Below are 115,343 nucleotides of genomic sequence, written 5' to 3' on the forward strand. Positions count from 1 at the left end.
ATTAGTTGTGTAAAAATTCGTGTTAATCGAACTATAGTAGAATTGTCCCGCAAAGCGGGATTTCGTTCGTTCGCCTTTGGCGAACTCACTTCAAAAAATGTCTGACGAACTTTGCTAAAAGCACAAATCCGTTGTGTAAAAAGCAGAATGAATAGAAACAATAGTAAGATTGAAATAATATGATAAATGATTTTGGACAGCCGGCATTTGCATATGCCGGCGGTTATAATTGTCGTCATCGCTGGGTGCCAGTATTTGGCAAAATGGAAGAATCAAATAAGCTTTTTATACATGAAAGCTGGGAAAATAAATTTAATAATTCATCAAAAAGAGAAAAAGAAATATTGCTTAAAGAAAAAGATACTGCAATTCAATTAAGTAAGCTTGGTTATAAAACAGAACTTAATTATGAATTAAGAAAAATATATGGCAAGGATACAGATATAATTATTGAAGGGAAATATTCACAAATAAAACATCCCGAAAAATCAAGACATAGGTCAATAATAAATTCTTTAAACTCCAGACAAGCAGATAATATTATTATAGTTCTAAATAAACCACTTGAAGAAAAAGAAAGATCAATTAATTACATTAGACTATTCATAAAAAAGCATGAAGAAAAAAAAATATTTATATTGCATAATAATAATTTGGAAGAAATAAAATGATTTTAACAGAAGAAATAAAAAATGAATTTAAAAAATCTTTTTATGATATTGATGAAGATATTGAAATATTAACAAAAGAAAGTAGATATACCAAAAACAAAGCTATATCACATCTTGGGAAAATATCATTTATGGTAGAATTCGGAATAATAAGTGCAGATGAAGCAATAGAAAAAATAAACAAAATAAAAAAAATTGCTAATCTAACTGAAGATGAAGTAGATGAAGCTTTATATTTTGCTTAATCATATTTTTTTATTATCTCACCTAATTTTGCGATATAAATTTCCTTTGCTGGCTCGTTTAATTCATCAATTAATTTTTTCTTCTGTTTTTCAGTAATACCAAGAAATTTCCATAATTTTCTTGAACGGCTTACACCGCTTACATTGAACCAGAAAGCTTTATTTTGATTTTCTTCTCCGGTAAATGATATAATTGCTTCAGTATCAGATGCCTTAACATTAATTGAGCGCAGCATTTTACCTGTAACAGTTAAAAAATTTTTTGCAGCCGAGGGATAAACTTTTTCTTTATAAGCTTTATAGCCTCCAAGAATTATCATTCCAAGCAAACCAGTTCTTTTAGAATGAACCACCTGAAAAAATTTACCATTACCATTTTTGCCGCCTAATTTACGATAAATTTTATCATCGAAAGGAATATAATAAGGATTAGTTGAATATTGAAAAGGCTTGCCTTCATAATCAATTCCCTTTTTAATATTTTCTTCAATAAAAGCTAAAACTCTTACGCCGGCTATTTGAAATAATTTTTTCATAGAATACTTTTATGAAATTAAACTTCTCTTTGCAGGAATAATTTGGTCATCATTTGCTGGAGGTGTTAAGCCGAGCATTTTATATGCTTCATCTTTTTTCAAATCAAGAAACTGGTTTGCTATTTGCAATGCTGATGCATTTTTCTAAATATCCTGCTCTTGAGCTATTACAAAAGCAAATTTATAGGGCATCAATCCATCGCCGTAATTCAATTTATAATCAAGTTCAAGAATTTTATTTATTAAATTCTCGATGCGAATCATATCGCTGTACATAATATCACTACTTACGAGGCGTAAAATTTGTAAAGCAGCGCGGCTGCCGCCGTAGTTTGGCAGTTCGCTTGTATTTGCCTGTCCTAATATTGCAATAGCAATTTCATTATTCAATGTTTCTATAAAATCTTTGAAATTGTTTCCGCTTGCAGCTGTAATTTGATTGAGTCGGAATTAGAATGTGTTAATCGAACTATAGTAGAATTGTCCCACAAAGCGGGATTTTCGTTCGTTCGCCTTTGGCGAACTCACTTCAAAAAATGTCTGACGAACTTTGCTAAGAGCATAAATCCGTTGTGTAAAAAGCAGAATGAATAGAAATATAGTAGAATTGTATTGCAAAATGGATTTCAATCATTTCAAAAATTTCTTCAACGAATTTATCTATATCAAGTAAATCCGTTCCATTGTAAAGTAGGATTTAATGGAATTAAAACTAAAAATTTCATTTCCATTTAAGATTTTTTAAGATTTTTTATTATGAATACATTAAGTGCACAAAAGAAAATAGAAGTAGATTTTGTAATAACTGATTTAGATTAAGGGATGGAAATTAAAAGAAATAACAAGAGAATTGTTGATTGAAGAAAAATTAGATAAAAATAAACTACTTTTTTCTTCGCCAGCCAAGTCCAAGCAATATTCTTGATAATTTTAGACTGATAAGTATACAAGCAATTATAATCAAATAAGAAATCATTTCAGATAATGTTATTCAATTAAAATTAATTATTCACAATAAGTGTGTCGTGAAAAATTATTTATTGATAATTTAAAAGAACTATATAAAAGTTTCAAAATTTTGGGAATAAGAAGAAATGACTTAATGCAACATTAAAATATCTATTTGCAAAACCTTAATAATGTAAAAAAATATACAGGTCTTTAAGATATCGTTTAATGTTATATAAACAGTATGTTAATCGAACTAGAATAAATTTGAATCTATGTTTTCATGTTTTTCTTTTTTAAATGTTTAATACTGATTGCAATATAGTAGTTTAGTCTACATGTAATAACGATTTCGAATCTTGTTACAAAATTTATAAGCACGATTCAATTAATCATGTTACAGATATTGCCTGATTTTGCTAATTGACTCACAGAAATATTTATTGAGCTTATTTGCATAGTAATGCTGGTTATTGAGCTAGTTAAATAATTTTTTTTGGAAATCCTTAATTCCTTTTTGATATTTCATATCAACTATTACTTTTCAAATATTTTTAGATTCTCAAGAAAAAATATTACTTAAAAAATATTATGTTTGTAACCATTGAATAATAATTGATTACAACGATGCAGAATAATTTAAAACCTCAACCTACTTTTCTTTATCGATGGACAATCTTACTTTTTATTAGTCTTGCCATGTTTGGCAATTATTATATTTATGACAGCATAAGCCCCCTTGCTGACTTACTTGTTAAACAATTGAAATTTACTGATGCAGATATTGGATTGCTTCAGGGTATTTATAGTTTTCCAAATATCATTATGGTTTTAATTGGCGGAATTATTATTGATAAAATTGGTACAAGAACCTCTGTATTAATTTTTACATGCTTAATAATGATTGGCTCGATAGTTACAGCATTGACAGGCAACTTAATTGTCATGGCTTCTGGAAGATTAATTTTTGGTTTGGGTGCAGAATCGATGATTGTTGCAATTACTACGATTATTGCAAGATGGTTCAAAGGGAAAGAATTATCATTTGCATTTGGATTAAACTTAACTGTAGCACGACTTGGTTCATTCTTAGCTCTTAATTCTCCAACATGGGGGAAAAGTTTATATAATTACTGGCAGTCACCATTATTAATTACTGTTGGAGCTGGTGTTTTTGCAGTTGTAACAATTAGCATTTATTATTTTCTTGATGTCTTAGGTACAAAAAAATTTACATTACCTGAAGAAGGTTCACAAGACAAAGTTATTCTCAAAGAAGTTTTTAATTTCCCAAAATCATTTTGGTATATCACAGCATTGTGTGTTACTTTTTATTCTGCAATGTTTCCATTTCAAACTTTTGCTATAAAATTCTTTCAAGATGCACATAATACATCAAGAGAAGTTGGAGGAAATCTTTCAAGCATGTTAACATTAGCTGCAATGATATTTACTCCGCTTTTTGGATTACTTGCTGATAAAATTGGCAAGCGGTCATTATTGATGATGTTTGGTTCTTTGTTAATAATTCCTGTATATCTTATGATGGCATATAAAATTGGAAAGCCAGAGATAATGACTGAGAGTGATTTCATAAATATAAATTTAGATTTCTTTGATATACATGCTTCTATTCCAATTTATTTATTAATACCAATGGCAATTATGGGAATTGCATTTTCACTTGTTCCTGCAGTTATGTGGCCCTCAGTTGCTTTAATTGTAGATAATTCCAAACTTGGAACAGCATATGGATTGATGACGATGATTCAAAATATTGGATTATTTTCTTTTAACATAATTATTGGATTTGCAAATGATATTTCACATGCAAGTGCTCAAAATCCATCCGGTTATAATTTAGGAATGTGGATTTTTTCTTCACTGGGTTTCTTTGGACTTGTGTTTGCTTATCTTCTCAGAAAAAGCGAAAGAAGTCTAAATGGTCATGGTCTTGAAAATCGTTCAAACTAATTTCAATTCTTTAATTCTTTTTTTGTAAATTGTAAATAGAAAAAAATCTGGGAACAATGCAAAAACTACTGTTCAGTTCAATATTATTTATTCTCTTTTCTATTAATTCATTTAGCCAGACATTTGGTTTTGGATGTCTCGGCTTAAGTGGATTTTATGCTGGCATAACACAACAGCAATATGAATCAATAGGAATAAAAGAATATCTTTTCCCTGAAACTATTAATAATCCAAATCTTAATACTGAATTTGATTTTAAGCAGGCTACTGGATATCGCTTTGGTGCAAATATTTTTAGAGCTCGTTTTGCAAAAGCATTTATTACTGCAAAAGGTTACTATCAATTTCTTAAAGAATCTCATACAAGACAACTCAGCAGTGATATTAACAATGAGAAAAAAAATAAATATGAACTCTCAATGAATCATTGGGGTGTGGGATTAGATTTTGGTTTCCCAATTTTTTCTATTCTTGATATAAAACTTCTTGAAGGACATGTTACTTTTATGAATCCTGAATTCAATACTGAAGTATTAGATATGAATAATAATATTCTTGAAGAAGACAAAATTGCAGCTGACAAAGTTAAAATTGGTTACTTTGTAGGTTCTGGTTTAATTTTGCATCTCATTCCAGATTATGTGAGTATTGAAGCAACAGCAGGTTATTCATTTTTTGTGATTGATAAATTTTATGATGATAATAATAATTTAATAATACCAGTTTCTTCTTCAAAGAATAATGCAGTAAATAAAAGTAAATTTTCTGCAACAGTTCAATTAAATGTTGGTTTTCCGCTCTGATTCTTTCAGTGATTACTTTTTAATTTGTTAAGACAATCCGAAAAAATTTTTTATGATGATTAATTTTCAACTTTATAAATAGAATCAAGCACGGTTCCATCTACCCATTTTACTATTGCAACCACATAAGATTTATCAAGTTTAGGTTTATCAGGTTTTCCGCCGCAAATTTCATAAACTTCCTTTTGCAATTCTTTAATTGAACGAATGGGCAATGAAGATTTTTTTACAGCATTAATTAAATCTTTTCGTTTAGGATTAATTGCAATACCTCTTTCAGTTATTATAACATCAATTAATTCACCAGGTCCGCATAATGTTGTAACTTCATCAACGATTACAGGGATTCTGTCTCTAAAAGAGGGAACAGCAAGAATTGTACATTTTGAGAATAAGCAATTTTGCCAGCCTCCAATGCCATGAAGCAAATAGCCATCCGAATGAGTTACAACATTTGCATTGAAGTTAATATCAACTTCTGTAGCTCCAAGAACAGCAACATCAACCATCGTAGCAAAATTACCTTTACCGTGATAATTATAACTTGTAAATGGTGAAGTCATAACATGATTTGGATTTTCTCTCATTGAACGAACACCTTCAAGGTCAAATGTTTGACCATCCAAAATGTAATCAGTTAATCCTTCTTCGAGCATTTCAACAAGATATTTTGTAGAACCGCCGCGTACAAATCTTGCTTTAACATTTTTTGCTTTCATTTTTTCTTTAAGGAATGGAATGAATGCAAGACTTGTTCCTCCAGCTCCAGCTTGAAAAGAAAATCCATTTTTAATTATTCCAGCAGCGTCTAAAAATTCAGCAACATATTCTGCAATTAAAAGTCTATCAGGACTTTTTGTAATTTCAGTTGTTCCGCTAACAATTTTTGAAGAGTCGCCAAGTGATTCAACTTCAACAACATAATCAACATAATTTCCTTGAATTTGCCATGGAACGCAGGGGAAAGGAACAAGATTGTCTGTAACAATAATTACATTGTCTGCATATTCAGCATCAGCCAATGCAAAGCCCAATCCGCCAAAAGCGGATTTGCCATAGAGTCCATTGGCATTGCCAAATTCATCTGCAGTTGGTGCAGCAATAACTGCAATATCGATATGGACCTCGCCATCTTGAATTGCCTGATATCTGCCTCCATGTGAACGCAATACACCAATACCTTTCATTTTTCCTTCGCTTACATATCTGCCTAATGGTCCATTCATACTTCCTTCGATATGATGAATTGTTCCATCTTCAAGATATTTGATTAAATGTTCATGAACTGGAAAAGAAGCACTTGGGAACCAACGAATATTTTTTATTCCCATTGAATGAATTACATCGAAAAGATAATTTGTTAGTAAATCACCATCTCTTAAATGATGATGAGTTGAAATTGTCATTCCATCTTTGATGCCGCATTTTTTCAATGCTTCTTTCAAATTTTTTACTACTTTATTGCCATTGGAAGGATAATCAATACAGCTGCGAATTAATGGAGCAGCTTTTCTGCCGCATGGTTTATATTTACTTACTCCTTTGAATGGAATTTGTATCTGACCATTAACTTCGACGGGCACTAATCGGTTAGCTTCATTTTTTATTAGTTTCATAGTTGCTATGAATTTTTTATTGTTAAAAAACTTTTTGAAAGTTTATCATGTTCTTGAAGATTATCTTATAAAATTTCTTATGTGCAATTGATAAAATCTGAAATAAGAATGTTTTTTATTTTTTGTTAATTTCTTTTTTCCAATCATTATTTAATACACCATACTGAATTGCAAGGTCGATTATTCTTTGAGCTCGCTTTATAACTGGTGCATCTATCATTTTGCTTCCTAAAGTTGTAACAGCTAATCCTTTGGATTTTGCTTCTTCGAAAGCAAGTATAATTTTTTTGGCTTTTTCAATTTCATTTTGTGTTGGTGTGAATGCTTCATGAATAATTTTAATTTGACGTGGATGAATGCAGCCTTTCCCTTCAAATCCCAGAGATTTAGCTTCAAGGACACTATTTCTTAAACCTTCCATATCATTTACATCTGAGAAAACAGAATCGATAGCTTGAACACCTGCCGCTTTCGCAGCATTAATAATTGCACAACGTGCATAAAAACTTTCTTTTCCTTCAAGTGTTCGCTCAACACCTAAATCAGCAGTATAATCTTCAAGACCAATTGTTAAGGCACAAACTAAATCAGATGAAGATGCAATTTCATAAGCTCTTTCTACTCCAAGTGCAGTTTCAATTACAGGCATTAGATAAATAATATCGTTTATATTTTGTTGTGCTTTAATGATATTAATTTCTTCCTCAACATCTTTAACTGTCATTGCTGATTCACATTTTGGAATTAATATAACATGAACATTATGAGGAACAACAAAATACAAATCATCTAAACCCATAGGCAATTGATTTATTCGAACCATTCTTTCAGCACCGTAGAAATAAACCGAACGAAGTGCATTTCTAACCAAAAATCTTGCAGAAGTTTTTTCTTCTGGTGAAACGCTATCTTCCAAATCGAGAATTATTGCATCAGGTTTGTGAAGTCCTGCATTTGGAAAATATTTAGGTTCATTCCCTGGCAGGTACAATCTGCTTCTTCTTATTCTATTTTTTTCTGTTTTATAATTATTTTTTTCATTGAAAGGAAGAAGAAATTCTCGAGTATCATCAGGAAAAAGATTTTTATAAGCGGCTTCAAATCTTGCTGCAATTGTAAAAGGGAGAGCACCAAAATCTTCAACATTAATAATTGCATTTTTTAATTCAAAAAAATTGCTCATTTCACTTATTAGATTTCTAATGCTTTTGCCATAAAGCGAATCAACTTTGCTTCTTAATGAAATTTTTAATCCAGTTCGTTGAGTAAATTCAATTTGTATAAAACAATCGGCACGGATTGATTCTCCGCGTTTACCTGCAAATCCGATTTTTTCTTTTTTCAGTTTCATAATAATTAATGAAATTTATTTGGAAATAAATTGTGAATTAATTAATTCAAAACCAACTCTTTCATAAAATCTTTTGCACTAAGTTCTTCACAATTAAAAATCACTTCTTTAATTCTTTTCTGTTTGGATGAATTTAATAATCCTTCTGTTAATGAGTTGAATTTGGTTTCTAATTCATCGATAGACATTGGCTGCTCAGGATGACCTTTAGGATATTCGAGATATTCATTATATGTTTTGCCATTATTTGTTTTGATTGTTACTTCACACGGCTGTTTTTCAGGAAACATATTTTCAAATTCTTTCGATGGAATGCCATTAATTTTATCAATAATCTTCCAGATTCTTTCATCTTTTAATTTTTCATCAGAAAAGGTTTGTGTAGTAACTTTTCTATCGACTATTGCAGCTGCAATGCAATAGGGAAGTGAATGGTCTGCAGTTTCTCTTGAGGTTGGGCGATATTTATCTTTGTCAAAAAGAATATCGCAAACTCTTGAGATTGTTTTAATTGTTACGTATTCAATTTCATCATAATTAATATCATTTTTTGAAATAACATTTAATACTGCTGAAATTGGAGTGTGAGTTAAAGCTTCAGTTGGAAATGCTTTCATGCTGCATTCGAGAATTTTAAAATTACTTCCAAGATTGCCAGTTAATTTTTCGATATTCCATTTCCATTCTCCATACTCATCTCTTCCAGAAATTTTTAGTGGAGAAACTTTTTGATTTTTATAATCCCAGCCGAATAAGCAATCCATCAAACCTTCTTTCCCTTCGAATATTAGTTCTGGTCCTGTAAAACCTTTTTGAGCAAGTAAAGCTGCAAAAACACCGCTTTGAACTGAAAGAGGGTCAACAAAATTTTTCATCATTGATAATTTGCCTGAAGCTGGTGCGCCAATTGTAAAATTATGGCAGGCACTAATTCCTATTGCATTATCTAATTGCTCAGTGTTTAATCCAAGAATTTTTCCTGCAACAATCGGTGAAACAAATTGAGTTAAAGTTGCATGATGCCATTTACGCTCTCTAATTCCAGGCACAGCAAATTCACATAAACGCTGTTCGAATTCATATCCAATTACAATGGCTGTTAGAACATCTTTCATTGATGCATTAACTAATTCACCGGAAGATAAAGCAGCAGGAATTAAATCTGATGGATGCGAAGGGTCTTCTTTCCAGTAAATATCATTGAAATCTAATGAACGAATCATAAGTGAATTAATTAATGCTGCATTTACAGCAGGAATTTTTTCACCAAAAGCAAAAATTGTTGATTCTTGCTTTCCGCCCATCTCAATTAACAATTGATGGAGTATATTCACATCTTTAGTGTAATAAGAACCAAATGCACAACCTATTGAATCATACAAAAATCTTTTTGCTGTTTCAATTACAGTTTCAGGCAAATCATCAAATTTAAGACTAATAGCAAACTCAGACATAACACGAGAAATAGATTTCCTCATAGTGTTAATCCTTAATTGTTAAAAAAATTATGAAAGAGATTTACTTGTTTTGCCAGTTGGTTTCGTAAATTTTAGGAAAGTTGAGAAAAGGGAAGAAGTGTTTTGAAATTTTATTCTTTCTAATCATAAAAGATTTTTTATATCATCATAAGTTAAATTATCAATTTTGTTAATGAAAGCAAAGGATTTTATTTATCTTTTTTATAAACATCATAAAAAAATTTTTAAAGAATTAGAGCATGGACTTAATCCAGTTTTCTAATCCACCTGCTACAATTAACTTTTGTGCAGTTATACCAATAGGATTTATTGAATAAATTTTATCTTGGACTTCAATTATAGATTTTTCAAAATCAATATTTGCGACTATTCCTGTTTTAATAGTTAAGCTTTCTGAACCAAATTGAGTTTTCAAATCATTAACAAGTTGAGGACATTCGATAGTTAAAAATCCGTTGTTAATTGCATTTCGCTTGTATGTTTCATTGAATGAACCTGCTATTACAAGTTGAATGCCTTTATATTTTAGAGCAGTAGCAGCTTGTTCACGAGAACTGCCTGTTCCAAAATTAAATCCACCAACAAGAATATCTCCTTCTTTTGCAATTAATTTGAAATTGGGGTCGTAATTTTCCATGACAACATTAGCTTGATCTTGAGGAGTCATTGAATCGTTGTAAGTGTATTTACCTGGATAAATTCCATCAGTGTTAAGATTATCTTGAGGACAAAAAATAATTTCTCCATTAATTGCAGCAGGGAATCCATCAATAATTTGAACAGGTTCGAGTGTTATTTCTTTTTGATTAACTTTTATTTCACCGATAATATTTTTTTGTGTTTCATTCCATTCATAATCTATATAACCAGAGAGAGCAGAATAAGCAACTACTGCAGGCGAAGCGAGATAAGCGGTTGCATTAGGAGAACCCATTCTGCCTTTGAAATTTCTGTTTGTAGCTGAAATTCCAACTTCTCCATCTTCAAGCAAGCCTTCTCCCAGACCTATACAAGGACCGCAACCAGGGGGCAATGGTATTGCTCCAGCTTCAATTAATGCCTGCCAATCACCTCTTTTTTCACTTTCTTTTTGAATTTCACTCGAAGCTGGACTTATATAAAATTTTACATGGTTTGCAATTTTTTTACCTCTTAAAATTCTTGCTGCTTCTGCTATATCTTCCAATCTTGAATTAACACATGAAACCAGATAGGCTTTATCAATTTTTATTTTTTTCTTTTTAATTTCAGAAATTGGGAGCATCTTCTTAACTGTATTTGGTCCTGATATATAGGGTTCTATTGTTGATAAATCAATGGTTAATTCTTTAGCATAAAAAGCATTTTTATCTGCTCTTAAATTTTCGATTTCTTTTTCTAATTTTTTAATTCTATCAAGATTTAATCTTGGGTGTAAACCATTTCCATCAATATCAGAAGCTACACCTTCTAACCCTCTTTGTTTAATAAAGTTAGCTCTTTTATTTAACCAATCAATTAATATATTATCAATAGGAAATAAACCTACTAAAGCACCCCATTCTGTTGTCATGTTGGCAATTGTTAATCTTTCGTCGATGGTTAAAAATTCAATTCCACTTCCAGTAAATTCAATTGCATGGTTAAGGACTTCGTCATTATTGAAAAAGCCGCAAAGAGCAATAATAACATCTTTTCCAGAAACACCTGGATTTAATTTCCCTTTTAGTTCAACTTTTGCAATGGGAGGAACTTGCCACCATGTTTTACCTGTTGCCCATATAGCAGCTGCATCAGTTCTAACAATTGGAGTTCCAAGGCATCCTATGCCGCCATATATATTAGAATGACTGTCAGAAGCAACAACTAAAGTTCCGGGGAATGCATATCCTTCTTCAACCATAATTTGATGGCCAATGCCTCTGCCTGCGGGATAAAAATCTGCTCCCATTGATTTAGCAAATTCTTCTATCTTTTTATATTTCTGCAGATTTTTTTCATCTTTGTTTTGAATGTCGTGGTCGAGAGTTATTACAACTTGACGGGGATTTGCTAATTTTTTTGCACCAATACTTTGGAATTTTGGAATTACAGCTCCAGTATTATCATGCGTCATTACATAAGCTGGACGAATCGTAACATAATCTCCAGATTTCACAATATGATTTGGCATTAAGTCAACAGCAAATTTTTGGACAATTTTTTCGATTAATGTTTGCGGCATTTATAAAACCTCTTTACATTTTGTTATTGAAAAGGTTCGAACGAAACAAAATCTGCATGATGAACAATGATTGATTCAATTGTTCTTTTTCCTAAGTCGCCTTCTTTTGAATGTGTTGCAATTATATGTTGAACTTCATAAGGTAAATTAAATCGTGCTGCAATAGCTAATCCACTGAATGGATGACGAACAAGAGTGCCAGCTTTGCTTGTTACTATTTTACTATCAACTTTTTCATACTCTAACAATTTACCTACATCTATAAGAATTGCACCTGCAATCAAATAATCCATGTTGATGTTAATAAAATCACCAAAATTCTTTTTCATAATTTTAGCAATTTCAACAGCTAAATGAACACATGTTCTTTTATGTTTTATGAAAGAAATTTTGCAATCTTTGATAAGCAAAGTAAATGGAATTTCTTCTAAATCTTCTACTGTTAGAGAAGAATTTTCAATTGCAAAAGTCCAGCAGTCAATAACTTTTTCTTTCAGAGCTTGATCTTGAATCCAATCAATTTCGGGCCAAAGTTTTTTTATTTTTTCTTTTATCATAAAATTATTTTACTGCTACTGGTATTTTTTGATTTTTTCTTAATACTTGATAAGCTTGAAGAGCTAAAATTACAGCAAGAACAAACAGCAATAATGAAATAAATGAAAGAGCAAAGTTACCTGAGATTAAATTATTATAAAACAACATTAATAAAGATGTTAGTGTAACAGCAAACATAAATAACATTGGTATCAATGTAAATTTCATATCAATATTAAGATGAGCAACCCAAACAGTGAGAGCAAGCAAAGCAATTGCAGCTAATAATTGATTCGCACTTCCAAATACTGGCCAGATTGACATAGATTGTCCACTTAAAGTTAATGCAGCACCAAATAATACTGTAATTGCAGTAGCAATGAATCTGTTTTTTACTAAAATGCTTTGTTCTGTCTTTTCTTTAATTTCAAAAAATTCTTGAAATGAATAACGAGCTAATCGAGTTGCAGTATCGAGCGAGGTTAATGCAAAAGCTGATACAGCAAGAGCTGCAAAGCTTGTAGCTGCATCAACAGGGATATTCAAGTAAGGAATATTATGCATAAAATTTGCAATGCCTGTTGAAAAAGCTGCAACAGCTCCTTTTGTATTTAATAATTCAAGAAAATGTTGTTGGTCTAACGAAGCAACGGAAAGAAGTGAAAGTACTGCAAGTAATCCTTCTATGAGCATTCCACCATAACCAATAATTTTAGCATCTGTTTCTTTGTCGAGTTGTTTAGCAGTTGTGCCGCTTCCTACAATTGAATGGAATCCGCTTATTGCACCGCATGCAACCGTAACAAAAAGAGCAGGGAATAGATACCCAACTTTATCGACTGTAAAGTTTGTAACGGGCGATAAATGAACTTCAGGAAATGTAAAAAATAATCCAACAATTCCAGCTATTATTAATCCATATAAGAAAAATGAATTCAGATAATCCCTTGGTTGAAGTAAAATCCAAACAGGTGTTACTGAAGCAAGAAAAATGTAAATGAGCAGTATAATAATCCATGTATTTTTATCTAATTGTAAAGGGAATATATAACCAAGATAAATGCAAATTGATAGAAAAATAATCCCAATAATTGAAGAAATCCATAATGGTACTTTGAATCTATAAACACTTAATCCAAAAATTATTGCTAAAAAAATAAACAGTATAGAGGATGTTCCTGAACTGGGAATGTGAGTGAAAGTATCTGCAACAATTAATGTGAATACAGCAATAACAAGAATTAATGTTGCCCAAGTGAAAATCAAGAAAAGTTTTTTGCCGCTTATACCGATATAATTTTCTATTATCTGACCAATTGATTTACCTTTATGTCGAACAGAAGCAATGATCGTTGTATAATCATGAACACCGCCAATAAAAACAGAACCCATTAATATCCAGATGTAAACAGGAATCCATCCAAAACTTGCAGCAATGATAGGACCAACAATCGGTCCAGCTCCGGCAATTGATGCGAAATGATGTCCAAGCAAAACAGGAGATTTAGCAGGGCAATAATCTACTCCATCATATAATGAATGTGATGGGGTTGCATTTGAGTTTGATACACTCAATTTTTTTGCAATATATCCGCCATAAATATTGTATGCACCAATGAACATTAGAATTGCAAATAATATTAAAAGTACGCCGCTCATTTTTTTGCCTTTTGTTTGATTACAAAATTACAAATTCATCTCTTACATTGTTCACTATTAGTCCTCTTTGGTTCTCTGTGTAACTTTATTTTTAACATGGAGAAATCGGAGATTATCACAGAGAACCGCGGAGTATTATTAAGTTAATTTAGATGTCTTCAATATTAATTTTCATAAAATTATTTTTTACACTATAAGAATTTTAGATTGTTACAATTTAGCAATTTTCTAAATTCTTATTTATAACTTAGAAATAACAGCATCTGTCATTTGTTGAGTTGATGCAGCACCTTTTTCAAATACATCTGGACCGCCTTTCAATTTTAGCATGTCATAAGTTCTTACCTTTCCTTCTTCAATTACTTTTGCAATAGCATTTCGGATTCTTTTTGCAATTTCATTTTCGCCGATATGTTCAAGCATCATAACCGCACTCATAAACATTGCAATTGGATTAACAATTGATGGATTTAGTTTTTCATATTTTGGAGCAGAACCATGAGTTGGTTCAAAAATTGCAACTTCATCTCCGATGTTTGCACTGCAAGCAAAACCAAGTCCTCCAACTAAACCAGCAAAGCCGTCGCTAATTATGTCGCCAAACATATTTTCTGCTACTATAATTCCATAATCTTCTGGATTTTTTGTAAGCCACATCATTTGTGCATCAATGTTTGTATCCCAAAGTTCAATTTCAGGATATTCTTTTGAAATTTCTTTTGCAACTCGTAGCATCATGCCAGAAGTTTCTCTAAGAACATTAGGTTTTTCACAAAGAGTTACGCTTTTATATCCATATTTTCTTGCATATTCAAAAGCAGCGCGTATAATTCTTTCACTTGCTTTTTTTGTAACAATTCTTGTTGAGATTGCCATCTCTTCACTTGGTACATTAGCAAATGCTTTCATCTTTGGATGAGTTTCGAGAGCATCTCTAACTTGTTTAGGAGGATTAGTCCATTCAACACCTGCATATAATCCTTCAGTATTTTGTCTGAATACAACAACATTGACAAACGGTTCTTCATAAGTGCCATCAATTTTTTTACGAATGAAGTTAAGTGGATTTCCTTTAAATGATATACATGGACGAATGCAAATATCCAAGTTAAAAATTTGTCGAAGAGAAACTATTGGAGAAAAGTAAGTAAAACCTTTTCCTTGAAGTTCTGGATTTAATTCTTTATCGGCTGCATCTTTGGGTTTACTTGTTATTGCACCGAATAAAGCAATTTTATGTTTGGCAATCAAATCAATGGTTCTTTGAGGCAGAGCATTTCCTTCTTTGCACCAAAATTCCCAACCAATATCTCCCCAAACATAATCAGCTTCAAATCCTGCTGCATTTAAAAGTCTAATTGCTTCTGGAAGAACAATTTTTCCAATTCCGTCTCCAGGCAATGCAATTATAGTTCTCATTATATACTCCTATGATAAAAATTCAATATACAACTTATAGATGTTAAATATCTTTGGCAACTAGAAATTTAAATGTGAGTAGTAAATTAAATGGAATTTTTTAATTGTAAATAGATAGAATAAGTTTTATCATCAAAGCAGCAAAATATAACTTTTTCAATTTCATTATGTTTATGTAAAAATTCTATTACTGTATTAAAAGCAATTTTGGAAGCTCGTTCAACAGGGAATTGGTAAGCTCCAGTACTGATTGAAGGGAAAGCTATAGTTTTTATTCCATTCTCTACTGCAAGTTTTAAGGAATTTTTATAACAATTAGCTAATAATTCATCTTCATTATAATTACCTCCATGCCAAATTGGTCCCACAGTATGAATTACAAACTTAGCAGGTAGGTTATAACCTTTAGTTATTTTAGCTTCGCCAGTTGGACAGCCACCTAATTTTTTACATTCTTCTAAAAGTTCTGGACCAGCTGCTCTATGAATAGCACCATCAACCCCACCTCCTCCTAATAATGAGTTATTAGCAGCATTAACAATTGCATCAACTTTTAATTTGGTTATGTCGCCTTTAATTATTTCAATTCTCTCCATAGTATAGAATGAATTTTATTTCAACTAAAAAATAATAAAACAAAATTAATCTGTAAACGTTTGTTGTTTTAAAAAGTATCATTTTCTCATTGTGAAACTACTTAATTATAAAACAACATAGAAAAAGATGAAAAATTATAAATCGATGATGGCATTAATATTGATTTTTTATAGTTACATATAAAATAAAATTTATGGAATTAATTGATATTATATATGAGGGATTGCAGATTTCCATAGCTTTGCTTGGAGTTGTAATTATATTATCTTATTTAATATCGAGGTTAAGATTAAAGAATAAAAAAATAAACAAAGAACAAAAAGTTAATTCGAATAACAATAATTCTCTCCCAATTATGCCACAGCCACTTTTAAAGAATAATTTTTATTACAATGAAGCACTAAAATATCGTGAAACCAACAAAATTTATCTTATCAATCCAAATTTAATTTATCTAAAAAGCAGTAAAGATATATTAAGAGAATCGGTAAAAAATTTTAATCATGAAAAAAATAGTGGTCGAACACGTTACACTATTATTAATGAAGAGATGCGAAAGAAATCAAATAAATCTGTAATTAATTTTATGTGAATGCAATTCTAAGAAGCACTATCTCAAATAATTGATAAAAATTTATAATTCATCTAATCGCTTATAGCTAAATTGTTTTAACACTAAATCAAAAAAATTATTTTACTTCTCATTTAACTCCGTTTAAATTTATCAAATAATATTTATTGTTATAAAAAAAACTGAATTAAAAATAATTCTTTATTAAAAAAAGAATGAATTTTAATACATAATTTAATTGATTTTATTGAATGGCTTGTATATTTTTCGATAAGTTATTTTTAGAAAAAAATATACTAATTATTTTAAGGGTATTATAATGAAATATGGTGAATTTTCTGAAAATGGTAAGGAATTTATTATCAACAATGTTGCTACTCCAACTCCATGGATTAATTATATTTATAATGATGAATATTTTTCTACAATTTCAAATAATGCTGGGGGTATTAGTTATATTAAAAATCCGCTGCATGGCAGAATTACAAGATATCGTATAAATGAAGTTCCTCCAGATAGGCCTGGTAAATATATTTACATAAAAGACAAGGACAATAACGAGTATTGGACTTTAAGCTGGCAGCCTGTGGGTAAATACAAAGATTCTTATAAAACTATTCATGGTTTTGGTTATACTAAAATTGAATCTTTAATAAATAATATTCGTGCTGAAGGTTTATTTTTTGTACCTTTAAATGACAATAGGGAAATTTGGAAAGTAGCAATTAAAAATGAATCAAACACTGTCCGAAATTTATCTTTATATGCTTATGTGGAATTTGCATTGGGGCATGGATTAATTGACTTAATTAATCAATGTGATGACCAACATTTCAATCGTGTTTATTTTGATAAAAATCTTAATACATTATTTGCAACCAAAACCTACTGGGTAACAAAATCAAATGGAACACAGCAACAAGAAAATCAGGAATGGGACCAATGGGCATTTTTTACTGTTAATTTTCCAGTAACTCAATATGAAACTTTAAGAGAAAGATTTATCGGAAATTTTCGAAATGAAAGTAATCCTTTAGGATTGGAAGTTGATGAATTATCAAATAAAGATACAGATTATGGAAATGCAGTTGGCGTGCTTAGAGTTGATATTGAATTATCACCAAATGAAACAAAAGAAATAATTTTTTCTCTTGGTGTTATTCCTAAAAAAGAATTTAATGAGAAAAAGAAATTAATCGTAAAAAAATATAATGATGCTGATTCAGTAAATAATGCGTTATTGCAAGTTCAGAATAAATGGGAAAAATTTATTAGTCATACTCGTTGTAATACACCAGATAGAGACATAAATATTTTTATGAACTATTGGGTTCCTTATCAGGCAAAAGTTGCTTTTGATGTTGGAAGAGTTGCAAGTTATTATTATTGGGGAATCAGCAGAGGTTTTGGTTTTCGTGATACTGCACAAGATACAATTGCTGTTACAATCGCCATGCCTAAAAAAGCAAAAGAAAGAATTCTTTTGTTATCGAAACAAATGTTCAAGGATGGAAGAGTATATCATCATTTTTATAATGACTCCAATGGAGAACTTACAAAACATTGTGACGACCCTGTTTGGTATATTCTTGCTGTAACAGAATATATACGTGAAACCGGTGATTTTGAAATATTGAATGAAAAAGTTTCTTATGTTGACAGTGAAGAAGGAACAATTTTAAGTCATTTATATTCAGTTGTTAATTTTATCAAGAACATATTAACTGCCAGAAATTTGCCTGTATTTGGAAGAGGTGATTGGAATGATACTTTAGATTATATTGGCGGTGATGATGGTGGTGAGAGTGTTTGGGCTGCTATGTTTTATGTTGCTATGTTGAACAGACTAATTGAGTTATTCCAGTATATTAAAATTGATTACAAAGAAATTGAAGAATTAAAAAATAAGATAACTAAAAGTATTGAAGAATTATGCTGGGATGGTGAATGGTATATTAGAGCATTCGGAAGCGGGAAAAGAAAAATTGGTTCTAAAGAAAATAAATACGGGAAAATTTTTATTAATACTCAATCTTGGTCAGTTATTGCAAATTTACCAGATCGACAAAGATTAATTAACGCACTTGATAGTGTTAGAAAATATCTTGATACGGAATATGGTCCTAAAATTTGTGCCCCAGCATTTAGAGAGATTGATCCAAATGTTGGTTTAATTACGAGATGTGTCGCAGGTAAAAAAGAAAATGGAGGAATTTTTTGCCATCCAATCACATGGCTTATTCAAGCCGAAGCAATTATGAAACGTGGCAATATTGCTTTTGATTATCTTAAAAAAATATTACCTAATAGAATCGATTCGGATATTTTTTCTGTTGAGCCATATGTTTTTTCACAATATATCACAAGCAACGAACATTCATCTCCAGGTAAAGCAAGTCATTCATGGCAAACAGGAACTGCAGCTTGGATGTACAGAATTTTTTATGACTATATTATGGGAATCCGACCTACTTACAATGGCTTAATTATTGACCCAGTTATTCCTTCAAGTTGGAAATCTTTTTCTGTTGAAAGAGTTTTTCGTGGAACAAGATATATAATTGATGTTGATAATGAAGCTGGTGTAGAATCTGGTATTAAAGAACTATATGTAGATGGAGAAAAACTAAACTCTAATATTATTCCAGTATCACAAAAAGAAATCTGTCATGTAAAAGTAATAATGGGAAAATGAAAAGAGGGTAAAATGCTAAAACGGTATTCAAATAATCCAATAATAACAAGAAAAGAGATTCCAGAAATAAAACCTCATCTAATTGATGTTTCTTCTGTTTTTAATCCAGGCGCAATTAAATTTAATGATAAATATTTATTACTGCTTAGAGTGCAAAATAGAGGAAGAGAAACTTTCATAGTTAAAGCTGTAAGTGATGATGGAATTAATTTTAAGGTTGATAATAAAATTGTCAACTTTATTGGTTTGGAAAAACTAACGAAAAAAGTTTATCATGTTTATGATACAAGAATTACTAAGCTAAACGATACTTATTATATTATGTTTGCTATGGATATGGATTATGGGTGCAGACTTGGTTTAGCTTTTACTAATGACTTTGAAGAATATAATTTTTTAGGAATTGTTTCAAATGATGATTCGAGAAATGGAGTTTTATTTCCTGAAAAGATTAATGGAAAATTTTTAAGGTTTGAAAGACTAAATAAAGTTCAGCTTGAGGGTGGACCAACTACAGGAAATACAATTTATCTCTCCGAATCAGAAGACCTTTTAAATTGGAAAATTATTAAGCCAGTTATGTCAGGAAGATTTCATTATTGGGATGAAAATATTGGTTCTGGTCCTCCACCAATTAAAACTAAAGAAGGCTGGCTTCATATATATCATGGTGTAGCAACTCATTTTGCAGCATCAAATATTTATCAAGTTGGAGTTGCACTTCATCATTTAACGGACCCAAGCAAAGTAACTTATCGCGGAAAGTTTAATATACTTGAACCGCGTGAACTATATGAAATGGTTGGACAGGTTCAAAATGTTTGCTTTCCTACTGGTGCAATCGTGGAAGATTATGATGCTGATGGTTATGCATTGAATTCGAGTAAAGTATTAATTTATTATGGTGCTGCTGATACTTCTGTATGTTTAGCTTTTTCAACAATAGGAGAATTGATTGATGCTGCTAAACAATAAAAAGTTTTGTTACTCATTCTTTGTTTTTCTTTTATTGAATGGTTTTTCATTTGCTCAATCAATACCAATTCCTCAAATCGATTTTAATCCTCGAAAATATATTTGTTACTTCACAGATGAGAATATTAATGTCGATGGTAAACTTGATGAATCATCTTGGCAAAAAGTTGAATGGTCAGAAGATTTCTTAGATATTGAAGGAGATGCAAAACCTCAACCTCGTTTTAGAACAAGAGTAAAAATGTTATGGGATAATAATTATTTCTACATTGCTGCCGAATTACAAGAACCGCATATATGGGCTACGTTGAAAAATCGTGATGATATAATTTTCTATGATAATGATTTTGAAGTGTTTATTGACCCAGATGGTGATACACACAAGTATGTCGAATTTGAAATGAACGCATTTAATACGGTTTGGGATTTATTATTGATTAAACCATATCGAGATATGGATAAAGCAGCACTGCATGGTTTCGATATAAAAAATTTAAAATCCGGAGTTCATATTTATGGAACAATAAATAATCCAAACGATATCGATAGCTGCTGGACAGTCGAAATAGCTTTTCCATGGGAAGCTTTTAAAGAAATTACATCAATTCAAATTCCACCTGCTGATGGTGATCAATGGAGAATAAATTTTTCACGTGTAGAATGGAAAACTTATGTTAAAAATAATAATTATGAAAAAGTGATTAATCCAGAAACTAACAAACCTTATCCAGAAGATAATTGGGTGTGGAGTCCTCAGGGCGTTATCAATATGCATTATCCTGAAATGTGGGGCTACGTTCAATTTTCTAATGTAAAAGCTGGTAATGGTAAAGCAGATTTTATCAAAAATGAATTAGAAAATATTAAATGGTATTTAAGAAATATTTACTATCTGCAAAAATCATATTTTGAGAAAAATAAAAAATACGCTAACAATATTTCTTCTTTAGGAATAAAACCACTAAAAACTGATGGTCATAAATACAAACCACAGCTTGAAACAATAAATGATTTTTTCAAATGTTCTATAAAAATTTCTGATAAAAAAAATATATCTATCTACAATGATGGATTAATTTTAATAATAAACAAAAAAAATTAATGAATACTCGTCCAAGCTTAAAAGAAAGAAAATTTATCAGCAAAGCTATTGAAGAAAAAATCAAAGAGATTTCAGATTTTTTGATTGATAAAGACTTAGCAAGATTATTTGCAAACTGCTTTCCAAATACATTAGATACAAGTGTAGTTTTCAAATTCGAAGATGGAATACCTGATACTTATGTGCTTGCTGGTGACATACCAGCTATGTGGCTGCGTGATTCTACTGCACAAATTTGGCCCTACCTTGATTTTATTAATCAGGATGATAATCTCAAATTATTGATTATGGGACTTATCAATCGACAAACAAAATGTATTCTTATTGACCCTTATGCAAATGCATTTAATTACGATAAAAAGGAAAGCATATGGATAAACGATTTAACCGAAATGAAACCTGAATTGCACGAAAGAAAATGGGAATTAGATTCATTATGTTATTATATAAGATTATCTTACAATTTCTGGAAATTAACAGAGGATACTTCCTGTTTTGCAGATGAATGGAAAAAGGCTACTCAATTAATTTATAATACATTTATAGAACAACAGCGTAAAAATGGTAGAGGTTCTTACAGATTTGGAAGAATTACATCTTGGAGTACAGACACAGTTCCTGGAAATGGTTATGGCAATCCAATAAAACCTAATGGATTAATTGTTTCTATATTCAGACCTTCAGATGATGCTACAATATTCCCATTTTTAATTCCTTCAAATTATTTTGCTGTTGTTTCATTAAGACAGTTATCAGAAATGTATAAAGAAATTTTTCAAGATTATGATTTTGCAAGCAAATGTTTATCGCTGGCTGATGAAGTAGAAATAGCAATAAATAATTTTGCAATTTCAAATCATCTTCATTACAATAAAATTATTGCATATGAAGTAGATGGATTTGGAAATAAATTATTTATGGATGATGCTAACATTCCGAGTTTACTATCTCTCCCTTATCTCAATTGTATTGACAAAGAAAATGAAATCTATCAGGAAACAAGAAAATTTATTTTAAGTGAAGATAATCCATATTTCTTCAGAGGAAAATTTGCAGAAGGAATTGGAAGCCCGCACACATTAGTTAATAATATTTGGCATCTTAGCATAATAATGAGAATTATAACAAGTACAAATGAAGAAGAAATTATTCAGAATATAAAATACCTGAAAAATACCCATGCTGATACATATTTTATGCATGAATCATTTAATAAAGATAATCCTTGGGAATTTACAAGAAGTTGGTTCCCCTGGCCCAACTCCCTCTTTGGAGAAATGATATTGAAATTATATAAAGAAAATCCAGATTTATTAAAAAGAACATTTTAATTCTTATGAAAAATCATTTTTCAATCATCATAATTGTTTTATTGTCGAATATTGTGTATGGGCAGAATATCCCTAAGTATTTAGATTATAATTTAACCATTGATGAGAGAGTTCAAGATTTAATTTCAAGAATGACGATTGAAGAAAAAATTTCTCAGATGATTCATAATTCTCCAGCTATTGAAAGATTAAATATTCCTGCATACAATTGGTGGAATGAAGCACTACATGGTGTTGCTCGTAATGGATTGGCTACTGTGTTTCCTATGCCTATAGCTCTTGCATCAACATGGGATAAAGATTTAATATACAAAATCGCAAGTGTTATTTCAGACGAAGCTCGTGCAAAATATAATTTAGCTGTAAAGAAAAATAAAGTTGGAATTTTTAATGGCATAACATTATGGGCTCCCAATATTAATATTTTCAGAGACCCTCGGTGGGGCAGAGGAATGGAAACCTATGGCGAAGACCCATATCTTACTGGTGAATTGGCAGTTCAATTTGTGAAAGGTCTTCAAGGCGAAGATAAAAATTATTTTAAAACTATTGCTACACCCAAACATTTTGCAGTTCATAGTGGACCAGAATCAGAAAGACATCATTTTAATGCTGTTGTTAATGAATACGATTTAAGAGAAACTTATTTGCCACATTTTTATAAATGCATTAAAGATGGAAATGCTCAGTCAATAATGTGTGCTTATAATAGAGTTTTAGGTGAACCATGCTGCAGTAGCAATTATTTGCTGAATAATATTTTACATAAAGAATGGAAATTTGATGGACTTGTTGTTTCGGACTGCTGGGCTATATCGGATATATTTAATTCTCATAAATATACTAAATCATTAGAAGAAGCAGTTTCTTTATCACTGATTGCAGGGAAAAGTTTGGAATGTGGAAACTCTTATCCTTTGTTATTGAATGCACTCAAAAATGGATTAATTGCAGAAAGTGATATTGATAATGCATTAAAGAAAATTTTTAAAATTAGATTTAAGTTAGGAATGTTCGACCCGCCTGATAAAGTTCCTTACAATAAATTAGATGAGAGTTTTATTGATTCAGAACAAAATAAATTGCTTGCACTCGAATCAGCAAAAAAATCTATTGTTCTGCTTAAGAACGAAAAAAATATTTTACCATTAAAAAGAAAATATAAAAGTATTGCTGTTATTGGTCCAAATGCAGATAATCTCGAAAGTCTATTGGGTAATTATCATGGATTTCCATCTAATCCAGTTACACCATTAAAAGCAATTAGAGAAAGAATTAAAGATGTAAAAATTTATTATGAACGGGGTTGTTACTTTACCGAAAATGTTCCATCATTTGATTTGATAAGTAGTGATTATCTTTTTGTATCAAAAGATAAAAAGCAAAATGGTCTAATAGGTGAATATTTTTCTAACACAAACTATACAGGTAAAGCAGTTTTTGAACGTATTGATAGCATAATAAATTTCAGCTGGTTAACAGATAGAACCATCTCTAATTCAGATACATTTAGTGTAAGATGGACCGGATACTTGAGGCCGCCTGTTACAGGATTATATGCAATTGGTGGATATGGTTATAATGGTTTTCGAATTTATATAGAAGATTCACTGATTGTAAATTATTATGGAGAATTTGACCCATCAATTACATACAGCTTTATCAAATTAGAAAAAGAAAAAATGTATAAAATAAAAGTTGAGCTTTATAAAAAAGAAAGATATTCATTCATGCAGTTATTATGGGCTTTACCTCAAGAGTATTCAGAAAAAAATGCAATTGATGTTGTAAAAAAATCTGATTTGGTATTGATGTTTATGGGATTATCTCCAAGACTTGAAGGAGAAGCATTACAAGTTGAATCAAAAGAATTCAAAGGCGGCGATAGATTAACATTAAACTTGCCGAACGTTCAATCAAGATTTATAAAAAAGATTCATAAACTGGGAAAACCAATAATTCTAATTTTGATGAATGGTGGACCTTTATCAATAAATTGGGAAAACAAAAATATTCCTGCAATAATTGAAGCATGGTATCCAGGACAATCAGGTGGCGATGCAATAATGGATATTATTTTGGGAGATTATAATCCCTCAGGAAAATTACCAATAACTTTTTATAAATCTGCTGATCAACTTCCTCCATTTACAGACTACAACATGGACAACAGAACATATCGATATTTCAAAGGAAAAGTTCTTTACCCATTTGGTTATGGATTAAGTTATACAACATTTCAATTGAGTAATATAAAATCTAATAAAAACGTAATTGATATAAATGATACATTCTATGTTTCATGTGATGTTACAAATAAAGGCAAGTTTAAAGGAGAAGAAACAATTCAGTTATATATTAAATACGAAAATGATAGGAGAGAAGTAAAATCATTGAAAGGGTTTAAAAAAGTAATGCTTAATCCAAACCAAAGAAATAATATTAAATTTGAGATAATCCCAGATTTATTAAAAAGGTGGTATGAAAAAGAAGGAGATTATAAGGTAAAAAGTGGCACATATAGAATTATGATTGGCACATCTTCAAAACAAATAATTAAAGAGATTAGGATATTAGTAAAATAAATAAATGTATTAGTTTATTCTATACCAAAATATATTTATTAAATACCTGCAGAAAAAAAATATTTATTATTATTTAATTCTGGTTATTGCATTTTATTTTTGAGAAGTATATTTTTATTGCAAAAAAACTAATCTCTAATTACTTTGAATTAATTAAAAATGAGGTTTGTATGACCCCAAAATTTACATTTCAAAATTACGTTTTATTAATTCTTTTATTGATGAATTCAATCGTGCTCTCTGCACCGGGTGGAAATATTAAAGGAAGAGTCAGAGATGTGCAAACAAAAGAGCCTTTGCCTTTTAGCAACGTAATTTTGGTAGGGACAAGCTTTGGAAGTGCAACAGATATGGATGGTAATTATTTAATTAAATCCGTCCCTGCTGGAAAATATATATTAAGAGCATCATTCCTTGGATATAAAAGTTCTGAAATTTCCATTGAAGTTCAGAATGGAAAAACAACAGTACAGGATTTTTATTTAAGTCCAGAAACTGTTTATGGTGATACAGTTGTAATCACTGCTCAAGCCGAAGGTCAGGCAAAAGCTATTAATGAACAGCTTACATCTATAGCAATTAAAAATGTTGTTTCATTTGCAAGAATTAGAGAATTGCCTGATGCAAATGCTGCTGAATCTGTGGCAAGACTTCCGGGTGTATCAATCATCAGAACTGGTGGCGAAGGTTCTAAAGTGGTTGTTCGTGGTTTATCTCCTCAATACAATAGAGTTACTATTGATGGAGTAGAACTTCCTTCAAATGTAACATCAAGTGACCCAAATGAACATAAATCTGAATATCGAAGCAATGATGAATTATCATTCTCGGAAGATAGAGCAACAGATTTGAGTATGATTTCTTCCAACATGCTTGGAGGTATTGAAGTAGTTAAAGCAATAACTCCTGATATGGATGCAACTTTATTAGGTGGTGTTATAAACTTTACAATGAGAAAAGCAGTAAAAACACAATATGGAGAACCAAGTTTTGAAGTATTTACACAAGGCGGATATAATAATCTAAAAAACACTTATAACGATTATAAATTTGTTGGCTCTTACGAACAAAGATTCTGGAATAATAGCTTTGGAATTTTTTTACAAGGAAGTGCAGAAAAAAGGAATCTAAGTTCTAATGAACTTAATTCTAATTATAACTTTGCTGGAAAATTGTTTGTAACAGATGTAGGCAATCCTGAATTCCAATCAATGAGTTTAACTGATATTGTTAGAGACCGTCATAGATACGGTGCTACACTTGTTCTTGATTATCAATATGAAAATGGCAGCATTGGCTTTATGAACTTCTTTAGCAGAAGTGATACAAGAGCAATATCGAGAAGTGAATCTTATGTTTTGCTTGATGATGATTTATTTTATTCTGCAACTAATTCAAAAAACATACTTGATGTTTACAGTAACTTATTAACAATTAAACATAACTTACTTGGATTTGGAATTGATGCAAAATTATCTCACTCTTTTTCAGGAAGTAAATATCCAGAAGATGTTAGATTTAATTTCTGGCAAAATGCTGCTGGCTTTGCAAATAAATATACTTTGTTGAGATATGCACCACCAAGTGAAATTGTTAAACACGTAATCCATAACCCTGAAAATGCAGCATTTTTTGATATATATAATGTTTCCAATATTACAAAAGACAGAACTTATAATGCAGCTTTAGATGTAACAAGAGATTTTACTATATCAGAATTATTAACAAGTAAAATTAAATTTGGTGGAGCATACCAATTTAGAAACAGAAGTTATGATTATAATGAAAATAGTGGCTCGGTATTTTATGATGACGGAGCTCAGGTATCTGCAGCTATTATGCGTGCATTCCCTCGATTCGGGACAAGTATAACATTTGCAGATTTTATTGATTCAAGTTATAGCTACGGAAAATTTCTAAATGGAGATTATACACTTGGTCCACCTTTCAATGTCAACTTAATGCTTGATGTTATTGAAGTAGCAAAAAAGAATTATGGTGTTGGTGCAGGGGGTGGTGGTTACAAACCAAGAAAATTACAATCAACTTTATATGATTATTCAGGTCATGAAATTAAGAGTGCTGGATATGTGATGGTTACATTAAATATTGGCCAAATGTTTTCAGTTTTACCAGGTGTGCGATATCAAAATTTAACTACAAAATATAAAGGCATTAGAGGTGAACAAGTTCCTGGTGGAATTCAATATACAGAAGCTGAGGAAGAAGTATCTCATGGATACTGGCTGCCAATGTTCCACTTTAGATTTAAGCCATTCGACTGGATGCAGCTTCATATTGCTTACACAAATACATTGAATTATCCTGATTATAATACAATTATACCAAGATACTACATAGGTAATAATTTTATATTGTATAATAATTATCGATTAAAACCTGCCACTTCAGAAAATCTTGATGTTGTTTTATCGGTTTACACAAATAGTATTGGATTATTCAGCATAGGTGGATTTAAAAAGAGAATTGAGAATTTAATTTTCCCAGTAAAAACTTATCCGCAAGATTTTAGTAAATATCCCGAACTTCAAGAAAAGTTACAGAATAAAAAAGAGAAATATACTTTATACACATACGACAACAATTCAATTCCTATAGATGTAATTGGAATGGAAACAGAATGGCAGACTCACTTCTGGTATTTGCCAGGTCCATTATCTGGATTGGTTTTGAATATTAATTACACTCATATTTTCTCAGAAGCTGATTATCCTAAATCATATTTGTACACTTATCTTGATCCTGAAACATATATTCAAAAAACTGTATCTGTTGATACATTTTATACAACCAGATTGCTAAACCAGCCAAATGATATTCTCAATGTTGCATTAGGTTATGATTATAAGGGATTTTCTTTAAGAGTTTCAATGCTTTATCAAGATAACATTTTTAAGAAACCTGACTTCTGGCTGCAGAATAGAGTTCACTCTGATAAATATATAAGATTTGATTTATCAGTTAAACAAGAATTGCCCTGGTTTGGAATTCAAGTATACTTTAATCTCAACAATTTCACAGGCGAAGATGATGTAGATATTAATCAGAAGACCGGCTTTGTTACACTTCGACAACGTTATGATATGACAGCAGAATTAGGTATGCGTTGGAAATTATAATAAAACAAGGAGGTAGACATGAAATGAAATTTAATCCTTATTTAATTCTAATAAATAACGCCTGCAAAGGCAATTTAACAATAACATTATAAGGAGTAATAATATGAAGGTGAAAAAGCATTACATTTATCTGCTTTTATTAATTGTAGTACCATTGTTAAATTCATTATTTGCTCAATCAACAACAGATACTGTTTATATACCTGGTACTCAATCATTAAAAATAAGCGATATCATTAATGCAGATACAGCAGTAACAGCACACCGAGTTTATGTTCTTGACCGTGGGGCAATTTACTATATTGAAAAAGCTTTTGAAATTAATCACCCATGCAAGTTTATAGCAAAAGGGGATCCAACAAAAAGACCACCAGTTTTAGCTCCTGCTATCAGAGCTGATGGTTCTTCAGAAGAATGGTTCTTCAAACTAATTAAACAGGGAATTAAAGTTGAGTTGAATGATTTATACTTGTTATCTATGCGTGCAGATGGTAAAACATTAGGTTGGAGTAGAGCTATACATATTGGTGCAGATAATATTTCTCTTAAATTGAGAAGAGTTGTGTTCGATGGATTTACTGAAGCAGGTATTCGTGTAGATGGTGCAGACTTTGTTAAATTAGATGTTCAAGATTGTCATTTCAGAAATTTTATTCACTCAACTGCATATTTTGGTGGTCAACCTTTCTTATCAGGTGGTCTTGATCAACCAGATACAGTGAAATTTATTAATAATACTTTCTTCGCTTGTAACTCTTATATCTTTTCAATTCGTGGATATGATCCATATTCAGTTTTTGAACATAATACAATTGTATATGGTGCTGTTAATCCATTATTAATTCGTCAAGCTTCTAATTTACATATGAAGAATAATCTTTTCTATGCATCACATGCGTGGGGTGGTGATCCAGAACAAATTATGAATGGCTGGTTCTTGAACTGGCCCGATACTGTATCTTCAGGAATCTATAGAATAAGAAGATCTGGTACTTATCAAGGACGTACAGTTGCAGGTCCAGAAGCTTATGTCGAAGAAGCCAAAGGAATTACTGCGGACCTTTTTGTTCCAAGTAAAAGAGTTCATATAGCAGAAAATAATGTTTATCATTTCCCCGATAAACTTGTTAAGTTTTACAAAGATTGGAATGATACGGTTAAAATTGCTGACAGTGTTGAAGTTCCTTCAGGTGGTAAAGGTTACTTTGTTCGTAAAATTACAATGGCAAGATGGATAAATGATTATAGCCTTTGGGCATTAGATTCTCTTACAAATCCAAAATCACGTGATTATTCACCATTTATCTCTTGCACAAATAATATTGATGCTAATCCAAACTTTACAGATTCAAAAGTTGTTGCTCATCTTGATGAATTAATTGGATATGTATACAGAATTGCTGCACGCAAGCTTGATAATCCATGGCATTATGAATTAAACTTCCCACCCAAATGGCCCTTGCCAGAAAATCTTGCTTATTCAAATTCTGCATTAATGACTTTTGGTTCTGATGGCTATCCAGTTGGCGACTTGAACTGGTTCCCTGAAAAGAAAAATCAATGGCTAACTGGAATTAAAGAAATTGAACATGTAGTTCCTGCTGAATTTTCATTATCAGATGCTTATCCAAATCCATTTAATCCAGAAACAAAAATTAATTTCAGCGTTCCAAAACAAGCTAATGTTAAATTAGTTATCTATAACATTCTTGGACAAAAAGTTAGAACATTAGTTAATCAAGAAATGCAGCCTGGAAAATATTCTGCTTCATGGGATAGCAAAGATGACTCAGGCAGACAGGTTGTAAGCGGTGTTTACTTAATTGGATTTGAATCCGATTCATTCAAAGCTTTCAAGAAAATCGTTTTGATGAAATAGCCTCCTGTTTAATTATATTGTTGGTCAGCCGGTGAATAACCGGCTGACTATTATTTTATCAATTTAGTTCTTAGAAATCTCATTCACATAACTTTTCTATTCACTAAACAAATTATGCTCATGAAAACAAGAACCTTTCCAATCTATTTAATTTTTTTATGTATGGGTTTTGGTGATGTTGTTGGACCATTAGTTGGTTTAGCTAAAGAATCTTTTACTCTATCCTATACTATGGCTCAATTAATTCCTTTTACAGGATTTATAATGTTTGGATTACTTTCAATACCTGTAGGAATAATTCAAGATAGAGTTGGGAAAAAAGTAATTTTAAATATTGGTTTAATAACAGCATTAACAGGTTTATTTCTTGCATTAGCAAGTGGATTATATGGAAATCATGTTTCATATAAAAATAACAATGCTCTTAACTTTTATTTGTTATTAATTACAATTCTTGCTTTATGTGCAGGGGCAACAATACTTCAAGTTGTTGGTAATCCAATTGTATATGATGTTTCACCCGAAGGGAAATATTCAAGAAATTTATCTTTAGCACAATTTTACAAATCGATTGGTTCATCTTTTGGATTTTTACTTCCCCCAATTGCTGCAATTTATTTTGGTTTAGATTGGAGTATTTTATTCCCTGTTTTTGCTGCTTTAGTTTTATTTACATTTTTTTCTGTTCAGCAATTAAAGATCGATGATAATAAATTGGAAAAAAATCATGCAACATTTAGTTCATGCTTTAGTTTGTTAAAAGAAAAATATGTTGCTTTAATGGTGATTTCTATATTTCTATATGTTGGAGCAGAAGTATCGATGAGCTCAGGTATTCCAATTTATTTGAAAGAATATTTTGGGAAATCAGATTATTCATTATGGCTTAGCTGGTCTTTATTTTTTCTCCCTTTAGTTATTGGAAGATATTTTGGATCAAAAATTTTAAATAAGTTCCATGCAAAAAAATTTTTTATTGTAACTACATTACTTTCAGTTACGGGTTTATCTTTTTTATTTACTGCAATTGATTATTTAGTTTATGCTGGAATCATAATTGCAGGTTTTGGGTTTGCAAATATTTTTCCTCTAATATTTTCAATAGTGATTGAAAAATTTCCATCAAGGTCGAACGAACTTTCTGGCTTAATGATTTCTGCAATATCTGGCGGAGCAATTGTGCCATTAATTATGGGGAAAATTAGTGATATCAAAAATCTATTAATTGGGTTTACTGTTCCCTTAATTTGTTTATTATACATATTACTTACAGCAATAATCTCATATAAAAAATCTCAAATGCAATGAGGAAAAATTATGAAATCAGATTCACGAATTGTTATGACTTTAGATGCGGGAGGCACAAACTTTGTGTTTTCTGCTATTCAATCTGGCAATCAAATTGTTGATGAAATAGTATTTAGTTCAGAAGCTGATAATCTTGATAAATCTTTAAAAAATATTATTGATGGATTCACATTAGTTAAAAGTAAACTTAATGTTCCACCAGATGCAATAAGTATTGCTTTCCCAGGTCCAGCTGATTATCCTAATGGAATTTTAGGAGATTTAGGAAATTTACCAGCTTACAGAGGTGGAGTTGCATTAGGTCCATTGCTCAAAGAAAAATTTAATTTGCCAGTCTTTATAAATAATGACGGTGATTTATATGCTTACGGCGAAGCTTTATGGGGTTTTCTTCCATGGATTAATAATGAATTAGAAAAATCAGGAAATCCAAAACGTTATAAAAATCTTATTGGAATTACTTTAGGTACTGGATTTGGATTTGGATTGACAGTAAATGGTGAATTATACATTGGAGATAATTCAATGGCAGGAGAAATCTGGTTGTTAAGAAATAAAATATCCCCGAATGAGTATGTTGAAGAACATGCAAGTATTAGAGGAGTAAGAAGAGTTTACAGCGAGAAAGCAGGAATTAATTTTTCAGATTCACCTTCTCCAAAAGAAATTTATGAAATTGCATTAGGCTTAATTCCTGGAAATAAAAATGCTGCTATTGAAGCTTACAAAACAATGGCTCAAGTGGTTGGTGATGCAATTGCTAATGCTGTGACATTACTTGATTGCAATGTTGTAATTGGCGGAGGATTAGCTGGGGCAAGTTCTCTTTTCATGCCTTTCTTAATTGAAGAAATGAAAAGCTATTATGTTAAATCTTCTGATGGAACAAAAGTAAAAAGATTAATGGCAGAAGTTTATAATCTGACAGATGAAAATGACATGAAAAAATTCTTGCAAGATGAATCAGTTGAAATAACAGTTTATGGAACAAATGAAAAAGTTAAATATAACTCATCAAAAAAAATTGGTGTGGGCATTTCAAAATTAGGAACAAGCAAAGCTATAGCTCTTGGAGCTTATTCTTTTGCATTAAACGAACTGAATAAATATGATAAATAATTTTTAGAAAGGAGAGAAATGGATACAAATTCTAAAGTCGAATATTATTTCTTAAAAAAGTCAGGTAAAAAATTTATTTATAAACCAACAGAAAAAATTCCAGTTATTCAAGTTGAGAATATTCCTGAACTTGGTGAACTGACTGCATTAAGATTTATTGAATGGCTGCAAAATAATCCCGAAGGAGTTGTATCACTTCCTACTGGTAAAACTCCAGAATATTTTATTTACTGGTTTTCTTATTTAATGAAAAATTGGGATAAGCCTGATGTTGTTGAAAAACTCAAGAAAGTTGATTTAGACCCCAAAAGAAAACCTGATATGAAAAAAATCAAATTTGTTCAAATAGATGAATTCTATCCTATTGATTCCTCTCAGCATAATAGTTTTTATTACTATGTAAAAAAGTTTTATATCAAAAAATTTGGTTTCGATATTAACAATGCATTATTGATTAATGTAAATAAAATTGGTACAGCAGAAAATCTTCCAATTAATTTAATCTTTCCAGATAATCGAGTTGATCTTAGTTTAAGAACAAAATTACCATCAAATAGACTTGAAAGATTGCAAAAAGAAACTATTGAAATTGTAGATGAATTTTGTACACAGTATGAAAAGAAAATTAGAGAAATGGGAGGTATTGGTTTTTTCCTTGGTGGAATTGGCCCTGATGGACATATTGGATTTAATGTTCAAGGAAGTGACCATTTTTCAACAACACGATTAACTGCGACAAATTATCAAACCCAAGCAGCTGCATCAACTGATTTAGGTGGATTTGAAGTAGCATCTACAAGATTGGTAATTACAATTGGTCTTGATACAATTACTTATAATCCAAATGCAACAGCAATAATAATTGCAGCTGGAGAATCAAAAGCTAATATTGTTAAAGAATCAATTGAGAATCCTCCAACTAATAAATATCCAGCTACTGTATTACAAAGACTGAAAGATTCGAGATTTTATTTAACAAATGGAGCTGCATCTAAATTAAAAGAAAGAATCTATGCTAATGTAGAAAAAGAAACTACTCTTTCTGAATTTTCTCTTGAAAAAGTAGTACTTGATTTATCAACTGAAGTAAATAAACCTGTTCTTGCATTAACAAAATCTGATTATGAGAGCAATAGATTAGCATCATTAGTTTTGAAGAAATCTGGAAAATCTGTAAAAGAAATAAATGACAAAATTCATAATGCAATTATTGAAAGATTTAACAAAGGAATGGATACACCTGTTAATCAAGTAATTCTTCATACTGCACCTCATCACGATGATATAATGCTTGGTTATCTTGCTTTAATTACTCATTTAGTTAGAACGCCTCTTAATAAACACCATTTTGCAATTTTAACAAGCGGCTTTACTGCCGTTACAAATAGTTACATGCTAAAAATATTAGAACAATTAAAAGAACATTTAACATCAGGAATTTTTGATTCTAAATTAAGTGATGGTTATTTTGATGCAGATAATATCTTAGCTAAAAATAATGATGTAAGTTTATTTCTTGATGGTATTGCTGAAAATAATCTGGCAAAAAGAACAGAAGCTGTTTCCAGAAGATTATTAAGAAATATAATTGAGATTTATGAAGAAGACAGTGAAAAATATTTGCTTGATAGAATAAATGAACTTATTAATTATTTCAAAACTCAATATCCCGGCAAAAAAGATATTTCTTATGTTCAAAGACTTAAAGGCATGGTGAGAGAATGGGAAGAAGAATTAACATGGGCTTATTATGGATTTAGCACAAAAGATATTTCTCATTTGAGATTGGGATTTTATCAAGGAAATATTTTTACAGAAAATCCAGAATTGAACAGAGACGTAATTCCAATTTATAAGTTATTGAAAAAAATAAAACCGACAATTATAACACTAGCATTTGACCCTGAGGGAAGTGGCCCTGATACACATTACAAAGTTTTACAGGCAATATGCGAAGCCATTAAATTATATGAAAAGGAAGAAGATGTATCTAACTTAAAAATTTGGGGTTATCGTAATGTTTGGTATCGATTCCATCCAGCAGAAGCAAATATTTATGTGCCTGTTAGTTTGAACTCAATGGCAATTCTTGAAAATGTTTTTATGAATTGTTATGGTTCACAAAAAGATGCAAGTTTTCCAAGCTGGGAATATGATGGTCCTTTCTGTCGTCTTGTTCAGCATATTCAAGTAGAACAATATCAAAAAATAAGAACTTACTTGGGAAAAGAATTTTTCCTGAATCATCCAGTACCAAGAGTACGTGCTGCTCATGGAATGTTATTTTTAAAAGAAATGTCTGTGAAAGAATTTTATCAATACTCAACTGAACTTAGAAAGTTAATAGAGTTTATAAGAAGCGAGCAAGTATAAAATTTATATGTGAAAAGTTATGGTATAAACTTGATAATTGCTCAAATAGGATTTTAATTATATTAAAATGTAATTTGAATTAAATCAATAAAAATAGAGGTAAGATATGACAGCAGATAGCAAGTTCACTTACCGTTTGAAAGGTGAACCACCTAAAGTTGGAATTAGACCAGTAATTGACGGCAGAAGAGGCGGTGTAAGAGAATCACTTGAAAATCAAACAATGCACATGGCAAAGAATACAGCAAAATTAATTGAAGAAAATTTGCGTCATCCAAATGGACAAAAAGTTGAATGTGTAATTCCAGAATTTTGTATTGGCGGAGTAGCAGAAGCAGCTGAATGCGCTGAATTATTCAAAAAAAATAATGTGGGAGTTTCAATTACTGTTACACCTTGCTGGTGTTATGGAACAGAAGTTATGGATACAGAGCCTTTGATTCCCAAAGCTGTATGGGGATTTAATGGAACAGAAAGACCTGGCGCAGTTTATTTAGCTGCCGCTCTTGCAGGTTATAGTCAGTTAGGATTTCCAGTCTTTGGAATTTACGGAAAAGATATCCAGGATAAAGATGATGAATCAATTCCTGAAGATGTAAAAGAAAAATTATTATTATTTACAAAATCTGCTCTTGCAGTAGCTGAAATGAAAGGCAAATCCTATCTATCAATTGGTTCTGTGTCCATGGGAATTGCAGGTTCAATTGTCGATACTCATTTCTTTAAAGAATATTTGGGAATGAGAAATGAATTTGTTGATATGAGCGAAATTATCAGAAGAATTGATAATAAAATTTATGATGAAGAAGAATTTAATCTAGCATTGAAGTGGGTAAATAAATATTGTATTGAAGGAAAAGATTATAATGTTGAAAAATCGACTCAAGAAAGAAAAAAATATGAATGGGAAACAGTCATTAAAATGACAATAATTATACGAGATTTGATGATAGGAAATAAAAAACTTGCTGAAATGGGATTTATAGAAGAATCAAATGGACATAATGCAATTGCTGCTGGATTTCAGGGACAGAGGCAGTGGACTGATTTTATGCCAAATGGTGATTTTACAGAAGCTATTCTGAATTCATCATTTGATTGGAATGGCATTCGACAACCATTTATTGTTGCAACTGAAAATGATAGCCTAAATGGTGTTGCAATGTTGTTCGGTCATTTGTTGACAAATACAGCTCAAATCTTTTCTGATGTAAGATCTTATTGGAGTCCGGAGGCAGTTAAAAGAGTTACAGGTGTACAACTAAAAGGTTTAGCTGAAAATGGTTTTATACATTTAATTAATTCAGGCTCATCTGCATTAGATGGTTCAGGCAAGCAAAAAATAAATGATAAACCAGCTATTAAACCTTTCTGGGAAATAACGAATGAAGAAATGGAAGATTGCTTAAAAGCTACAAAATGGTGTCCAGCTATTAAAGAGTATTTTAGAGGAGGTGGTTTCTCTTCTCAATTTTTAACCGAAGGAGGAATGCCTGTAACAATGAGTCGAATTAATTTGATTAAAGGATTAGGACCAGTCTTGCAACTTGCAGAAGGTTATACCATTGAATTACCAAAAGATGTAGATGAAATTTTACAGGAAAGAACAAATCCAACTTGGCCTACTACATGGTTTGTTCCAAATTTAACAGGTGAAGGAGTTTTCAAAGATGTTTATTCAGTTATGCTTAATTGGGGTGCTAATCATGCTGCAGTATCGTATGGACATATTGGAGATAAATTAATTACACTTGCTTCTATGTTAAGGATTCCAGTCAACATGCATAATGTATCAAGAGAAAGAATTTTTAGACCAAGCGCTTGGAATGCTTTTGGAACTTCTGATTTAGAAGGAGCAGATTTTAGAGCTTGTAAAAATTTTGGTCCGCTTTATAAATAATAATTTCAAAAATGTTTATGAAAAATGATTGTAATGAAAAATCATTAAATAAAAATAATCTAATTCCCAGAAAAAATTTAATTCCTTTCATTTTAATAACAAGCTGTTTTGCCTGGTGGGGATTAGCAAATAATATGACCGATACTTTACTTGCAGCTTTTAAGAAAATTATGAGTATGTCTGACTTTCAAACATCATGGATTCAAATTGCTTTTTATGGAGCTTACTTTTGTTTAGCATTACCAGCTGCAGTTTTTATAAAAAAGTTTAGTTATAAGTCTGGTGTATTATTAGGGTTGGGACTTTACATTATTGGTGCATTGCTGTTTTATCCAGCAAGTAAAACCATGAATTATTATCATTTCCTTTTTGCACTTTATATTCTTGCGGGTGGACTTTCAATATTAGAAACATCAGCCAATCCTTATATAATTGCAATGGGTCCATCTGAAACCGGGACAAGAAGATTAAATTTAGCACAATCTTTTAATCCAATTGGTTCAATTTCAGGTATTCTCATCAGCCAACTTTTTATTTTGAGTAATTTGAATAGTGCATCAGCAGCAGAAAGAAAAATAATGTCTCAAGAACAATTAACGAAAATTCAAGCTCAAGAATTGGAAGCAGTGATGGGACCTTATGTTGGAGTTGCATTAATTCTTATTATAATCTGGATTTTGATTGCTGTCTTAAAAATGCCAGCAGGGTCAGATGAATCTGCAAATCTTGAATTAATCAAAACATTCAAACGCCTCTTCAAAAATCAAAATTATTTAAGAGGTGTAATTGCACAATTTTTTTATGTTGGAGCTCAAATTGGGGTATGGTCATTTACAATTAGATATACTATGAAAGAATTGAATTTGAATGAGAAAGATGCAGCTTCTTATTATTTAGCTTCGCTGATTTTATTTGGTGGGTTTAGATTTCTTTGTACTGGCTTGATGAAATATTTACAACCCAGCAAATTATTATCACTATTATCATTCTTTTCAATTTTATTAACAAGCATAGTGATATTTTCTGGCGGTGTTTTTGGTGTTTATGCTCTGGTATTAATTTCTGCTTGTATGTCGTTGATGTTTCCTACAATATTTGGATTGGCAATTAAAGATTTAGGAGAAGATACTAAAATTGGAAGCTCTGGTTTGATAATGGCAATATTAGGTGGAGCTGTTTTAACTGCAGTTCAAGGTTTAGTTTCAGATTGGACTGGAAGTATAAATACATCTTACATAATACCATTAATTAGTTTCATAATTATTCTTTATTATGGTTTATCATTCTTGAATAAATCCGAAGTTTCAGAAAATATTTAATTATTACTCAATTGTAATTTCATCAATAAACAGCCAGGCTTTATCACCTTTGCCAATGTGCCAATCTGGACAAATACCAATGTTTTTTGCTTTTAATCTTACATATCTGCATTTAATTTCTTTAATAAAAGCCTCATAATTTTTTATCAAAATTTCATTGTTGTTTTGATTTTCTTCTTTAATTGTGTAAATATTCTCAAATTTATTTCCATCTAATGAAATCGAATAATTAACTTCTTCCGGAAGAAATATATATGCTGAAATATTTCTCAAAAAACTTACTGATATTTTTTTAATGCTTTTAACACTGCCTAAATCAATTATAATATCAATGTCATTTCCGTGATATCCCTGCCATCTTCCATCATTAAAATATTTGGTTCCAAAAATTCCATCAACTAATGAATATAAACCTCCGCCTGTGTACTGACTGCTAAATTCAGAATTATTGATAATACTATATTTTGCTTTAAAAAATTTTTCTGTAACTGGCAGACTTTTTTTACCATATTCTGAAATGGCGTATGCCGTTATGCTTGTTGTTTTAGTAATCTTAAAAGGTTTCTTATACTTTTTGAAAAATTTTTCTGTGTTGAGTTTATAAAAGATAGTTGATTTATCTTGGTCTGAAGAAATTGTAATAGTTGTACTATCTCTAAAAATTTTTTCATTTGCTTGAATTGTTACTTCTGGCGGAGTGAGATACAATCCGAACGAAGAGAGCGTAGGATTAGTTCTTGATTGTTCAATTATTATTTTTATTTTTTTTGTTGTAACCTCAGGAAATTTTAATAATCTTTTATATCCAACTGTTGTTCCTTCTGTTAAAAATTTCCATGAGTTGTCTTCAAAGTAATGAATCTGGAATTTTTCTATGCGCTGACCAACTAAAATATTTTCCTGAAGCATTGCACAATTATAAGTTATTTTATTTGGAAATTGTAGTTCAATCCATGCTGATGAAATAGTATCGTCTGTAGTCCAGTATGTTTCATATTTGTCATCAAGTATATTTTGAATTTTGTTATTACTTGTTTGATTCGAAGCAATTGCAGTTGCATTTTTTGCTAAATTTTTATCAAAGGTTTTATCCAATAAATATCTTAAGCCTCTTAAACTCTTAATGTCATTTTCATGAATCAATCCATTTTTATCAGGAGGGACATTTAATAACAAAACACCATTAAGTCCAACTGAATTAAAATAAATATCAAATAGTTTGGATGGCGATTTTACAAATTCATCATCTTCTTTGTGATAGAACCATCTTGGACGAATTGAAACATCAATTTCTGCAGGATACCAGATTAGAGAAGATGCCTTTAGAATTTTTTCTCTGCTGCCTAAATCTTCATCAGTTAAGTCTTTGGGAATAAAAGCTCCATCAAGAACTTCCTGCTGCGAGTTAGCAGCAATTTCTTCTAAATTCATAAATGAACCTGGTAGAACACTCCATTCTGTTTTTCTCCCATATCCTGATTCTGTTCCTACCCATCTTACATCTGGTCCCATGATTGCAATAACTGCATTTGGTTGTAATTTACGAATTAATGCATAATAAGAATTCCAATCGTAAACTTGTTTTTTCCCATTTGGACCTTCACCACATGCACCATCAAACCAGACTTCAGAAATTTCACCGTAATTAGTTAATAATTCTGTTAATTGATTTTTGAAAAATTCATTATACTCATCTGTGCCATAAGTTTTTTCGTGAATATCCCATGGAGAAAGATAAATGCCAAATTTTATTCCTGCTTTTTTACAAGCTTCTGAGAGTTCTTTAACAATATCTCCTTTGCCATTTTTATATGGAGTTTTTGAAATATTATAATCGGTAAATTTCGTTTGCCACAAACAAAATCCATCATGATGCTTAGCAGTGAGTATTATCATTTTTATTCCAGCGTCTTTAAGTACCTTAACCCACTGATTGCAATCAAGTTTGATTGGATTAAATTTTGTAATATCGGCATCTCTTAACCCCCATTCGACATCGATAAATGTATTAATACCAAAATGAATGAACCCGATAAATTCAAGTCTTTGCCATTCGAATTGTCTTTTTGAAGGAATTACGTTTGCAGCTTTCTTAATTATGTCTTCTTCACTATCAGAAGGAAGAATTATTTTAATGTTTTCTTGTTTCTCGAAATCAAATTTTTGAGCTGAAAAATTTTCATAGAGAAAACATATTAAAATTATGAAAATAATCTTTTTCATTGTTCAATTATGAGTTTATTATTTTAAGTGTTAATGCAAGTCTATTTTGTGTGTTCAATCTTATATCTTCTGGAATAAAAATTATGGTCTGGTTATTTCTAATTATCCAGCTGAGATTTTTATCTTCACCAAGAATCGAAATTGAAGATGCTGCTTTTGGAATAAATTTTTTTAGAATGATTTTATCCGGCAATGTAGTTTCTTTCTCATCAATCAAATAAAAAAGATAATTGATTTTATCTGATTGTTTTGTGAAAAAAATATTTTCTTCTTGATAAGGATAGAGTGGAGATGTATTATAAATTGCTTCACCATTTATTCTCATCCATTTACCAATTTCATTAAGCCTATTGTATGCTTCTTCTTCAAATTCACCATCTGGTTTTGGACCAATGTTTAATAAAAAGTTTCCACCACGTGCAACTATTTTGATTAACGTATGAATTAATTGTCTTGTTGATTTATACTCCAAATTAGGTTCGTATGACCAACTTGGTGTCATAGGCATACAAGTTTCCCATGGATAGGGAAGAAGTTCATTCGGTATTTGATTTTCTGGAGTAAGATAGTTTTGATAAATACCAGGAACAGCACGATCAACTACTATTAAACCTGGTTGTTTTGCTCTCACTTTCTTTACAAGAGCAGGCATATCAATATCCTGATTCTGAATTCTATAAATATTGAAGTTTACTCGTTTTCTTTCTTCGTTTAATTCTTCTTCAGTGTAACTTCTTACCCAGCATCCATCGAGCCATAGAATATCTATTTTGCCGTAGTCTGTCATCAATTCTTCAATTTGATTGTGAGTAAATTCAACAAACTTTTGCCATCGTTCAGGATATTTTTTGATGTCATAATTTACATTGCGGTCAGGAGTTGCAAATCTTCGCCACCAATAATAATCTGAATGCCAATCAGGTTTGGAGAAATAAACACCAATCATAAAATCTCGTTTACGAAATTCATCAAATAAAACTTTTGCAATGTTTGCATTTGGATTTTTATGAAATGGACATTTGCTGCTTGTAATTTTGTAATCAGTATATTTTGAATCGAACATGCAAAAGCCATCATGATGTTTTGTGGTAAATACAAAATATTTCATACCAGCATTTTTTGCTGCTTCTGCCCACTTTGCTGGATTAAAATTAACAGGATTAAATGTTGTGAATAAATTTTCATATTGTTTTTTGTATTCGCAGTAATCATCTATTTTTCTTTTGCACCATTCTTCATCTTCTGAACATAGTGACCACGATTCTACTATTCCCCATTGACTTGACGGAGCCCAATGAATGAGTAATCCAAATTTTAACTTTTTCCATTCTTCTAATTTGGAAAGAACCAAAGGGTCAGTTTCTGGATAATATTCTTTAATTGCTTTTGATATTTCAACTGCACCAGCATGCAAAGATTCTTTTTTTTCTTCGTTCATGGTATATCCTTGAAAATTTATTCAACAATAATTTCATCGATAAATAACCAAGTTTTATCACCCGCTCCTGGATGCCAGTCTGGACATTTCTTTATGTTTTCAGCAAATACTTTTATGTATTTTGCTTTTTCTTTATTGAATTCTGCAATGAAATCTTTTGTGAGTATTTCAGAAGTTTTTTGTGGTATGTCATTTAGAATTACTTTTTTGTTATTAAAATTTATTCCGTCCTTTGATAACGATATTTCTACTCTATTAGGAAGAAATATCCATGAATTTACATTGAGAAAGAATCTTGGTATAACACGATTAATTTCTTTTTCATCTTTCAAATCAATGATTACTTCGAAATCTTTTCCTTCAAATCCTTGCCACAAGCCATCATGAAAATCATTAGTCCCGCGGATTCCATCTATTAATGTTTGATTTCCATTAGCTCTATATCGTGAATCATATTCATTTAAGTAATTTATGTTTCCTTTTAAAGCTTTATGAAGTGCAAATGAGAATTCAATTTTTTTATTAATAAAATGATTCCCTAAAAATCCTCCAATTGTTACTCTGGTTGATTTGTTGATTACAATTGGTTCTTTATAAATTAATGAATTAGTATCGGGCAAAGAGTTATCAAATGTATATCTTATCTGAAGATTTTTTTGATTGGGTGTAATAGTTAGAATAAATTTATTGTTAACTTCATCAAAATTGATATTATAAGAAATAATTTTTGATTCTCTTCCATATTGAATTCCTAAAGCAGATAAATCTGAGTAAACAGCTTGAAGTCTCTGATAAAAATTATCGTAGTTTTTATTTTGTTTGGATGACCAGAATACTTCTGAGAGAGCTAAAATTCTTGGGAATAATTTACTGTCCACAGTTTCTTGAGGTGCATACTCTGTCCATAAATTTGCTTCTCCTCCCAGTATATATTTTTTTTCTTTATCTGTTAATTCATCTGGGATTGGTTCAAAAGAATAAGCTGTCTGTAAATCGAGATTATCGGGGTCATAATTTAGATAAGTATAAAAAGTAGGAGAGCAAATTGTATAATGATGTTGTTTTGCCGCTTCAATAGCTCCTTTATATCCCTGCCATGATTGAACAATTGCTCCTTTAGCTAAACCGCCTTCAAGAATTTCGTCCCAGCCAATAGCTTTTTTATTTTTTGATTCAAGATAATTAACTATTCTTTGAACAAAATAACTTTGAAGTTCATGTTCATCTTTAAGACCTTCTTTTCTAATTCGTTCCTGACATCTTGGACAGGCTTTCCATCTATCTTTTAGAACTTCATCACCACCGATATGAATATATTTACTTGGGAATAAATCAATAACTTCATCAAGTATATCCTGTAAAAAATAAAATGTTGAATCTCTGCCTGCGCAATAAACATCTTTCATTATACCCCACAAATTTGTAACTTCAAATGGACCACCAGTACATGAATTTTCTGGATAAGAAGCTAACGAGGCGAGACAATGACCTGGCATTTCAATTTCAGGGACAATGTTAATGAATCTGCTTTTTGCATATTCTACTATTTCTTTAATGTCTTCTTGAGTATAGTAACCACCATAAATTGAACCATCGGCTTCTTTTCTCCATGCACCAATTTCGGTTAATTTTGGATATTTCTTAATTTCAATTCTCCAGCCCTGGTCGTCAGTAATATGCCAGTGCAGTGTATTGAATTTATAATATGCCAAAATATCGATGTATCTTTTGATAAAATCTTTTGTCATGAAATGACGACTGCAATCCAGATTTAATCCTCTCCATGTGAATCTTGGTTCATCTTCAATAATGCAACATTGTAAGTTGATTGCTGAGTTATTTTTATTGATTTTAATCTCAGGAGGAATAAGTTGAAAAATTGTTTGCAGCCCTCTAAATAATCCAACTGTTGAACCTGCAGTAAGTTTGATTTGATTTGGTTTTATGATAAGTTGATATGCTTCATTGTTTTTTATATTAAATGACTTATCAACTTCAAAGATAATTTTACTTTTTGAAGAACTTCTGCTTTTTGATTTTGAAGATAAAATTTGAATGCCGCTAAATTCTTTTACTTTTTCAATAAAATAATTTTTTATGAAATCATCTTTACAAATGATAACACTTTCAAATGTTAACGAAAAAGACCCATTAGCAATTTTAACTTTTTCAGGATAAGGTATTAAATTTAACTGATTTTGGGATGCTTCAACATTTAGCTGTTGAGTTAAAAAGAATGATAAAAGTGTTAATAAAGTAAAAAATTTCATTTTTTTATCCTCATGTATATTTTTAATAAAAATAATCTTAGAAAAAATATTGAATTATTTTCAAAAAAATCTAAAAATTTCTTTGATATTTAGCATAAAATTCTTTAGAATAGTTGTAATAAAAATATAGTATTTTTTAGTAAAATAAAAACAATATTACAAAATGAATCAAAAATTATTAACCATATTTAATTTTAATTGAAATTATCTTTTTATTTTTTATCAATTCCTAACAAAAAAGTTAAGCAATTTCTTAGTTCACAATAATTTAGCAGGTATTTATGGAAATTACATTTTTAGAATTAATTATCGTAGCACTTTTTTTAAGTATTCTATTTTATGGAGTATATCTTGGGAAAAGATATTTGTTAAGTGTTGCAGATTTTTTATCTGCTGGAAGGTCTGCTGGGAGATATATGATTACGGTTTCGCAAGGGATGGCGGCTATAGGTGCTATTACAATTGTTGGTCAATGGGAGATGAATTACGTAGCTGGTTTTTGCTTGCGCTGGTGGGAATTTTTCATGGCTGTTGTTTTATTAATTATTACTGTAACAGGCTGGGTTATTTATCGCTTCAGACAAACTCGTGCACTGACTGTTGCTCAATTTCTTGAGATGCGTTACAGCAGAAATTTCAGAATTTTTGCTGGTATCCTGGCTTTTGTTTCTGGTTTACTAAATTTTGGAATATTCCCAGCCGTAAGTGCAAGGTTTATTATTTATTACTGTGGACTTCCATTGTCCATAAATATGATTGGAATTAATATTTCTACTTTTCCTTTGGTGATGATTGGATTTTTATCTATCTCATTATACTTTGTATTTGCAGGTGGTCAAATTTCGATTATCATTACTGAATTTATTCAGGGAGTTTTATCAAATCTAACTTTTCTTGCTATAATTGCTTTTTGTCTTGTAATAGTAAATTGGAATCAGATTTTTGAAGCAGTAAGTACAGTTCCAGAAAATGCATCTTTAATTAATCCTTATAAAACAAGCGAAGTGCCCGATTTTAATTTCTGGTATTTTTTAATCAATGTTGTTGGAGTAATTTATGCTAAAATGTCATGGCAAGGTTCTCAGGGTTTTTATTCATCTGCTAAAAGTGCTCACGAAGCAAAAATGGGAGAAGTATTAGGAAATTTGAGAGATATTCCTAAATGGCTTTTCCTTGTTTTCATTCCTGTAGTTGCTTTCACAATTTTACATCATACTAATTTCCAATCAGTTACTGATAATGTTAACCATACTTTATCTACAATTGATAACGAAGCTGTAAGAAATCAATTAAGAGTTCCACTTGTTCTTTCAAAAGTACTTCCTGTTTATTTAAGAGGTGCCTTACTTGCTGTTATGATAATGGCAACTATTGGAACTCATAGCTCTTACATGCATTCATGGGGAAGTATTTTTATTCAAGATGTAATAATGCCTTTTAGAAAAAAATCCTTTACACCAGAACAACATTTGAAAATGTTAAGATATGCTATTCTCGGTGTATGCATTTTTATATTCTTGTTTAGCTTAGTCTTCCCTATGACAGAATATATATTTCTCTACTTTGCTATTACTGCTGCAATTTTTGTCGGTGGGTCTGGTGCGGTAATAATTGGAGGACTTTATTGGAAGCGGGGAACTACAGCTGCTGCATGGTCTGCTTTAATTATTGGTTCTATAACAGCTGTTACAGGAATAATTCTCCAACAGATTTATCCCAATTTCCCGATTAATGGTCAATACTTCTGGGCAATTGCAATGGGTTTATCATCATTAGTTTATGTACTTGTTTCTTTGCTTGGAAAGAAAAATGAATTTAATATGGATAAAATGCTTCACCGTGGTAAATATGCAATAAAAGAAGAAACAATAATTGTAAACGAAGTTCCACTCAAAGGATGGAGAATGCTTGGAATAGGAAAAGAATTTACCAAGGGAGATAAAATTATTTATTTGATTTCGTATATATGGACTTTTATTTGGGTTGCAGTTTTTATTATTGGAACAATATTAAATTTTACTAATGATGTTCCAGATTCTGCATGGATGACATTCTGGAGATATTATGTTCTCATTAATCTTGTTGTTTCTTTTTTAATTATAATCTGGTTTTCTGTTGGTGGACTTAAAGATTTTAAGGATATGATGAATCGTTTGAAAAATATGGTTCGTGACCATCGAGATGATGGAACTGTAAGAAATGATTTTAAAGATTAAAATGAGGTAATTGTTATGAAAACAAAATTTAACATCTTAGTAATTTTCTTAATTGTGTGCTTTATTAGTTCTCTTTCAAATGCATCAGATACTTTAGTAATCAAAAAAGGATTAATGATTAAAATTCCATTTTCAAGAAGCAATGTGATTTCGCCAACTCCAATTGCATCTCAAATTGAATTAGGTAAATGGAAAACTCCACATAAAGGTGATGAACTAAAAGTAAATGATAAAGAATCATATCAATGGGAGGAAATTGTTGCAGATAATTCTGGCTGGTTCAAAAATGAATCTCTTAGAAATGCATATGTATTCGTAGAATATTATTCGAATAAAGAACAAATTATTCTTCTCGAAGCAATGGGGAATGAAAATGTTTATGTTAATGGTGTTATCCGTTCAGGTAATCCTTATCGTTTCAAAGATACTTATGAAGATTGGGAACCAAGATTTGATTATTCTTTAATTCCTATCCAGTTAAATAAAGGAAAGAATGAATTTTTATTTGAATGCAACAGAGGTGCATTAAAAGCTAAATTACATTTTAATAATCCAGAATTGATTTTTAATGTATATGATTTAACTCTTCCTGATATAATGGTTAATGAACCAGTTAATCTTTATGGTGCTATTCCAATAATTAATGCATCAGAAAAGATTTATAAAAATTTGTTGATAAAAGTCAGTTCACAAAATTCAAATCCTGTTTATTCTTCTGTTGAAGTGATTAATCCACTATCAATTTATAAAGCACCTTTCGAAATTGTATTGCCTGCACAAAATCAAAAAGGTGAACTCGAATTAAATCTTGAGTTGATTGAAAAAATCAAAAATGAAGAAAAAGTTCTAACAAAAACTATAGCAAAAATAAAAGTTTTATCTCCCGAAGAAACTCATAAAGAAACATTTATAAGTAAACTTGATGGAAGTGTTCAATACTATGCAGTTAATCCTCCTGAAAATTTAAAATCAAAACCAGCTCTATTTTTAAGTTTGCACGGTGCAGGTGTAGAAGCAATTAATCAAGCGCATTCGTATGGACATAAAAATTGGGGTTACATTGTTGCACCTACAAATCGAAGACCTTATGGATTCAACTGGGAAAATTGGGGAAGAATTGATGCACTCGAGGTATTAGATATTGCAAAGAAAAAATTTAATATTGATGAAAATAGAGTATATCTAACTGGCCACTCAATGGGAGGACACGGCACTTGGCATCTTGGCATTAATTATCCTGATAAATTTGCTGCCATTGGTCCAAGTGCAGGCTGGATAAGCATCTGGTCTTATAGAATCAAAAGTTTAATTGATACTACTAAAGTTAAAGAAATGTTGTTAAGGTCAGCACGTCAAAGCGATACATACAAATTTGCAGAGAATCTAAACCAAAATGGAATTTATATTATTCATGGAGATGCTGATGATAATGTTCCTATTTCGCAAGCACAATCTATGGTTGATGTGCTATCTAAATTCCATAAAGATTTTGAATTTCACATAGAAAAAGGAGCTGGGCATTGGTGGGATAATTCAGATGAAAGCGGTGCTGATTGTGTTGACTGGCTTCCAATGTTTGATTTCTTTTCGCGTCATTCTATTCCATCTAAAGAAAGAATTAAATCTATTAATTATGTTACATCAAATTTAGCAATATCAAATAAGAATAACTGGGTTGAAATTATTAATCAAAAAGTTCAACAGACAGAAAGCAGGATTAATATCAAACTTGAACATGGCAAAAGAAAATTTATTGGAACAACAACCAATATAGAAATTTTAGGCGTGGATGTTTCAATGCTCCAAGATGATAAACCATTTTCTGTTGAACTTGATAATCAATTTATTGGCAATATTAAAGTGCCATCATCAAAAAAAATTTATTTGAAAAATCAAAACAATGAATGGAAACTTTGTGATGAACCATCAAGAAAAAATAAAAATCCAGAAAGATACGGAAATATTAGAGAAGTATTAAATAATGATGTGGTTTTTGTTTATGGAACGCATGGCACTAAAGATGAAAATAAATGGGCATATGAAAAAGCAAGATATGATGCCGAAAAACTTTGGTATCAAGGAAATGCTTCTATTGAATTAATTAAAGATGATGATTTCAATCCAGAAGCATATAAAAATAGAAATGTTGTTTTATTTGGAAATGCAAAAACAAACTCTGCGTGGAAACTTTTATTGGATGATAGCCCAATCCAAGTTATAAACGGAAAACTTAAAATTGGCGATAAAGAATACAAAGGGAAAAATTTTGCTTGTTTAATTATTCGTCCAAGAAAAGATAGTGACATTGCAAGTGTTGCTGCTGTTTCTGGAACAGGAATTACAGGAATGAGAATTTCAAACTTTGCTGCATATCATCACCCATATATTAATTTGCCAGATGTTGTAATTTATGATGAGAATATTGTAAAATCTGATGATGATGGAATTAAATTCATAGGCTATTTTGGAAATGACTGGAAATTGGAAAGCGGTGAATTCATCAATAAATTTTAGGAATATTATGAACAGAATAAAATTAATCTTAGCATTTCTATTAGCATTAACCTTAGCAATATTTGCACAGAAAAAATTAACAGACTATGTCAATCCATTTATTGGAACGGGAGGACATGGGCACACATTCCCTGGTGCATCAATGCCTTTTGGTATGGTTCAATTAAGTCCTGATACTGATACAGAAGGCTGGGATTGGTGTTCTGGTTATCATTATTCTGATAATTCAATTATGGGTTTTAGTCACACTCATCTTAGTGGGACAGGCTGCGGTGATTATGGTGATATTTTAATTATGCCTATTACTGGTGAACTGAAAACAGAACCAGGAACAAAAGAAAATCCAGATTCAGGTTACCGCTCAAGATTTAATCATAGTAAAGAATATGCAAAGCCCGGCTATTATTCAGTTTTTTTGGAAGATTATAAAATTAAAGCAGAACTAACAGCTTCTTATCGTGCTGGTTTTCATAAATATACTTTCCCTCAATCAAAAAAATCTTACATATTAATTGACTTAGAACATGGTATTCAAGATAAAGTGATTGATTCGAAAATAGAAATAATTAATAACTCTGCAATTCAAGGTTATAGAAGGTCTAATGGATGGGCAAAAGACCACACTGTTTATTTTTATGCTGAGTTTTCAAAACCATTTAATTCATATGGAATTGTAAATAATAAGAATGTGATAAAAGATGAAAAAGTGATTAATGGAAAAAATCTAAAAGCTTTTTTTGAATATGAAACAAAATCAAACGAAGTAATTTTGATTAAAGTTGGTATATCACATACAAGTCTTGAAGGAGCAAAGAAAAATTTATTAACTGAAATACCTCACTGGAGTTTTGAAGCTATCAGAAAAAATGCAGAAGAAGAATGGAATAAACAGCTGTCATTAATCTTAGTTGATGATAAAAACATTACTAAGAAAAAAATTTTTTATACAGCATTGTATCATTCATTTTTGAGTCCAAATATTTTTTCAGATGTTGATGGCAAATACATTGGGATGGATGGTAAAATTCATACTGCAGAAGGTTTTGATATGTATACAGTATTTTCTTTGTGGGATACATTCCGTGCTCTGCATCCTTTGTTAACAATTATTGATTCTAAGAGAGATGAAGATATGATAAAATCACTCATCGCAAAATTTGATGAAAGTGGTTTGCTGCCTGTTTGGGAACTGGCTTCGAATGAAACTGGAACTATGATTGGTTATCATTCTGTTCCTGTTATTGTTGATGCATACATGAAAGGAATTAGAAACTTCGATGTTAAAAAAGCATACGAAGCAATGAAAAAAAGTTCAATGCAAAATACAAACGGATTGGATTATTACAGAGATATGGGCTACATTCCTTCAGATGCTGAACACGAAAGTGTTTCAAAAACACTTGAATATGCTTATGATGATTGGTGTATTGCTCAAATGGCAAAAGTTTTAGGTTATAATGAAGATTATAAATATTTCAGTGAAAGAGCAAAATATTATTTGAATCTTTTTGACCCTTCCACAAGTTTTTTTAGACCTAAAAAAAATGGTAAATGGATTGAACCATTTGATCCCTACATTGTCAGCCGAGATTTTACTGAAGCAAATGCATGGCAGTATAACTTTTTTGTGCCACATGATATAAATGGTTTAATAAAAATTATGGGAGGATATGATAAATATGAAAAAAAATTAGATGAACTTTTTAATGCCGAAAATAAATTATATGGTAAATATCAGCCTGATATTTCAGGATTAATTGGTCAATATGCTCATGGAAATGAACCAAGTCATCATATAGCTTACCTTTACAATTTTGCCGGCAAGCCCTGGAAAACTCAGAAAATTGTTCATAAGATTTTAAATTCATTTTATACTGATAAACCTGATGGATTAATAGGAAATGAAGACTGCGGGCAAATGTCTGCATGGTATATTTTAAGTTCACTTGGATTTTATCCAGTTTGTCCAGGAGATAATAATTACATTATTGGGACTCCTAATTTTAAATCTGTTTCAATCAAAGTAGGTGATAAAAAGTATTTTAAGGTGACAACAAAAAATTTAACCGATGAAAATTACTATATTCGTAAAGTCTATTTGAATAATAGTGAATACTTTTTTTCTTTTATCAAACATTCAGATATTGTTAGTGGAGGGGAAATAATATTTGAAATGGATTCTAAACCATCAAATTGGGCTACGAACATAAACTACTGTCCGATTACTTCAGTTGATAATGATTATGTTGTTATTCCTTATTTATCAAGTGGAGATAAGATTTTTAGGGATTCAACTATTGTGAATTTATCAACAATTGATAACAGCGAAATTTATTACACATTGGATAATACAAATCCAGAATTAAATGGAATAAAATTTAATAAACCAATAACAATAAAAAGTTCATCGACTTTAAAGTTTGTTAGCTATAGAAATAATAAATTTAGTAAAACTGTAACAAGTTCATTTTATAAAATTCCTGACAAGTGGCAAATTAAATACAATACAGAATTTAGTCATTCATATACTGGAGGCGGGCAATGGGGATTAATTGATGGAATAAGAGGTAACGAAAATTTTAATTCTGATGCATGGCAGGGTTATGAAGGTGTTGATTTAGATGTTGTAATTGATTTAGGAGAAATCACAGATGTTAGTTATATCAGTTCTTCATACTTACAAAAAGCAGGTTCTTGGATATTTTTTCCTTCAAAAGTAGAATACTATATTTCAAATGAAGGAAGTAAGTTTTCTAAAATTTATGAATTAAACATCGAGAATGATAAACAAAACATCCCCGACGGAATTAAAAATGTAGAAACAAGTTTTGATAAAGTGAAAACAAGATTTATTCGTATTTATGCAAAAAATATTGGTGTTTGTCCTTCGTGGCATATTGGTGCTGGCAAAAAAGCTTGGCTTTTTATTGATGAAATAATTTTAAAATAAATTTAATGAAGGTAAAAATGAAAAGCAGAAAATTACTTTCACTTCATGCAAGAGTTGTTAAAGATATTAATGAACAACTTGTTCTAAAATTAATCCAAGAGCACGATATTATTGCGAGTTCTGATTTGACCAAAATTACAGGGATGAGACCCTCAACAATTTTTAATATTCTTAATAGCTTATCAGCAAAGTCATTTGTAACATTTTATGGTAAAGGAGATTCTACTGTCAAGGGCGGAAAAAAACCTTATCTGTGGACATTAAATAAAGATGCAGCATATGTAATTGGACTTGACATAGAAGTAGGAGAAATGTCCCTCGTTGTTCTAAATTTTAAAGGAGAAGTTGTATCTAAGAAAACAATTAGGCAGAATACAGGAAATACAGTTGATGAATTAGCAAATAATATTATTGATGCTGTAAATAAAATAATTCAGGAAAATAATCTTGAACAACAAAAAATATTGGGTTTGGGTATTGCTTTTGCAGGTATAGTTGATTGTTATAATGGTGTAGTGATGATGTCGAGTATACTTCCAGAATTAAATTTCAATTTACTGGAAAAGTTAAAACAATTTCCTTTTCCGGTTCAAATTGAAAACAATGCTAATGCAGTTGCAATTGGATATAAGTTAAAAAGCAACAAACAAGCTAAAAGAAATTATCTTGTAGTTTTAATTGAGATTGACCAGAATGTAAGTGGACTTGGAATTGGAATTGTTATCAATGGTGAATTATATAGAGGTTCTTCTTTTTGTGCCGGCGAACTTTATCCTCATTTGCCTACATTGAGAGAGTTTCTCACAACTTATAAAAGCAGATTTGTAGAAGGAGAATATTTAAAGAATTACGTTACTTCAATTGATGATATAAATGTTGAATTCCTTGTTCAAGCTGCAAAACAAGGTGATAAAATTGCCAATCTTATTTTTTCAAAAATTGGAAGTATCATTGGCCAAACAATAGCCCCTGCCGTGGCTTTGCTTAACCCCGATTCTTTAATTCTAACAGGTGTGATTTCAGAATTAGAAGATATAATAATAGAAGCTGTTCGAAAAGAAATTGAAATGAGAGTAATCCCAATTACAAATGATGCACTCGAAATTGTGGTTGATAATTATCATCAATATTCAGTAGCAGTTGGTGCAGCTGCATTGATTTTAGAAAATTTCTTTAAAGTGGGTGTAGTTAAGCAATAGAAGTTATTTTTTACAATCTAATACTTCTTTAACTTCTTTAGAGGTCACTAATGACACATCTTAATTCCTACGATTTTGCAATTATTGTTTTTTATTTCATTGTAGTTTTTTTAATTGCATTTTATTATTCCAGAAAAGCTGGGCATTCAACTTCCAATTTCTTTTTATCAGGAAGAAATTTACCATGGTATATTGCAGGCACTGCTATGGTAGCTACAACATTTGCTGCCGATACACCATTAGCTGTTACAGAACTTGTAGCTAAAAATGGAATTTCTGGAAACTGGCTTTGGTGGAATATGGCTATAGGAAGTATGTTAACAGTTTTTTTCTTTGCAAGATTATGGCGTCGTGCTGGCATTATGACTGATTTGGAATTTATTGAATTGAGATATTCTGGTAAAGCAGCTTCCTTCTTAAGAGGATTTAGAGCAATTTATTTAGGTTTATTTATGAATGCCATTGTTCTTGGATGGGTTAACAAAGCAATGGAAAAAATATTTAGTGTGGTATTTCCAGATTATAATGCTTTTGCTTTGGTTATAATTTGTGCTTTCATAATTGCTATTTATACTTCAGCTTCCGGTTTACTTGGCACTTCAAGAACAGACAGCTTTCAATTTGTTTTTGCAATGATAGGTTGTATTATTCTTGCTATTATTGTTGTAAACTTGCCAGAAGTAAATGGACTAAAAGGATTAACAAAAAATCTTTCATCTCAAACATTGTCGTTCTTACCAAGAATTGAAAACTTAACTGTTAATCAAATTCAAACAAATGTTCTTTCAATTTCATTATGGTCGTTCTTAGCGTATATTGGTTTGCAATGGTGGTCGAGCTGGTATCCTGGTGCAGACCCGGGAGGCGGGGGATATATTGCACAGAGAATGATGTCTGCAAAAAATGAAAAACATAGCCTTCTTGCAACTTTATGGTTTACAATTGCACATTATGCAATCAGACCATGGCCCTGGATTTTAGTGGCACTTGCAGCTTTAATAATTTTGCCTCGCTCTCAAAGTTTGGAATCATTAAAAAAAGAAAATCCTGTTTTATTTAATAAATGTGTAGAAGTTTATAATAATAAACAATTACTTCATTCCAATGATAATATTATTCGTTCAAATGAATTCAAAGAATTTTATGATAAATATGAAAATACAATAGACCCCGGCATTATGTATCCAAAGTTAATGGTCAGATATCTGCCAAATGGTTTGCTTGGACTTTTAATTGCTGTTTTCCTCGCAGCTTATATGTCAACTGTAGCTTCTCAATTAAATTGGGGTACTTCTTATATAATTAATGATTTTTATCGACGCTTTATAATTAAAAATGAAGATGAAAAACATTATGTCATTGTCTCGAGAATTGGAATAATTTTAATGACAATATTTTCTTTAGTACTTACAAAATATTTTTTAACTACAATATCAGGAGCTTGGATTTTTATTTTAAATACAAGCGCAGGTTTAGGCGGGGTACTTATTTTACGTTGGTATTGGTGGAGAATTAATGCTTGGTCAGAAATTTCTGCTATGATTGCTCCTGTAATAATTTATCCAATCGCTGTTTATTTATTTCATCTTGAATCTCCATTAACACTTTATCCAATTGTATTAGGAACTACATTGGTATGGATTTTTACTACATTTCTTACAAAACCTATTGATGAAAAAAAACTAATTGAATTTAATAAAAAGATTCAAGCTGGAGGTTTTGGTTGGAAGAAGTTTTCAAAAACTAATTCACATAAAATTTTTATTTATCTGTTTATTAATTGGTTTTTAGGAATAGTTTTAGTTTACTCCTTTTTGTTTGGATTAGGTGAATTAATTTTTTCTGAGTATGTAAAAGGAATAATACTGTTAATGTTAAGTGTGATTTCCCTTTTTGTGATTTTAGCTAACTTAAAGAAAATCGGTTTTGAAAAAATTATTCAATGATTTTGTTATTAAGAAAAGTCATGGTTAGTCAGCTTGTTTTTACAGAACAGAATTTCAATAGTTATACTTTGATAAGTTTATAAACCCATAATTATCAAACATGATTTTGCAAGATTGATAACCGGTGAAAAGTAAACTCCAAACAATAACACAGCCAATGCTAATATTGATACCAAAACTTTATTTCCTAATGATGGAATTATAACTGGTGTAGTTTCATCAGCTTTTACTAAATACATGTGTTTTAATACTCGGATATAATAATAAAGTGAAACTACTGTATTAAGAAGTGCGATTACTGCTACTGCAATCATTTTTGCATCAACAAGTGCAATGAAAAGATATAGCTTTCCAATAAATCCAGCTGTAGGTGGAATTCCTGTTAATGAAACAAGAAAAATAGCAAGTGAAACTGCAAGCAGGGGAGATGTATATCCAAGTCCATTATAATCATCAATTTCTTCAGAACCAATTTGGTTTGCTATCAGCATTACTACATAAAAAGCACCAAGATTCATTATTAAATAAAAAACAAAATAAATTAAAATTGCCATCAATCCTTGATTTGAAAAAACAACCAATCCAAGCAAAATGTATCCTGCATGAGCAATGCTTGAATATGCAAGCATTCTTTTTAAATTATTTTGCCAGAGCGCAGAAAAATTTCCAAGTGTCATTGTTAGAATAGAAATTACAACCAATACAGATTTCCAGTCAAATACATCAATTAAATTCCAGAATCCATCTGAATTGACGAATGTTACAAATGTTGTTTTAATAAATCGAATTAATAATGCAAATCCTGCTGCTTTGCTTGCAATTGAAAGATATGCAGTGATTGTTATTGGAGCACCTTCATAAACATCAGGTGTCCAAAAATGGAAAGGTGCAGAAGAAATTTTATAACCAATTCCTGCAAATATTAAAATTACTGCAAATGATAATGTAAATAAATTTATGTTGGGTGCCTGAATTAAAGAATTAATTATATAAAGATTTGTGCTACCTGTCATTCCATAAATTAAAGAAATTCCAAAAAGCATTAATCCAGAAGAGACTGCACCATAGATTAAATATTTTAATGCGGCTTCGCTGTTGCGGTCTCTTAGTTTGATAAAACCTGCAAGCACATAAGAAGAAAGAGAAAGTAATTCCATTGATAAGTAAATTAAAATTAAATCTGCAGCAGAAATCATAAAGAACATGCCGATCATCATTCCATATATCAATGCATAGTATTCACCAATTCTATCCTGTGTATTTTTTATTTCTGATGAAGAGAATGAAAACAGCACTACAAGAAGTGATGATATCACAACTATAACTTTAAAGAATGAACCAAATGAATCAACAGCAATCATTCCATAATTTCTTAAAGCATTTACAGATTGATTAAATGCAAATCCATTATCATAAAACTGGAAGATTAAAAAAAGTCCAGTTATAAAAATTCCAGCTCCAGCAATGTATGGAATTATGGATTTATTTCTGTGAAAAATTAAATCTGATAAAATGAGTATTACAAGAAAAACAGTAAGAACTATTTCAGGTAAAATTAAATTTAGTGACTGAATTAAATTTGTCTGTTCCATCAAGACTTACAATCCATTATTTGATTAATGATTATTGACCATTAAAAAGAAAACTTACAAGTGTATTGACAGAAGTATTCATAATATTCAACATTGCAGATGGATAAACCCCAAGGAAAATTATAATAGCAGAAAGAGGAGCAAACATAGCATATTCTCTAAATTCAAGGTCTTTTAACGAAGACCATTTTTCGTTTAATGGTCCAAAGAAAATTCTTTGCAAAGTCCAAAGCATATAACCTGCACCTAAGAGGATTCCAAGAGTTGAAATCATAGTAATTATTCTAATATTAGTAACACCAAATGCGCCAACAAAAACGAGAGCCTCAGATATGAATCCGCTTAGACTTGGTAATCCAATTGCAGCAAAGAATGCTACTGTAACAAATCCAGTATATACTGGCATTTGAGCAGCCAATCCACCAAAATCATTTAATCCTCTTGTATGTGCTCTGTCATAAATTACACCTACAATCAAGAAGAGCATTGCAGTAATTGTTCCGTGATTGAACATCTGGAAAATTGCGCCTGTAATTCCAGTTGATGATAAAGAAGCCATACCAAGCAAAACATAACCCATGTGAGAAACAGAAGAGTAAGCAATTAATTTTTTGAAATCTTTTTGAGCTAATGCAACAAGGGCGCCGTAGATTATATTTATCATTCCAAATAATGCAATCCACCACATTAATTGTCTGGTAATTTCAGGGAAGATTGGATAACTAATTCTGAGAATTCCATAAGTTCCCATTTTTAACAATACACCAGCAAGAATTACAGAAATTGGAGTTGGTGCTTCAACATGTGCATCAGGCAACCATGTGTGGAATGGAAACATAGGTATTTTGATTGCAAAGCCAACAAATAATGCCAAGTAAGCAATAAATCTTAAATTGTGGGGATTCAGTGGTGAAAGAATTCCATCCTGCAAATAATTACTTGGATTCATTAATTGGAGCAAGTTAAATGTAAAAACTTTTGTGCCATCAGCTAGAGTTTCAGTTGCACTGAAATATAAGCCAATCATTACAAGAAGAATGAAAACACTGCCAAACAAAGTATAAATGAAGAACTTTATAGCTGCATATTCTTTTCTTGGACCGCCCCAAATTCCAATCAAGAAATACATTGGCAGAAGCATTAATTCCCAGAAAATATAGAACAAGAAGAAATCCAGAGCAACAAACACACCCATCATTCCTGTATCGAGTAAAAGAAATAAAGCGAAATAACCTTTAACTGACTTTTCAATATTCCATGAAGATATTGTTGCTATGAAAGAAATTATTGCAGTTAATAAAACCATCGGCATGCTTAATCCATCAATGCCAAGGAAGTAATCAATTTTTACTTTGCCTAACCATGAAATCCCTGAAATTTCAATCCATCTAAATTTTTCAATGAATTGAAAAGATTTTTCTTCATAAACTCCAGCAGCTGAGTAGTTATAATTTGCTAAAAGAATAATTGCAAGAATAACCTGAATAGCTGTGATGATTAAAGTCGTATATTTAATAATCTTTTGCTGTTCTTTTGGAAGTATTAAAACAATTATCATCCCCAAAATTGGGAGAAATGTGATTAATGAAAGTATCGGGAAACCACTCATATATTCAACCTATTTTTAATTTTTGACAAAGAATTTATGAATCAACAATTATTCTCAAAATGGCTTAAAGATTAATAAAAGAATTATTACAGAAAATACAACGAATACAACATAAGTTTGCACTTTGCCTGTTTGTAATTTTTTAAGAGAAAATCCAACAAATCCGCTGAAGAATGCTGTAAAGTTTACCAAACCGTCAACAACATAGTTATCGAATAAACCGCTTAAATTAGAAAATGATTTTGTAAGCCATGCAGAACCATTTACAATTCCATCGATGATATTGTTATCAAACCATGCTAAAACTTTGCTGAAGTTTAGAGTTTGTCCAACTGCAGTTGCATCATATAATTCATCTATGTACCATTTATTAAGAGAAAAATTGTAAACTGGTTTTATCTTTTCTGTTAGCTTATCAACATTTACTTTTTTCCATTGATAAAACATGAATGCAAAAAGAATTCCTAAACCTGCAAGAGTAATTGATAACATCATAGCAGGGTAGTGAGCCCAGTGTAATGTTTCAGTATATAATTCTGAATGAATTATTTCTTCGTGAATGTTAGTGCTATGAGATTCTGATTTCATAAAATCAAATCTTGTAGAAACTGGGGTCACCTGTTGAGGAGTCTTAACCCAATTTTTCAAAAACCACCCTTCATCCGGAGAGAATGGATTTGGAGTATAGAAAATGAATATTGAAAGTGTTGCGAGTACAATTAAAGGTGCAGTCATTACTAATGGAGATTCGTGAGCATGTTCAAATTTATGATGGTCTCTTGGTTCGCCGTGAAATGTTAAAATAAGAAGTCTAAACATGTAGAATGCAGTTAAAGCAGCTACAGTAAATCCAAATGCTGGAATAAGCCAGTGCCCCGTAAGTTTACCAAAAACAAGTGTTCCAGCAAGAATTCCATCTTTACTAAGGAATCCAGATGTTAAAGGAATTCCAGAGATTGCTAAAGTAGAAATTAAAAATGTAATGTAAGTGATGGGCATTTTCTTTCTTAATCCGCCCATGTTTCGTATATCTTGCTCATGATGCATCGAATGAATTACTGAACCCGAGCCAAGAAATAAGCATGCTTTGAAAAATGCATGTGTAACAAGATGGAAGAAAGCAAAAACATAAGCGCCAACACCTAATGACATAATCATGTATCCAAGTTGAGATACAGTTGAATAAGCAAGTACTTTTTTAATATCATTTTGAGTTATTGCAATTGTAGCTGCAACAAAGGAAGTAACTGCTCCTACAATAGCTATAACGAGCATTGCATCTGCAGTAAGCATCACAAAAATTCTTGTTACAAGATAAACTCCAGCTGCAACCATTGTAGCTGCATGAATCAATGCACTAACTGGAGTAGGACCTTCCATTGCATCGGGCAACCAGACATGTAATGGAAATTGAGCAGATTTACCAACTGCACCCATAAAAACTAATATTCCTGCAGCAGTAAGCCATGCTTCACTTCCAAAAGGTAGATTTCCAATTGAGATTTGATGAAATATTGTATCGAATGTGAAAGTTTTATAATTCGTAAATAAAATCAGTATTCCAATGAACATTCCAACATCGCCAACGCGGTTTACAATAAAAGCTTTCTTTGAAGCATCTGCAGCTGATTTTTTTTCGAACCAGAATCCAATTAATAAATAAGATGATAATCCAACTAATTCCCAGAAAATATACATCATTAATAAATTGTGAGTAAGGACAATTCCGAGCATCGAAAAAGTAAATAATCCGAGATATGCAAAATATCGTGTATATCTCTTATCACCTCTCATGTATTCAATTGAATAAAGATGAACGAGAGCACTGATAAGATTAACAACAAAAAGCATTATGGCAGTAATGTTATCAATCTTAATTCCTAATTCAATGTTTACAGTTCCAGTGTTTGGGGCATTACTTAAAATGAACCATGTTAAAGAAGAAACAATATCTTTATCGAAATAAGTTAATTTTGCAAAGAGTATGAAAATAGAAATAATAAGAGCTGTAAAAAGAATACCAACTTCAAAAAGATAGAGTTTGGGAAATCTTTTTCCGAAGAAAATTAATGTTGCAAAACCAAAAACAGGTAGAAAAAGAGTAATGATTGAAAGTGTAACAAGTAAATTTTCTGTCATAAGGCTATTCTTTTAGTTTGTCAATTTCATCAACATTTACATTTGAGAATGTTTTATAAATATTAAGTACTATTGCCAGTGCAATTGCTGCTTCAGCGGCAGCAAGAATAATTACAAATAATGCTATGATTTGTCCGCTGAAACCAAAGTTTCCATATCTTGCAAAAGCAACAAAATTGATATTTGCTGAATTGAGAATTAATTCAATTCCCATCAAAACCATTACTGCATTTTTACGGGTATTTATTCCGTAAATTCCTAATGAGAATAAAATTGCACTAATTATTAAAAAATGAGTTAAGCCTACATTAAGTGTCATAATTCTGAAATTTATTGTTAATCAATTTTTTCTTCTTCTCTTCTTGCAATTGATGCAGCACCGATTAAAGCAACAAGCAGAAGTACTGCAAGCAATTCGAAAATTAAAATGTAATCAGTAATTAAAAGATTGCCAAGATTTTTAATTGTTGTAATTGGAATTTCGCCAGGTTGGGTTTTCCAGTTTGTCCAAATCATAACAGCCCATAAAACACCAAGCAATAATCCAACTCCAATAGCTGCAGGCAATAGGTGAACTGTTCCAGTTCTTATATCAACACTTGTAATTTTATTTGTAAGCATAACACCAAACAAAAGCAGGATAAGAATTCCGCCCACATAAATCATGATTTGAACAATAGCAAGAAAATCAGCACCCAATAGAACATAAATTCCAGAAATTCCAAATAAAGTAAGCAATAAGCTATAAGCTGAATAAACAATATTTTTTGTTGTTACAACTATAACAGCTGATATTATAGTTATTAAAGCAAATAAATAAAATATTACATCAAAATAAGTCATAGCAAATTCAAATTTATTCTTGAGTTTTAGATGCTGCTGCTTTTTGAGCTTCTTTTTCAGCTAAGAATTTTTCATAATTAGCTTTTTTTTCTGCTGCTTCTTCTTCTGTTAGATTAGAAAAATTATATATTAAATCTCTTCTGTCGTATTCAGAAAATTCATAAACATTTGTCATGTAAATACAATTTGTAGGGCAGGGGAATACACACAATTGGCAGTAACAGCACTTTGCAAAATCAATTGTAAATTTTGTTACCCATAAAGCTTTTTTCTTACCATTTGATGTAACACCAAGGTCTTCACCTGGAAGAGCTTTTACAGTTTCAATTTCAATGCAGCTTACTGGACATGCACGAGAACACTGGTCGCATCCAATGCAATCATCAATATTTACATATAATCTATTTCTTACTCTTTCTGGCAAAGGAATTTTAACATCAGGATATTGAATTGTTACTGCAGGCGTAAATAAATGTTTGAATGTAATTTTCATTCCAACAAGAACGGTATAGATTGCCTGCCATGTATTTTTTAAATATTCTTTCATAATTATAATAATGAAATTATTCCAACAAAAATTAAATTAGCAACTGCATAAGGAATTAAATATTTCCAGCAAACTGTCATCAGCTGGTCAACTCTTAAACGTGGCAATGTCCATCTCAACCACATTTGAACAAATACAAGAATTAAACCTTTTAATAAAAACCAAAAAATTTGTTCAAATGGGATTAGCCATTTTATGTTAAATAAATTTCCAAGATATCCAAAAGGAGATTGGTAGCCGCCGAAGAATAAAATTGAAACTACAGCTGAAACAGCAAGCATATTTGCATATTCAGCAAGCATGAACATGCCCCACTTCATTCCAGAATATTCAGTAAAATATCCTGCAACAAGTTCAGATTCTGCTTCTGGGATGTCGAATGGTGTTCTATTAACTTCAGCTAATGTGCTTATAAACATGATTAATGCAGCAACAATCATAAATGGAATTAATAAAAATTTTGTTAAGCCAAATTCAGGTCCGCCAAAAATATTCCAGTTCCAGAAATAAGCTGTTTGCATTTCGCTAATTTTTGTTAAGCTGAAGGTTCCAGTATACATTACCATTGTTAAAACAACAAGTGCAGTTGGAATTTCGTAACTTACAATTTGAGCGGCGGAGCGCATAGCGCCAAGCAATGAATATTTATTGTTCGAAGCCCAGCCTGCCATTAAAATTCCTGCTACAACTAAAGATGAAATTGCAACAATATAGAATAGTCCAACTTCAATTTCGCTGCCAATTAATGCACTCGAGAAGGGAATAGCTGCGTAAGCGGCAAATGAACCTGTGAATACCAGAACAGGAGCAATGTTAAATAATTTTTTATCTGCTTCTGCTGCTATCGTATCTTCTTTCTGAATCATTTTAATCATATCAGCAATTGTTTGAAGCCAGCCGTGCCATCCAGTTCTCATTGGACCTAATCTATCCTGCATATGCGCAGAAACTTTTCTTTCAAGCCAGATAGCAAAGAGAGCATAAATTAAAATAATTGTTAATGGAATTAATGCAACAACAATTGTTGAAATAATAACATCGCCGGTTAAGTTATATAGTAATTGAAACATTATCTATCTACCTCTCCTAATACTATATCAATACTGCCTAAGATTGCAATAACATCTGCAACGAGATGACCTTTGCAGAGTTCGCCTAAGACTTCAAGATTGACAAAAGAAGGAGCTCGAACTTTTACTCTAAATGGATTTGGACTTCCATCACTAATAATGAAATATCCTAATTCACCTCTTGGATTTTCAACTCTAAAATAAACTGTTCCCTTTGGTGGTTTAATTCTTTTTGGAATTGCTGCTTGAACATCGCCATCGGGAATTTGGTCAATTGCTTGTTCTATAATTCTTAAACTTTGTTCCATTTCTTGAACACGAACATAATATCTATCCCAGCAGTCACCCACAGTTCCCATTAATCCTTTTCCAACAGGAATATCAAAATCAAATCTGTCATAAATTGAATAAGGTTCATTTTTTCTTAAATCAAAAGCCAAGCCGCTTCCTCTCAAAACTGGTCCAGTTACACCATAATTAATTGCTGTTTCTAAAGGAAGTATTCCAATATTAGCAGTTCTTTCAATAAATATTTTATTATAAGATAAAAGATTATTTAGTTCGTCAATTGTTGGTCTGAAAGATTTAATAAATTCTTTTGTCAATCGAACAAAATCTGGGTGAATGTCATGAGATAATCCGCCAACCCACATGTAATTGTAAAGAAGCCGAGCGCCACATGTCATTTCAAAAAGGCTTAAAATTTTTTCTCTATCTCTGAAGCAATACAAAAATGGTGTGAAAGCGCCAATATCCAGTCCATAAGTTCCAATTGCAACAAGATGCGAAGCAATTCTCTGAAGCTCACCCATTATCACACGAATGTATTCAACTCTTTCTGGCACTTGAATACCAAGCAATTTTTCTACAGCTAAAACATAACCAAAATTATTGTACATTGATGCCAGATAATCCATTCGATCGGTATAAGGAATTACTTGAGGATAAGTCATTGCTTCTGCATGTTTTTCAAAGCATCTATGTAAATAGCCGATGTGTGGTTTGACATTTTTAATTAATTCACCTTCAAGCTCAAGTTCAAGCCTCAACACTCCATGAGTTGATGGATGTTGAGGTCCCATATTTAAAATCATTGTTTCGGTTTTTAGTGCCATAGTAAATTCAATTTAATAAGGAACTTTCATCCCCTGATAAAATTCAGGATTTTTATAATCTTTTCTTAATGGATAACCAGCTTCCCAGTCATAAGGCATAAGAATTCTTCTTAAATCGGGATGATTTAAGAAGATGATTCCAAACATATCATAAGCTTCGCGCTCATGCCAATCTGCACATTTCCAGACTGATTCAACAGATTCTACTTGAGGATTTTCTCTTGGTGTTGAAACTTTTAATGTAACTTTATGCTTAAGAGGGATTGAATATAAATGATAATAAACACTTAATGTTCCGCCTTTAATAGTTATACTTCCATCTTCTTCTTTGATTTTTTCACCATTTGCATCATCAACACCGGATAAGACCATCAAGCTGTCAAATTTCAATTCTTCATTATCGCGAAGGAACAAGCAAACTTTTTTTATTTCAAAAGGATTAACAGAAATTATTGGTTCAGTAGGAAGGTCTTTCTCAATTGAAATAATTGCTTCACCAAATTCTTTTTTTAATATCTCAAAAATTTCTTCAGCGGTTTTCATACAGATTTTTTCATTAATGATTCGTTTTTAATTTTTTCCTGCAATTTTAATAATCCTTCTAATAAAGCTTCGGGTCGTGGCGGGCAACCAGGTACATAAACATCAACAGGAATAACTCTGTCCACACCTTTTAAGACATGATAGCCATGTTCCCAGTATGGTCCTCCGCAATTAGCGCAGCTTCCCATTGAAATAATATATTTTGGTTCAGGCATTTGTTCGTATAATCTTTTAATACGAAGAGCCATTTTAAGTGTAACTGTGCCGGAAATAATTATAGCATCTGCCTGTCTCGGTGTATTTCGAGGAATAACACCAAATCTATCAAAGTCATAATGTGAAGCTGAAGTTGCCATCATTTCAATTGCACAGCATGCAAGTCCAAATCCAAGCTGCCAAATTGAAGAAAGCCGAGCCCAATTAAATAAATCTTCTACTTTAGTGATTACTATATTCCCATCAGAGAATTCTTTATCGAGTAAGCCCATAAATTAAACTTGATTTTTGTTATTTAAAAGATCTTCAAGGATAGGGGGTTTTGGCTGTGGTCTTGCCCATTCCAAATCTCCTTTTCTCCATTCATAAGCCATTCCCAAAATTAAAAGAAGCAAAAAGATTATTCCTGCAAGAAAACCGTAGATTCCATAATCTTTATAAATTAAAGCCCATGGAAAAAGAAGAACAACTTCAACATCAAAGATTAAAAAAATCAATGCGACTACATAAAATCGAATATTAAACTTAACCCAAGGTGAGCCTTCTGGGTTTTCGCCGCATTCATAAATTTTTAATTTTTCATGCGTCGGTCTGTTAGGCCTTATGATTTTTGCTACAAATAGTGTAATTATTACAAATATTGCAGCAAATAATATGAATATCAGAATTTTACCGAATTCAGTAAGCATTAATTTTCAAAAAATTTGTGCGCAAATTAATACATCAATGTATGATTGTCAAGAAATCTGAATTTGTGAACAATTAAATAAAAAATTTTATCGAAAAATAATTGTAATGTATTTATTAACTCTTCCATAACTTTTATAAAATGAATTTTATTTTTATCCGAAATAATTTATCTTATAATTGATTATTGAATTAAATATTTTATGAAAAAATTTTTTTGTGCTGGTCTATTAATTTTAGTATCGACTTTTAATTTATCAATCGATGCTCAAATAATTCTAAGAAAGTGGGATAAAGTTATTAGTCTTGATGATAAAGAAATCTATTTAGATACTTCAAGCATCAAGCAGGATAAAAATATTATCTCCGCACTTATGATTACTTATTACAATCAACCAAAATTTATAAAAGAGATTAATAAAGAAATAGTTTATATAAAAACACAAACTTTACTTGATACGATTTCAAGAAAAGTTAATATTGTTGGAAATTTGTATTACGATAAAAATTTAAAAATTGTTGGCGATGCATTTAAGCCTTTGCAGATAGTAAGTGAAAATAATGTTCATATAATTGATACAAGCAAAACTTATTCAACTCTATTTGAAAGGTGTATTGATTTTTTAAAAAGACAAAAGAAAGAAAATAAACAGGGGAAAGAATATTTCCCTTCTGCCATAAAAAATGAAATTATAGAATCAAAAAATCTGGATAGCAGTATTGTAAAGACTTTTAAGCCAACATCGGAATTAAACCAAAATGAAGAGGATTATGATTTTAATACAGAGCAATTAGTTTATAAAACAATTTTTACTGATGGCAAAAAATTTTGTATCCAAGTTTCATCCTGGAAAGAAAATCAAAAAGCAGAAAGAGAAGTTAATAAATTAAAAAATATGGGATATCAAGCATTTATGGTTAAGGTAAATATTCCTCAAAGAGGAATCTGGTATCGTGTAAGAGTTGGATATTTTTCATCTTTGGAAGAAGCAGAAGAATTTTATAACAAAATTAAAGCAATGATAAAATGAAATCAGAAAATGAATGGAAAGAAAAATTAACTCCTGAGCAATATCATATTTTAAGGGAAAAAGGAACTGAAAGACCTTTTTCAGGTAAATACTGGAATTTTTTTGAAGAGGGGATTTATAGATGTGCAGGTTGTGGAGAAGAATTATTTGATTCAGAAACAAAATTTCACTCATTCTGCGGTTGGCCAAGTTTTTATGATGTAATAGATAAAGAAAAAATTATCATTCAAGATGATTACAGCTTTGGGATGCACCGTCTTGAGGTTTTATGTAAAAATTGTGGAGGACACTTAGGTCATGTATTTGATGATGGACCTAAACCCACTGGATTAAGGTATTGTATCAATTCTGCCGCATTAAACTTTCAGAAAAAATAAGTCCTATCTAAAGAATTAAAAAAATTAAAAAATCTGATTCACTTGTTGACAAATTATAATAAATAATTTAGATTTGGTCTAAATAAATATTATTTTCTTTAACAAAATGAGGTTAATATGAAAAATACATTAACAGTTATTAATTCATTATTATTTATTTTAATTTCAAGTGTTCTTTATTCCCAAACTGATAATTATAAATTTGAAAGTTCAATACATGCGTATGGTGAACTTCATTTTAATCAGGAAAAGGCTGCTAATAAGCCAATCAAACAAATCCTTGATTTTCATCGTTTTGTAACTTTTATTGGTTTTACTTGGGATGATAACTGGTCTTTCCATTCCGAAGTTGAATTAGAACATAATTATGTTGAGGAAGATGCAGGTGAATTAGAAATAGAACAGGCTTACATAAATTATCATTATAGTGATTGGTTGGGATTTCAATTTGGAGTTATTCTTCCTTCAGTTGGTTTGATTAATGAAATTCATGAACCGCCTACATTTTTTGGAGTAGAAAGACCTGATTACAACACAAGAATTATTCCAACAACATGGTTTGGCAACGGGATGGCTGTTTACGGAAGAATAAATTCTTTTGATTATAAATTGACAATTATGGAAGGATTAAACAGTGATAAATTTAGTGAATCAAATGCAATAAGAGACGGCAGAAGGAAAGGTTTTAAATCAGATGCAAAAAATCCACTTTATAATCTCAGGGTAGATTATCTTGGTTTTATGAATTTGAAGATTGGTGGATCATTTACTTATAATAAAGCTTATGGAGATACTTCTTCAAATAAAATTTATTTGTATGAATTGCATGCAAGATATCAATCTAATACCATTGATGCTGCATTTGAATATGGAGTTATAAATTATGAAAAATATAATTTGCAGCGCTCGGAAGGTTATTATGTCGATTTAGGTTACAATATTTCTGAATTACTTAATTGGCAAACAAAAGTAATTCCCTTTGTTCGTTTTTCTGATTACAACACAGCAGCAAAAACTAGAACAGGTGGTGATTCCGAAAAAAGAAATCATTTCACTTATTGGATGGCAGGCATCTCTATCAAACCACTTGATAACATTGTGTTTAAGTTCGATTATGGAATTAGAACTCGTGAATTGGGAAACGAAAAAGTAAAATTATTAAATATCGGTATGGGATATATGTTTTAATTAAGGTGCTGTTATGAAAATTTTTCTCTCAATACTTTTTCTTTTGTTAAATCTTGGTATAAAAGAAGATTGTGAAAAATTATTAATAAATATTTTTGGAAATAATGTAAAAACAGAATTTCTTAAATATGATATTGCTCCAGAACTTAAAAATAAAATTGAACAAGAATGCCGTCAAAGATTCATAAGAAATTATGTTTATATATGGAAAATTTATGATAATAATAAACACATAGCTACTGCTTTTCTTGATGATGTTTATGGGAAATCTCTTCCAATTACTTTTCTGGTAATTTTTGATTTGAATGGGAAAATACTTGATACAGAAATAATTAAATATCGAGAATCTTATGGTAATGCTGTTCAGGAAAAAAATTGGTTAAATCAATTCAAAGGGAAAGATGCATCTTCAAAATTTAAAACTGGAGATGACATCAGCTCGATTAGTGGAGCTACAATTTCTGCAAATTCTGTTTCAACAGGAATTAAAAAATTATCAAAGCTTTATTCATATATTAAAGATGAATTATGAATTTTAATCAAAATAAATCGCTTAAAATATTTTTTATTGTTTATCTGCTTGTAATTACAATTGGTGTTTCAACAGGATTAACTTTTTTGAAACATACAACTTCATTAACTCCAAAAGGGGCAGTTGCAAGATTTAATGGAGATGAAATAAAATCTGAAGATATTATTGAAAATTATCCAAAACCTATCTCCGAAATGTTATTAACTACACACAATCATGTGCTTGGGTTATCTTTTATTTTCCTTTCAGTTGGACTAATATTTTATTTCTATTCAAGAATAAAAGAAAGATGGAAATTATTTCTTATGATTGAGCCGCTAATTTCAATAGTTGTTACATTTGGTTCAATTTGGTTAATGAGATTTGTCAATAAAAACTTTGTTTATCTTGCAGCTGCTTCTTCTTTTTTAATGTATTTATGTTTTTATATAATGGTTTCTATCGCACTTTTTGAATTATTCAGGAAGAGATAAATTTTGGATTAGTAAATTAATTTTATATTTTTCTTATGAAAATTTGAGGATGAAATGGGTAATCTTGGAGCAACAGAAATAATTCTTATAATTTTTGTTCTTGTATTATTATTTGGTGCAAAGAAAATTCCTGAACTTATGAAAGGCTTGGGAGAAGGAATAAAATCCTTCAAAAAAGCTTTAAGCGGCGAAGATGAATCTTCTAAAGATAACAAATCAAAATAAACTTCATTAATTGCTGCAATAAATAAACCTCTTTATTTTTGCGGTGCTGAAATGTGTAATTATCCGGAGGATTTATGAGTGAAACCGCAACCGCAAAGAAATATGAATTTAAAGCTGAAGTAAAAAAACTTTTAGATATTCTTGTTCATTCACTTTATACGAGCAGAGAAATATTTTTAAGAGAATTAATTTCGAATGCATCGGATGCTCTTGATAAACTCCGTTTTGAATCGAATCGTGGAACTCCAATTGTTGATAAAGACCTTCCACTCGAAATAAAAATTATAAATGACGAAAAGAACAAAAAATTAATTGTAACTGATACCGGCATTGGAATGAGTCGTGATGAACTCATTTCAAATATTGGAACAATTGCAAAATCAGGAACGGAAGAATTTTTGAAAATCCTCTCTGAAGCTAAGGCTGAAGCAACAAATCTTATCGGAAAATTTGGAATTGGATTTTATTCTGTTTTTATGGTAGCAAAAGAAGTTGTAATAAAAACAAAATCATATCGTCCTGATGATGAACCCGTGCAATGGAAATCTGATGGTTTAGGTGAATATGAAATTTCCACATTGGAAGAAAAAATTCCTCGTGGAACAAGTGTTGAAATTTTTTTGAAAGATGATGCATTAGAATTTGCGGAAAAGTGGCGACTTGAATCAATCATTAAAAAACATTCTAACTTTATTTCATATCCAATTTTTATTGGCAATGAAAGAATCAACACAATAAGTGCAATCTGGCGCGAGCCAAAAAGTTCAATTAAAAAAGAACAATATGATGAGTTCTATAAATTTTTAACTTATGATTCAGAAGAGCCTGCAGATGTAATACATAAATCTATCGATGCACCAATTCAATTTAATGCTTTGTTATTCATTCCAAAGAAAAGCAGTGAATATTTCTGGATTGACAGAGAAAATTATGGATTGGATTTATATGTCCGAAGAGTTTTAATTCAACATAAAAATAAAGATTTACTTCCAGAATATTTGAGCTTTGTAAAAGGTGTAGTTGATTCAGAAGACTTGCCTCTGAACATTTCAAGAGAAACACTTCAGGAAAATGTAATTTTCAATAAAATTGCTTCGAGTGTTACAACAACAGTTTTGAGTTATCTGCTTGAGAAAGCGAAGAACGATAGAGAAGGTTATAATAAATTCTGGAAAGAACATGGTAAAGTCTTCAAACTTGGTTATACAGATTTCAGCAATAAAGATAAATACATAGAACTTTTGAGATTTAATTCCTCAAAGTGCAAAGATGAAGATGAATTAATTTCACTTGAAGATTATGTTAATAGAAAATTGGAAAATCAAAAAGAAATTTATTACGCAAGCGGTGTAAATAGAAATGCTATTGATTCTGACCCTCACATGGAAATTTTTAAAAACAAAAATCTTGAAGTTCTTTATTTGTACGACCCTGTTGATGAATTGATTTTAACTTCTTTGGGAAAATATAAAGATTATGATTTTAAATCTGTTGAAACAGTTGATACAAAAAAATTAGAAGAATTCAAATCTGTAACAGAAACTAAAAAAGAGATAGAAGAATTAAGCAGTGACGATAAAAAACACTTCAGCAGTCTGCTTGCAAAAATGAAAAAGATACTTGGAGATAAAATTGAAGATGTTGTTGAATCAAAAAGATTAGTTGATAGTGCAGCATGTCTTGTATTGAAGGATAATGAATTAACAAACACAATGCAAAAAATATTGAGAATTACGAACAAAAATTTAGCACCACAGAAAAAGATTTTAGAAGTTAATCCTGATAATGTTCTCATAAGAAATCTGATTAAAATATTCAAAGCTGATTCAAATGATGAATTTATTAAAACTGCTACTGAACAGATTTACGATTTAGCTCAATTAAATGAAAGCGATATAGAAGATATTCATTCATTTATTAAGAGAAGCAGCAAAATTCTGGAAGACTCGAGTAGCTGGTATATCAAAATAAAAAATTATCAATGATGAAATAATGAAAAAAACGAAAGTAGTTGTAACAGGTGGAGCGGGCTTCATTGGGAGTCACATTGCAGAACAATGGATTAATGATGGAGCAGAAGTTCATGTGATAGATAATTTACGCTCTGGCTTCTTATCGAATTTAGAAAATCTTAATGGTGTAATTTTTCACAAAGGAAGTGTTACAGATAAGTCATTAGTATTTGATGTGCTTCAAGATGCAGATTATGTTCATCACTTAGCTGCACTTGTTTCTGTTCCTGAATCAATTGAAAAACCTTATGAATGTGTTGAAATAAATATAATTGGATTGCTGAATATTCTTGAAGCAGCAAGACATTACAAAGTAAAAAAAGTTGTATTCAGCAGTTCAGCCGCAGTTTATGGCGATAATGAAGAATTGCCAAAAACAATAAATTCGATACCTGATCCCAAATCTCCTTATGGCATTACAAAACTCGAAGGTGAATATTATTTGAAAATGTATAACAAAGAATATGGATTAGGAACTGTTTCGTTAAGGTATTTTAATGTTTTTGGACCACGACAAAATCCAAACAGTCAATATGCTGCTGCAATTCCTATTTTTATTAAGAAAGCATTAGCTGATGAACCAGTAACAATATTTGGTGATGGAACACAAACAAGGGATTTTATTTATGTCAAAGATGTTGTAAAAGCAAATTTGCTTGCAGCAAAGAACGATAAGGTATCGGGAGTTTTTAATGTTGCACTTGGCAAATCAATTTCGATAAATGAAATTGCAAAAGAAATTATAAAACTGACAAACAGTAAAAGCCAAATTGTTTATGAAGAAGAACGAAAAGGAGATATTAAGCATAGTGTAGCATCAATAAAAGAAACAGTGGAACAATTAAACTTTCATCCTGAAAATTCTTTAATAGAAGGTTTGAAAAAAACAATAGATTATTTTAGGAATAATCATTTTAGAAAATAAGTTTGACACAACAATAAATTGAAAAACAATTTGATAAAATGTCTATTAATGATGAAGGAATATTTAGATTCTCGAAATTTCCTTTCTGTAATCTAAAATAATAATCATTACACTACTTAATAAATAAAAAATCTTTTTGTATTTTTAGCGCAACAATTTTACAACATATAAAAGATTCATATCAAGAAATTGGAAGATTTTGTTCAGAACAATAAGCTTACGATTTTGGGTAAACTAACTGCAGGTTTATTGCATGAGATTCGAAATCCGCTTACAGTAATCAAGTTAAATCTTGATTACATGAAAATGTTTGAGAATGAATTATCATCAGAAATTCAAGAATCAATTACATCTTCACTTGAAGCATTCGAAAGAATAAATTTTATTATCAGCGACATACTTGATTTTACACGCAAGTCGTCAGATGCAAAAAAACCTATATCAATTAATACAATTACGAATAGAACAATAGAAATTGTAAGCATTACAGCATCTAAAAGAGGAATTAAAATAATTAAAGAACTAGATGAAACAATTCCTTCAATACATGCAAACGAAAATAAATTGCTTCAGGTGTTTATTAATTTGATTAATAATGCAATAGAAGCATCGTATGACAGAGGCAATGTTATAGTCAGAACTAAAAGAGATAATGATAGAAATATTGTTTTGTGGGAAGTTCAAGATTTTGGATGCGGTATAAAACCAGAAGATAAAGAAAAAATCTTAGCAGGATTTTTTACAAGCAAAGATAAAGGTACAGGTGTAGGTTTGACAGTTTGCAAGAGATTACTTGATGAAATCAATGCTGAATTATATTTTGAATCAGAGTACGGAAAAGGTTCAAAATTTTTTGTAAAGTTTAATTCAATAATTACAAACGATAATTGAAAGCTATGAATCCGAAAGTATTAATAATTGATGATGATGATTTAGTTTCTTCTTCTTTGAAGAAAGTATTAACGAAGCAAAATTTCGAAGTTCAAACATGTCTTGATGCAAACGAAGCCAAAGCATACATTAATGAATTTCAACCAGACGTAATTCTGCTTGATATATATTTAACTACACATAATGGAATTGACCTTCTTAAGGCTATCAAAAAAGAATATACTTCTATTCCTGTAATTATGATTACAGGTTATGCTGATATTAAGATGGCTGTAACATCAATTAAATTAGGTGCATTTGATTTTCTTCTTAAACCAATTGACTTAGACCAATTGCTTATTGTACTTGATAAAGCAATTGAAAATGTTAGATTGAAATCAGAAGTAGACAGACTTCATTCTTTATTGATGGAGGATGAATTAACTCCAGACTTTTTTGGAAGAAGCACTAAAATTCAAAGACTACTTCATTCAGTTGAAAAATTAGCTAAAAGTCCAGATACAACTATTTTGCTTGAAGGTGAAAGTGGCACCGGCAAAGAAGTTTTTGCAAAATATATTCATCAAAAAAGTCCTCGCAACAATGCACCATTTATTACAATAAATTGTGCAACGATTCCAAGAGAATTAGCAGAAAGCGAGTTGTTTGGTCATGAAAAAGGAGCTTTCACAGGAGCTTCTCAAAAAACTAAACTTGGAAAATTTGAACTGGCAAATAATGGAACTTTATTGCTGGATGAAATTGGCGAATTAAGTCTTGATATGCAAGTAAAACTTTTGCGTGTTCTTCAGGAAAGAAAGTTTTACAGGCTTGGAGGCGAAAAAGAAATTAGTGTCAATGTGAGAGTTCTTGCAGCAACAAATCGAAATCTCGAAGAAGAAGTTGCAAAAGGGAATTTTAGAGAAGATCTATTTTACAGATTAAATGTTGTAAAAATTTATATCCCTCCATTAAGAGAAAGAAAAGAAGATATTCCATATATAGCTTATTCATTTCTAAAAGAGTTTAATCAGAAGTTTAATAAAGAAATAACAGGAATTGATTCTGGTGCACTTGAACTTCTTAAATCTTATCACTGGAAAGGAAATATCAGAGAATTAAGAAATGTTATGGAAAGAGTTGTTCTCTTATGCGAAGATAATGTTTTGAGTGAACATCATTTCAGTTTCTTGCTTGACAGCAAAAGTAATGTTGAAGATTCAAGCGACCAATTTATACTTCAAATTCCTTCCAAAGGAATTAAAATGGATCAGGTTGTTAAGGCATTAATTCAAAAGACACTCAAGATTACAAATGGCAATCAAGTTAAAGCTGCAAAAATTTTAGGATTGTCTCGTTCTAAGCTGCGTTATAGAATGGAACAACTTGGAATTGAAGTTACAAAACAGATTAATCAAAGTTAATCTGCTTGTAATTTCCAATCTAAAGTTTTTAAGTTTTTTATCGATAATAAAGTGCCCCAAAAAATTATTGCCCTGAAATTTCAAATAAAGGACCGTATGAAAATGCGGTCCTCCCTCCTAAAGTCAAATCAAGTAATTATGTGATGAATAATTGAAATGATAAATTCAAGTTTAGCTTTCTTTTTCGAATTTTATTGCCTGCATCAAAATATCAATCAGGTCTTCTTTGTCGTAAGGTTTGGCAAGGTAATAATCAAATCCGTCATTTAATAATTTTTTCTCATCTCTTAATAATGCATATCCAGTGATAGCAATTAGCGGCGTATTTTTGTATGCATGATATTTTCTAATTTCTTTTGCAAAATCAATTCCACTTGGTCCATTACCAAGATTTATATCAACAAGAACAGCTTCATATTTGTTATTTTTAATTTTTTCCATTGCCTGCGAATAATTATGAGCACTGTCTACATTACAAATATCGCGTAGAAAGAGGGAGACTAATTCTGCATTAAGTAAATTATCTTCGATGCTTAATATTTTTGGTTTTCGATTAAGCTTTGTCTCTTTTGATTTTCTTTCTGAAATTGGTTTCAATCTTTTTTTCTGACTAATATCATCACTTTTCTGAATTTTTACTCCAGGTAAAATTATACTAAATGTAGAACCTTTCCCAAGTTCACTTTCAACTGTAATATCTCCATTCATCAACTTAGCCATTTTCTTTGCAACTGCTAATCCTAAACCGCTTCCTTCAAAATTTCTTCGAATCCCTTCGCTGAGTTGTCTGAATTCTCTGAATATTTTTGTTTGGTCTTCTTTTGCAATTCCAATTCCTGTGTCAATTACTTTCACAACTGCCTGAAGGTTATTTGAATCCTGATTTGATGTTACAACAATTCTTACACTTCCTGCAGGGGTAAATTTGAAAGCATTATCAACAATGTGAAGTAGAATTTGTTTATAAAGATTTTCATCACCAACTGCACAAATTCCTTCATCTTGAATTTCTATATTGAATGAAAGAGATTTTTCTGCAGCTGTTTTATCGTAATTTGTTAAGAAATATTTTGTGTAAGAAGCGAGATTAAATTCTGTAATATTAATCGGGAATGTGCCAGATTCAATTTCAGATAAGTTGAGTATTGAATTTAGTGTAACTAAAAGCCGTTTGCCAGATTTAAGTATTTTATCAACAATATCAACATGTTCAGCATTATTTAATTCATCTCTCAATAAACTTGCAAAACCAATGATTCCAGTTAATGGAGTTCGAAGTTCATGACTCATATTTGAAAGCAAAGTTGATTTTAATCTGCTTGCTTCTTCAGCACTGTCAAGAGCTCGTTTTAATTCAAACTCCATTTCTTTCTTTTCTGTAATATCTTCTTTAATTGCAAGAAAATGAGTTATTTCACCTTCATCATTTTTGATTGGAGAGATTGTTGCAGATTCCCAATAGAACTCGCCATTTTTCTTTCTGTTTTTGAACTCACCACGCCATTCTTTGCCTGATAAAATTCTTTTCCATAATTCTTCATATTCATGGTCTGGTGTGTAGCCTGATTTTAAGAAGTTCATTTTTTTGCCACGAACTTCTTCAAAGAAGTAACCTGTTACTTCTGTAAACTTGGGATTTGTATATTCAATTTTTCCTTCTAAATCTGTAATTATAATAATTGAAGAACTTTGATCTACAATTCTTGATAATTTATTTACCTGTTCAAGAATTTTCTTTTTCTCGGTTACATCTTGAAATGATGTTATTAAATATTTTTCATTGTTTAATTGATAAGGTGTAATATCAATTTTTAATTCAAACTCTGTTCCGTCCTTTCGTTTTCCTTTGATATGGTTGAATTCAAAAGGCAAGTTGTTATTGTAAGTATTTGCTAAAATTTTTTTGAAATTATTGTGATTTGATTGATTAATAAATTCTAAAATTGATTTCCCATTAATTGAATCGTTTTTATCAAATCCAAATAATTTTTTGAAGGCAGGATTGCTCATTACAATTATATCATTTTGCAGAACAGCAAAAGCCTGTCCAGAATTTTCAAAGATAAAATGGAATAACTCTGAAGAGTTATCAGCATGAATATTTGATTCGTATTTTTTTGCTTTTACTGTCTGTTCCCTTTCCATAATTTTTTACTATTTTGCTTTTGGAAGTGTTATATAAAATGTTGAACCTTTGCCTGGTTCGCTTTCAAACCAGATTTTACCGCCGTTTAATTCAACCATTTCTTTGCATAAAATTAATCCCAATCCGGTACCTGTCTCATTTTCTGTGCCGAGCATTGTAACCTGTTCGCCAAGTTTAAATAATTTTTCTTGAATTTCTCTATCCATTCCAATACCATGGTCAGTAAAAGATACTTGAATAAAATCTTCTTGTCTTTCTGCATCAATTATAATTGTGCCGCCTCTCTTTGAATACTTAATTGCATTTGATAATAAATTTCTGAAAATTGTATTAACCATCACTTCATCAGCATAAGCATCAAGATTTTCTTTAAGGTAATTAATAACTGTTAACTTCTTATTGTCGAGCAAGTTTTTATTTAAATTAATCACGTTAACCATTTCCTGATATAAATTGCATTTGGTCGGATTGAACTGAACTGTTCCAAGTGCAATGCGTGACCATTGCAATAATTCTTCAATAAGCTGATATAAATTTTTTACTGATGATTTTGCATATCCAAGATATTTTTTAAGCTCGTCAGTTGTAAGTTCATCAAATGTTTCTGTAATTATATCAAAAATTCCAAGCAAACCTTGAAATGGGCTTTTTAAATCATGAGCAATAACTGAAATGAATTTTTCTTTTGAAGATTTATCTTGAGTTAGTTTTTCAATCTGTTTTTCAAGCTCTGAATTTTCTTCTTGAAGTTTTTTAATTAGTTCTTCTAAATCTTCTTCTTTGACTTTTGAAGGAACATCAAATTTAATTGTGATTCCACCTGCGACTTTATCAGTATAATCTATAAAAAGCCATATTCTATATGGAAAGCCAAAAGCAGATAAAGGATAAGAAGAAAATTTTATGAAATGATTTTCTTTACAGCTTAAGATAAGACTTAAATTTTTTTCTTCATCTTCGGATAAATTTTTTAATAAACTAATATTTCCTAAATCATTCAAACAATTTTCATTGAGATAATCAATAAACTCATTTATGTCTTTCGAATGAATATCTTCATAATTAATTCCCAAAATTTTAAGCAGGGAAGTGTTTGAATAAATTATAGAACCTAACTTGTCGCTAACTAAAAAACCAATATCGAAAGCATTTAATAACAAATACAAAGTGTGCAAGCCTTTTATATTGGGCTTTGCATTTTCTGGATTGTTCGATTTATAATTGCTGTATTGTGTCATTATAAAAATTTATTTATTCAAAATAGACTTCAATTCATAAAACATTTTACTTCGTAGTTTATTATCGAAAGAGATTTCATTTTCTTTAATTTAAATGATTATCTAAAATTCTTTTTTTGGCTTTCAATATAATCAATTCGTTCTAAATCTTTTCAAGAACTTTTCGATAATCTAAGTGGATGATTATTATCATTTGGCTAATATTATTCATAAACAAAGATTAAAAAATATTTTTAATCAGATTTTTTGTAAAAATAACAACGGCACATAACTTGAAAGTTAATCAAAAACTAATGATGGTTTTATATGAATGACATTTCTATCAATGAAAATTTTTTTAATGAATTAGAAAAACATTCAAGTGATGAAATAATTGATGTGTTATATGCATTAAATGGTGATGCAGATGTAAAAAAGTATACCCCTCAAATTTGCTCTCTAATATCTCACGAAGATAAAGGAGTGCGTAATGCTGCTACAATGGTGCTATTGAATCATATGCCTGAAGATGCACCAGCGCATCTTGTCCATTATGTTTCTTCTCCAGATATATCAATTAGAAATCTTGCTGGAGAAATTTTAGCAAAACTTGGAGATTTATCCATCGATGCATTGATTGATTATAATCACGATAGAAATGATGATGATAAAAAGTTTATCATAGATTTGCTTGGTATTATTGCAAATCCACGAGCAGTAAATCACATTATAGAGATTTTAAGCACAACAGATAATGATAATGTTATACTTGCTTGCATAGAAGCACTTGGAAATATTCGTTATGAAGATGCTGTGGATATACTGCTTCTTTTCTATGAGAGAAATGAATTATATAAACCCACAATTGTAGAAGCTTTAGGAAAAATTGGTTCTCAAAAAGCTCTTGATTTTCTTATTTCTAAATTTAATTCTGAGGATGAATTAACTAAATATTCAATTCTTGAAAGTCTTGGTTACATTGGAGATGTAAACACATATTTTTTCCTTCTTGAACAAATCTTAAATGTTCATGGACCACTTGTTTGGCCACTTATTACCTCCATCTTTTTGTTGAAAGAAAAATATAATCTTGATATTCCTTTTGATGATAAGATGAAAAGTTTATTAATGTATACATTAAGAGAAGGAAATGCAGAACATAAAAAAATTGCTCTCTCGCTGATAAATGTATTTAATGATAAAGACATTTTGCTTGCAAGCTTAAGATTTCTTGGTGAAGATTATGAACTTGATGAAATTATTCGTTCTAAAGCAGCAAACAATATAAATTTTGTCTTTGAAGAGATGCCCCGCATTCTTAACGAAAAGCCGGAAAATGTTGTTCATATTTTGAACTTGTTGTTATCAATTATTTCGTATGTAATGAGTTCTGAGGTTCAATCCCAAATTTCTTTAATGATGATTCGTAATGTAATTCATGCAGTGAGTGAATTCTTAAATCATCCTGATGAAGAGGTAAGAAGGGCAAGCATGGAAATTATTTTTAATCTTGACCCGCAAAGTGCTTTGCTGTTTATTGATTCAATGATTAATGATGAAAATATCTGGAATAAATTAAGATTAATAGAATTACTTGAAATGGTTGATAATTCTGAATCTACAGATGCATTAATTCGATTAGCACAGGATGAAGATGAAATGGTAAGAAATAGAGCTCAAGAAGTTATTGAACAAAGAAAAAAAATTAATTCCACTAAATAATTAATGATATGAGCCAATTTACTGAATTAAATTATTCTGATGTAAGTAAAAGCTTAAGCAATGTCTTGCCGAAGCAGATGACTATGTCGCTTCAGTTATTTCAGGAAATACGAAAATATATTTATGATTTGACAGGAATTTATTTTCAGGATAATAAAAAATATTTGCTCGAAAGTCGTTTACAGAGGAGAATTTCGTTTCTTGGATTAAAAACTTACGAAGAATATTTCAACTTATTAAAGAGCAATAAAAATGCAGAAGAAAAGAAATATTTTTATGAAGCAATAACAATAAATGAAACATTCTTCTTTCGAAATCAACCTCAACTTGATGCACTGGCTTCAAAAGTATTTCCTGAAATAATTCAAAACAAAATTTCACAAAAGAAAAATAAAATTAGAGTTTGGAGCGCAGCATGTTCATCTGGTGAAGAAGCATATTCGGTTGCCATGGTCTTTGATGATTTGGTTAAGCCGAAATATCCAAACATAGAAATAGAAATTATTGGAACAGATATAAGTTCAGCTGTAATTGAAACTGCTAAGAGCGGAATTTATAAAGAATATTCAGTTCGCAATATCCCGCCGTATTACCTTAAAAAATATTTTTTAATAAATGGTAATACTTTTGAGATAAAACCAGAATTGAAAAAACTGGTTTCTTTCAGTATACTCAATTTGTATGATGATATTATGATGAAGACAATGTACAATTTTGACATAATTTTTTGTGCCAATGTCTTAATTTATTTCGATAATGCTTCGAAAATAAAGGTGGTTTCGCATTTATATAATTCATTAAACAGAGGAGGCTATTTGTTTATCGGTTATTCTGAAACTTTGCAGGGTATTTCGAAAGCATTTAATCTTGTGAGTTTTCCTAAGACTGTCGGATATAAGAAGGAGTAATAATAAAAAATGAAACGGGTAATATTAGTTGCAGATGATTCTCCGACAATTAGAAAATTTGTTTCTGTAGCCTTAAGTGTTAAAGGTTACGAGATCATAACATGCTCGGATGGAATGGAAGCCTTAGAAAAATTGCCGAACTATAAAATTGATTTAGTAATCACTGATTTAAACATGCCAAATGTAGATGGATTTGAGCTGATTCGTTCTATCCGAAATAATGAAGAGTATAAGGATTTGCCAATAATTGTGCTGACTTCATTAGGTAACAGTGAAGATATTCACAGAGGTTTAGAATGCGGAGCTAATTCATATTTAATAAAACCATTTGACCCAAAAAGAGTTTTATACGAAGTTTCAAAATATTTGAATTAGGAGTAAAACTATGGCACTTAAATTCTTAGTTGTTGATGACTCAGTTACAATGAGGAGAATTGTAGCCAATTCCCTCAAATCAATCGGTTATGATAACTTTGTTGAAGCTGCCGATGGCAAAGAGGCACTCTCAAAGTTAAATTCTGATGATTCAATCAACTTTGTTATAACCGATTGGAATATGCCGGAAGTTTCCGGTCTTGAATTAGTTAAAGCAATACGCTCAAACGAAAAAACTCAATCTCTCCCAATTTTAATGGTTACAACAAGAGGATTAAAAGAAGATATACTCGAAGCTCTTCAAGCTAAAGTGAATAATTATATTGTTAAACCATTTACACCTCAAATCTTAAGGGAGAAGATTGAACAAATTTTAGCAAGCTCATAAAATGGAGTTAAATATGGAAAACCAATTAAGCATGGAACAGGTATTTCAGAAATTAGGGGACTTAAAACAGTTCTTCATTTTCGGTCAAAAGATTGTTCCTCTTTTCAAAAAGATTATTGATTTTATGACCGATATAGTCCCGCTGCTTGAAAATGTAAATAACTCAATTCAAGATACAACCAGCAAAATGCCCAAAGCTGCTCATCAAATTAATAGTGTAACAAATGCAACTGAAATTGCTACAAGTGAAATTCTTGATATTGTTGATTCAATGTCTGCTGATATGACTAAAATCAAGAATGAACTTGAAGATATGAAGAATGGATTTTTTAATCAGAGAGTAGCTTTGGATAAATTGATAAATGAATATCCAAGTTTAAATGGCAGGCTTGAAGAATTAAAATCTGCACTTGTAATTGACGAACTTGAAAGTAAAGTAGTAGGATTGGAAAATGTAATTCAAAAAATCGAAAATGATATTACAAATATTACAATTTCACTTCAGGTGCAGGATATAACAGCTCAACAATTAGCATCAGTTAATCATCTAATTCATTCTGTTCAAAATCGACTTTCGTCGTTATTGTTTGATTTTAACAAACAAGATGGATTTCAGATTCCGCACTTTGAAGGCGAACATGATGAAAGCAAAAAGCCTTTTAATCCAAATGCAAAATATGACCGCAATCATGAAATGCAGAAAATTGCAGATGAATTAATTAATGGAAATAATAAAACTTCACAGGAAGAAATAGATAAATTATTTGGTAAATGATGGAAAGTACAGCTCAAAATCCGATGTTAATCGACCCTGAGATGAAAGAAATTGTCGACAGCTTTTTGCTGGAGACAAAAGAAATTCTTGAAAATCTCAATGTCGATTTAATAGAACTTGAAAAACGCCCGGAAGACCTTGATCTGCTTAATCAAATCTTCCGTTCCTTTCATACAATTAAAGGAACTTCTGGCTTTCTTGGTCTCGAAAAGTTACCTGCAGTTACACATAAATGTGAAGACATTTTAAACAAACTGCGAAAGGGAGAAGCAAAATTAAATTCTAACTTGATGGATGGAATTATTTTAGGATATGATACGATAAAAGAATTACTTGTAAAAATTGAGAACGAAAAAAATGAAGATGTTGATGTAGATAATGTTATTAAGGTTTTGACAGGGTTATTAGAAAACATGGGAAATGTTTCTGCTGATGAAAATCGAACAGAAGTTAATGCACCACCATCAAATCAAGTTGAAGAAAATAACCAGAAAACCGAAACAAATGATACTGTTGTAAAAGAAAAAATTTCTGCATCAAAATCTTCTTCAGCTGCTGAATCCAAAAAAACAGATAACACAATTCGTGTTGAAGTTGAAAGATTAGATGCATTATTGAACATTGCTTCTGAATTAGTTTTAGGAAGAAACCGTTTGATGCAGGTAAATAGTCAGGTTGCCCTTGAATTTGAAAATTCAAACATTGCTAAAGATTTGGCAGATGCAACAAAACAAATTGATTTGATGACAAGCGAACTTCAGCTTGTTGTTATGAAATTAAGAATGATTAAAATTGGTAAAGTGTTTAACAGATTTCCAAGAGTTGTAAGAGATTTATGCAAAGAACTCGAAAAAGAAGTTGAACTTAAGATTTATGGAGAAGATACAGAAGTAGATAAAAACTTAATTGAAGAAATAAATGACCCGCTTGTTCATCTTGTTCGAAATGCAATTGACCATGGAATTGAAAAACCTGAAGTAAGATTGGCAAAAGGAAAGAATAGAAAAGGGACAGTAATTTTATCTGCAGAACATGAAGGAAATAATATTGTAATAAAAATAGAAGATGATGGAAAAGGAATTGACCCAGAAGTAATTAAAGAGAAGGCAATCAGTAAAGGATTTATTACTGCTGAAAGAGCAAAAGAACTCTCAAAACAAGAAGCATATAATTTAATTTTCCATCCTGGATTTTCTACAGCAGAAGTTGTAACAAATGTATCCGGTCGTGGAGTTGGGATGGATGTTGTAAAAACTAATGTTGCAAAATTAAGAGGGACTATTTCTGTTGAATCTGAAGTTGATAAAGGAACAAAAATAATTTTAAGACTTCCTCTAACACTTGCAATTATTTCTGGAATGATTGTTAAAGCCTGCAACCAAACTCTCGTTATTCCTCTTCATTCTGTTATTGAAGTAATTCGAGTAAATAAAAATCAAATAGAAACTGTTCGTGGAAAAGAAGTAATTAATTTAAGAGATTCAATTTTACCAATTATTGGATTAGAAGAACTTTTAGAGAACACAGAAAATGGTCATAAAAAAGAAACTGAATGGCAATATATTGTTGAAGTTGGAGTTGCTGAAAAGAGATTTGGAATAAAAGTCGATGACTTAGTTGGCCAGCAGGAAGTTGTTATTAAGTCACTTGGAAATTATCTTGGGAAAATTGATGGCATTGCAGGTTCTACAATTATGGGAGATGGCACAGTTGTTATAATACTCGATATTAACGAATTATTTAACAAACTGGAAAAAAGAATTAATGCATAATATTTCAGTTCTGGTAGTAGATGATTCTGCTTTCATGCGTAAATCTCTTTCTCTTATGCTTGAAAGCGATGATAAAATAAAAGTAATTGGAACTGCTCGAAATGGTCAGGAAGGAGTTGAACTTGCAAAAAAATTAAAACCTGACATTATAACTCTTGATATTGAAATGCCTGTGATGGATGGGCTTACTGCATTAAAAAAAATTATGGCAGAAGCACCAACCGCAGTTTTAATGGTAAGCTCTCTTACAACAGAAGGTGCCGAAGCTACTTTAACAGCATTAGAATTAGGTGCGGTTGATTTTATTCCTAAAGAACTTTCTTATGTTAATGTTAACATTACTAAGATTAAAGACAACTTAATTACAAAAGTAAAAGAAATTTATCGTCAAAAATTTCTTAAAGAAAGATTAGAACGACTTGCTAAATCTTCAGAATTATTTAAGAAAAAAACTGTTCAGGTTTCTCATAAAGAAATTAATAGAAATGATTTTCGTGCTGTTTCAATTGGAATATCAACCGGAGGACCTTTATCCTTACAAAAAATTTTACCAATGTTATCGTCAAATATTAGAGTACCAATTTTTATTGTTCAGCACATGCCTCCAAAGTTTACAAAGTCGCTTGCAGATAGATTAAATTCAATTTGCAGTTTATCTGTTAAAGAAGCAGAAAACGGCGAAGCAGTTCAAAATGGAGTAATTTATATTGCCCCTGGCGGTTTCCACATGAAATTGAAAAAAATTAATCTTACAAATGCTGCAATAGAAATAACAGAAGAACCAGCTGATGCAATTCATAAACCTTCAGTTGATGTAATGATGAGTTCAGTTGTTGACTTTTATGGAAAGCATACGCTTGGAGTAATAATGACAGGAATGGGAAAAGATGGTCTTGAAGCTGTTAGGTATCTGAAAAGTGTTGGTGGTTATGCAATTGCTCAGGATGAAGAATCGTGTGTAGTTTATGGAATGCCAAAGGCAGTTGTTGATGCAGGTTTAGCAGATTCAGTTTTACCATTAGAAAAAATCCCAGAACAAATAAATAAGGTGCTTTGCCATGCCTAATCGATTTGAAGAAGCTTTAATGAAAGATATTTTTACAAAAAACAAAGTTCATACAGGCAATTTAATTAAAGCCTCTGATGTTGAAATCAAAGGTTACACTAAAGTAACAGTTGAAGAGGATGATATTGAAGGCGTTAAAATTTATTTGAAGAAAGATGCAAATGATGTTGTAAAGGAAATAAAGTTTGTCTGTTCATGCGGTCAAACTAAAAGCATTATTCTTGATTATAATGATTAATAATTTACAACTGTTCACATTTAGCCAATCTTTTTAGTTATCTGTTAATCAAATCAATAAAAATCAATTTTTTATGATGGCACTTCTTTTGGATATAATATTAAAAAAATCCAAAAAAGTGTATGTCAACTATAAAACTTCTTGAAAACCTGCTTAACTATTGTGTTGTTAAGAATAAGGTTATTGCAAATAATATTGCTAATGTCCATACAGAAAATTATAAAAGAGAAGATGTTTCCTTCAAAAGCCTGTTGAAAGAAAATTCTGATGCTATTCTAAAAACTACCAACAGCAAACATTTGCCTTCAATAAATTCATCTCAAGATGAAAATCCTGATTTTGAAATTGTTTATGATGAAAGCAGCGAGAATATTTCTGGAATTAATAATGTAAATATTGAAAAAGAAATGTCTGAGCTTGCAGAAAATACACTTCGATTCAAATTTGCTTCGAAAAAAGTTGGAGAATATTACAAAACATTACAAACTGTTATTAGAGGAGGGGGTAAAATTTGAAAATCTTAGGAAGTTTATTTGGTTTTGGAATTAGTGCTCGAGGAATGAGTATCCAAAGAAAAAAAATGGAACTCATTGCCCAGAACATTGCAAATGCCGATACAATTAGAACAGAGAACGGCGAACCTTATCAAAGAAAATATTTGAAAGTGCAGGAAGATAAAACAAGCTTTGCTTCAAAACTTGCAATTGAAGGACAAATTCTTAAACTGAACACAACAAAAGAAAATCATTTTACTGGTGTAAAAACTAAAGATATTTCACTTCCACCAGTTCAGGATAATGTTGAAATAAATGAATTGACAGATGAAAAACCCGGTGATGTTGTTTATATGCCTGACCATCCAGATGCAGATAAAAATGGTTATGTGCAGATGTCGAATGTGAATATAATAAATGAAATGGTTGATATGATTGCAGCTACTCGTGCTTACGAGGCAAATCTTACTGCACTTAATTCATCAAAACAAATGGTAAAAGATTCACTGGAGATATAAAATGAAAATCACAACAAATTCAATTGGAAATTATTCAGTAATTAATCATGGTTCATTAAATAACACAGATAAAATTAAAAAGCCTGAAGTAACTCAAGAAGAAAAAAAATTTTTTGCAAATCTTTATCCAGAAAAGCAAAAAGAAATTTTGAGTTATGAATTCTACAATGCAAAAGGGAAAGTAACCGGAGTTACAATAGGCTCTATAATAGACAGGAGAGGATAAAATGAAAATTGATGGATTAAATAATTTTGTTGTTAATTCTCTCAACTCAGAAGTTAAAAAGCCAAAAGAAGAAAATAACATCACAAATACTTTTGCTGAACTGATTAATAATGTTAATCAAGCACAAAAAGAATCACAAAAAGCTATTGAAGATTTTGTTTCTGGCAATGGTGTTGAACTTCATGAAGTTATGATTGCTGGAGAAAAAGCTAAAACAAGTCTGGAATTATTAATGGAAATTCGTAACAAAGCAATTGATATGTATAAAGAATTAACAAGGATACCAGTCTGATATGAATTCAAATCCATTACAAGCTTTGATGGGAATCATCAATAAGCTTAATCCCAAGCAAAAATTTATGTTAATCGGTGGAATACTGCTTACGGCAGTATTGCTTGTTGTTCTTCTGTTTTTCTTGAATGAACCAACTTACACTACACTTTACAGCGGACTTTCTGCTGAAGATGCTTCCAAAGTTGTAGAATATCTTTCAAGCCAAAAAATTTTGTATAAAATTGATGACGGTGGACAAACTATTAAAGTCCCGAGAGAAAAAGTTTATGAAACAAGATTGGCTCTTGCTGGACGCGGTATTCCAAGCTCTGGTGTAATAGGTTATGAAATTTTTGATAAGACAACCATGGGGATGTCTGAATTCATGCAAAAACTTAATTACAAAAGAGCACTTGAAGGAGAACTTGCAAGAACAATTTCACAATTGGATGGAGTTCAAGGTGCAAGAGTTCACATTGTAATTCCTCAAAAAACAATTTTTAAGGAAGAAGAAAAACTCCCTTCAGCTTCTGTTGTTTTGAAATTGAGAAATGGAGCATTAATCAGCAAAGAAAACATTTCATCAATTGTAAATTTGATTTGTGGAAGTGTAGAAGGTTTACAGCCAAGCAAAGTTTCAATAATTGATACCAAAGGAAGAATTTTATCAAATGATACAGAAGAAGGACCCCTTGCTTTTGCATCAACCAAACAATATGAAATTAAACAGTCAGTCGAAAATTATCTTGCAAAAAAAGCTCAAGCAATTCTTGATAATGTTCTTGGATATGGAAATTCAGTAGTTCAGGTAAATGCAGATTTAAATTTCGATCAGGTAGAAAAAACAATGGAACAATTTGACCCAGAATCACAGGTTGCAGTAAGTGAACAAACGATTAAATCCAATAATCAAGGAGTTAGTTCAAAAGATTCAACTGCACAGAACAACGAAAATACTTTGACCAATTATGAAATTAGCAAAACAATTCAAAAAGTTATTGAAGGAAGCGGCAATATTCAAAGATTGAGTGTGGCTGCAGTAATTAATGATATTCCAAAAGAAGTAAAAAATGGAGACAAAACAGAAATTGTGTACGAACCTCGTCCACCAGAACAACTTAAAAAGCTTGAAGAGCTTGTAAAGAATGCCGTTGGAATTGACCCAAACAGAAACGACCAATTTTCTCTTGTAAGCATTCCGTTCGAAGTGAAGTCAAATGAAGATTTATCAGTTGAAGATAAAAATTCAGTGATTCCAAACGCAGATGAATTGACAAATGTAATCTTTATGCTTGTAGCAATCATTGCTTCAATATTTGTTTTGAAGAGTTTGATGAAAAAATTAAAAACAGAAAAAATTGTTATTGGAACAATAAATACTGGAGATTATAGCACAGTTTCATCTGCATCTGCTTTGCCGCAAAAAGCAGAAACAAATTTAATGAATCAATTAGCTGCATCTAAAAAACGTCCTCTAATTCCTGTTGGTGATTTGGAAGATGAAATTTCTGATGAAGCTTTGTTGAAAAGAAATCAACAGGAAAAAATTATAAACTATGTTACAAAGAATCCTGCAGAAGCAGCAAAACTAATTAATGCATGGATGCATGAGTATGAAATCTAATACAAATACAAATGTGCAAGTGCAACAGAAACAGGATCAGCTTTCTGAAATAACCGGGATGCAAAAAGCTGCAATGCTGATGGTTGCTTTGAATGTCGAAGCTGCCTCAGCAGTGCTCAAACATCTCGACCCGAGTGATATTGAAACTCTTTCTGCTGAAATCACGAAAGTTAAAAATATTCCATCAAAAGTTGCTGATAGTGTAATTGAAGAATTTTATAACATGGTTACTGCTCGTGAGTATGTTCTTGAAGGTGGAATTGATTATGCAGAAGCAGTTCTTGAAAAAACATTTGGTAAACCAAAAGCTCAGGAAATTATTGAAAAAGTTAAGAGACTTACGACACTCAAAGGTTTTGATGTTCTTAAAAGAGCAGAACCTGCACAGCTTATTAATTTCTTGAATAAAGAACATCCTCAAACAATGGCATTAATTCTTTCTCAATTAAGTCCAGACCAGACTGCAGCTGCATTGAAAGAACTTCCTGAAGATTTAAGAATTGATGTTGCTTATAGAATTGCTACTTTAGGAAAAATTGCACCTCAAACACTAAAGCAAATTGAACATGTAGTTGATGAGATTGCTGGTTTATCGATGAGCCAATCTGTCGGAAAACTTGGCGGTCCAAAAACTTTAGCAGGAATTTTGAACAGATTGAATGTTTCTCTTACAAAAGAAATTCTTACACGGCTTGAGGAAAAAGACCCTGAAACTGCTTACGAAGTAAAAAGATTGATGTTCATCTTTGATGAAATTATAAATATTGCCGATAGAGATATTCAAAAAATTTTGCGCGAAGTTGATAGAAAAGATTTAGCTCTTGCTCTTAAAATTGCTGATGACAGACTTAAAGAAAAAATATTTAAGAATATGTCTGAACGTGCAGCGGATTTGTTAAAAGAAGAATTGCAATACATGGGAATGGTGAAATTAAAAGAAGTTGAAGCAGCTCAGGCAAGAATTATTGATGTAATTAAAGCACTCGAAGAAGCAGGAGAAATTTCCCTGAACATAAGAGGAGGTCCAGAAGAAGTTTATGTCTAATGTTCTGAAAGTTACTGCCGGTAAATCTAAACCTGTTGTAAAAGTTCGCTCTGGTGAAGATTCAGTTCAAGAAGAAAGAGAAATTGAATCAATACAAAAAAGAATTGAAGAGGCATACAAAAAAGGTTTTAATGATGGTCAACAAAAATTAAGAAGAGATTTAGAAAAAGAATTTTCTGAAAAACTCTATAAGAAATACGAAGAAGTTTATAACATTCTTTCAGCTTATGACCAGAGAATGGAAGAGTTTGAAACTGCTTTTGAAAGTCTTGTGATTAATACAGCTTATGAAATTTCTAAAAAAATTCTTCAACGTGAAATTGAAATAGAAACTTTAATAAACGAAAATCTCAAAGCAGCAATTTCAAAAATTATTGGAGCTAATGAAGTAAAAATTAGATTAAATCCTGATGACCTTGAAAAGTTGAATGAATTCAGCAGAAATCTTTTGAATAATAGTTCATTCAATAAAATAAAATTTGAACCCGATAATAGAATTGAAAAAGGAGGATGTCTTGTTGAAACAGAAATTGGAAATGTTGATGCAAGAATTTCAAGTCAGCTTGAAGAATTAAGAAAAAAATTAGAAGAAAGTATTCCAAAAAAAGAAAAATGAATATAGTTAACAACATACTTGAAAGATATCAGAAAGTAATTTCAAAATCTGATACACTAAAAGTAAATGGAAAAGTTGTTGATGTAGTTGGATTAGTTATAGTATCAGTTGGACCAAATGTAGTTATGGGAGAAGTTTGCACAATTGTGGACCAGAATGGAAATGAAATCTGTAAATCCGAAGTTGTTGGATTTAAAAATGGAAAAGTGCTTTCAATCGCTTTAGGAGATGTTCATAACATTTCTCCTGCATGCGAAATTAAAGCAACAGGAAAAGGTTTTCTTGTTGGTGTGGGAAAAGAATTACTTGGAAGAGTAATCGATGGTCTTGGAAATCCAATTGACGGCAAAGGAGAAATTTTTTATTCATCATACAGAGAAGCTCATCGTGAACCGCCAAATCCACTTGAAAGAAAAAGAATTACAACTCCTATACAAACAGGCATTCGAGCAATTGATGGATTATTAACAATTGGTAAAGGTCAAAGAATTGGAATATTTGCAGGAAGTGGTGTTGGTAAAAGTGTAACACTTGGTATGATTGCAAGAAATACAAGTGCAGATGTAAATGTTATTACTCTTATTGGCGAAAGAGGAAGAGAAGTTAGAGAATTTATTGAAAAAGATTTAGGTGAAGAAGGATTAAAACGCTCGGTTGTTGTAGTTGCTACAAGCGATAAATCTCCTCTCATTAGAATGAAAGGTGCATATGTTGGAACTACTATTGCAGAATACTTTAGAGATTTAGGTCTCGATGTAATGCTTATGATGGATTCTGTAACTCGTTTTGCAATGGCTCAAAGAGAAATTGGATTGACTATTGGTGAACCTCCAACAACAAAAGGCTACACTCCTTCTGTTTTTGCTCTTTTGCCAAAATTGCTTGAACGAGCAGGAAATTCTGAACGAGGTTCAATTACTGGAATTTATACAGTTCTTGTTGATGGTGATGATATGGTCGAGCCAATTGCAGATGCAGTTCGTTCAATTCTTGATGGTCATATTGTTCTTTCAAGAAAACTGGCAAATAAAGGACATTATCCGGCAATTGATACACTTCAAAGTGTAAGCAGAGTAATGCCTGATATTATTGACCATGAACATTATAAAAAAATAATGGCATTCAATGAACTGCTTGCAACTTACAGAGAAGCAGAAGATTTAATCAACATTGGAGCTTATGTAAAAGGAAGCAATCCTCAAATTGACAGAGCAATCAGCAAGATTAATCAATTAAGAGCATTTCTTAAACAAGATATTTTTGAAAAAGCAAATTATCCCGATACAATTGATAAATTATATCACATAATGGATAACTGATGTCGAAGTTTGTTTATAAGTATGAATCAATTTTAAAAATTAAAGAGGTTCTCGAAAAAAAAATATTAAAAGAAATTTCTGAAATAGAAAAAGAGATTGAAAGACTCGAAACTGAAAAGAAAAAATTAATAACCAAGAGAAAGGTTCTTGGTGATAAGATAAACAGCGGAAAAATAAAAGCAATTGATTATAAGAGTGCAAAATCGTTATGCAAAACTTTAGAAAAAGATATATCGAATTTGAGCAGAAGAATAGAAGATTGGAAAACAAAAAGGCAGCTTAAATTGGATGAACTGCTTGAACGCAAAAAAGAAAAAAAGATACTCGAAGCATTGAAAGAAAAGCAATATGAAGAATTTTTATTTGAATCAAACAGGGAAGAACTTAAACAACTTAATGAAATTGCTATAAATAATTTTAACAGGAAAGAATCGTGAAAGGAAAAATTATTTATGGGTTTGCATTTATTGCTGCATTTTTAATTGTAACATTACTAATGATTTACGCAGCATCAAATTACAGAAATGTTTTTGCATTTGATTTTACTCCTGTAAGTAATATTAAACCAGAAGCATCTGCTCTTCCTAAAGGGAATAATGCTAAAAATGTTGCAAAGTTGAAAAAAGAATTAACTGATTCACTTAGTTCAGCTAAGGAAAAATCAGCATACGATACTTTTTCGATGAATGTAAGAGACTCGGTATTGCTTGACAGTCTGCGCATTTTATTGGAAGAAGTAAAAAGATTAAAAGCAGAAAGAGAATCTAAAACAGTAGTCCCTGCAAGTTTTCAATCTGATAATGTGAGTCAATCAACAAAAAAAGATAGTGCTTATAAAACATGGCTCAAAAACACTGTAAAACTTTACGAAGCAATGGATTCTAAAAAAGCTGCTAAAATTATACAGAGTTATTCCGATAATATAGCAAGAGATATAATCTTTTCAATGAAGAAGAAAAAAGCAGCAGAAATAATTGCAGAACTTAAACCAGAAGTAGCAAACAGAATAGTTAGTGTGCAATGATGAACTTAAATCCATTATTTTTTGATAAATCTTTTTTAGTTGGGAATAAGAACTTTTTAAGTTCGTCGGATAATTCTAATAAAACTTATCTATTCTCCGATATAATTAAAATTTGCGAAGAAGAACTTGATTCCAGTCAGCAAAATATTAATCAGCAAGAAAAAGAAATTCTTCTTGATGTAAATGATTTGAAGAATTTAACAATAACAAAATCAAACAAGGAAACTGTTGAAGGCATTCAGCAGGCAATTGAATTATTGGAAAATATTGCTCTTATCTCGAACTCAAATTCAGTTAACATTAATTCAGCTCATATCACTTCAAAAATATTTATTCTCGATAAAGAAAATCTTGAACTGTTTTTTAATAAAATTAATGAATCACTAAAACAAAAAGATTTTTCGGATAAAGGTAATTTTCAGGATTCAAAAATTGTATATCTGAATGAAAGAGATAAAGATAATCAAATTAATTCCACCGGTTCGAGTGAATATGATTTTATTGGCTTTAATCCAGAAGCAATAATTTCATCAATTGACAATAGAGATATTTTTAATGTTACTCTTAAAACAAATGGGGAAAAATTAACATTAACAATTTCAAGCACAGAACCTGCAAATGAAAGTAAAAATAGTTTGAGTAAAAAACTTAAGGGGACTAAATCTCAGAATGATTTATTTGCTTCAAATAAAAATATAAATTATGAAGCAGCCCCAAATAATTTTTATGATATAGAAAAAACAAAAGAAAATAAATTTGAAAAAGAGAATTCAACATTTGAGAATCAATCAGCAGTTTATTCACAAGAAAAGTATTATAAATTAGAATTTATTCACACTTCATTTGAGAATAATAATTTTATTTATTCACCTGATAAAGATTTTAAAACAAACATTCCTGCTGAAAATAATTTATTTGCTGAAGAAAGCAGCAAAGCAAAAATTAATATTGTTGATTCAAATGGTGAAGTTGATAATTCTAAAATCGCTGGTGTTATAAATCCTATTAAAAAAAATGAAACAGAATTAAAATCTGTTAATATTGATAAAACTGTTGAAGGAAATAATTATGTTGAATCAGAAAAAAAAGATGCTGAAAATAGTTTAAGTGAGATTATACTGAATAAAAATTTTGTTAATGACAATTCTGTAGAAAAAAGTTTTAACAAAGAATTTGAAAAAACTTCTGAATATTCCCCACAAATAAAAAATAATTCATTAATTGAAAATGATATTCTTCCTTCATCAAGTTCTCAAATCGATTTTAGTTTGTTAACAGGAGGAAAATTTACAAAGGCAAAGGTAATTAAAGATTCATCGAAAAAAGAAATAACAAACTTTAACCCAGAAGTTATTGATAAAAAATCTGAAGTATTTGATAAAAAAGAAATTAATGAAGTTAAGAGTGATTGCATTCAGAATGAATTAGAAAGCAAAATAAAAGAATTAAATATTGAGAGCATAAAAGTTGAAACAAAAAAAGCCAATTTGAAAGCATCATTTGAAACCCCAGTCAATTTCAACGAAAAACATAACTCAAAAGAAGTTAATAGTTATCAAAAAATAATTCCTGATAACACAGAACAAATTAAAGAGCCTCTGCCTGATAAACTTATTGAAAGTTTTGCGAAATCAAGCTTGAAGTCCTTCCTACACGAAAATAACAAGAATCAAACAAACGAAACTGCTGAAAAATTAAAATCAGTTAATCTGAATAATGCAGATGAAAGTAAAAAGGTTGATGCAAATACAAATTCAAATCAAATTAATACTGTTCATAAAACGAATTCAAATGAAACTGTTGATTTTCAATCATTCAAACAAAATGAAGTTAAAATAACTCCATCTATTAGTTCAAACGATGCTAATTTTTCTAAGGATAGCAAGGATGAAAAAAGTGTCAAGAAAAATTTGAATCAGGCAGATTCAACAGCAAATGATTTTGATAAGAATGTAAATAAGTTTGAGCAAGTTATCTCAAAAGAACCACAGAAAAATATACAGATAAATACTCACGAAAATTCCAATCAAAAAAATGAATTGCCCGATAATCAAATCAATACATTGAAAAGTAAAATTCAGAATGAGTTTGGGAATTTGAAAGAATCATTGAAAGTTATTAATGCAAATCAAATTGCCGATGAACTTTCAAAATATATTAACAGTGGAAATAAACAGAGTATAACATTTCAATTAAGTCCAGAAAATCTTGGCAAACTAACACTTTCAGTAGACTATATTGAAAATCAACTTCGTGCAAATATTGAAGTTGAGAATGAACAGGTTAAGCAGTTAATTCAAAATAATATTGAGCAGCTAAAGAACTCACTGCAGTCATCAGGAATTCAACTTAATGATGTAAATGTAAGTTTGGGCAATTATGAGCAGAAGTCTTTAAGGAATTCTAATATTAGAAAAAAATCTTATTCAAAATCTTATGGTAAAGAAATTAAAGTAGAAAATTCGAAAACGCCATCAACAAAAAAATTGATGGGCTACAATACATATGATTATTTAATATGAGAGGCAGAAAATGGTTAGCGAGGTAAAAAATAATTCGAACACTTCGACAGTATCTTCAAACAAAAGTGTTTTGGGGAAAGATGATTTTTTGAAGCTGATGATTGCACAATTAAAAAATCAGGACCCATTAAATCCGATGGATGGAACTGAATATGCTTCACAATTAGCTCAATTCAGTTCACTCGAGCAGCTTACAAATTTGAACTCATATCTCAAACAAAGCATAGATGCAAATTATATGCTTACTCAATCAATTAATAATACAATGCTTGCAAATTTGATTGGCAAAGAAGTAAAAGTAAATTCAAAAGATTTGCAGGTTAATGGACAGGAAAGTTTAAGCATTGGATATGAGCTGCCTGAAGGTGTAAAATCTGTTAAAGTGAATATTTACAATCAATATGGAACATTAATAAAATCATTAGAAGCTTCTAACAAAAAAGGAAGCAATAAACTTTTGTGGGATTTAACCGATAATAATGGTGAAAAAGTAATTAATGGGGATTATAAGTTCGAACTGATAGCAAGTGATTATAATAATAATGCAGTAAATGTTACATCATATATTCTTGGGTTAATTGATGGAATAAAGTATTCAGAAAATGGAACACTTCTAATAATTAATGGAGCACAATATTCAGCTGGAGATATACTTGAAATTATCAACAAACAGGGAGGTGATAATTAATGCCTGAAATTAATGGAATATCTGTTCCATTTATTCCGATTACAGGCAGCAGCGATTCGGTAAAGAATCACCGCGACCCGGTTAAAGCATCTTTTGATTCGATATTTAAGGAAGAACTTGAGAAGATAAAATTTTCAAATCATGCGATGAAAAGATTGGAATCCAGAAAAATTCAATTAAGTGAAGAAGAGATTGCAAAGATTCAAGATGCTGTTGAAAAAGCAGAAGCAAAAGGTTCGCGTGATTCTTTAATCTTGATGAACAACACTGCATTTATAGTAAATATTCCGAATCGTACTGTTGTTACTGCAATCGAGGTCGAAAACTCGAACGAAAATGTTTTTACAAATATTGACAGTGTAGTTTTTGCATTTTAATTAACTAAAGTAATAAACAATGGAGCGGGACCTTCCGAGGACGCTCCAGATTCGGTGGACTGACTGAAGCCGAATCAAAAATCTAAAGGAGGTTAACTATGGCACTTCTAAATTCACTCTTTGCCGGAGTGTCCGGTCTTCGTAACCATCAATCAATGATGGATGTTATTGGCAACAATATTTCTAATGTTAACACAATTGGTTACAAAGGTTCTCGTGTTACATTCAGCGATACTTTTAATCAATTTGTTAAAGCTGGTACCAATCCAACAACAACTACAGGTGGAACAAATTCATTCCAGATTGGATTAGGAACCAAGATTAATTCAATTGACCGCAACTGGAACCAAGGAACTTTTGAAAGAACTGGAATAACTACAGATTTAGCATTGCAGGGTCCAGGATTATTTATCTTAAAGAGCAATGGACAACAATTATATTCCCGTGCTGGTGCATTTATTTTTGATGCAGATGGCAAACTTGTAAATCCTCAAAATGGCGCAGTAGTTCAAGGTAAAATTGCAAATGGATTGGGCGAAATTCCTCCAGGAACAACTTTGCAGGATATAGTAATTGATAAAAACATGAGACTGCCAGCAGTTAAAACTACAAATGTTTCATGGGGTGGAAATCTTCAAAGCAGCTCTCCAACAATTAGAACTGATGTAGTTGATTTGGTTGGTAATTTGAGTAATACTGCACCAATTAATTCAAGATATCCTGATGACGGTTATACTTACAATTTGAAAATGTTTGGTAACTTAAGCAGTTCAGATACAACAACTCCATATCCCAACCCAAGCTCAAGTGATACTGATATAGTAGATGGTTATAAACAAATGCTTGTATATGATAATAAAAATCAACCTTATTACTTATATTATAAATTTGAGTACAATACTACATCAAGCAAATGGGAATTGAAATATCAATTACATAATACACAACAATCTAATGTTTCGCCAACAAATGATAAAACAGAATCCATAGAATTTGATGGAACAGATGTTATTGATATGGGATTATATGATTCAGGTACAGATGGTCCTGATTTCCCAGATTTAAAATTCAAAATTGATTTAACTGAAATTACTAACTTAGCAGGAAGTTCAAGCATTGATAGAACTATTCAGCCAGTTACAGGTAATAAAATTTACAGTAAAGATGGGAAGGAATACGCATTAGTTAATTATTATGAATTTGATGGTTCTGATTGGTATTACTATTATAAAGTTTTTGACAGCAATGGATTATTAGTAAATAATGAAAATACTGCAAGTAATGACAGCGACAGCAATGATGGAAAAATAAAATTGGCTTTTGATAGTATAACAGGTCTATTAACAGGAATTGAAGGAACAGCAGCAATAAATGTTAATTTCTCGAATTCTGCAAATAAACTTGATTTCAAAATTAATATGAATTCATTAACCAATCTTAATGCTTCTACAAATCCAATCAGTCGGGTAGATAAAGGGGAGGTCCCAGAGCCGGTTTTAGGTGCAGTTACAATATTTGATTCTCTTGGTAACTCTCATACTTTATCAATTAAATTTGAGCATGTTGATAACAACAGATGGAGCTGGTCTGTATCCGTTCCAACTACAAGTGGTACATTAAGTCCAAATGCATTTGGAGAAATTTATTTTGATGCAAATGGACAAATACAAAGTATATGGCAGGCTGGAAATCAGGTAACAACTACACCTCCAACTCCTCAAATTACATTTACCCCTGCTACTGGTGCAGAAGTTCAAATTATTGACCTTGATTTTGGCAAAGGCACTGCTGGTGTAACTCAAACTAACTTGAGTTCACAGATTGCAGCTTTATCTCAGAATGGTTCTGCTTCTGCAGCATTATCCAATCTCAACATTGACCAGTATGGCAATATAATTGGAATTTTCTCAAATGGAAATTCACTTAAATTAGCTCAAATAATGGTTGCTACTTTCAAAAACTTGAATGCACTAGTTAGTGTAGGAGATAATATGTATAATGTGGCTGCTAACAGCGGTGACCCAAGAATTGACACTCCAGGTGAAAATTCTGTTACTACAATTCAATCAGGTGCACTTGAGCAGTCAAATGTTGATTTATCAGAAGAATTTACAAAGATGATTATTTCTCAGCGCGGCTTCCAAGCTAATGCAAGAGTAATTACAACTGCAGATGCAATGCTTCAAGAAATTACTAATTTGATTAGATAATTTTAGCTCAAGGGAGATGAGATTATCATCTCCCTCTATAAATAATAAATGGCAAGATGGAATGATGGAATGATGGAATGATGGGATGTAGTGTTGAACCTTAAAATCTTGAAAACTTGTTTATTGTTTATGTTTCCGGCATAATCTTGTAATTATTCTTTTATCCAACTGAATAATATTAGCCATTCAAATTCTTCCTGCCTCAATTAATTATCTTTTTTTTAATTGTTCATGGTGGCATTATAATTGAAAAATTATTGTCGCTATGGAACAAACAAATGAAAAAAATATCGTAGAACAGGCAGAAGAGAGAATCAAAGAATCCGGTTCAAAAGGATTCAATTCAAAAGTATTATTAATCGGGCTCCCTCTTTTTATAGTGCAATTGATTGCTGTTTATTTTATTACAGCAAACATATTATTACCTAAAATCCAATCACATACCTCTTCTGTCGCAGTTGACTCCGTAGAGAATGGTGAAGCCAATGGGAAGGATTCAATTAGTCATGTAGAATTTGGGAAGTATATTTATGTTGTAGAAGATTTAATTATCAATCCAGCCGGCACAGATGGAAAAAGACTTTTGCTTTCTTCCATTGGCTTCGACCTTCTCACAGAACAAAATCAAAAAGAACTGAAAGAAAAAGAAGTACTTGTTAAAGATGCTATAATTTCAGTTCTCAGCAGCAAGGATTTAGCACATTTAAGCGATGCAGTTTATCGCGATACATTGAGAATGGAAATATCTCAAAGAATTACTCAGCTTATGCCTGATGTAAAAATTAACAATGTTTATTTCAGTAAATATATTTTGCAATAGTTATGGCAGAAATATTATCGCAACAAGAAATAGACCAGCTGCTCAATAATCTTAAAAGTGGACAAGAGCAGAAGATTGAACCAAGTCCTGAAAAGGAAGCAGTTCTTTTTGATTTCAGGCTGCCAAATAGAATTTCAAAAAATCAGCTTCGCATAATCAGAAGCATTTGCGATAACTTTGCAGAAAGTTTTACTTCATTTCTTGTTACCAAACTTCAAACAACTGTAAGCATTAATGTTGCTACAGTTGACCAGATTTATTATTCAGAATATGTTTTATCTGTTTCCAATCCTGCATGCTTATTTACATTTGAAATTAAGAATACAGATATTAAAGGAATTCTTGAAATTAATAACGACCTTGCATTTTTATTTGTAGATAAGTTATTAGGCGGAAGCGGAACTGGTACAAAACAAGTAAAAGTAATTACACCTATTGAGCAAAAAGTTCTTCGTGTAATTGTAGACAGAGTAATGTATGATTTGAACAAAGCATGGCAGATAATTGATAATCTTGAATTTGTAGTTGAAAGATTTGAGCCCGATATTGACTTTGCTCAAATTACATCTCAAAGCGAATCAGTTCTTCTGATTACATTTGAAATTGTAATTGGCGAACAGTCATACTTAATGAATATATGCTTTGCTACATTTGCTTTCGACAGCATTTTAGCAAAGATGACTACTCAAAAATTATCATCAATTCGTGCAACAAAATATTTTGGTGTTACATCACGAGAAGTACTAACAAATCATCTTACAAGAACATCTGTTCCAATTAGAGTTGAATTTGGTACAACAAAAATTTCTGTCAAAGAATTAATGGAACTCGAAGTTGGAGATATTATAAAACTCAAAAATAGAATTGATGAAGATGTAAAAGTTAAGACAGGCGACAGAGTTTTATTTTTAGGAAGAGCTGGTATTTCAAATAATCACAAAGCAGTAAAAGTCACAGAAAAAATATTCGAAAAAAAATCTAAATGAGGTTGTTATGGACGAAAATAACACCACCAATAATGCAATGAATAATTTAGAAAACATTGAAGATAATTTTCAGGCTTCATTAGCTCAATTTGACGAGTTTGATGATTCAACAAGAACTATGGGAGGTGCTGAAGAAAAGCTTAGTTTGCTTAAAGACCTTCAGATGAATGTTTATATCGAACTTGGAAGAACTCAAATGCAAATTAAAGATATTCTTGAACTTGAAAGAGGTTATGTAATTGAACTTGAAAAATTAGCAAGTGAACCAGTTGATGTTTTTGTAAACAACAAAAAAATTGCAGAAGGCGAAGTTGTAGTAATTGATAAACATTTTGGAATAAGAATTACTGCACTTGTAGACCCGGCACAAAGAATTAAGGATATTTATTAATGTCATTCTTAGATATCATAAAAACATTACTGCCATTAGTGTTAATACTTGGGCTTCTGTTTTTTGCCCTTATAATGGTAAGAAAATATTCTTTTTCGATTAATGGTAAAAAATCCAAATTGCTCAAAATAGAAGTTCTTAATAATCATTTAATAATGCCTAAAAAATATTTATCTGTAGTAAAAGTTCAAGATAAAATTTTTTTGCTTGGAATAAGCGAAAACAATATAACCTTGCTTAAAGAATATGATTATTCACCGCAGTTAGATGATGATTTAACTCAAGGTGAAATTAAAAAAACATTTTTGGATTTATTGAAGCAGAACTTAGGAATAAGATGAAAAAGAGATTTTTATTATTAGCTTTCTTTGTTATAACATTTGCAGCAGGAAATCTATTTGCACAAGCACAAACAATTCCATTCCCAAAAATTAATCTCGATATCGGAACTGCAACAAAGGGAGAAGATGTTTCTGTTACTCTTCAAATTCTTCTTTTGATGACTGTGCTTTCTCTTGCACCATCAATTATTATTATGACAACATCTTACCTTCGAATAATTATTGTATTTCACTTTTTAAAAAGTGCAATGGGAACACAGCAAATGCCACCTTCTCAATTACTAGCAGGAATTGCATTGTTCATCACATTTTTTATAATGGCACCAACTTGGTCAAAAGTAAATGAACAGGCACTTCAGCCTTTAATGGATAATAAAATTACAGTTAAAGAAGCTTATGACAAAGGAATTGAACCAATTAGAGAATTTATGTTTAGAAATACTCGCGATGAAGATATGGAATTGTTTGTAAGTTTATCTCAAATGCCAAGACCCAAAAATAGAAGCGAACTTCCAACTTATATTTTAATACCATCTTTTGTATTAAGCGAATTGAGAGCTGGATTTATTATTGGCTTCTTCTTGTTTGTTCCATTTTTGATGATTGATATGATTGTCTCGAGCATTTTAATGTCAATGGGAATGATGATGATGCCTCCGATGATGATTTCTCTTCCATTCAAAATTTTGCTTTTTATTCTTGTTGATGGCTGGAATTTAATTATTGGTTCACTGGTAAGGAGTTTTTCATAATGACCGAAGAAGTAATTATTGAAGTATTAAAAGATGCTTTTTATACAGCTTTTATAATTCTGCTTCCAATTCTTGGAGTTTCTTTAATTGTTGGAATTTTTATCTCAATATTTCAAGCAGCAACTTCAATTCAGGAAATGACATTGACTTTTGTGCCAAAATTAATTGCAACTGTTGTTGTTATAATTTTTCTTTTGCCGTGGATTGTTGATAAACTTACTCTACTTACGAATAAAATGTTCACAATGTTTCTTACAGTGATTAAATGACAAACATTTTAATAGCAGATTTTATAATTCTTCTTTTTGTGTTTATGAGAATTGCAGGCATGATTTTTACTGCACCAATTTTTGCACATAATTCAATTCCTTTACTTGCTAAGATTTTCTTAGCATTGATTATTGCATATATAACTTTTTTAACAATTGACAAAAGCAAAATTATTGTTGACATAAATTTAATTTCACTTGTTGTGTATTCTGCAAAAGAATTGATTACAGGATTAATCATAGGTTATGTGATGAATTTTATTTTCTGGGGAGTTTCTTATGCTGGAACTTATATTGGTTTTGATATGGGACTTATGCTTGCAGAAGTATTAAATCCTATGGAAGAAATCCCGAATAATATCATAGGTGAAATTTTGTATTATACTTCAATATTAATTTTCATTTTGATTAATGGTCATCATTATGTAATCAGCGGAGTTGTGGCATCATTTCAAGTTATTCCAATTGGGAAGTATGTAATAAATTCTTCAGTATATCAGCTTCTTATTAAATATTCATTTGTTGTTTTTACAATCGCAATTAAAATTGCATCTCCAATTATTGTTTCGTTTTTCCTTATTCATATTGCAGAAAGTATAATTGCAAGAGTAATTCCTCAGATACAAATTATTTTTGTTTCGCAGCCACTGAAAAGCGGTATTGGAATTCTTCTGCTTCTTACTTTAGTTCCATTTTATGTTTATGCAATTAAAAATTTACTTGAAGGATATGAATCCAGTTTGCTTCAATTAATTAGAGCAATGGGGTCGTAGAATGGCAGAATTCGAAGGACAGGAAAAGACTGAACAACCAACGGGTAAAAAACTTGCAGATGCAAGAGAAAGAGGTCAGGTTGCAAAAAGTATTGAAATTAATTCTCTTGCTGTTTTTGGTTCCGGCTTAATATTGATTTACCTAACAAAAAATTTTATTGGAGAACAATTTTATAACTTCACAAAAGATGCTCTTAATTCTTTAAACCATGTAGAATTAACAAAAGCAGTTCTTCAAACTTATGCAGTTAAGTGGGCTCTTTTCTTTTTCACTTTAACTCTTCCAATAATATTTGGAGTAATGGTAATTGCACTTATTAGTAATATAGCTCAAATTGGTTTTAAGATAACGCCAAAAGCTCTTGCAATTAGTTTTGGAAAGTTTAATCCAATAAATGGAATTAAAAGAATATTCTTTTCAATTCATTCGCTTGTAGAATTATCAAAAGCATTAATCAAATTATTTGTTGTTGGTCTTTTTACATATTTCATTATTTCAAAGTTAATTTCTGATACAGTAAAACTTGTTGATTTAAGCATTGAAGATACAGTACAATTCATGCTCGATTCATTTTTTGCATTGACATGGAAGATAGTTTTATTCTTTTCAATAATTGCAGCAGTGGATTTTATTTATCAGAAATATAAATTCAAAAAAGAAATGATGATGACTAAGGAAGAAGTTAAGGAAGAATTAAAGCAGACAGAAGGCGACCCGCTGATAAAATCGAGAATAAGAAAACAAATGATACTCATTGTTCGCCGAAGAATGATGAAAGATATTCCAACTGCTGATGTAGTAATCACAAACCCTACGCACGTAGCTGTTGCCTTAAAATATGAAATGGAAAAAGATAATGCACCAAAAGTAGTTGCAAAAGGACTTGATGAACTTGCTCAAAGAATTAAGAAGATTGCTGTAGAAAATAATGTTCCACTTTATGAAGATGTTGAACTTGCAAGAGCACTTTATAAATCATGTGAAGTTGGTGATGAAATTCCGGCAAAACTTTTCAAAGCTGTAGCTCAAATTCTTGCATACATTTATCAAATGAAAAAGTTAAAGAAACAAAGAAGCATAATTTAGCATGAAGCAGTTTGGTAAAAATACAGACATAGTTTTAGCATTTGGTTTGATTTTGATGCTTGGTCTTATGCTTATTCCATTGCCGCCGTCAATGTTGGATTTTCTTTTAGCAGTAAATATCTCAACTGCAGTTCTCGTATTGATTGTAGCTTTGTATATTCAATCCCCACTCGATATATCTGTTTTTCCTGGATTATTATTAATTCTTACACTTTATCGTCTCGGTTTAAATATCAGTTCAACAAGATTAATTTTAATTGACGGCTATGCAGGAAAAATTATTGAATCATTCGGTTCATTTGTTGTAGGTGGAAATTATGTTGTTGGATTTATCGTATTCATTATACTTGTTGTAATTCAGTTTGTTGTTATAGTAAAAGGTTCAGGTAGAATTTCAGAAGTAGCTGCTCGTTTTACACTTGATGCAATGCCAGGAAAACAAATGGCTATTGATGCAGATTTGAATACTGGTTTAATCACAGAAGCCGAAGCAAGAAGAAGAAGAGATTTAATTGCTCGCGAAGCCGAATTTTATGGAGCAATGGATGGTGCAAGTAAGTTTGTGAAAGGTGATGCAATTGCAGGATTAGTAATTAATGGAATAAATATAATTGGTGGATTTATTATTGGTGTTGCTCAGCGTGGTTTAAGTTTTCAAGATGCAATTCAAACATACACAATCTTAACAATTGGTGATGGTTTAGTATCTCAAGTTCCTGCATTATTGATTTCTACTGCTGCTGGACTTGTTGTTACACGAAGTGCATCTGGAACTGCTCTCGACCTTCAGATGAAAACTCAATTGCTTGCTAATCCGCGCGTCCTTGGAACTGTGTCTGGTGCAGTTTTTCTTTTTGCCTTGATTCCTGGAATGCCAACAATTCCATTTCTTATTTTAAGTGCAGTGCTTGCAACTTCTTCTTACATCAATAGAAAAAATAAAATATTAGATACTTCCACAGCTTCAGCTGAACAGGAAGTTCAAACTGCAGAACAGCCAGTTGAAGAAAAAGTTGAACAATATCTTCAGGTTGACCCTATCGAAATTGAAATTGGCTATGGATTAATAAGCATTGTTGATGAAAAACAGGGAGGTAATCTTTTTCAGAAAATTGCATCAACTCGAAAAATTATTGCACTTGAATATGGAGTTTTGATTCCTCCAGTTAGAGTTAGAGATAATCTCCAGCTATCTCCAAATGAATATGTTATAAAAATTAAAGGCAATGTTGCTGCAAATTATGAAATGTATCCGGAAAGATATCTTGCTATGAATCCAGGAACAATTGATGAAGAAATTTCTGGAATTCCAACTACTGATCCAGCATTTGGATTAAAGAGCTACTGGATTACATACGAAGAAAAAGAAAAAGCAGAAATGCTTGGTTACACAGTTGTTGATGCTATCTCTGTTCTTGCAACTCATCTTCAAGAAACTCTAAAGAAAAATTTTGATAAGATTTTATCAAGACAAGATGTAAAACAGCTGCTCGAAAATATCAAAAAAGATTATCCCGCAGTTGTTGAAGATATTAATCCAGAAGTATTAAATCTTGGAATGATTCAAAAAGTATTGCAGAATTTATTGAGAGAAGGAATACCAATTAAAGACCTTGTAAGAATTCTTGAAGCCTTGATTGATTATTCAAAAACAACAAAGAATATTGATGTGCTTACAGAATATGTTCGTCATACAATTGGAGATACGATTGCAAATCTTTATAAAGATTCAAATGGAATTATTCATGCTGCAGCACTTGGAGAAAATCTTGAATCAATGATTACTAAATCTCTCCAATCTCAAAAGGATAGCATTATTACTCTCGGTTTATCTCCAAATGTTTTAAGAGAATTAAATACAAAACTTCAAGATGAATTAGAAAACTTCAATAAACTTGGATATCCTCCAGTAATAATTACTTCTGCAGCAATCAGACCTTATTTTTATCGGCTAATTAATTCAAGTTTTCCTGATTATGCTTTGTTATCATACAGTGAATTACCATCAAATGTAGAAATAGAATTTATTGGAAAGATAGAGGTGGAAAATGCAGATTAAAAAATTTATAGCTCCAACATTGAAAGAAGCAACCGAGCAGATGAAAAATGAACTCGGCGGCGAAGCTATAATTCTTGGCACAAGAGTAATTGAAGGAGATAGAAGATTTAATAACAAAAAGATGTATGAAATTACTGCTGGAATTGACAAAGATATTCCAGTATCAGTAAAATCAAAAAGTGAGGATGTAGCTACTCAACACAAAGCAACAATTGAATCCGAAATAGAAAAACTCTCAAAAAAAATCTTTTCTTCAGGTAAAGAATTTACTGCTGCTAAAACATCTTCAGAAAAAACTGTTTCTTCCAATAAAAAAATAGAAAAAGAACTTGATGAACTTTATGATTTGTTAATTGAAAGAGAAGTTCAAAAAAATATTGTCAGTACTTTAATAAATCAGCTTAAGAATTATGATGGACTTCTTGGCGAAACAAATCTTGAAAGCTATTTAATTGCAGGAATGTCATCTTTAATTCATACAAAAGAATTTAAGGTAAGAAAAAGCAAAACAACAAAAGTTGCGCTTGTAGGTCCAACAGGTGTTGGAAAAACAACCTGTATTGCAAAGCTTGCTGTAATTTCAAAAATCATTCACAAGTTAAAAGTAGGTTTAATTTCAATTGATACATATCGACTTGGTGCAATTGACCAGCTGAGAATTTTTTCTGAAATAAGTGACATTGAAATGGCTGTTGCTTATGAACCTTCGGACATGCAAAAGCTGATAAGAAAATTTCGAGATAAGGATTTAATTTTTATAGATACAGTTGGAAGAAGTCAACGAAGCACAGATAATTTGAGTAAAATAAAAGAATATCTTGATGCAGCAAATGTTGACGAAACAATTCTTGTATTGAGTTCTACAAGTTCATATAGAACTTTGTATGATGTAGCACAAAAATTCAAAATACTCAATTACAGTTCAGCAATATTTTCAAAAATTGACGAAGCAGTTGCTTACGGAAACATATTAAATCTTTCAAATAACTTTAACTTGCCGATAGTATTTTTAACAAATGGTCAAGTAATTCCTGATGATATTATTTCAGTTAATTCTGAATATTTAGCAAACTTAATTTACAAAGGGAAGCTTTACTGATGAACGAGCAAATATCACGGCTTATTGAAATTAAAAGGCTTGAAAGAAATAGTAAAAAAAATTCGGATACAAAAATTATATCTGTTTGCTCTGGCAAAGGAGGTACAGGCAAATCATTTTTAGCATTGAATTTTGGTTACAAACTCTCACGACTCAACAAGAAAATTCTAATTGTAGATTTTGATTTTAATTTCTCTAATCTGCATTTGATGATAAATGAAATAGCGGAAAATCCAATATCAAATTTGTTTTTGCAAAAATCCTCTTTGGATGAATTAATTTTTCGATATTCAGAAAACTTACATTTCATTTTTGGAGATTCAGGTTCTTCAGAGTTCCCAAAACTTAACAACGATTTGCTTGAATATTTTTTCATTCATTTAGATTACATAGCAAATGAATATGATTATATAATTCTCGATAGTTCTGCAGGAGCAGATGATTTAATAATTTATCAACTAAGCCGATCTGATATTAATCTAATTGTAGCTTCGCCTGAACCAACTGCAGTGATGGATGCATATGTTTTAATAAAAATTATCAACGAAAATCTTCAACAACCAAAAAACTTTGTTGTAATTAATAAAGCTGATAATAAAGAAGAAGGGGAACAAGCTTTCAAAAATTTAAATACAGCTGTAAATCATTTTCTGAAAACAGAAATAATTTTGTTAGGTGTAGTTGATTACGACCGAATGGTTTATAAATCAATTGTAAATCAAGAATTATTTGCTGCCGTATATCCAAATTCTGTTGCTTCACTTGAAATTGATGAAGTTGTTCATCGATTTTTGAAAATCGCACATGTGGCTAATAGTAACCAGCCTTATTCATCCATCCTTCCATAAATCATCACAAAACTGCCTTTTTTTATAGCTTTTTCAGGTTTTATTGATGGTATAGTGTTTGAAATTATAATAACAAAACGGAGAAGTTATGAACAAAATAATTCTTCAGATTGGTCTTTTAGTATTCTTTTTTTCAATCATTTATTTTGTTCAAAAAGGAGCAGACTTAGTAAAAATAATATTTAACTCATTTGCAATATTCATAACTCTTACGGTTATGCTCAGTGTAATAACTCTCGGATTAATTAAAGCAATAAATAAAAATTCATACGAAAAAATTAATAGTTATACTCAAGATTTAACAGGAAGCAATAAGAATGAATAATCAAGAGCTCTGGGCAAAGTTCAAGGCAAAACCTACGCCTGAACTAAAAAAACAAATTATTCTTAATTATGTTAATCTTGTCCATTACGTAATCCATAAAAGCAATTTTAATCAAAACGAAATTTTCGACAGAAGAGATTTCTTTCAATTCGGCATTGAAGGATTAAGCGAAGCAATTGACAGATTTGACCCAGATTACGGGACAAAGTTCGAAACTTATGCAATTCAACGCATCCGCGGAAAAATTTATGATGAAATAAGAAAGTATACTCATAAATATGAAATGGCATGCGAGGACGGCACATCATCAATTGGTACTTCAATTTCATTAAACAATACATTTATAGAAGATGAAGGAATGCAGGTTTATGAAATGATTTCAGATGAAAGTGAAATTCCTGATGAGATTCTTGAAAAAAATGAAATCAAAGAAAAACTTGTTCAGTTAATTAAAGAATTAAATGAAAGAGACAGAACTTTGCTCAGCCTTTATTATTACGAAGAACTTAATTATCAAGAAATTGCAAAAGTTTTGAATATAACTGTATCTCGTGTATCCCAGCTTCATTCTAAGATTATTAAATCGTTGAAACAAAAATTGGCATTATATAATGTTTGAACAGACTACTTCAGAAATTAAAGAAAAGATTAGAAAGCAACTTTCTGGAATTGGAAATCTTCCTGCAATACCTCAAATAATAACTGAGGTAACTCAGCTTTTAGATAACGACAGAACAAGTGCTTCTGATTTGTGCAAAGTAATTTCAAAAGACCAGGCTCTTGCAGCAAAAATTTTAGCAGTTGCAAATTCTCCATTATATGGATTGCCAAGAAGAGTAGCCACAATTGAATTTGCAATTGTCATAATCGGTTTTGAACATATCAGAAATATTTTGCTTGCATTATCATTGCTCGATACACTCAGAGTAAGAAAATCTCTTGATTGGAATCATAATGAATATTGGGCTCATTCTTTAATGGTTGCTACAGCAGCTAAAAGAATTGCAGATGATTTGAAATATCCAAAGTCAGGTGAAGTTTTTACAGTTGGGCTGCTTCATGACCTTGGACTTGTAATACTAAATAAATATATGAATTATGATTTTAAGAAAATTGTAAAGATGGTTAAAAATGAGGGAATAACTTATAACCAAGCAGAAAGAGTTGTATTAGGATACGACCACGGCGATATTGCAGAATATATGCTTGAAAGATGGAACTTTCCTCCTCATATAACTGAAGCTATTGTTTATCATCATCGACCTTCTTTAGCAGAAAAAAATCCTGTGCTTGCATCGTTAATACATCTTGTTGATTATATGACTTACAAACTTGGCATCGGAAATTTTACATGGGACAGCGGTTACGAATTTGACGAAAACATAATTGATATTCTTGGCTTTGGAAATAATGAATATCTGGAAGAGTTTATTTCCAGTTATGAAGAATTATTTAAATGGCATTTTGAATCACTAAAATAATAAAGAGCTATGTATACAATATCATTTGACCAAGCACAAAAAAAGGAAAGAACTCAATTAGTTCTTAAAAGAGTTACTAGTCTTTCACCAGTTCCAAAAATTTTATCCGAAGTTCTTGAACTGCTGAAAGATTTAAATACTAGTCCGCATACACTTGCAAGGGCTATATCAAAAGACCAGAGCATAGTTGTAAAAATTCTTACAATAGCTAATTCCCCATTCTATGGATTGGCAAAAAGAGTTTCTTCAATTGAATATGCAATTATGATTCTGGGCTTTAATGAAATAAGAAACATTGTAACAGCCCTTTCACTTATGGAATCAATGAAAAATAAAAGTGATGAATACATGGACCAGAAGGGCTTCTGGCTTCATTCATACATTACTGCAACAACAGCTAAGAAAATTGCTGATGATATGGGAATTCGTGAAAGCAACGATGTATTTATTGGCGGATTACTGCACGACTTGGGTATCTCAGTAATTCATCGATATATGCACAGCGATTTTGTTGCAATTACGGAAAATGTAAAAAAGGGAATGAAGTATATTGAAGCAGAAAACTTTCAGCTTGGAATGGACCATCAAAGTGTTGGTTATACTTTATTAAAAAATTGGAATATACCTGACTCAATTTGTGAAATGGTTAAATATCATCATACACCAAATCTTTCTTCAAATACTAAAATATTAACATCAATTATTCATCTTGCAGATTATATGACCCAAAAACTTCAACTTGCAAAGTTCAGTTGGGATGATGATTTGGAGTTCGGTAAAGAAGCTTCTGAAATTCTTCAATTAAAAGAAGCTGAAGAATTAGAAAAATTTATTTCAATGTATCATGAACCAATTCTTCTTCAAATAGATTCATTGAGGTATTTAATTTGAGACTGATAAAAGAAAATACTCTAAAGTATGAACCATTTGCCAATACTCTTCAGTATTTCACAAAAGGCGGCAATACTGAAGAATATAAGAGAATTAGTTTTGAAACTCATCAGAGCAAAACTAATCTTTTTGAAAAATACAATTACTTGATTCAAAATTTATTCAGCTTCCAAAAGTCAGTTGCTGAATTAAAAACTCCTCAGGAAATTCATGACTTATTCAGTCAATATGTGAAAAGAATTGTTACATCGAAAGAAGTTGATTTGTTTTTATTTGATGATACAAAAAGAAATTTAGTTGCTGTTAATCCAAATGTTTCTTCACTTCAAAATAATCTTGTTAACAAGGCTTATAAAAATGGAATACTTGATTGGATATTTGAAACTCAAAAGCCAACTTTAATTCCTGATTTAAATTCATACACTGGCGAGGGAGTTAAATTATATCAAACTATTTTTCCTGTAAATTATGTAAAGAATAATCTTGGTGTGCTTTCATTATTAGGTCCGGCAAATAAAATATCAGAAGATTCAATAGAAAATCAAGCAATTTATATTCTTCTTGGAATTATAGTTCCTCAAATAATTTCATTTAATCAGAGACAAACAATTAATAAGCTTTATGATGAAGTTCAGCTTTATGAGTCTAAATTGAATAATGATTTTAAGCTGTATGCAGTTGGAGAATTTGCAGAAGGAATTATTCAAGACATGCTTAATTCTCTTCAAGTAATTCAAAGTGGAGTTGATTACATTGAAAGCACAAACACAGGAATTGAAAATGAAATATTTGAAAAAATTAGAGAAAGAATTACTCGCTTAAGCAGTTTATCTCAAAAGCTGCTCAAGTTTAATGATATAAATTCCGGGAAGTCAAAACAAAATCTTCCATGTGATATTAACAGTGTAATAAAAGAATTTTATGGAATAATTAATTCTACGCTTAAGAATCTTGGACTGGAATGCGCACTTGACCTTGAAGAACATCTGCCTCCAATTTTAACAAGCTCAAAAGAAATTAAACAGATTTTGACAAACATTTTTTCGATGATTAAAAAGAAATCTAAAAGCGGAAGTGGAATTGTAATTCAAACAAAATACATAAATGAAATTGTAATTCTATCTGTCTTTATTACTGATTACTGGGAAAATTTTGGCGAGCCATCGGATTATGTTTCCAATCTTACGGTTAAAATTATCAAAGAGTTGATGAAAAAGAGTGAAGGCAAAGCAGAATTTGATTCTCTTCCTTTGAAAGGAACAAGTATTCATCTTTTGTTTCCATTAAAGAGGAAATTGAAAGAATGAGAGAGATAATTTTTACATTAATAATTTTTTATGCAGCAGCAGTTTATTCACAAATTAATATTGACAGCGTAATTAGCAAATCTTCCGTTCAAAGTGTGTTTAAAGATACAACTTCAGAAGATACGATTGATGTAAGAAGTCTTGTTGAACAGCAGATTCTTGCAGCAAAATTAAAAATGGAGAAAGAATCAAAAAGTAACGATTCAAATAATTCTTATAAAGAATATATTTCTGAAGTGCCCAATTTTAAGCCAAAGAAAACTTTGCTGCAATTATTTTTGAATCTTTCATTTGAAGCTAAGTTTCTCATAATCTTTTCTGTTTTTCTTTTCACTTTGATTGCAGTAAGAAGAATAGTTCTAAGAATTCAAATAAAAGAAGGAATTGAATTAAGAAATAAAATAAAGATGCTCAGAGAAGAAAGAGTTCCTTCAAGAATTGAAGATAAAAAATCAAAATCAAGAAGAGAATTGATTCATAATCTTCCTGTAAAAAAATTATCTGAGAAAAACATTACAAAGAAAGCTAAAGAACTTAAGATTTCAAAAGGTGAGCTGATGCTTGCTGCAAGGTTAAAATATCTTGAGTATGAAAAATTATAAGGAGCTTAAAGATGATTAAAGGAATTTACACAGTTGCACGAAGCATGGACCAAAGAGCAAAAAATATTGATATTATTTCGAACAACCTTGCAAACATTAATACTACAGCTTACAAAAGAGAAATCCCGTTTTCTGAATACATAAACGAAGCTGGTGAATCTCAAGTAAGAAAATTAACAAGTCAGCAGCAAGGTGAATTAGTATTGACTTCAAACCCGCTTGATTTTGCAATCAACGGCAAAGGATTTTTTGTTGTAAAAAGTGATGATGGAACAATTGAATTGACAAGAAACGGCAGATTTCAAATTTCTGATGAGGGTTATCTTGTTGATGCACAAGGAAGAAAAGTATTAGGAAAAAATGGCGGAATTTTTCTTGAAGATACACTTCGTCAGAAAGGTTCTGAAATTCTTGTATCAACAGCTGGAGAAATAAAAATTGATGAACATTACATAGATACTTTGCTCGTTGTAAAAGTTGATGACCCCGAACAATTAACAAGAAGTGGTGAATCAAACTTTTTAATTACAGACGAAAATTATACTGAAGCAAGTCAAGATGAATATAAAATTTCTCAAGGATATTTAGAAGAATCGAATGCAAATCCAATACTCGAAATGGAAGCAATGATTCAGTTGAATAAAGCTTATGAAAGATCTCAAAAAGTTATTAATGCACTGGATCAATCTTTAGACCATGCAAATCAAATTGGAAAAGTTTAATTAGAGAGGTAATATATGCCAACAAGAGCATTAAGAACAGCTGCTTCTGGAATGTATGCACAGCAAATAAATATTGAGGTTATTTCTAACAACATTGCCAATATTAATACGACAGGCTTTAAGAAGAACAAAGCAGATTTTCAAGATTTAATGTATCAGGAAGTAAACATTAATCCGCTTTCAACTACTATACCTGGCGTTTATGAAAATACAAACAATAAAATTCAGGTTGGCAATGGAGTTAAGCCTGCATCAACTCAAAAAATATTTAAGCAAGGTGATTTAGTTGCTACAAATAATCAGCTTGATCTTGCCATTTATGGCGAAGGATTCTTTCAGGTAAGAAAAAGTGATGGAACATTTGCTTATACAAGAGATGGTTCATTCAAATTAAATGCGGATGGAAAAATTGTTACAGCAAGCGGTTATGAACTAGAACCAAGTATAACTCTAACAAATGATGTGGTAGATATCCAGATTGCAAAAGATGGAACTGTAACTGCACATCAAGTTGATGGCTCTACAGTAACACTGGGCACAATTGAATTAGCTCGATTTATGAATAACGGCGGTCTTATTGCTCTTGGTGATAATCTTTATGCAGAATCTCCTGCATCTGGTCAGCCAATACTTGGAACCCCAGGCAGCGAAGGATTTGGAGAAATTCATCAAGGTTATCTTGAATCTTCTAATGTTGATATTGTTGAAGAAATGATTGCTATGATTGCTGCTCAAAGAGCATACGAAATTAATTCCAAAACTGTTAAAACAGTAGAAGATATGATGACAATTGCAAACAACCTTAAGAGAAGTTAAAAATGATTTCGGCATTATTAATATTGTTGCAAATATTTTTTAATAGCGATAAAGCTTTTGAATCTCAATTAAAAAATTATCTTGACGAGAAATTTGCTTCTTACGAAAAGTATGAATATCAAGTTAAAGAAATGCCGAAAAATTATTTCAAACTTGAGCTTGATTATGAAAGAGAATTCAACCTGAATAAAAATTATGCATTTGTCCCGATTAAAATTTACGACAGAAAAAATAAAGTAAGTCTTTCTTTAATTACTCTTAAAGTGAAATTATATCAAAATGTTCTTATTGCTTTACAGAATATCGACAGAAATGAATTGTTATCCGAAAATCAATTTACTCATAAATTAATTGATGTTACAAATGTTCGAGGCAAGGTAATTCAAAATCTTGATTTTGTAGAAGGATTCAGAGCAAAAACAAAAATTAAAAATGGTTCAATACTAATTGAGGAATTTATAGAACCTGTTCCTGATGTTTTTTATAATGACAAGTTAATCTTGCATGCCGGAAAAAATGGAGTTGATATTTCAACAGAAGTTACAGCAAGGGAAGAAGGCAGAATTGGTGATGTCATAAGAGTTGTAACAAACGATAACAAATTATTCAAAGCAAAAATTATTGATAAATATAATGTATCATTAATTGAGTAGAACTATGAAAAGATTATTGATTATTACTTGGTTTGCTGCTTCAATTTTGTATGCACAGAATATGAGACAGAATTCGTTGTATTCTTTGTTCTCCGACCATAAAGCTTTTCAAGTAGGAGATGCAATAACAATAATTGTTCTTGAATCATCACAGGCATCGAATAATGCAGAAACAACTACAGGCAGAAATAGTTCTCTCGGTGCAAATTTAGCAGGTGGAATTGATAAAACTAATCTGCCAAAAACAGATATAAATCTTGGAACAGATAATTCATTCTCGGGTTCTGGTTCTACAAAAACAACCGGAGTTGTAAAAACAAAAATTAGTGCAATTGTTGATTCAGTTTATGAAAACGGAAATATGCGGATTAGAGGAAGCAGAAAAATTGTAATAAACGGCGAAGAACAAATGATAAAGATAACTGGAATTGTTAGACCGAGCGATATTTCTTCTGACAATTCAGTTTATTCATATAACATTTCTGATGCTGAAATTACATTTGAAGGAAGCGGAATGATTGATTCTTCTCAAAGACCGGGAATTCTAACAAAATTATTTCACTGGTTGTTTTAAGGTGATTATATGAAAAGAAAAATATTTATATCGATTTTGATTTTATTAATTCTTGGTTATAACTCATCACAAGCACAAAGAATAAAAGATGTAGCGTATCTAAGCGGATATGGCTCAGAGCAAATTATTGGATATGGACTGGTAGTTGGTCTTGCAGGAACAGGCGACAGTTATCGTTCTTCATTTACAATTCAATCAATTACAAGCATGTTGAAAAGATTTGGAATTACTGTTCCACAAAATGATATAAGAACTAAAAATGTTGCCGCTGTAATGGTAACAGCATCAATAAATAAAAATTTAAAACCCGGGGCAGAGTTTGATGTAACGGTTTCATCGCTTGGCGATGCAACAAGTTTACAAGGTGGAACATTATTGATGACCCCACTTTCGGGAATGGATGGCAAAGTTTATGGTTTTGCACAAGGTCCAGTTTCTGTTGGCGGTTATGATATAAATACAATTTCCGGAAATAGAATTTCGAAAAATCATTCA

The 115,343-nt window shown here is 30.8% G+C and carries 102 protein-coding genes (1 of these 102 running past the window's edge); 76 read left to right on the forward strand and 26 right to left on the reverse strand.

Annotated elements, in window-relative coordinates:
* Window positions 1-179 precede the first annotated feature (179 nt).
* Window positions 180-671: a hypothetical protein gene (locus AC27L2_RS06950; RefSeq protein ID WP_487210994.1), complete on the forward strand. Its 492-nt coding sequence runs from the start codon at window positions 180-182 to the stop codon at window positions 669-671.
* Complete coding sequence (locus AC27L2_RS06955) at window positions 668-916, forward strand: hypothetical protein (RefSeq protein WP_487210995.1); 249 nt, start codon at window positions 668-670, stop codon at window positions 914-916. Before AC27L2_RS06950 ends, AC27L2_RS06955 begins: the two co-directional genes overlap by 4 nt.
* On the opposite strand, the gene AC27L2_RS06960 is transcribed toward AC27L2_RS06955, so the two are convergent.
* Both AC27L2_RS06960 and AC27L2_RS06965 read right to left on the reverse strand, forming a co-directional pair.
* Window positions 913-1,452, reverse strand: coding sequence for a hypothetical protein (locus AC27L2_RS06960; protein ID WP_487210996.1), 540 nt, complete (start codon window positions 1,450-1,452; stop codon window positions 913-915). The two genes, AC27L2_RS06955 and AC27L2_RS06960, sit on opposite strands and share 4 nt — an antisense overlap.
* 144 nt (window positions 1,453-1,596) lie before the next feature.
* Window positions 1,597-1,887, reverse strand: a complete 291-nt coding sequence (locus AC27L2_RS06965) for a phage portal protein family protein (protein WP_487211120.1) — start codon at window positions 1,885-1,887, stop codon at window positions 1,597-1,599.
* Window positions 1,888-3,027: 1,140 nt separating this feature from the next.
* On the opposite strand from AC27L2_RS06965, the gene AC27L2_RS06970 reads away from it, so the two are divergent.
* Both AC27L2_RS06970 and AC27L2_RS06975 read left to right on the forward strand, forming a co-directional pair.
* The gene (locus tag AC27L2_RS06970) at window positions 3,028-4,374 is read left to right on the forward strand and encodes an MFS transporter (RefSeq protein WP_487210997.1); all 1,347 of its coding nucleotides are present in this window, start codon (window positions 3,028-3,030) and stop codon (window positions 4,372-4,374) included.
* A 56-nt stretch (window positions 4,375-4,430) separates the two neighbouring features.
* Entirely contained in the window at window positions 4,431-5,177 is a 747-nt protein-coding gene (locus AC27L2_RS06975; protein WP_487210998.1) for a hypothetical protein, read from the forward strand.
* A gap of 59 nt (window positions 5,178-5,236) precedes the next feature.
* Here AC27L2_RS06975 and citF read toward each other — a convergent pair whose 3' ends face one another.
* From citF to AC27L2_RS07015, 8 genes are all read right to left on the reverse strand, one after another.
* Window positions 5,237-6,793 (reverse strand): citrate lyase subunit alpha, encoded by a 1,557-nt coding sequence (gene citF, locus AC27L2_RS06980; protein ID WP_487211000.1) that lies wholly within the window; start codon window positions 6,791-6,793, stop codon window positions 5,237-5,239.
* Between the two features lie 115 nt (window positions 6,794-6,908).
* A complete protein-coding gene (locus AC27L2_RS06985) occupies window positions 6,909-8,144 on the reverse strand; it encodes an aldolase/citrate lyase family protein (RefSeq protein ID WP_487211001.1) in 1,236 nt (411 codons plus the stop codon).
* Window positions 8,145-8,185: 41 nt separating this feature from the next.
* The gene (locus AC27L2_RS06990; protein WP_487211002.1) at window positions 8,186-9,622 is read right to left on the reverse strand and encodes an MmgE/PrpD family protein; all 1,437 of its coding nucleotides are present in this window, start codon (window positions 9,620-9,622) and stop codon (window positions 8,186-8,188) included.
* A gap of 232 nt (window positions 9,623-9,854) precedes the next feature.
* Window positions 9,855-11,825, reverse strand: a complete 1,971-nt coding sequence (gene lysF / locus AC27L2_RS06995) for a homoaconitase (protein ID WP_487211003.1) — start codon at window positions 11,823-11,825, stop codon at window positions 9,855-9,857.
* A gap of 23 nt (window positions 11,826-11,848) precedes the next feature.
* Window positions 11,849-12,382 carry an HDIG domain-containing metalloprotein gene (locus AC27L2_RS07000; protein ID WP_487211004.1) on the reverse strand — a complete coding sequence of 178 codons (534 nt, stop codon included), beginning with the start codon at window positions 12,380-12,382 and terminating at the stop codon, window positions 11,849-11,851.
* Window positions 12,383-12,386: 4 nt separating this feature from the next.
* Window positions 12,387-14,021: a carbon starvation CstA family protein gene (locus AC27L2_RS07005; protein WP_487211005.1), complete on the reverse strand. Its 1,635-nt coding sequence runs from the start codon at window positions 14,019-14,021 to the stop codon at window positions 12,387-12,389.
* A 240-nt stretch (window positions 14,022-14,261) separates the two neighbouring features.
* On the reverse strand, window positions 14,262-15,440 hold the full coding sequence (locus AC27L2_RS07010; RefSeq protein WP_487211006.1) for an isocitrate/isopropylmalate dehydrogenase family protein: 1,179 nt from the start codon (window positions 15,438-15,440) through the stop codon (window positions 14,262-14,264).
* An 86-nt stretch (window positions 15,441-15,526) separates the two neighbouring features.
* Window positions 15,527-16,036, reverse strand: a complete 510-nt coding sequence (locus tag AC27L2_RS07015) for an O-acetyl-ADP-ribose deacetylase (RefSeq protein WP_487211007.1) — start codon at window positions 16,034-16,036, stop codon at window positions 15,527-15,529.
* A 224-nt stretch (window positions 16,037-16,260) separates the two neighbouring features.
* Between AC27L2_RS07015 and AC27L2_RS07020 the strand changes: the two genes are divergently transcribed.
* The 13 genes from AC27L2_RS07020 (at window position 16,261) to fucP (ending at window position 38,334) form a co-directional block, all read left to right on the forward strand.
* A complete protein-coding gene (locus AC27L2_RS07020; RefSeq protein WP_487211008.1) occupies window positions 16,261-16,629 on the forward strand; it encodes a hypothetical protein in 369 nt (122 codons plus the stop codon).
* Between the two features lie 298 nt (window positions 16,630-16,927).
* Window positions 16,928-19,303 carry a GH36-type glycosyl hydrolase domain-containing protein gene (locus AC27L2_RS07025; protein WP_487211009.1) on the forward strand — a complete coding sequence of 792 codons (2,376 nt, stop codon included), beginning with the start codon at window positions 16,928-16,930 and terminating at the stop codon, window positions 19,301-19,303.
* A gap of 12 nt (window positions 19,304-19,315) precedes the next feature.
* Window positions 19,316-20,278 carry a glycoside hydrolase family 130 protein gene (locus tag AC27L2_RS07030; RefSeq protein WP_487211010.1) on the forward strand — a complete coding sequence of 321 codons (963 nt, stop codon included), beginning with the start codon at window positions 19,316-19,318 and terminating at the stop codon, window positions 20,276-20,278.
* Entirely contained in the window at window positions 20,262-21,380 is a 1,119-nt protein-coding gene (locus AC27L2_RS07035) for a carbohydrate-binding family 9-like protein (RefSeq protein ID WP_487211121.1), read from the forward strand. The genes AC27L2_RS07030 and AC27L2_RS07035 overlap by 17 nt, the downstream gene beginning before the upstream one ends.
* On the forward strand, window positions 21,380-22,711 hold the full coding sequence (locus AC27L2_RS07040) for a glycoside hydrolase family 125 protein (protein ID WP_487211011.1): 1,332 nt from the start codon (window positions 21,380-21,382) through the stop codon (window positions 22,709-22,711). The genes AC27L2_RS07035 and AC27L2_RS07040 overlap by 1 nt, the downstream gene beginning before the upstream one ends.
* Before the next feature lie 5 nt (window positions 22,712-22,716).
* Window positions 22,717-25,296: a glycoside hydrolase family 3 C-terminal domain-containing protein gene (locus AC27L2_RS07045; protein ID WP_487211012.1), complete on the forward strand. Its 2,580-nt coding sequence runs from the start codon at window positions 22,717-22,719 to the stop codon at window positions 25,294-25,296.
* A 170-nt stretch (window positions 25,297-25,466) separates the two neighbouring features.
* Window positions 25,467-28,436, forward strand: coding sequence for a TonB-dependent receptor (locus AC27L2_RS07050; RefSeq protein ID WP_487211013.1), 2,970 nt, complete (start codon window positions 25,467-25,469; stop codon window positions 28,434-28,436).
* A 103-nt stretch (window positions 28,437-28,539) separates the two neighbouring features.
* Window positions 28,540-30,315, forward strand: coding sequence for a FlgD immunoglobulin-like domain containing protein (locus AC27L2_RS07055; RefSeq protein ID WP_487211014.1), 1,776 nt, complete (start codon window positions 28,540-28,542; stop codon window positions 30,313-30,315).
* 120 nt (window positions 30,316-30,435) lie between these two features.
* Window positions 30,436-31,623, forward strand: coding sequence for an MFS transporter (locus AC27L2_RS07060; protein WP_487211015.1), 1,188 nt, complete (start codon window positions 30,436-30,438; stop codon window positions 31,621-31,623).
* A gap of 9 nt (window positions 31,624-31,632) precedes the next feature.
* On the forward strand, window positions 31,633-32,742 hold the full coding sequence (locus tag AC27L2_RS07065; RefSeq protein ID WP_487211016.1) for an ROK family protein: 1,110 nt from the start codon (window positions 31,633-31,635) through the stop codon (window positions 32,740-32,742).
* 18 nt (window positions 32,743-32,760) lie between these two features.
* Window positions 32,761-35,115, forward strand: a complete 2,355-nt coding sequence (locus tag AC27L2_RS07070; protein ID WP_487211017.1) for a glucosamine-6-phosphate deaminase — start codon at window positions 32,761-32,763, stop codon at window positions 35,113-35,115.
* A gap of 106 nt (window positions 35,116-35,221) precedes the next feature.
* Complete coding sequence (locus AC27L2_RS07075; RefSeq protein WP_487211018.1) at window positions 35,222-37,015, forward strand: L-fucose isomerase; 1,794 nt, start codon at window positions 35,222-35,224, stop codon at window positions 37,013-37,015.
* A 17-nt stretch (window positions 37,016-37,032) separates the two neighbouring features.
* On the forward strand, window positions 37,033-38,334 hold the full coding sequence (fucP, locus tag AC27L2_RS07080) for an L-fucose:H+ symporter permease (protein ID WP_487211019.1): 1,302 nt from the start codon (window positions 37,033-37,035) through the stop codon (window positions 38,332-38,334).
* A 3-nt stretch (window positions 38,335-38,337) separates the two neighbouring features.
* Here fucP and AC27L2_RS07085 read toward each other — a convergent pair whose 3' ends face one another.
* Genes AC27L2_RS07085 through AC27L2_RS07095 form a run of 3 tightly spaced genes read right to left on the reverse strand, consistent with a single transcriptional unit; the run spans window position 38,338 to window position 44,265 of the window.
* The gene (locus AC27L2_RS07085) at window positions 38,338-40,557 is read right to left on the reverse strand and encodes an alpha-L-fucosidase (protein ID WP_487211020.1); all 2,220 of its coding nucleotides are present in this window, start codon (window positions 40,555-40,557) and stop codon (window positions 38,338-38,340) included.
* Window positions 40,558-40,564: 7 nt separating this feature from the next.
* On the reverse strand, window positions 40,565-41,995 hold the full coding sequence (locus tag AC27L2_RS07090; protein ID WP_487211021.1) for an alpha-L-fucosidase: 1,431 nt from the start codon (window positions 41,993-41,995) through the stop codon (window positions 40,565-40,567).
* A 17-nt stretch (window positions 41,996-42,012) separates the two neighbouring features.
* Window positions 42,013-44,265, reverse strand: a complete 2,253-nt coding sequence (locus AC27L2_RS07095; protein WP_487211022.1) for a beta-N-acetylhexosaminidase — start codon at window positions 44,263-44,265, stop codon at window positions 42,013-42,015.
* Window positions 44,266-44,546: 281 nt separating this feature from the next.
* Between AC27L2_RS07095 and AC27L2_RS07100 the strand changes: the two genes are divergently transcribed.
* Genes AC27L2_RS07100 through AC27L2_RS07120 form a run of 5 tightly spaced genes read left to right on the forward strand, consistent with a single transcriptional unit; the run spans window position 44,547 to window position 55,090 of the window.
* A complete protein-coding gene (locus AC27L2_RS07100) occupies window positions 44,547-46,481 on the forward strand; it encodes a sodium:solute symporter family protein (protein WP_487211023.1) in 1,935 nt (644 codons plus the stop codon).
* Window positions 46,482-46,496: 15 nt separating this feature from the next.
* Window positions 46,497-48,995: a carboxylesterase family protein gene (locus tag AC27L2_RS07105; protein WP_487211024.1), complete on the forward strand. Its 2,499-nt coding sequence runs from the start codon at window positions 46,497-46,499 to the stop codon at window positions 48,993-48,995.
* A gap of 7 nt (window positions 48,996-49,002) precedes the next feature.
* Entirely contained in the window at window positions 49,003-51,945 is a 2,943-nt protein-coding gene (locus tag AC27L2_RS07110) for a GH92 family glycosyl hydrolase (protein WP_487211025.1), read from the forward strand.
* A 17-nt stretch (window positions 51,946-51,962) separates the two neighbouring features.
* Window positions 51,963-53,144 carry an ROK family protein gene (locus tag AC27L2_RS07115; RefSeq protein ID WP_487211026.1) on the forward strand — a complete coding sequence of 394 codons (1,182 nt, stop codon included), beginning with the start codon at window positions 51,963-51,965 and terminating at the stop codon, window positions 53,142-53,144.
* Window positions 53,145-53,194: 50 nt separating this feature from the next.
* A complete protein-coding gene (locus AC27L2_RS07120; RefSeq protein WP_487211027.1) occupies window positions 53,195-55,090 on the forward strand; it encodes a sodium:solute symporter family protein in 1,896 nt (631 codons plus the stop codon).
* Window positions 55,091-55,167: 77 nt separating this feature from the next.
* Here AC27L2_RS07120 and AC27L2_RS07125 read toward each other — a convergent pair whose 3' ends face one another.
* Genes AC27L2_RS07125 through AC27L2_RS07175 form a run of 11 tightly spaced genes read right to left on the reverse strand, consistent with a single transcriptional unit; the run spans window position 55,168 to window position 65,453 of the window.
* The gene (locus AC27L2_RS07125; protein ID WP_487211028.1) at window positions 55,168-56,682 is read right to left on the reverse strand and encodes an NADH-quinone oxidoreductase subunit N; all 1,515 of its coding nucleotides are present in this window, start codon (window positions 56,680-56,682) and stop codon (window positions 55,168-55,170) included.
* A gap of 31 nt (window positions 56,683-56,713) precedes the next feature.
* On the reverse strand, window positions 56,714-58,291 hold the full coding sequence (locus tag AC27L2_RS07130) for a complex I subunit 4 family protein (protein WP_487211029.1): 1,578 nt from the start codon (window positions 58,289-58,291) through the stop codon (window positions 56,714-56,716).
* 54 nt (window positions 58,292-58,345) lie between these two features.
* Window positions 58,346-60,430 (reverse strand): NADH-quinone oxidoreductase subunit L, encoded by a 2,085-nt coding sequence (gene nuoL, locus AC27L2_RS07135; protein ID WP_487211030.1) that lies wholly within the window; start codon window positions 60,428-60,430, stop codon window positions 58,346-58,348.
* A gap of 4 nt (window positions 60,431-60,434) precedes the next feature.
* Entirely contained in the window at window positions 60,435-60,749 is a 315-nt protein-coding gene (nuoK, locus tag AC27L2_RS07140) for an NADH-quinone oxidoreductase subunit NuoK (RefSeq protein WP_487211031.1), read from the reverse strand.
* Between the two features lie 17 nt (window positions 60,750-60,766).
* Window positions 60,767-61,273, reverse strand: a complete 507-nt coding sequence (locus AC27L2_RS07145; RefSeq protein WP_487211032.1) for an NADH-quinone oxidoreductase subunit J family protein — start codon at window positions 61,271-61,273, stop codon at window positions 60,767-60,769.
* Window positions 61,274-61,286: 13 nt separating this feature from the next.
* Entirely contained in the window at window positions 61,287-61,820 is a 534-nt protein-coding gene (locus AC27L2_RS07150) for a NuoI/complex I 23 kDa subunit family protein (RefSeq protein WP_487211034.1), read from the reverse strand.
* Window positions 61,821-61,822: 2 nt separating this feature from the next.
* Entirely contained in the window at window positions 61,823-62,890 is a 1,068-nt protein-coding gene (nuoH, locus tag AC27L2_RS07155) for an NADH-quinone oxidoreductase subunit NuoH (protein ID WP_487211035.1), read from the reverse strand.
* Entirely contained in the window at window positions 62,890-64,005 is a 1,116-nt protein-coding gene (locus AC27L2_RS07160; protein WP_487211036.1) for an NADH-quinone oxidoreductase subunit D, read from the reverse strand. The genes nuoH and AC27L2_RS07160 overlap by 1 nt, the downstream gene beginning before the upstream one ends.
* Window positions 64,006-64,017: 12 nt before the next feature.
* The gene (locus AC27L2_RS07165; RefSeq protein ID WP_487211037.1) at window positions 64,018-64,548 is read right to left on the reverse strand and encodes an NADH-quinone oxidoreductase subunit C; all 531 of its coding nucleotides are present in this window, start codon (window positions 64,546-64,548) and stop codon (window positions 64,018-64,020) included.
* On the reverse strand, window positions 64,545-65,036 hold the full coding sequence (locus AC27L2_RS07170; protein WP_487211038.1) for an NADH-quinone oxidoreductase subunit B: 492 nt from the start codon (window positions 65,034-65,036) through the stop codon (window positions 64,545-64,547). The genes AC27L2_RS07165 and AC27L2_RS07170 overlap by 4 nt, the downstream gene beginning before the upstream one ends.
* Before the next feature lie 3 nt (window positions 65,037-65,039).
* A complete protein-coding gene (locus AC27L2_RS07175) occupies window positions 65,040-65,453 on the reverse strand; it encodes an NADH-quinone oxidoreductase subunit A (RefSeq protein ID WP_487211039.1) in 414 nt (137 codons plus the stop codon).
* A gap of 201 nt (window positions 65,454-65,654) precedes the next feature.
* Between AC27L2_RS07175 and AC27L2_RS07180 the strand changes: the two genes are divergently transcribed.
* From AC27L2_RS07180 to AC27L2_RS07225, 10 genes are all read left to right on the forward strand, one after another.
* Window positions 65,655-66,482 carry an SPOR domain-containing protein gene (locus AC27L2_RS07180; protein WP_487211040.1) on the forward strand — a complete coding sequence of 276 codons (828 nt, stop codon included), beginning with the start codon at window positions 65,655-65,657 and terminating at the stop codon, window positions 66,480-66,482.
* Window positions 66,479-66,859, forward strand: a complete 381-nt coding sequence (msrB, locus tag AC27L2_RS07185) for a peptide-methionine (R)-S-oxide reductase MsrB (RefSeq protein WP_487211042.1) — start codon at window positions 66,479-66,481, stop codon at window positions 66,857-66,859. The genes AC27L2_RS07180 and msrB overlap by 4 nt, the downstream gene beginning before the upstream one ends.
* A 117-nt stretch (window positions 66,860-66,976) precedes the next feature.
* On the forward strand, window positions 66,977-68,047 hold the full coding sequence (locus AC27L2_RS07190) for a hypothetical protein (protein ID WP_487211043.1): 1,071 nt from the start codon (window positions 66,977-66,979) through the stop codon (window positions 68,045-68,047).
* Between the two features lie 13 nt (window positions 68,048-68,060).
* A complete protein-coding gene (locus AC27L2_RS07195) occupies window positions 68,061-68,579 on the forward strand; it encodes an FMN-binding protein (protein WP_487211044.1) in 519 nt (172 codons plus the stop codon).
* Complete coding sequence (locus AC27L2_RS07200; protein ID WP_487211045.1) at window positions 68,576-69,052, forward strand: hypothetical protein; 477 nt, start codon at window positions 68,576-68,578, stop codon at window positions 69,050-69,052. Before AC27L2_RS07195 ends, AC27L2_RS07200 begins: the two co-directional genes overlap by 4 nt.
* A gap of 54 nt (window positions 69,053-69,106) precedes the next feature.
* A complete protein-coding gene (gene tatA, locus AC27L2_RS07205) occupies window positions 69,107-69,277 on the forward strand; it encodes a twin-arginine translocase TatA/TatE family subunit (protein WP_487211046.1) in 171 nt (56 codons plus the stop codon).
* A 74-nt stretch (window positions 69,278-69,351) separates the two neighbouring features.
* Window positions 69,352-71,262: a molecular chaperone HtpG gene (htpG, locus tag AC27L2_RS07210; protein WP_487211047.1), complete on the forward strand. Its 1,911-nt coding sequence runs from the start codon at window positions 69,352-69,354 to the stop codon at window positions 71,260-71,262.
* A 7-nt stretch (window positions 71,263-71,269) separates the two neighbouring features.
* A complete protein-coding gene (locus AC27L2_RS07215; RefSeq protein WP_487211048.1) occupies window positions 71,270-72,214 on the forward strand; it encodes an SDR family oxidoreductase in 945 nt (314 codons plus the stop codon).
* Between the two features lie 225 nt (window positions 72,215-72,439).
* Window positions 72,440-73,105, forward strand: a complete 666-nt coding sequence (locus AC27L2_RS07220; protein ID WP_487211049.1) for a sensor histidine kinase — start codon at window positions 72,440-72,442, stop codon at window positions 73,103-73,105.
* 5 nt (window positions 73,106-73,110) lie between these two features.
* On the forward strand, window positions 73,111-74,508 hold the full coding sequence (locus tag AC27L2_RS07225; protein ID WP_487211050.1) for a sigma-54-dependent transcriptional regulator: 1,398 nt from the start codon (window positions 73,111-73,113) through the stop codon (window positions 74,506-74,508).
* Between the two features lie 171 nt (window positions 74,509-74,679).
* Here AC27L2_RS07225 and AC27L2_RS07230 read toward each other — a convergent pair whose 3' ends face one another.
* Both AC27L2_RS07230 and AC27L2_RS07235 read right to left on the reverse strand, forming a co-directional pair.
* Window positions 74,680-76,653, reverse strand: coding sequence for a PAS domain S-box protein (locus tag AC27L2_RS07230; RefSeq protein ID WP_487211051.1), 1,974 nt, complete (start codon window positions 76,651-76,653; stop codon window positions 74,680-74,682).
* 9 nt (window positions 76,654-76,662) lie between these two features.
* Window positions 76,663-77,892 (reverse strand): sensor histidine kinase, encoded by a 1,230-nt coding sequence (locus tag AC27L2_RS07235; RefSeq protein WP_487211052.1) that lies wholly within the window; start codon window positions 77,890-77,892, stop codon window positions 76,663-76,665.
* Window positions 77,893-78,198: 306 nt separating this feature from the next.
* Between AC27L2_RS07235 and AC27L2_RS07240 the strand changes: the two genes are divergently transcribed.
* The 44 genes from AC27L2_RS07240 to AC27L2_RS07455 all read left to right on the forward strand — a co-directional run.
* Window positions 78,199-79,593, forward strand: coding sequence for a HEAT repeat domain-containing protein (locus AC27L2_RS07240; RefSeq protein ID WP_487211053.1), 1,395 nt, complete (start codon window positions 78,199-78,201; stop codon window positions 79,591-79,593).
* Window positions 79,594-79,676: 83 nt separating this feature from the next.
* The gene (locus AC27L2_RS07245; RefSeq protein WP_487211054.1) at window positions 79,677-80,501 is read left to right on the forward strand and encodes a CheR family methyltransferase; all 825 of its coding nucleotides are present in this window, start codon (window positions 79,677-79,679) and stop codon (window positions 80,499-80,501) included.
* 9 nt (window positions 80,502-80,510) lie between these two features.
* Complete coding sequence (locus AC27L2_RS07250; RefSeq protein WP_487211055.1) at window positions 80,511-80,876, forward strand: response regulator; 366 nt, start codon at window positions 80,511-80,513, stop codon at window positions 80,874-80,876.
* 10 nt (window positions 80,877-80,886) lie between these two features.
* Entirely contained in the window at window positions 80,887-81,264 is a 378-nt protein-coding gene (locus tag AC27L2_RS07255; RefSeq protein WP_353677141.1) for a response regulator, read from the forward strand.
* Between the two features lie 13 nt (window positions 81,265-81,277).
* Window positions 81,278-82,039: a protein phosphatase CheZ gene (locus tag AC27L2_RS07260; RefSeq protein WP_487211056.1), complete on the forward strand. Its 762-nt coding sequence runs from the start codon at window positions 81,278-81,280 to the stop codon at window positions 82,037-82,039.
* Window positions 82,039-83,811, forward strand: coding sequence for a chemotaxis protein CheA (locus AC27L2_RS07265; RefSeq protein WP_487211057.1), 1,773 nt, complete (start codon window positions 82,039-82,041; stop codon window positions 83,809-83,811). The genes AC27L2_RS07260 and AC27L2_RS07265 overlap by 1 nt, the downstream gene beginning before the upstream one ends.
* Window positions 83,804-84,877, forward strand: a complete 1,074-nt coding sequence (locus AC27L2_RS07270; RefSeq protein ID WP_487211058.1) for a protein-glutamate methylesterase/protein-glutamine glutaminase — start codon at window positions 83,804-83,806, stop codon at window positions 84,875-84,877. Before AC27L2_RS07265 ends, AC27L2_RS07270 begins: the two co-directional genes overlap by 8 nt.
* The gene (locus AC27L2_RS07275) at window positions 84,870-85,115 is read left to right on the forward strand and encodes a hypothetical protein (protein ID WP_487211059.1); all 246 of its coding nucleotides are present in this window, start codon (window positions 84,870-84,872) and stop codon (window positions 85,113-85,115) included. The genes AC27L2_RS07270 and AC27L2_RS07275 overlap by 8 nt, the downstream gene beginning before the upstream one ends.
* A 122-nt stretch (window positions 85,116-85,237) precedes the next feature.
* Window positions 85,238-85,630: a flagellar basal body rod protein FlgB gene (flgB, locus tag AC27L2_RS07280; protein ID WP_487211060.1), complete on the forward strand. Its 393-nt coding sequence runs from the start codon at window positions 85,238-85,240 to the stop codon at window positions 85,628-85,630.
* Window positions 85,627-86,127, forward strand: a complete 501-nt coding sequence (flgC, locus tag AC27L2_RS07285; protein WP_487211061.1) for a flagellar basal body rod protein FlgC — start codon at window positions 85,627-85,629, stop codon at window positions 86,125-86,127. Before flgB ends, flgC begins: the two co-directional genes overlap by 4 nt.
* A gap of 1 nt (window position 86,128) precedes the next feature.
* On the forward strand, window positions 86,129-86,353 hold the full coding sequence (locus AC27L2_RS07290; RefSeq protein ID WP_487211062.1) for a hypothetical protein: 225 nt from the start codon (window positions 86,129-86,131) through the stop codon (window positions 86,351-86,353).
* Window position 86,354: 1 nt separating this feature from the next.
* Window positions 86,355-86,645 (forward strand): flagellar hook-basal body complex protein FliE, encoded by a 291-nt coding sequence (fliE, locus tag AC27L2_RS07295; protein ID WP_487211063.1) that lies wholly within the window; start codon window positions 86,355-86,357, stop codon window positions 86,643-86,645.
* 1 nt (window position 86,646) lies between these two features.
* Window positions 86,647-88,251: a flagellar basal-body MS-ring/collar protein FliF gene (gene fliF, locus AC27L2_RS07300; protein ID WP_487211064.1), complete on the forward strand. Its 1,605-nt coding sequence runs from the start codon at window positions 86,647-86,649 to the stop codon at window positions 88,249-88,251.
* The gene (fliG, locus tag AC27L2_RS07305) at window positions 88,241-89,296 is read left to right on the forward strand and encodes a flagellar motor switch protein FliG (protein ID WP_487211066.1); all 1,056 of its coding nucleotides are present in this window, start codon (window positions 88,241-88,243) and stop codon (window positions 89,294-89,296) included. Before fliF ends, fliG begins: the two co-directional genes overlap by 11 nt.
* The gene (locus AC27L2_RS07310) at window positions 89,289-89,912 is read left to right on the forward strand and encodes a FliH/SctL family protein (RefSeq protein ID WP_487211067.1); all 624 of its coding nucleotides are present in this window, start codon (window positions 89,289-89,291) and stop codon (window positions 89,910-89,912) included. Before fliG ends, AC27L2_RS07310 begins: the two co-directional genes overlap by 8 nt.
* Window positions 89,909-91,231 carry a flagellar protein export ATPase FliI gene (fliI, locus tag AC27L2_RS07315; RefSeq protein ID WP_487211069.1) on the forward strand — a complete coding sequence of 441 codons (1,323 nt, stop codon included), beginning with the start codon at window positions 89,909-89,911 and terminating at the stop codon, window positions 91,229-91,231. The genes AC27L2_RS07310 and fliI overlap by 4 nt, the downstream gene beginning before the upstream one ends.
* A complete protein-coding gene (locus AC27L2_RS07320) occupies window positions 91,231-91,668 on the forward strand; it encodes a flagellar export protein FliJ (protein WP_487211070.1) in 438 nt (145 codons plus the stop codon). The genes fliI and AC27L2_RS07320 overlap by 1 nt, the downstream gene beginning before the upstream one ends.
* A complete protein-coding gene (locus AC27L2_RS07325; RefSeq protein ID WP_487211071.1) occupies window positions 91,665-92,255 on the forward strand; it encodes a MotE family protein in 591 nt (196 codons plus the stop codon). Before AC27L2_RS07320 ends, AC27L2_RS07325 begins: the two co-directional genes overlap by 4 nt.
* Window positions 92,252-94,777 (forward strand): flagellar hook-length control protein FliK, encoded by a 2,526-nt coding sequence (locus AC27L2_RS07330; RefSeq protein WP_487211072.1) that lies wholly within the window; start codon window positions 92,252-92,254, stop codon window positions 94,775-94,777. The genes AC27L2_RS07325 and AC27L2_RS07330 overlap by 4 nt, the downstream gene beginning before the upstream one ends.
* 10 nt (window positions 94,778-94,787) lie before the next feature.
* A complete protein-coding gene (locus tag AC27L2_RS07335; protein ID WP_487211073.1) occupies window positions 94,788-95,465 on the forward strand; it encodes a flagellar hook assembly protein FlgD in 678 nt (225 codons plus the stop codon).
* Window positions 95,465-95,842: a TIGR02530 family flagellar biosynthesis protein gene (locus AC27L2_RS07340; RefSeq protein ID WP_487211074.1), complete on the forward strand. Its 378-nt coding sequence runs from the start codon at window positions 95,465-95,467 to the stop codon at window positions 95,840-95,842. The genes AC27L2_RS07335 and AC27L2_RS07340 overlap by 1 nt, the downstream gene beginning before the upstream one ends.
* Window positions 95,843-95,940: 98 nt before the next feature.
* On the forward strand, window positions 95,941-98,052 hold the full coding sequence (locus AC27L2_RS07345) for a flagellar hook-basal body complex protein (RefSeq protein WP_487211075.1): 2,112 nt from the start codon (window positions 95,941-95,943) through the stop codon (window positions 98,050-98,052).
* Between the two features lie 265 nt (window positions 98,053-98,317).
* Complete coding sequence (locus AC27L2_RS07350) at window positions 98,318-98,872, forward strand: flagellar basal body-associated FliL family protein (protein WP_487211076.1); 555 nt, start codon at window positions 98,318-98,320, stop codon at window positions 98,870-98,872.
* 2 nt (window positions 98,873-98,874) lie between these two features.
* Window positions 98,875-99,858 (forward strand): flagellar motor switch protein FliM, encoded by a 984-nt coding sequence (fliM, locus tag AC27L2_RS07355; RefSeq protein WP_487211077.1) that lies wholly within the window; start codon window positions 98,875-98,877, stop codon window positions 99,856-99,858.
* Window positions 99,859-99,865: 7 nt separating this feature from the next.
* Window positions 99,866-100,249: a flagellar motor switch protein FliN gene (gene fliN, locus AC27L2_RS07360; RefSeq protein WP_487211078.1), complete on the forward strand. Its 384-nt coding sequence runs from the start codon at window positions 99,866-99,868 to the stop codon at window positions 100,247-100,249.
* Complete coding sequence (locus AC27L2_RS07365) at window positions 100,249-100,590, forward strand: flagellar biosynthetic protein FliO (RefSeq protein ID WP_487211079.1); 342 nt, start codon at window positions 100,249-100,251, stop codon at window positions 100,588-100,590. Before fliN ends, AC27L2_RS07365 begins: the two co-directional genes overlap by 1 nt.
* Complete coding sequence (gene fliP, locus AC27L2_RS07370) at window positions 100,587-101,342, forward strand: flagellar type III secretion system pore protein FliP (protein ID WP_487211080.1); 756 nt, start codon at window positions 100,587-100,589, stop codon at window positions 101,340-101,342. The genes AC27L2_RS07365 and fliP overlap by 4 nt, the downstream gene beginning before the upstream one ends.
* Window positions 101,342-101,611, forward strand: coding sequence for a flagellar biosynthesis protein FliQ (gene fliQ, locus AC27L2_RS07375; protein WP_487211081.1), 270 nt, complete (start codon window positions 101,342-101,344; stop codon window positions 101,609-101,611). Before fliP ends, fliQ begins: the two co-directional genes overlap by 1 nt.
* Window positions 101,608-102,384, forward strand: coding sequence for a flagellar biosynthetic protein FliR (gene fliR, locus AC27L2_RS07380; RefSeq protein WP_487211082.1), 777 nt, complete (start codon window positions 101,608-101,610; stop codon window positions 102,382-102,384). The genes fliQ and fliR overlap by 4 nt, the downstream gene beginning before the upstream one ends.
* A gap of 1 nt (window position 102,385) precedes the next feature.
* Complete coding sequence (gene flhB / locus AC27L2_RS07385) at window positions 102,386-103,471, forward strand: flagellar biosynthesis protein FlhB (RefSeq protein WP_487211083.1); 1,086 nt, start codon at window positions 102,386-102,388, stop codon at window positions 103,469-103,471.
* A 1-nt stretch (window position 103,472) separates the two neighbouring features.
* Complete coding sequence (gene flhA, locus AC27L2_RS07390) at window positions 103,473-105,530, forward strand: flagellar biosynthesis protein FlhA (RefSeq protein ID WP_487211084.1); 2,058 nt, start codon at window positions 103,473-103,475, stop codon at window positions 105,528-105,530.
* Window positions 105,520-106,629, forward strand: coding sequence for a flagellar biosynthesis GTPase FlhF (gene flhF / locus AC27L2_RS07395; protein ID WP_487211085.1), 1,110 nt, complete (start codon window positions 105,520-105,522; stop codon window positions 106,627-106,629). The genes flhA and flhF overlap by 11 nt, the downstream gene beginning before the upstream one ends.
* A complete protein-coding gene (locus AC27L2_RS07400) occupies window positions 106,629-107,477 on the forward strand; it encodes an AAA family ATPase (RefSeq protein ID WP_487211086.1) in 849 nt (282 codons plus the stop codon). The genes flhF and AC27L2_RS07400 overlap by 1 nt, the downstream gene beginning before the upstream one ends.
* An 88-nt stretch (window positions 107,478-107,565) precedes the next feature.
* Window positions 107,566-107,802: a hypothetical protein gene (locus AC27L2_RS07405; RefSeq protein WP_487211087.1), complete on the forward strand. Its 237-nt coding sequence runs from the start codon at window positions 107,566-107,568 to the stop codon at window positions 107,800-107,802.
* The gene (locus AC27L2_RS07410) at window positions 107,795-108,421 is read left to right on the forward strand and encodes a sigma-70 family RNA polymerase sigma factor (protein WP_487211088.1); all 627 of its coding nucleotides are present in this window, start codon (window positions 107,795-107,797) and stop codon (window positions 108,419-108,421) included. The genes AC27L2_RS07405 and AC27L2_RS07410 overlap by 8 nt, the downstream gene beginning before the upstream one ends.
* Window positions 108,414-109,283, forward strand: a complete 870-nt coding sequence (locus AC27L2_RS07415; RefSeq protein ID WP_487211089.1) for an HDOD domain-containing protein — start codon at window positions 108,414-108,416, stop codon at window positions 109,281-109,283. The genes AC27L2_RS07410 and AC27L2_RS07415 overlap by 8 nt, the downstream gene beginning before the upstream one ends.
* A gap of 9 nt (window positions 109,284-109,292) precedes the next feature.
* Complete coding sequence (locus tag AC27L2_RS07420; protein ID WP_487211090.1) at window positions 109,293-110,174, forward strand: HDOD domain-containing protein; 882 nt, start codon at window positions 109,293-109,295, stop codon at window positions 110,172-110,174.
* Entirely contained in the window at window positions 110,171-111,481 is a 1,311-nt protein-coding gene (locus AC27L2_RS07425) for a PAS domain-containing sensor histidine kinase (protein ID WP_487211091.1), read from the forward strand. Before AC27L2_RS07420 ends, AC27L2_RS07425 begins: the two co-directional genes overlap by 4 nt.
* A complete protein-coding gene (locus AC27L2_RS07430) occupies window positions 111,478-112,083 on the forward strand; it encodes a hypothetical protein (protein ID WP_487211092.1) in 606 nt (201 codons plus the stop codon). Before AC27L2_RS07425 ends, AC27L2_RS07430 begins: the two co-directional genes overlap by 4 nt.
* Window positions 112,084-112,094: 11 nt before the next feature.
* A complete protein-coding gene (locus AC27L2_RS07435) occupies window positions 112,095-112,805 on the forward strand; it encodes a flagellar hook-basal body protein (RefSeq protein ID WP_487211094.1) in 711 nt (236 codons plus the stop codon).
* Between the two features lie 15 nt (window positions 112,806-112,820).
* Window positions 112,821-113,621 (forward strand): flagellar basal-body rod protein FlgG, encoded by an 801-nt coding sequence (gene flgG, locus AC27L2_RS07440; RefSeq protein ID WP_487211095.1) that lies wholly within the window; start codon window positions 112,821-112,823, stop codon window positions 113,619-113,621.
* 2 nt (window positions 113,622-113,623) lie between these two features.
* On the forward strand, window positions 113,624-114,274 hold the full coding sequence (flgA, locus tag AC27L2_RS07445) for a flagellar basal body P-ring formation chaperone FlgA (protein WP_487211096.1): 651 nt from the start codon (window positions 113,624-113,626) through the stop codon (window positions 114,272-114,274).
* Between the two features lie 4 nt (window positions 114,275-114,278).
* A complete protein-coding gene (locus AC27L2_RS07450) occupies window positions 114,279-114,848 on the forward strand; it encodes a flagellar basal body L-ring protein FlgH (protein ID WP_487211097.1) in 570 nt (189 codons plus the stop codon).
* Window positions 114,849-114,857: 9 nt separating this feature from the next.
* Window positions 114,858-115,343, forward strand: the beginning of a protein-coding gene (locus AC27L2_RS07455; protein ID WP_487211098.1) for a flagellar basal body P-ring protein FlgI. Its footprint extends 615 nt past the window's final position; only the first 486 of its 1,101 coding nucleotides appear in the window; its start codon is at window positions 114,858-114,860; its stop codon lies off the right edge, out of view.

It is taken from the genome of Rosettibacter sp. KY25 (genome assembly GCF_057554405.1).

Excerpts from the sequence above, each read along its gene's own strand:
- AC27L2_RS06950 (WP_487210994.1), top strand. The coding sequence starts at position 180 with ATGATAAATGATTTTGGACAGCCGGCATTTGCATATGCCGGCGGTTAT.
- AC27L2_RS06955 (WP_487210995.1), top strand. The coding sequence starts at position 668 with ATGATTTTAACAGAAGAAATAAAAAATGAATTTAAAAAATCTTTTTAT.
- AC27L2_RS06960 (WP_487210996.1), bottom strand. The coding sequence starts at position 1,452 with ATGAAAAAATTATTTCAAATAGCCGGCGTAAGAGTTTTAGCTTTTATT.
- AC27L2_RS06970 (WP_487210997.1), top strand. The coding sequence starts at position 3,028 with ATGCAGAATAATTTAAAACCTCAACCTACTTTTCTTTATCGATGGACA.
- AC27L2_RS06975 (WP_487210998.1), top strand. The coding sequence starts at position 4,431 with ATGCAAAAACTACTGTTCAGTTCAATATTATTTATTCTCTTTTCTATT.
- citF (WP_487211000.1), bottom strand. The coding sequence starts at position 6,793 with ATGAAACTAATAAAAAATGAAGCTAACCGATTAGTGCCCGTCGAAGTT.
- AC27L2_RS06985 (WP_487211001.1), bottom strand. The coding sequence starts at position 8,144 with ATGAAACTGAAAAAAGAAAAAATCGGATTTGCAGGTAAACGCGGAGAA.
- AC27L2_RS06990 (WP_487211002.1), bottom strand. The coding sequence starts at position 9,622 with ATGAGGAAATCTATTTCTCGTGTTATGTCTGAGTTTGCTATTAGTCTT.
- lysF (WP_487211003.1), bottom strand. The coding sequence starts at position 11,825 with ATGCCGCAAACATTAATCGAAAAAATTGTCCAAAAATTTGCTGTTGAC.
- AC27L2_RS07000 (WP_487211004.1), bottom strand. The coding sequence starts at position 12,382 with ATGATAAAAGAAAAAATAAAAAAACTTTGGCCCGAAATTGATTGGATT.
- AC27L2_RS07005 (WP_487211005.1), bottom strand. The coding sequence starts at position 14,021 with ATGAGCGGCGTACTTTTAATATTATTTGCAATTCTAATGTTCATTGGT.
- AC27L2_RS07010 (WP_487211006.1), bottom strand. The coding sequence starts at position 15,440 with ATGAGAACTATAATTGCATTGCCTGGAGACGGAATTGGAAAAATTGTT.
- AC27L2_RS07015 (WP_487211007.1), bottom strand. The coding sequence starts at position 16,036 with ATGGAGAGAATTGAAATAATTAAAGGCGACATAACCAAATTAAAAGTT.
- AC27L2_RS07025 (WP_487211009.1), top strand. The coding sequence starts at position 16,928 with ATGAAATATGGTGAATTTTCTGAAAATGGTAAGGAATTTATTATCAAC.
- AC27L2_RS07030 (WP_487211010.1), top strand. The coding sequence starts at position 19,316 with ATGCTAAAACGGTATTCAAATAATCCAATAATAACAAGAAAAGAGATT.
- AC27L2_RS07035 (WP_487211121.1), top strand. The coding sequence starts at position 20,262 with ATGCTGCTAAACAATAAAAAGTTTTGTTACTCATTCTTTGTTTTTCTT.
- AC27L2_RS07040 (WP_487211011.1), top strand. The coding sequence starts at position 21,380 with ATGAATACTCGTCCAAGCTTAAAAGAAAGAAAATTTATCAGCAAAGCT.
- AC27L2_RS07045 (WP_487211012.1), top strand. The coding sequence starts at position 22,717 with ATGAAAAATCATTTTTCAATCATCATAATTGTTTTATTGTCGAATATT.
- AC27L2_RS07050 (WP_487211013.1), top strand. The coding sequence starts at position 25,467 with ATGACCCCAAAATTTACATTTCAAAATTACGTTTTATTAATTCTTTTA.
- AC27L2_RS07055 (WP_487211014.1), top strand. The coding sequence starts at position 28,540 with ATGAAGGTGAAAAAGCATTACATTTATCTGCTTTTATTAATTGTAGTA.
- AC27L2_RS07060 (WP_487211015.1), top strand. The coding sequence starts at position 30,436 with ATGAAAACAAGAACCTTTCCAATCTATTTAATTTTTTTATGTATGGGT.
- AC27L2_RS07065 (WP_487211016.1), top strand. The coding sequence starts at position 31,633 with ATGAAATCAGATTCACGAATTGTTATGACTTTAGATGCGGGAGGCACA.
- AC27L2_RS07070 (WP_487211017.1), top strand. The coding sequence starts at position 32,761 with ATGGATACAAATTCTAAAGTCGAATATTATTTCTTAAAAAAGTCAGGT.
- AC27L2_RS07075 (WP_487211018.1), top strand. The coding sequence starts at position 35,222 with ATGACAGCAGATAGCAAGTTCACTTACCGTTTGAAAGGTGAACCACCT.
- fucP (WP_487211019.1), top strand. The coding sequence starts at position 37,033 with ATGAAAAATGATTGTAATGAAAAATCATTAAATAAAAATAATCTAATT.
- AC27L2_RS07085 (WP_487211020.1), bottom strand. The coding sequence starts at position 40,557 with ATGAAAAAGATTATTTTCATAATTTTAATATGTTTTCTCTATGAAAAT.
- AC27L2_RS07090 (WP_487211021.1), bottom strand. The coding sequence starts at position 41,995 with ATGAACGAAGAAAAAAAAGAATCTTTGCATGCTGGTGCAGTTGAAATA.
- AC27L2_RS07095 (WP_487211022.1), bottom strand. The coding sequence starts at position 44,265 with ATGAAATTTTTTACTTTATTAACACTTTTATCATTCTTTTTAACTCAA.
- AC27L2_RS07100 (WP_487211023.1), top strand. The coding sequence starts at position 44,547 with ATGGAAATTACATTTTTAGAATTAATTATCGTAGCACTTTTTTTAAGT.
- AC27L2_RS07105 (WP_487211024.1), top strand. The coding sequence starts at position 46,497 with ATGAAAACAAAATTTAACATCTTAGTAATTTTCTTAATTGTGTGCTTT.
- AC27L2_RS07110 (WP_487211025.1), top strand. The coding sequence starts at position 49,003 with ATGAACAGAATAAAATTAATCTTAGCATTTCTATTAGCATTAACCTTA.
- AC27L2_RS07115 (WP_487211026.1), top strand. The coding sequence starts at position 51,963 with ATGAAAAGCAGAAAATTACTTTCACTTCATGCAAGAGTTGTTAAAGAT.
- AC27L2_RS07120 (WP_487211027.1), top strand. The coding sequence starts at position 53,195 with ATGACACATCTTAATTCCTACGATTTTGCAATTATTGTTTTTTATTTC.
- AC27L2_RS07125 (WP_487211028.1), bottom strand. The coding sequence starts at position 56,682 with ATGGAACAGACAAATTTAATTCAGTCACTAAATTTAATTTTACCTGAA.
- AC27L2_RS07130 (WP_487211029.1), bottom strand. The coding sequence starts at position 58,291 with ATGAGTGGTTTCCCGATACTTTCATTAATCACATTTCTCCCAATTTTG.
- nuoL (WP_487211030.1), bottom strand. The coding sequence starts at position 60,430 with ATGACAGAAAATTTACTTGTTACACTTTCAATCATTACTCTTTTTCTA.
- nuoK (WP_487211031.1), bottom strand. The coding sequence starts at position 60,749 with ATGACACTTAATGTAGGCTTAACTCATTTTTTAATAATTAGTGCAATT.
- AC27L2_RS07145 (WP_487211032.1), bottom strand. The coding sequence starts at position 61,273 with ATGACTTATTTTGATGTAATATTTTATTTATTTGCTTTAATAACTATA.
- AC27L2_RS07150 (WP_487211034.1), bottom strand. The coding sequence starts at position 61,820 with ATGAAAGAATATTTAAAAAATACATGGCAGGCAATCTATACCGTTCTT.
- nuoH (WP_487211035.1), bottom strand. The coding sequence starts at position 62,890 with ATGTTTCAATTACTATATAACTTAACCGGCGATGTTATTATTTCAACA.
- AC27L2_RS07160 (WP_487211036.1), bottom strand. The coding sequence starts at position 64,005 with ATGGCACTAAAAACCGAAACAATGATTTTAAATATGGGACCTCAACAT.
- AC27L2_RS07165 (WP_487211037.1), bottom strand. The coding sequence starts at position 64,548 with ATGAAAACCGCTGAAGAAATTTTTGAGATATTAAAAAAAGAATTTGGT.
- AC27L2_RS07170 (WP_487211038.1), bottom strand. The coding sequence starts at position 65,036 with ATGGGCTTACTCGATAAAGAATTCTCTGATGGGAATATAGTAATCACT.
- AC27L2_RS07175 (WP_487211039.1), bottom strand. The coding sequence starts at position 65,453 with ATGCTTACTGAATTCGGTAAAATTCTGATATTCATATTATTTGCTGCA.
- AC27L2_RS07180 (WP_487211040.1), top strand. The coding sequence starts at position 65,655 with ATGAAAAAATTTTTTTGTGCTGGTCTATTAATTTTAGTATCGACTTTT.
- msrB (WP_487211042.1), top strand. The coding sequence starts at position 66,479 with ATGAAATCAGAAAATGAATGGAAAGAAAAATTAACTCCTGAGCAATAT.
- AC27L2_RS07190 (WP_487211043.1), top strand. The coding sequence starts at position 66,977 with ATGAAAAATACATTAACAGTTATTAATTCATTATTATTTATTTTAATT.
- AC27L2_RS07195 (WP_487211044.1), top strand. The coding sequence starts at position 68,061 with ATGAAAATTTTTCTCTCAATACTTTTTCTTTTGTTAAATCTTGGTATA.
- AC27L2_RS07200 (WP_487211045.1), top strand. The coding sequence starts at position 68,576 with ATGAATTTTAATCAAAATAAATCGCTTAAAATATTTTTTATTGTTTAT.
- tatA (WP_487211046.1), top strand. The coding sequence starts at position 69,107 with ATGGGTAATCTTGGAGCAACAGAAATAATTCTTATAATTTTTGTTCTT.
- htpG (WP_487211047.1), top strand. The coding sequence starts at position 69,352 with ATGAGTGAAACCGCAACCGCAAAGAAATATGAATTTAAAGCTGAAGTA.
- AC27L2_RS07215 (WP_487211048.1), top strand. The coding sequence starts at position 71,270 with ATGAAAAAAACGAAAGTAGTTGTAACAGGTGGAGCGGGCTTCATTGGG.
- AC27L2_RS07225 (WP_487211050.1), top strand. The coding sequence starts at position 73,111 with ATGAATCCGAAAGTATTAATAATTGATGATGATGATTTAGTTTCTTCT.
- AC27L2_RS07230 (WP_487211051.1), bottom strand. The coding sequence starts at position 76,653 with ATGGAAAGGGAACAGACAGTAAAAGCAAAAAAATACGAATCAAATATT.
- AC27L2_RS07235 (WP_487211052.1), bottom strand. The coding sequence starts at position 77,892 with ATGACACAATACAGCAATTATAAATCGAACAATCCAGAAAATGCAAAG.
- AC27L2_RS07240 (WP_487211053.1), top strand. The coding sequence starts at position 78,199 with ATGAATGACATTTCTATCAATGAAAATTTTTTTAATGAATTAGAAAAA.
- AC27L2_RS07245 (WP_487211054.1), top strand. The coding sequence starts at position 79,677 with ATGTCGCTTCAGTTATTTCAGGAAATACGAAAATATATTTATGATTTG.
- AC27L2_RS07250 (WP_487211055.1), top strand. The coding sequence starts at position 80,511 with ATGAAACGGGTAATATTAGTTGCAGATGATTCTCCGACAATTAGAAAA.
- AC27L2_RS07255 (WP_353677141.1), top strand. The coding sequence starts at position 80,887 with ATGGCACTTAAATTCTTAGTTGTTGATGACTCAGTTACAATGAGGAGA.
- AC27L2_RS07260 (WP_487211056.1), top strand. The coding sequence starts at position 81,278 with ATGGAAAACCAATTAAGCATGGAACAGGTATTTCAGAAATTAGGGGAC.
- AC27L2_RS07265 (WP_487211057.1), top strand. The coding sequence starts at position 82,039 with ATGGAAAGTACAGCTCAAAATCCGATGTTAATCGACCCTGAGATGAAA.
- AC27L2_RS07270 (WP_487211058.1), top strand. The coding sequence starts at position 83,804 with ATGCATAATATTTCAGTTCTGGTAGTAGATGATTCTGCTTTCATGCGT.
- AC27L2_RS07275 (WP_487211059.1), top strand. The coding sequence starts at position 84,870 with ATGCCTAATCGATTTGAAGAAGCTTTAATGAAAGATATTTTTACAAAA.
- flgB (WP_487211060.1), top strand. The coding sequence starts at position 85,238 with ATGTCAACTATAAAACTTCTTGAAAACCTGCTTAACTATTGTGTTGTT.
- AC27L2_RS07290 (WP_487211062.1), top strand. The coding sequence starts at position 86,129 with ATGAAAATCACAACAAATTCAATTGGAAATTATTCAGTAATTAATCAT.
- fliE (WP_487211063.1), top strand. The coding sequence starts at position 86,355 with ATGAAAATTGATGGATTAAATAATTTTGTTGTTAATTCTCTCAACTCA.
- fliF (WP_487211064.1), top strand. The coding sequence starts at position 86,647 with ATGAATTCAAATCCATTACAAGCTTTGATGGGAATCATCAATAAGCTT.
- fliG (WP_487211066.1), top strand. The coding sequence starts at position 88,241 with ATGAAATCTAATACAAATACAAATGTGCAAGTGCAACAGAAACAGGAT.
- AC27L2_RS07310 (WP_487211067.1), top strand. The coding sequence starts at position 89,289 with ATGTCTAATGTTCTGAAAGTTACTGCCGGTAAATCTAAACCTGTTGTA.
- fliI (WP_487211069.1), top strand. The coding sequence starts at position 89,909 with ATGAATATAGTTAACAACATACTTGAAAGATATCAGAAAGTAATTTCA.
- AC27L2_RS07320 (WP_487211070.1), top strand. The coding sequence starts at position 91,231 with ATGTCGAAGTTTGTTTATAAGTATGAATCAATTTTAAAAATTAAAGAG.
- AC27L2_RS07330 (WP_487211072.1), top strand. The coding sequence starts at position 92,252 with ATGATGAACTTAAATCCATTATTTTTTGATAAATCTTTTTTAGTTGGG.
- AC27L2_RS07335 (WP_487211073.1), top strand. The coding sequence starts at position 94,788 with ATGGTTAGCGAGGTAAAAAATAATTCGAACACTTCGACAGTATCTTCA.
- AC27L2_RS07340 (WP_487211074.1), top strand. The coding sequence starts at position 95,465 with ATGCCTGAAATTAATGGAATATCTGTTCCATTTATTCCGATTACAGGC.
- AC27L2_RS07345 (WP_487211075.1), top strand. The coding sequence starts at position 95,941 with ATGGCACTTCTAAATTCACTCTTTGCCGGAGTGTCCGGTCTTCGTAAC.
- AC27L2_RS07350 (WP_487211076.1), top strand. The coding sequence starts at position 98,318 with ATGGAACAAACAAATGAAAAAAATATCGTAGAACAGGCAGAAGAGAGA.
- fliM (WP_487211077.1), top strand. The coding sequence starts at position 98,875 with ATGGCAGAAATATTATCGCAACAAGAAATAGACCAGCTGCTCAATAAT.
- fliN (WP_487211078.1), top strand. The coding sequence starts at position 99,866 with ATGGACGAAAATAACACCACCAATAATGCAATGAATAATTTAGAAAAC.
- AC27L2_RS07365 (WP_487211079.1), top strand. The coding sequence starts at position 100,249 with ATGTCATTCTTAGATATCATAAAAACATTACTGCCATTAGTGTTAATA.
- fliP (WP_487211080.1), top strand. The coding sequence starts at position 100,587 with ATGAAAAAGAGATTTTTATTATTAGCTTTCTTTGTTATAACATTTGCA.
- fliQ (WP_487211081.1), top strand. The coding sequence starts at position 101,342 with ATGACCGAAGAAGTAATTATTGAAGTATTAAAAGATGCTTTTTATACA.
- fliR (WP_487211082.1), top strand. The coding sequence starts at position 101,608 with ATGACAAACATTTTAATAGCAGATTTTATAATTCTTCTTTTTGTGTTT.
- flhB (WP_487211083.1), top strand. The coding sequence starts at position 102,386 with ATGGCAGAATTCGAAGGACAGGAAAAGACTGAACAACCAACGGGTAAA.
- flhA (WP_487211084.1), top strand. The coding sequence starts at position 103,473 with ATGAAGCAGTTTGGTAAAAATACAGACATAGTTTTAGCATTTGGTTTG.
- flhF (WP_487211085.1), top strand. The coding sequence starts at position 105,520 with ATGCAGATTAAAAAATTTATAGCTCCAACATTGAAAGAAGCAACCGAG.
- AC27L2_RS07400 (WP_487211086.1), top strand. The coding sequence starts at position 106,629 with ATGAACGAGCAAATATCACGGCTTATTGAAATTAAAAGGCTTGAAAGA.
- AC27L2_RS07405 (WP_487211087.1), top strand. The coding sequence starts at position 107,566 with ATGAACAAAATAATTCTTCAGATTGGTCTTTTAGTATTCTTTTTTTCA.
- AC27L2_RS07410 (WP_487211088.1), top strand. The coding sequence starts at position 107,795 with ATGAATAATCAAGAGCTCTGGGCAAAGTTCAAGGCAAAACCTACGCCT.
- AC27L2_RS07415 (WP_487211089.1), top strand. The coding sequence starts at position 108,414 with ATGTTTGAACAGACTACTTCAGAAATTAAAGAAAAGATTAGAAAGCAA.
- AC27L2_RS07420 (WP_487211090.1), top strand. The coding sequence starts at position 109,293 with ATGTATACAATATCATTTGACCAAGCACAAAAAAAGGAAAGAACTCAA.
- AC27L2_RS07430 (WP_487211092.1), top strand. The coding sequence starts at position 111,478 with ATGAGAGAGATAATTTTTACATTAATAATTTTTTATGCAGCAGCAGTT.
- AC27L2_RS07435 (WP_487211094.1), top strand. The coding sequence starts at position 112,095 with ATGATTAAAGGAATTTACACAGTTGCACGAAGCATGGACCAAAGAGCA.
- flgG (WP_487211095.1), top strand. The coding sequence starts at position 112,821 with ATGCCAACAAGAGCATTAAGAACAGCTGCTTCTGGAATGTATGCACAG.
- flgA (WP_487211096.1), top strand. The coding sequence starts at position 113,624 with ATGATTTCGGCATTATTAATATTGTTGCAAATATTTTTTAATAGCGAT.
- AC27L2_RS07450 (WP_487211097.1), top strand. The coding sequence starts at position 114,279 with ATGAAAAGATTATTGATTATTACTTGGTTTGCTGCTTCAATTTTGTAT.